Below are 83160 nucleotides of genomic sequence, written 5' to 3' on the forward strand. Positions count from 1 at the left end.
GAGCGGCTCGCTGCGCATCGTGGTTAGCGTCGGCTGCTACACAGTTGCGTAGATACCTATGCAGTAGAGCCTGGTATCGCGCATTGATCGCAGCCAATCGTGCCTATTGGAACGCAGCCAGTTCCTTTTCGGCGAGGATGCTGATGTTGCGTCGTTGCATCTGGATCAGTCCGCACTCGACCAGGCGATGCAAAATCCGCGAAAAGGTTTCCGGTTGAATCCCCAGCTTCGACGCCACCAGGCGTTTGGATACCTGCAAGACAATCTGCCCGGTAACCGGGTGGCGTTCCTGGAGCAGAAAACTGATCACCCGACGGCTCGCGCTCGCCATGGTCAAGGTGTCGATGTCCCGCAGGCGCAGGTGCAGATGGACGCTCATGCTCGCCAGGATAGCCAGGCAGACTTTCGGCTGGTCTTCCAGCGCCTTGCGGTAATGGTGGCCCTCGATACTGACCAACACGCTGTCCTTGAGGGCGGTGCCGCTGACCGGGTAAAGCCGGGCCTGGCTGAAGAGCAGGGCTTCGGCGAAGGTCTGGCCGGGCTGAATGATTTCCACCAGGTTTTCCTGGCCTTCACCGTTGAGGCGGTAGAGTTTGATCTGGCCGCTGACCAGCAGGAAAAAGCGCTTGGCCGGATCGCCCTGGTACATCAGCGTGGCGTGGCACGGCAGGCGCTTGAGCATGGCCAGGCCGCAGACTTGCTCGAAAACGTTCTCCGGCAATTGGCTGAACAGATGATGACGACGCAGCGTCAAGACGATGGAAGGGTGGGTCAGCATGGCGTACCTCCGCTGACGGTCATTGTAGAGCGCGCAGGGGGGTTGACCTATGCCTCTGCCGGCCTACCTCCAAGGAGGCATACCTCAGCCCGTAATGCGTAGATGCTCCATGGCCCACACCGCCGCTTCGACCCGTGAACGCAAGCCAAGTTTGTGCAGCAGGTTCTTGACGTGGACCTTGACCGTTCCTTCGGTGATGCCCAGCTTGTGTCCGATAACCTTGTTGCTGTAGCCGCTGGCGATGGTCTTCAACACCTGGCGTTCACGCTCGGTCAGTTCTACCACCGCTTGACGCGGCGGTGAGCGCAACGCCTGGGCCATGACCTGCGTCAGGCCAGGGCTGATGACCAATGCGCCGTCGAGGGCATCGCGGATGTACTGGATCAGCAGCTCGGGCTCCATGTCCTTGAGCAGGTAACCGTCGGCATCCAGGCGCAGCGCATCGCGAATGTCGTCTTCGGCATCCGACACGGTAAACAGCAGTACCTTGCCGGTGTAATGCATGGCCCGCAATCGGCGCAGGGTCTCAATGCCATTCATCTGCGGCATGTTGTTGTCGAGTAGTACCAGGTCCGGTTGCAGTGGCTCGATCAGGGTGAGTGCTTCTTCGCCATGGTTGGCTTCGCCGACGATCAGGAAATCATCTTCGAGTTCAAGCATCTGGCGAATGCCGTGACGCATCATTGGATGATCGTCTACCAGCAGGATTCTATGGTGGGGGGACGGGGTCATGCGACGCTACCTTCTGTTTGCCGTTCGAGAAACTCGGGATGAAACTCCAGTTGGACGCGGGTCCCTTGCGGCGTCCTGGAAAATATCTGCAACTGGCCGCGCAGGCTGCGCGCACGTTCATCCATGATGTTCAGGCCGTGGTGTTCGCGTTGGTCGACAGTGCCGCTGAAGCCGCGCCCGTCATCTTCGACCGAGAGCCTGACGGTTTCGCCGTCCTGGCGCAGTTGCAGCCAGACGTTTTGCGCATGGGCATGGCGCAGACAGTTGGAAAGTGCCTCGCGGGTGATCTGCAAGATGTGGATTTGCTCGCTGGCGCAGAGCTGGAAGGCCAGCGCATCGACGTGCAGGTGGACCTTGAACTCGCCGCGACGGGAGAACTCCTCGGCGGTGTCCTTGAGCTCCTGCACCAGGCCTGCATCATTGATCTGCAAACGAAAAGTGGTCAGCAGTTCGCGTAGCTGGCGGTAGGCATTGTTCAGGCCCTCGCGCAACTCAGCGGTGACGGTTTCCAGGGTTTCGACCGGTTCGCCGCGGCGCATCAGGGTTTGCATGCGGCTGACTTGCAGCTTCATGTAGGACAGGGCCTGCGCCAGTGAATCGTGCAATTCGCGGGCGATGATCGTGCGCTCTTCAAGTAGCAGCAGGCGATGGTCCTGTTCCCGTTGGCGTTTGAGCGAAAGCGAGGTGCCAATCAGGTTGGCGAGGGCCTGGATCAGTTGGGTTTCCCAGGCTTGCGCGCAGTGGCCGTCGACAAAGTGGGCCTTGAGCTCGCCCAGTTCGCTGCCCTGGTTGCTGATGCTGAAGGTTTGCGGGCTGGTTTTGTGGTGTTTCTGGCACGTGGCGCAATCGCTGCTGGCGCAGACATCCCGACTGTTGGCACCGTGCAGGGCGAGTAATTGCTGGGCCGGTGCCTGCAAGTGTCCTTGCAGGCACAACGACAGGCGCAAGCCGGGCAGGCGTTGCTGGAAGCGCCGGATCAACTCGTCCAGCCCCTCGGCATTGGCCAGGCGCGTGGCCAGGCTTCGGCTGCTTTGATAGAGCAGTTCCAGCGCCGCGTTGGCTTGCTGCAGGTTCAAGGTTTTTTGCTGGACCTGGCTTTCAAGCGTGCGATGCGACTCCTCGATCGTCTCGGCCATGGCGTTGAAACTGGTGGCCAACTGGCCCAGTTCGTCATGGGACTGATGGTTGACCCGCACCTGGAACTCGCCGCGACGAAAGCGCTGGGTAGCGGCCACCAACTCTTGCAGCGGCGAGACGACGCCATACTGCAGTTCGTAGAGCCCGAGCAGCAAGACGATCAGCGTGGTGAACAAGGCCAGGCCTTGAATGACCTGTTGCCAGCCTTGCTTTTGCTCGCTCTGGCGCTGCAGCAGGCTGACGAACTGGTTCAGTTGTTCGACGAAGGGCAGGGCCATGGCCTGAAAAGCATTTGCATCGCCACGTTGAAGTGCCGGGTGCAAATCATCCTTCCAGCGTTGCTGGATCTGCCCATAGCTAGTTTGCAAATCGGTGGTCGGGCCATCTTCCAGCACCGCTTTGAGGGAATGGCTATTGAGGCGGGTTTGCAGGCTGTCGGTGATGGCAGCGATTTCTTCGCGGGGAGCGCCAGCGGCCAGTTTCCAGCTCAGGTGGTAAGTCTCCATGCGCACCGAGCCAGCGGTATTGATGGCGGCGGCATCGCCTTGGCTGAACCAGGCGATCAATCCGGCGCTCAACGAGCTGGCCAGGGCGAGGATGGCGATGAGGATCACCGCCAGCCCGGCGCGAGCGGGCAGGGAGCTGCGCAACCAGCGCATCATCAGCGCTGACCCTGGGCAAAGCCACGAAAACTGAGCATACGGCGTCCCGGAACACGGTTTTGCATCCCGTCCCGGGTGCGCTACCTCTAAAGAGTTGCCGACCGCTCCCTGTCAGTAAAGGTGGGGCTGGAAAACCTTAAGAGGCTGATAAATAAAGGCTTTCCAGGTGTCCATGCTCTACCTCCTTAGAGGTAGACAGGCTAAGCATAGGCCTATGCCCCCTTGGGCTTCGTTGACATGGGTCAAGTTTTTGCAGGGTTGGCGTCTCTAGTCTGCCGGCATGGTTAGCTGACTGGAGAACATTGTGACCCAACCCCGTGTACGACAAGGCTTGGTGCTTGGCATGAGCACACTGGCCTTCACCGTGTGTTTTATGGTCTGGATGATGTTCGCCGTGCTCGGCGTGCCGATCAAGGAACTGCTCCAGCTCAACGAAACGCAATTTGGCCTGCTGGCCGCCACCCCGGTGCTGACCGGCTCACTGGCGCGTCTGCCCCTGGGCCTGCTCACCGACCGCTTTGGTGGGCGCAGCGTGTTCCTGGTGCTGATGCTGACCTGCGTCGCACCGTTGTACCTGATCAGCCACGCCACTGCTTACTGGCAGTTCCTGGTGCTGGGCCTGTTCGTCGGCCTGGCCGGCGGCTCGTTTTCGGTGGGGATTGCCTACGTCGCCAAATGGTTCGACAAAGAGAACCAGGGCTTTGCGATGGGCATCTTTGGCGCCGGCAACGCGGGGGCTGCGGTGACCAAGTTTCTCGCGCCGGCCCTGATCGCCGCGGGTAGCTGGCAACTGGTACCGAAAGTCTTTAGCGCCATCCTCTTTGTCACGGCGTTGCTGTTCTGGTTTCTCAGTGCAGAAAACAAGGACCATCGCAGTGCGACCGGCGCCAGTTTGCGTGAGCAATTGAGCGCCCTGAAAGACCCTGCGGTGTGGCGCTACTGCCAGTACTACTCGATCGTCTTCGGCGGCTATGTGGCCCTCGCATTATGGATGACCCAATACTACGTGCGCGAATACGGTTTCAGCCTGCAAAGCGCCGCGTTGCTGGCCGCCTGTTTCTCCCTGCCTGGCGGTGTATTGCGTGCCGTCGGCGGCTGGATGTCGGATCGCTGGGGCGCGCAAAGCGTGACCTGGTGGGTGTTGTGGGTCAGTTGGATCTGCCTGTTCCTGCTTTCGTACCCACAGACCCAGTTGCAAGTGCAGTCGATCAACGGCCCGGTCAGTTTCCACATCGGCCTCACACCCACGCTGTTCACCGTGCTGCTGTTTGTCATGGGCATCGCCTTCGCATTCGGCAAGGCCTCGGTCTTCAAATACATCGCCAATGACTACCCGCAAAACATGGGCGCGGTGTCGGGCATTGTCGGCCTCGCGGGCGGCCTGGGCGGCTTCGTGTTGCCGATCCTGTTCGGCGCCCTGGTGGACCTCACCGGCGTGCGCTCTTCCTGCTTCATGTTGATGTACGGCGTGGTCTGGGTCTCCCTCACCTGGATGTACTTCAGCGAAATACGCAAGCGCCCGCTGCTGGGCAAACAGCCGCCAGCGACGTCGTCCCCGTTTTCCAGCATTGCCCAAGGAGAAGAACATGTCCGTTCTGCAAAAGCCTGACAAAGGCCCGGTCATCCATGACTGGCGCCCCGAAGACCCTGCGTTCTGGGGAAGCAGCGGCAAACAGACCGCCACCCGCAACCTGTGGATCTCCATTCCTGCACTGCTGCTGGCCTTTGCGGTGTGGATGGTCTGGAGCACGGTGATCGTGCGGTTGAACGCCATCGGCTTCAGCTTCACCACCGACCAGTTGTTCTGGCTGGCGGCATTGCCGGGGTTGTCCGGGGCGACCCTGCGCGTCTTCTATTCGTTCATGGTGCCGATCTTCGGGGGCCGGCGCTGGACCGCCGTGAGTACCGCGTCACTGCTGTTGCCGTCGATCTGGATGGGCTTGGCGGTGCAAGACCCGAGCACCTCGTACAGCGTGTTCGTGTTGATCGCGTTGCTCTGCGGCTTTGGTGGCGGCAACTTTGCCTCGAGCATGTCCAACATCAGCTTCTTCTATCCCAAGTCTCAGCAGGGTACAGCCCTTGGTCTCAACGCCGGGCTCGGCAACCTGGGTGTTTCGGTGATGCAGTTCTGCGTGCCGCTGGTGATTACTTTTGGCGTGTTCGGTTTCCTGGGCGGCCAGCCGCAAGTACTGCAGGACGGCGCTCAGTTGTGGTTGCAGAACGCCGGGTTCATTTGGGTGCCATTCATTGTGTTGGTGACAGTGTTGGCCTGGTTTGGCATGAATGACCTGTCCAGTGCCCGCGCCTCGTTCAGCGAGCAGGCGGTGATCTTCAAGCGCAAGCACAACTGGTTGATGTGCTGGTTGTACCTGGCGACCTTCGGTTCGTTCATCGGCTTCTCCGCGGCGTTTCCGCTGCTGATCAAGACCTCCTTTCCGGACGTCATCGCCTTGAAGTTCGCGTTCCTCGGCCCGCTGGTCGGCGCATTGGTTCGTCCGTTGGGCGGCTGGCTGGCGGACAAGCTCGGCGGCGCGAAAGTGACCCTGTGGAACTTCGTGCTGATGATCGTGATGGTCTTCGGTGTACTGCACTTTTTGCCCCAGGACGGATCGGGCGGCAACTTCTACGGTTTCCTCGGCATGTTCATGCTGCTGTTCATCACCACCGGCGTGGGCAACGGCTCCACCTTCAGGATGATCCCGGTGATCTTCCGCACCCTGCATGAAAGATCCGCTGCTGGAAAACCCGCCGCCGTGCGCGAACAAGCGCTCAAGGATGCCGGCAAGGAATCGGCCGCCGTCCTGGGTTTCAGTTCGGCCATGGGCGCCTTTGGTGCGTTCTTCATTCCCAAATCCTTCGGCACTTCGATGGCCCAGACCGGCGGCCCGGAGATGGCCTTCTACATGTTCGTCGGCTTTTACCTGAGCTGCATCCTGGTGACCTGGTGGTGGTATGCGCGCAAAGGCGCCGCGACACCCTGCTGAGTCGAGCCCGAATCCAACCATTGCGTGGGCGGGGCACAGAACCCCGCAGCAAGCCTGAGAGGTGTACACCGTGAGTCATTTACTGGACCAATTGCGGTTTTTCAATCGCAAGCAAAACGAGTTTTCCGACGGTCATGGAGAGACCCGCAAAGAGTCTCGCGACTGGGAAAACGTCTACCGTTCCCGCTGGCAGTACGACAAGATCGTGCGCTCCACCCACGGGGTGAACTGCACCGGGTCCTGCTCGTGGAAAATCTACGTCAAGAACGGCTTGATCACCTGGGAAACCCAACAGACCGACTACCCGCGCACCCGCAACGATCTGCCTAACCATGAACCCCGTGGTTGCCCGCGTGGCGCCAGTTATAGCTGGTACATCTACAGCGCGAACCGGCTCAAGTACCCGAAAATCCGCAAGCCGTTGCTGAAATTGTGGCGCGATGCGCGCCAGACCCTGGCGCCGGTCGAAGCCTGGGCGAGCATCGTTGAGGACAAGGCCAAGGCCGAGTCCTATAAAAGCAAGCGCGGCATGGGTGGCTTCATTCGTTCCAACTGGGAAGAAGTCAACGAGATCATCGCGGCGGCCAACGTCTACACCATCAAGCAATATGGGCCCGACCGCATTGTCGGCTTCTCGCCGATCCCGGCCATGTCGATGGTCAGCTACGCCGCCGGCTCGCGTTACCTGTCGCTGATCGGCGGCGCATGCCTGAGCTTCTATGACTGGTACTGCGACTTGCCACCGGCCTCGCCGATGGTCTGGGGCGAGCAGACCGACGTGCCGGAATCGGCCGACTGGTACAACTCCAACTACATCATTGCCTGGGGCTCCAACGTCCCTCAGACCCGGACCCCGGACGCGCACTTCTTTACCGAAGTGCGTTACAAGGGCACCAAGACGGTCGCCATTACCCCCGACTATTCGGAAGTCGCCAAGCTCACCGATCTGTGGCTGAACCCCAAACAAGGCACCGATGCGGCACTGGCGCAGGCGTTCAACCATGTCATCTTCAAAGAATTCCACCTCGACAAACCGAGCGCCTATTTCACCGAATACGCCAAGCGCTTCACCGATTTGCCGGTGCTGGTGCTGCTCAAGCAAATGGTCGACAAGGCACCGGGTGCCGGCTATCAGCCGGACCGTTTCCTGCGCGCCAGTGACCTGACCGACAACCTCGGCCAGGAAAACAACCCGGAATGGAAAACCATCGCCCTCGACGTCGACGGTGAACTGGTGTCCCCTCAGGGGTCCATCGGTTATCGCTGGGGAGAGAAGGGCAAGTGGAACATTCTTGCCCGTGAAGGTGGCGAAGGTCGCGAGATCGATCTGAAACTGAGCCTGATGGGCGATGACGTCGCCGAAGTGGCGTTCCCATATTTTGCCGGTGAGTCCCACGAACACTTCCAGCACGTCGCCGGCGATGCCGTGCAATACCGCCGGGTGCCGGTGCATAACGTGGTGCTGGCCGATGGTAGCGTCGCTAAAGTGGCCACCGTGTTCGACCTGTCGGCGGCCAACCTGGCGATTGATCGTGGCCTGGGCGGCGAAAACGTCGCCAAGGATTATGACGACGCCTCGGTGCCCGGCACCCCGGCCTGGCAGGAGAAAATCACCGGCGTGAGCCGCGAAAAAGCCATCCAGATCGCCCGTGAGTTTGCCGATAACGCCGACAAGACCAAGGGCCGCTCAATGATTATCGTCGGCGCGGCGATGAATCACTGGTACCACATGGACATGAACTACCGCGGGCTGATCAACATGCTCATGCTCTGCGGGTGTGTCGGCCAGACCGGCGGTGGTTGGGCGCACTACGTCGGCCAGGAAAAACTGCGCCCACAATGCGGTTGGCTGCCCCTGGCGTTCGGCCTGGACTGGAACCGTCCACCGCGGCAAATGAACGGCACCAGCTTTTTCTACGCCCACAGCTCGCAATGGCGCCACGAGAAAATGAGCATGCACGACGTGCTCTCGCCGTTGGCCGATAAATCCCAATTTCCCGAACACGCCCTGGACTACAACATCCGCGCCGAACGGGCCGGCTGGCTGCCCAGCGCGCCGCAACTCAATACCAACCCGCTGCACATCTGCCGCGATGCGGCCGCCGCCGGCATGGACCCGAAAGACTATGTGGTCAAGTCGTTGCAGGACGGTTCGTTGCGCTTCTCCTGCGAGCAGCCGGACAGCCCGGTGAACTTCCCGCGCAACATGTTTATCTGGCGTTCCAACCTGCTGGGCTCCTCGGGCAAGGGCCACGAGTACATGCTCAAGTACCTGCTCGGCACCAAGAACGGCGTGATGAACGAAGACATCGGCCAGGTCGGCGACTGCAAACCCGAAGAAGCCGAATGGGTCGACGAGGGCGCCATCGGCAAGCTCGACCTGGTGACCACGCTGGACTTTCGCATGTCCTCGACCTGCGTGTATTCCGACATCGTCTTGCCGACCGCGACCTGGTACGAAAAAGACGACATGAACACCTCGGACATGCACCCGTTCATTCACCCCTTGTCGGCCGCCATCGACCCCGCGTGGGAGTCGCGTTCCGACTGGGAGATCTACAAGGGCATTGCCAAGGCGTTTTCCAGCATGTCCGAAGGGCACCTGGGCGTCGAACAGGACCTGGTGACCCTGCCACTGATGCACGACAGCGTTGGCGAACTGGCTCAGCCGTTTGGCGGCACCGACTGGAAAAGTGACGGAGTGGCGCCAGTGCCGGGGAAAAACGCACCGAACCTGCATGTGGTCGAGCGTGATTATCCGAACATCTACAAGCAGTTCTCGTCCCTGGGGCCATTGCTGGAAAAACACGGCAACGGCGGCAAGGGCATCAACTGGAACACCGAAGACGAAGTGAAATTCCTCGGTGAACTGAACCACCACGAAGGCGATGCCGGCATCAGCCACGGTCGGCCGAAAATCGACACGGCTATCGACGCCGCTGAGGTGATCCTGTCCCTGGCGCCGGAAACCAACGGCCAGGTTGCCGTGAAAGCCTGGGCCGCGCTGTCGGAATTCACCGGCATCGACCACAGCCACCTGGCGCTGTCCAAGGCCCACGAGGCGATTCGTTTCCGCGACATCCAGGCCCAGCCGCGCAAGATCATTTCCAGCCCGACCTGGTCGGGGCTCGAAGACGATCACGTCAGCTACAACGCCGGCTACACCAACGTGCACGAGGCGATCCCATGGCGCACCATCACCGGCCGCCAGCAGTTCTACCAGGATCACCCGTGGATGCAGGCGTTCGGCGAACAGCTGATGAGTTATCGCCCACCGGTCAACACCCGCACCATTGAAGGGGTGAAGGGCAAGCGCAGCAATGGCGAGATCGAGATCGTCCTGAACTGGATCACCCCGCACCAGAAATGGGGTATCCACAGTACCTACAGCGACAACCTGCTGATGCTGACCCTCAGCCGTGGCGGGCCGATTGTCTGGCTCTCGGAGAATGATGCGAAAAGCGCCGGTATTGAAGACAACGACTGGATCGAGTGTTTCAACGTCAACGGTGCGCTGACCGCCCGTGCGGTGGTCAGCCAGCGGGTCAAGGACGGCATGGTGATGATGTACCACGCCCAGGAACGAATCGTGAACGTGCCCGGTTCCGAAACCACCAAGACCCGTGGCGGCCACCATAACTCGGTGACCCGCGTCGTGCTCAAGCCGACCCACATGATCGGTGGCTATGCCCAGCAAGCCTACGGTTTCAACTATTACGGCACCGTCGGCTGCAACCGCGATGAGTTTGTCGTGGTGCGCAAAATGTCCAAAGTCGACTGGCTCGATGGTTCGTCCGGTGATGACCTGCCGCGTCCGCTGCCGACCGATATCGAGGAGAACTGAGATGAAGATTCGCTCACAAATCGGCATGGTTCTGAACCTGGACAAATGCATCGGTTGCCACACGTGTTCGATCACCTGCAAAAACGTCTGGACCAGCCGCGAAGGCATGGAATACGCCTGGTTCAACAACGTTGAATCGAAACCGGGCATCGGCTATCCGAAGGAATGGGAAAACCAGGACAAGTGGAAGGGCGGCTGGATTCGCAACGCCAACGGCACGATCAACCCACGCATCGGCGGTAAATTTCGCGTATTGGCGAACATTTTTGCCAACCCGGACCTGCCGAGCCTCGACGACTACTACGAGCCGTTCGACTTCGACTACCAGCACCTGCACACCGCTCCGCTGGGCGAGCACCAGCCCACCGCGCGCCCGCGTTCGCTGATCTCCGGCAAACGCATGGAAAAAATCGAATGGGGCCCGAACTGGGAAGAAATCCTCGGTACCGAATTCGCCAAGCGTCGCAAGGACAAGAACTTTGACAAGATCCAGGCGGACATCTACGGCGAGTACGAAAACACCTTCATGATGTATCTGCCGCGCCTGTGCGAGCACTGCCTCAACCCGACCTGCGCGGCGTCGTGCCCCAGCGGGGCGATCTACAAGCGCGAAGAGGACGGCATCGTCCTGATCGACCAGGAAAAATGCCGTGGCTGGCGGATGTGCATCAGCGGCTGCCCGTACAAGAAGATCTACTTCAACTGGAAAAGCGGCAAATCCGAGAAATGCATCTTCTGCTACCCGCGTATCGAAGCCGGGATGCCGACGGTTTGCGCCGAAACCTGTGTCGGCCGTATCCGCTACCTCGGGGTGCTGCTGTATGACGCCGACCGTATCAGCGAAGTCGCCAGCACCGCCGACGAGCAGGACCTGTACGAAAAACAACTGGAGATCTTCCTCGATCCGAACGATCCAGCAGTCATCCGCCAGGCCTTGGCCGATGGTGTTCCGCAGTCGGTGATCGACTCGGCACAACGCTCGCCGGTCTACAAGATGGCCGTGGACTGGAAGCTCGCGCTGCCGCTGCACCCGGAATACCGCACCTTGCCGATGGTTTGGTATGTGCCGCCGCTTTCGCCGATCCAGAACGCCGCCACCGCCGGCACCGTGGGCATGAATGGGGTGATCCCGGATGTGGACAGCCTGCGCATTCCCCTCAAGTACCTGGCCAACCTGCTGACGGCGGGCGATGAAAAACCGGTCAAGCGTGCGCTCAAACGCTTGCTGGCGATGCGCGCCTACAAACGTTCCGAGCAAGTCGATGGCGTGCAGGACTTGCAAGTGCTGGCGGATGTCGGCTTGAGCGTGGCCCAGGTCGAAGAGATGTATCGCTACCTGGCGATTGCCAACTATGAAGACCGCTTCGTGGTACCGAGTGCGCACCGTGAAGACGCCATGAGCGACGCCTTCGCCGAGCGCTCCGGTTGCGGCTTCAGTTTCGGCAGCGGTTGCAGCGGCAGTTCCGACACCAACCTGTTTGGGGCGAAGAAAGCCAACCGCCGCGACATCCTCAAAACCGTGCAGGTGTGGGAGCAATGAGCATGCAAATTCTCAAAGTGATTTCGCTGCTGCTCGACTACCCGACCGAGGCACTGACGGGCGGTCGCGACGAACTGGAACAAGCAATTGTCCAGTCCCGGGAAATCAGCCCGACGCAACGTGGCGCATTGTTCGAGTTGCTGGAACTGATCTGCGCCAATGACCTGATGGACGGGCAGGAGCACTACGGTGCGCTGTTCGGCCGCGGGCGCTCGCTGTCGCTGCTGTTGTTTGAGCACGTGCACGGTGAGTCCCGTGACCGTGGCCAGGCGATGGTCGACATGATGGCCCAGTACGAAGCCGCCGGTTTTGCCATTGGCGTCAAGGAGCTGCCGGACTATATCCCGCTGTACCTGGAGTTCCTCTCGACCCGCGAAGACATTGAGGCCCGCGAAGGCCTGGCGGATGTGGCGCATTTGCTGGCCTTGCTGGCGGCGCGCCTGGAGGAGCGTGAAAGCGCTTACGCCAGTTGCTTCCGGGCGTTGCTGCAGATCGCCGGGGCCGAGCCCCATCAAGCGGTGGCTGACCTGCGCGAACAGGTCGCCGCAGAACCGCGCGATGACTCCCTCGAAGCCCTCGACAAGATCTGGGAAGAAGAGGCCGTGGACTTTCTGCAGGCCGAACAGCAGGACCGTTGCAGTTCGCTGCCAAGCGCGCCGGGCAAGGCCCGGGAAGAAAGCGCGGTGCCGCTGCACTGGGTCGATTTTCAGCATGAAGGGCTGGCCGCTGTGCCAGCCAAGGAGGTGGGTAATGTCTAAATGGAATCTTTTGCTGTTCGGGGTTTACCCTTATGTGGCCCTGGCGATTTTCCTGCTTGGCAGTTGGGCACGCTTCGATCTGTCGCAGTACACGTGGAAGGCCGGCTCCAGCCAGATGCTCAACCAGCGTGGCATGCGCGTGGCGAGTAACTTTTTCCATATCGGCGTGTTGTTCGTGCTGGCCGGGCACTTCGTCGGCCTGCTGACGCCGGCATCGGTCTACCACCATGTGATCAGCACGCAGAACAAGCAGTTACTGGCGATGGTTTCCGGTGGGGTCTTCGGCCTGTTATGCCTGGTGGGGTTGCTGATGCTGATCAAGCGGCGGCTGACCGACCCACGGGTTCGCGCCACTTCCAGCCCGTCGGACATCTTGGTCCTGCTGGTGCTGCTCGCGCAATTGCTGCTCGGCCTGCTGACGATCGTCGCGTCCACCGACCACATGGACGGCTCGGTGATGGTGATGCTCGCCGACTGGGCGCAGAACACTGTGCTGCTGCGGCCAATGGAAGCGGCGGCGTCTATCGCACCCGTCGGGCTGACCTACAAGCTGCATGTGTTTCTCGGCTTGACCTTGTTCGTGCTGTTTCCCTTCACCCGTCTCGTACACATGATCAGCGCACCGGTCTGGTACTTGGGGCGTCGCTATCAAATCGTTCGGCAGAAATTCTGAGGAGACAATCATGTCAGGTGGATGTGGATGTGGCGGCGGTAACGGGGGCAGCGGTGGCTGCGGTTCTTCAAAAAAACTCGAGGCCGATGTAGTGGATATCGCGCCGACCGGTGTGGTGCAGGTTGATGAGCTGCCGGTTGCGCCAGCAGCCGATGACGCCCCGGCGCAGCTGATCGCCAGCAGCGAGCAGGAGTGGCCGATCATCAGCGTCAATGAGGTGTCGATCACCCCACAGGCGCTGGCCCAGGAGTTGCAGTATCACCCGGCGCCAACCCGCGAGGAGGCGGTCTACCAGGCCGCTCGAGCGCTGGTGATCCGTGAGTTGTTGCAGCAACGCATTGCCGAACTCGGTGTGTCGCTGCAGATCGGCGCCGGTGAGAACGAAGAAGAAGCAGCCACGCGCTTGTTGCTTGAGCGTGAGGTGCATGTGCCGCAGTGCGACGAAGAAACCAGCCGGCGTTATTACGAAAATAACCGCGGGCGCTTTCACAGCGCGCCGTTGCTGGCCGTGCGGCACATCCTCCTTGAATGTGCGCCGGACGATGCCGAGGCCCGTGCACTTGCGCATGCCCAGGCTGAAATCCTGCTGCAACGGCTGGCGGACCTCCCCGGCAGTTTTGCCGAGCTGGCGGTGAAGTATTCGGCCTGCCCGTCGAAGGCTCAGGGCGGCTCCTTAGGGCAGATCAGCAAGGGCCAGACCGTGCCCGAACTGGAACGCCAGCTGTTCACCCTGGCACCGGGGCTGGCCAGTAAACCTTTGGAAAGCCGTTACGGCTGGCACGTGGTCAGTGTCGATCAGCGGATCGAAGGCATGCCGTTACCCTACGAAGTGGTGTCGACGGCGATCCGCACGCAGTTGCAGCAAGGCGTCTGGCAAAAAGCCCTGGTGCAATACCTGCAAACCCTGATCGGTGCGGCGGATATTCGCGGCATCCATTTGCAGGGTGCCGACTCGCCGCTGGTGCAGTGAGCCTTGGGGCAACGGGAGAAGTGATGAACGCGGTCATGCAGGATGGTTTTGGACGGCAGATTGACTATCTGCGAATGTCGGTGACGGACCGTTGTGATTTTCGCTGTGTGTATTGCATGGCGAAAAACATGACGTTCCTGCCGCGTCAGCAGGTCCTGACGCTGGAGGAGTTGCAGCGTCTGGCGACGCTGTTCGTCGGCCTCGGTGTACGCAAGATTCGCCTGACCGGTGGTGAGCCGCTGATCCGTCCCGGCATTGTCGATTTATGCCGCAATATCGCCGCGTTGCCGGGTTTGCGGGAACTGGTGATGACCAGCAACGGCTCGCAACTCGGCCGGTTGGCCCGGCCGTTGGCGGAGGCGGGCGTCAAGCGCATGAACATCAGCCTCGATAGCCTGGACGCGCAGAAATTTCGCGCGATCACCCGCAACGGCGATCTCGACCAAGTGCTGGGCGGCATTGAAGCGGCGCGCGGCGCGGGGTTTGAGCGGGTCAAGCTCAACTGCGTCGTGATGAAGGGGCGCAACTTCGATGAAGTGCTGGGGCTGGTGCAGTACGCCATCCGGCAACGCATCGACATCAGTTTCATCGAAGAAATGCCCTTGGGCGACGTAGGGCGCTCACGGGGCGAAGCGTTTTGCTCCAGCGATGAGGTGCGAACGCTGATCGCCAGCCGGCACCGGTTGCTCGACAGCGCCGAAAACAGTGGGGGGCCGGCGCGTTACGTGCGCCTGGAGAGCCATCCCGATACTCGCATCGGCTTCATCTCACCCAACAGTCACAACTTTTGTGGCAGTTGCAACCGGGTACGGATGACCGTTGAGGGGAAGCTGTTGCTGTGCCTGGGGCAGGACGACGCGCTGGATTTGCGTGGCTTGCTGCGCCGCTATCCGCTGGACGATCAACCGCTGATCGACGCCGTGCACAAAGCCCTGCACGGCAAGCCATTGCGCCACGACTTCAACCCTGGCGGCGAGGTGCAAGTAGTGCGCTTTATGAACATGAGTGGCGGCTGAACGGGATACGCCGAGCCACCGTGGACCCTCGTTGGCCATGTATTTGTCATCGGTCCTGGGGGCGGTTTTTTGCCTCACAATCTTGATATTGATCAATTGCAAAAGCACCTATTGCCCGTAGTCTTCACTGCATATTGTGTTTTTTGTTTATTAAATACCTATATGTAGTGTTTGGAGGCTTAATGCAAAGCACGCTGGTTTCAGTGGGATTTACCCGTTTGCACAAGCGCGACGGCAACCTGGTCGCCTTCGATGCGGACAAAATCCGTCAGGCATTGATCGCGGCGGGCAAGGCCACCGGGGAATATACCGAGGTAGAAGCCGAAGGATTGCTGCAGGCGGTACTGGCCCGGCTGGAAGGCTTGTCCAGGCTGCATGTCGAGCAAATCCAGGACCGCGTTGAAAGGGTGCTGATGGACGCCGGTTATTTCCTTTCCATGCGGGCCTACATCGTCTATCGCGAACAACACGGGCGTTTGCGCCGTGACCGGCGGACCCTGGTCGAAGTGGCGGCGTCGATGAACGAATACCTGGACCGTGAAGACTGGCGGGTCCAGGCCAATGCTAATCAGGGCTACTCCCTGGGTGGGCTGGTGCTGAATGTGTCGGGTAAGGTCACTGCCAACTACTGGCTGGACGAGGTGTACAGCGAAGCCATTGGCCAGGCACATCGCGAGGCTGATCTGCATGTGCACGACCTGGACATGCTGGCCGGATATTGCGCCGGCTGGTCGCTGCGGACCTTGTTGCACGAGGGGCTCAACGGCGTGCCAGGGCGTGTCGAAGCCGGGCCGCCAAAGCACTTGAGCAGTGCCCTGGGGCAAATGGTGAATTTTCTCGGCACGTTGCAAAACGAATGGGCCGGCGCCCAGGCTTTCAGCTCGTTCGATACCTACCTGGCGCCGTACCTGCGTAAGGATCAATTGAGCTATGCGCAGGTTCGCCAGGCGATCCAGGAATTCATCTACAACCTCAACGTACCGTCGCGCTGGGGCACCCAGACCCCGTTCACCAATCTGACCTTCGACTGGGTGTGCCCGCAGGATCTACGCGAGCAGATCCCTGTCATCGGTGGTGAGGAAATGCCGTTTGCCTACGGCGACCTGCAAGTTGAAATGGATATGCTCAACCGTGCCTACATCGAGGTGATGCAGGCCGGTGATGCAAAAGGGCGGGTATTTACCTTCCCGATCCCGACCTACAACATTACCCATGACTTTCCGTGGGACAGCGAGAACGCTGATCGCCTGTTCGAAATGACGGCCCGTTATGGCCTGCCGTATTTCCAGAACTTCCTCAATTCCGATCTGCAACCCAACCAGGTGCGGTCCATGTGCTGCAGGTTGCAGCTGGATGTACGCGAATTGCTCAAGCGCGGCGGCGGTTTGTTTGGCTCGGCGGAACAGACCGGATCGCTGGGCGTGGTAACCATCAACTGCGCGCGCCTGGGTTATGTATTCAAGGGCGACACCAGCGGTCTGCTCAAGCGGCTGGACTCGCTGATGGAATTGGCGATGGAGAGCCTGGAAGTCAAACGCAAGGTCATCCAGCACCATATGGATGCCGGTTTGTACCCTTACACCAAGCGTTACCTGGGTACCTTGCGCAACCATTTCTCCACCATCGGCCTCAATGGCCTGCATGAAATGCTGCGCAACTTCACCGCTGACAAAGAGGGCACGCACACCGAACAGGGCCGCCAGTTCGCCCTGAAGCTGCTGGACCATGTGCGCGCCACGTTGCTGCGTTTCCAGGAAGAAACCGGGCACCTCTACAACCTGGAAGCGACCCCGGCGGAAGGCACTACCTATCGTTTCGCCAAGGAAGACCTCAAGCGTTACCCCGACATCCTCCAGGCCGGCTCGCTGCAAGCGCCGTATTACACCAACTCCTCGCAACTGCCGGTGGGCTACACCGACGACCCCTTTGAAGCCCTGCAACTGCAAGACGAACTGCAATGCAAATACACCGGGGGCACGGTCTTGCATCTGTACATGGCCGAGCGGATTTCCTCGACCCAAGCCTGCAAGCAACTGGTGCGCAAAGCCCTTGGACGCTTCCGCCTGCCGTACCTGACCGTGACCCCGACGTTCTCCATCTGCCCGGTGCACGGTTACCTCGATGGCGAGCACGAGTTCTGTCCCAAATGTGACGAGGTTCTGCTGTTGAAAGAACAGCAACCCGACACCGCTCATTGATTTCGATTCACTCAATCGCAAGGAGCTTCACCATGACTGCATCGCAAACACTGCCCCAGGCTCAACGTCAACGCTGCGAAGTCTGGACTCGGGTAATGGGTTATCACCGTCCGGTATCGGCGTTCAATCCGGGCAAACAATCCGAGCACCGCGAGCGGATGCACTTCACTGAAAGCGCGGCGCTGGCCGCTCGCCAATGAGCCGAACGCTGCGGCTTGGGGGCATGGTGCCCCTGACCACCATCGACTATCCAGGGCTGCTCGCCTGTGTGTTGTTTTGCCAGGGGTGCGCCTGGCGTTGTCGTTACTGCCATAACCCGCAGTTGATCCCGCCTCGCGGCACCGACGAAGTCGATTGGCGGCGGGTATTGGCGTTCCTGCAACGCCGGCAGGACCTGCTCGATGCGGTGGTGTTCAGCGGCGGTGAGCCAACCTTGCAAGAGGGTTTACTGGGCGCCATGAACGAAGTGCGGGCGATGGGCTTTCGCATCGGTCTTCACAGTGCCGGTATCAAGCCAACAGCCTTTGCCAGGGCGCTGACCGGTGCCGATTGGGTCGGTTTCGATGTCAAGGCCTTGCCCGAGGATTGCCAGGCAATCACTCGGGTCCAAGGCAGTGGAGCGGCGAACTGGCGCAGCCTTGAGCATCTTCTGGCCAGCGGTGTGGACTACGAATGCCGTACCACCGTGCATTGGCATCTGTTCAAGCCGGCAGGTCTGTTGACCCTGGCGCAGCGCTTGAGTGAACTGGGGGTCAAACGCTTTGCCGTGCAGCTGGTACGCACCGAGCAGATGTTTGATCCTCAGCTGCCGAGTGTGCTGGCACCTGCCTTGCTTACGGATCTTTGGGCGGCCATGCGCGAGTTGTTTCCAGCGTTCGTGTTGCGGGGGTAATCGAGGCTACGGATAAAACCTTTATTCGAGGTTAATAGCTTGATATCCGTCAAGGATGGCTTCGCACGGAAGCTGTAGGTTGTAAAAACGCCTCTCAATGATTGGAGATCGGCATGGCCAAGCACTTCCCCGTCAACCCCAGCCACCCCGAACGAATCTGTTGGGGGTGCGACCGCTATTGCCCGGCCAAGTCATTGGCGTGCGGCAATGGCTCCGAGCGTACGATGCACCCAGCCGAACTGTTTGGTGAAGATTGGTGCGTGCCCGGTGACTGGGGGATCGAGCGACCTATCGTCACCGACAAGGCGGCGGATGAACGCCAGTCGTAGGTCACCGCTCTCGGCAACCCTCGGACCGCAGGCTTTTTTACGATGGTCTCAGCTTGCTTTTCATCTGCAGGGCAAGTATGCCGATGGCCACCAACGCAGCACCTACGCCCGCAATCGGTATAAAGGCGAGCCCGAAACGGGTAATGATCCAGCCTGCGCCGATGCCACCCAATGCGGTTCCTAAGTTGAACGAAGCAATATTGAGTCCTGAAGCCACGCTACTGGATTGCGGAACATAGTGGTGTGCCAGGCGCAGCAGGCGCAGGGTTGACATGGTCACTATGGCGAAGAACACCACACCCAATAACCCCACCAGCATTAACGTGGCGATCAGCGAATCGCCCCACACGTACAAGCTCAACAGGTTAAGCATCAACGCCGTCAACCCACCGAGCAAACATCGATCGGCGTCGAAGGCATCGACGAGATAGCCGCCAAGCAAATTGCCGAGAATGGAGCAGACACCGAACACCAGCATTGCCAGGCTCAGGATCTGCGGCTGCACACGGGTGATATCCAGCAGGAACGGCGACACGAAGGTAAAGAATGAAAAAGTCGCCACGCTCACCAGCATCGCGATCGTGGCCGCCACCAACAGTTCGCGGTGCAATAGGGCCGCGAGGCTTTGTTTCAGGTCTGTGGCTTGGTGAGTCGAGCAAAGGGGGCGCTGACGCATCAGAAGCGCCAGGCCAGCGGTGCTGATGAGTCCCAGGCCACCGATGGCCAGGAACACTATGCGCCATGACCAGTAGCTGCCGAGGAAGGTGCCGATAGGCACGCCAAAGGCGATCGAAAGGGTCAGTCCCATCCACACCAGCGATAGCGCTCGCCCTGCGCGCAGCGGGTCGACCAGTTTGACCGCGGCGTTGGAGGCCACGGCCATGAATACCCCATGGGCCAGGCCGATAATGAAACGTACGCCATGCAGGGTCAGAATATCAGGCGCCAGGCTGATGACCACGCTGCCAGCGGCAAGCACGCCGAGGGTCAGCAGCAGTACGGTTTTGTCGCGCCAATTGGCCAACAGGGCCGTGATGATCGGGGCGCCAATGGCGGCGCCCAAGGCATAGGCCGCGATGGCTGAGCCGACGTGCGAGATGGACTCATGCAGATCCACCGATATGGCCGACACCAGGCCGGCCACGACGAACTCGGACAAGCCGAATGTAAAAGTGCAGAGCGAAAAAATGTAGATGACGGCTGGCATTCAGCGTCTCCTTGTCGGTGCATGAATCGGGGATCCTGCCGGTGCGAGTGCACTAAGTTGGCGTCGTCATGAACCGACTGCCATGGTGGTGCCCGGAACTCGTTCTTGCAAAAGTGGCGGTGATAGTGCGGTGCTGACAGGGAGATGAGAAATACTATAAAAGTCTCTGTTTAAGACTATTGGCGGGCATTAGTCACGTGTTGATGACAGGAGTATCAATCCCGGGTGAACGGTTTGGTTAGTTGTAATACGTAGCAGGGTGGTGTATCGCGGGGAGGGGGGCACGAATATAACTAACTAAGATCCTCCCCCTCAACCTGGGAAACGGCATTGAAATCGAGCATGGAAATGAAACTGTCCATCAACGGTGATTCGTTGTGGGTGTTCCAGCTCATGTACAGGCCGATTGCCGGGTTGGGGGAGGTGGTCACGGGGGTGATCCTGCGGAACAGGACCTTGTCGCGCATGATTGAGTTGGCAATCGACTCAGGTACCAGGGCGACGCCGAAACCACAGGCCACCAGGCCGATCAGGGTATGGATCTGTGCGGCCTCCTGCACGACCTTGGGGTAAAAACCAGCGGCTTCACACAAGGCGATAAGCTGACTGTGATAACCGGTACCCAGGGCTTCTGGGGTGAATACGAAGTCTTCCCCGGCAAAATCCCTCAAGTCGATCTGACCTTCCTTGGCCTTGGGGTGATGGGCGGGCAGCGCCATCACGATCTCTTCATCCAGTAACAGGCGTGACTCGACGTTTTCTGCCGAGATCGGCAACTTGCGCATGAAGGCAATATCCGCTTCTCCCGACAGAATGGCCTTGGCCTGGCTGGAAGAGGGCATCTCCTTGATGATCAACTGGACTTTGGGGTAGGTCTCGCGGAACTGGCGCAGGGTACTGAGCAGTGACTCGTAGTAGGCGATCGACACCGCAGTCACCGTGAGTTTGCCGGCAATCCCCTCGGACACCTGGCGGGCATGTTCTATGCCCAGCTCCAACTCCTTCAAGGTGCTGTAGGCCGCGCTCAGGAATGCGCCGCCGGCCGGGGTCAGCTTGACCCCGCGTTTATTGCGGGTGAACAGACTGAACCCCAGTTTGTCTTCCAGGCGCTGGATCGCCTGGCTCAATGGCGGCTGGGCCATGTGCAGGCGAATGGCGGCCTTGTGGAAATGCAACTCTTCAGCCACGGCGATAAATTGGCGCAGCAGGCGGGTTTCGATCATTTCTTCTGTTCCTTCATTTGAACTGATCAGTGGACTGGGGCTGCAATGGTACCTCATCAAGGATTACACGGATTTCACATCAACTTGATATGCGCCGAGTATCAACTTGCGCCGCCGTTAGTATTAAACAGCGTAGATAGACCTTGTTAAGGTGAGGGGGCACTCGAGAGGAAACAGCCAATGAACTTTACAGGAAAGACTGCCGTTGTAACCGGCGCTGGCCGGGGGTTGGGTTTTAGTTACGCGCAAGCGTTAGCCTCGCTGGACGCCAATGTGGTGATCAGTGATATCGGCGCGGATAAGCTCGGCGCAGGGGGCGATGGCTCCATCGCCATGCAGGCGGCAAAAAACCTCAGTGACCAGGGTTTCAACGTGATAGGGCACCAAGGTGACCTGTCCAGCGAACAAGGTTGCGAGCAACTGGTGGCAACCGCCATCGAGGCGTATGGCCAACTCGATATTTTGATTCACAACGCCGGTTGGGTCGGCTACCAATCTATTGAAGAGGCTGATGCCACTTTCATAGGCCGTGCGGTGGATATCAATATCTATACCCCCGTGTGGCTATGCAAACATGCCTGGAAATACCTCAAACAGTCTAGTGCCGCGCGGGTCGTGCTGACGTCATCCGACCGTGCGATGTACCAGCAATATGCCCAACCGGGCCTGGTGGCGTATGCCGCCGGCAAGATGGCACAACTGGGTATCATGAATGCGCTGAGCATGGAAGGCGCGCAAGCAGGCATCCTGGTCAATGCGGTATCCCCAGTAGCCAAGACCCGCATGTGGGGCGTGACGGGCGAACCGGAGAACCTCAAGCCTGAATGGGTCACGCCTGGCGTGGTGTTCCTGGCGTCGCAGCATTGCCAGGACTCCGCTTATGTGTTGCGCGCCAGCAATGGTCAGTTTACGGCGACGCGGTTTGTTGAAAACCCAGGCGTCGACTACCCCTTCGACCTGGCCCGAGTGAAGGCCACCAGCGCCGAACAAGTTGCCCAGCTTTGGGATCAAATCAAGGCGTGTTGAATATGTCTGCTCAGGAAGAGCTCCATCTGTATTCACCGTGCCAGGCCGATCTGGGTGAAAGCCCGGCCTGGGATGACATCCATCGCTGTAAACGCGGAACCCTAAGTTGCCGCTACCGCAGCAATGGATATGTACTGGGTGTGATCCAAGATCCCGGTCGGCTGTCAGGCCGCCATCGGGGGCAAGCCCCCTCCCACATTTGACTGAGGTGTGTCACGTAGATGCCTGTCAATTATAAGGCCGTCAGGGGAGCAAGCTCCCTCGCCACAGGCCCAGATACCCAGTCATATAGAGGCTACAACGCCTGTTCCTGTATGAAGCGCACAGTGTAGCCAATACAATCGGTGGCTTTCTGACCTGAAGACTTTAAAAGCACAGAATCACCAGGGATACGACTGTTGGATAATGAATTGGATATCGCTAAACGTTATGGACTGTTCTGGGCATTAAGCCTAGTGACGGAGGACGATGGGACGCCAATAGCAGACGGTACTTATATTTACCAGCCTGAGCGATTCTCTGAGACCTTCTGGGTTCTCTTCGAAAAACTTCAGCAGCTCAATGACTACTGCTTCCTGAAGCTCGTGACAGTCGATCAGCACCACTCGACACTCGTCGATCAGCGCGAGTCGTACATGGCGGATTCGGGAACCGGCGCTGAAGCGCTGGACTGGCTCGATGACCAGATTCCACGCTGGGAAGACAATCTGACCGTAGTCACTCAGGCGACCTCCATTGTATTGCTATGCAGCTTTGTGGAGTGGGGTTTGAAGCGTGTGGTGAAGGATCTGTATGGAGCTATTGCGCGCAAACCTTCCGGGTCTCGCGTGAGCGATATCCAGTTCCTCTTGGAGCACCTTGAATCCTCAGGACTGTCTTATGTGGTAGATGCGCAAGTCCTGCATACCGTTCACAGCTTTCGAGGCATTAGAAATGCTTTTGCTCATGGTGAGTGGGCCGCTATCGAAGAGCAGCTAGCCAATGTTTCGCTACGCGACTGTTTCGAAAACGTTTCACAACTGTTTGCGTGTTTAGAGGCAGCCTCGTGGGAAGGTCCCTGGAGGAGCGACGTCTTGTCGTCATCCAAGCCTCCTGCTCCGTAGCCAGTTGCTTATGGCTTCAACCAGTTCCCTCTTGCACTCCACCGGCAACCAATGCCCGCCGGGTAGGCTGGTAACGGTGAGATCTGCGCAGGCCGCCCGCATTGGATCGCCCAGCCGATTACCCTCAATGGTATTCATCTGGTCGTAATCGCCATTCACAAACAGCACGGGCAATGACAAAAGGCCGCCATCGGGCGCCCGTTGGGCATACTCAATGTTGGCAGCGTCGTTTAAATACCACGCGCAGGGAGCGCGGAAACCATGCGCCTCGAAACTGCGCACCAATTGCGCGAAGTCTGTCTGTGGCCAGAGCGCAAGGTCTGGTTGGGTAGGTGGGGCCCGGTGCGCCTGGCCAAACCGTCCGCCTTTGCGGGTCACTTCGGCATTGGCTGCAACCTTGCCGATACTCGCCGGGTCGCCTCGTCGATAAATCGACGCCAGCGATGCAGCTTTATCCGCATCAAGGTCAGCAATAGCGGGTTCAAAGTGTGTGTTGTAGTAGCGGTAATAATCCCATTGACCGTCCGGATACGTGTCCGCCGGATAGATCGAGCGGTCAACCAGTGGGACGAGTGTTGGCAGGGCGTTGGTAGTGGGAAAGTACGGGACCGAAATCAATACAACCCCGCGGCTACGCTGGGGTTCATGGGCGGCCAGTTCACCCGCTACGACGCTGCCCCAATCGTGGCCCACCCAAATGGCCGGCCCGCCACCGAGATGGTCATGAAGTTCCGCCATGTCGGCCACGATGTTTTCAAGGGTGTACGCATGAGTGGGGGCTGGTGCAGAAGAGCTGCCATAGCCGCGCATGTCGGGTGCAACGCAGTGCCAGCCTTGTGCAGCGAACGCTTCTATCTGTGCGCGCCAGATCAGACTGAGCTCCGGCCAACCGTGCAGGAACAGCATCAATGGCCCATCGGCCGGTCCCATCTCTACATAGTGCGTCGTATGGCGCGGGGTCTTGAGGACACGCGAGGTCAGCTTGGAAGTGGACACAGTCTCTCCTCATGCTACGTCGGCTGATAAACTCGAAGCGGCAACACTATAATGAGCGTTAGTTGCATGTTTCGTTCCCATTTAGTCTCCCAGTGCCTATAGCTACCCGGGCAACGTCTTGCGTGTGAATGAAATTTAACCAAGGTGAAATGCCATCTCAGCACATACACTCAGGGAAGAGCTGAAGGCGGCAAGAGCAGGCGCGTTTTCAACACAGGTGCATTGAGGATGAAGTATGTTGAATGTTGACCGGTCCCCCAGAGCCACACGCGAACCCAGTGAATACGAGAGCCTGGTCGCGATGGGGACTCACTTGCTCGATGTCATTCCGGGGGCGATTTACCTCTGTGACCGCGACGGGTGGCTCGTCAGGTTCAACAGCGACGCGGTTGATTTGTGGGGACGAACACCTGCCCTGGGTAAGCATGGGGACCGCTATTGCGGCTCATATCGACTTTATACGACAGACGGCGCGCCATTGGCGGTCGACGAATGTCCGATGGCGTCGACGCTCAACGCAGGCCTGTGTGCGCGTAACCAGGAAGTCATGATCGAGCGCCCGGACGGGTCGCGATTCGTCGCGCTCATGAATATCCGCACCCTCAGAGACCGGCATGGAGAAATCCAAGGCGCGATCAATTGCTTTCAGGACGTCTCGGCGCACCACGCAATAGCCGAAGAATTGCGGCGCAAAAGCTCCGATCTCGAAGACTTTTTCGAAAACAGCGCGGTGGGCCTGCATATTGTCAGTGGCGAGGGCATCATCCTGCGCGCCAATAAAGCCGAGTTGTCGCTGCTGGGCTATTGCGCCGACGAATACATCGGCCGTCATATCACTGAGTTTCATGTGGATGAACCGGTCATCGGCGACATCCTGCATAAACTCGGCAGCGGTGATTGCCTGAACAGTTACCCGGCGCGCCTGCGGGCCAAGGACGGCACCATCAGGCACGTCGCGATTACCTCGAATGGGCGATTCGAAGACGGTAAGTTCTTCAACACGCGTTGCTTCACCATCGACGTGACCCGCGTGCACGATGCTGAAACCGGGCGTCAGGAGAGCGATGACCGGCTGGCGGCGACCTACGAGGCGGCGACCATCGGCATTGCCGAGGCGGGCGAGGACGGCCGTCTGCTGCGGGTCAATGATGCCCTTTGCACCATGCTCGGTCGCTCTCGTGAGCAATTGCTGGCGATGACCTTCCTGGACTACACCCACCCAGACAGTGTCGAGCAGGACGCGGCGTTATACGCCCGGCAAGTAGCGGGTGAACTGGACAACTACGTGCTGCGCAAACGGGCGGTGAAGCTCGATGGTCAGGCGCTTTACCTGGATGTGCATAGCTCGTCGGTCAGGGCGCCCGATGGCCGATTCCGCTATGGTGTGCGGGTCATCCAGGACGTCACGCTGGCCCGAGAAATGGAAAACCGCGTGCGTGAAAGCGAGCGGCACATGCGCGATCTGCTCGAGGCCATGCCGGCGGCGGTCTACACCACCGACGCCGAGGGGCGTATCACCTTCTTTAACCGTGCGGCCGTCGAGTTGTCGGGACGCACGCCGCAACTGGGCGACCTGTGGTGTGTCACCTGGAAACTGTTCAACACCGACGGCTCTTTTCTGCCTCACGACCAATGCCCGATGGCCGTGGCGCTCAAGGAAAATCGCGCTATACGCGGCGTCGAGGCCGTCGCCGAGCGTCCGGATGGCACCCGCGTGCCTTTCACGCCTTATCCCACCCCGCTGCATGACGCCGATGGCAACCTGATCGGCGCGATCAACATGCTCGTGGATATTACCGAGCGAAAGCAGGCCGAAGACCGACAAAAGAATTTGATCGACGAACTCAATCATCGGGTCAAGAACACCCTGGCTACGGTCCAGTCCCTGGCGTCCCAGACCGCACGCAACGCGCAGGATGCCAAGGACGGCTACACCCGGTTCGAAGCCCGGCTGCTGGCCTTGTCGCGTGCCCACGACCTGCTGACGAAGCGGCACTGGGGCCTTACGCCGCTGGGAGTGTTGGCCCAGGAAGTGTTGGTGCCGGTGTTTGGCCATGATTCCGGTCGCGTGGTGATCGCCGGTGATGCCATCGAGGTCGACACCCGCGTCGCCCTGAACCTGACCATGACGCTCAATGAACTGGCGATCAACGCCCTTAAATACGGGGCGATGTCTACCGACGCGGGGACACTCTCGGTGAGCTGGAGCGTTCGGCCTCAGCCGAGCGGCGCGCTACTTGCCGTGGATTGGCGCGAACAAGGCGGGCCTGCGGTGTCCACGCCGGAGCGCGAAGGCTTGGGGTCGCGGTTGATGAAGCGGTGCATAGAGCGTGATCTAGGCGGTTCGTTCGAACTCGACTTCGCCCGTGAGGGTGTTCACTGCCGCTTCTCGTTTATGCTCGCTGAGAACCAGACATGACCACGTTCCCAGGCACTAAAGTGCTCTTGGTTGAAGACGAAGGCACCATTGCCATGTTGATCGAGGAAATGCTCGAAGACCTGGAATGTACGCTAGTCGCTTCCGTAGCCCAACTCGAGAAGGCGATGCAAGTAGCACGTGTGGTGGATGTCGACTTGGCGATCCTGGACGTGAACCTGGCTGGAGAGCGCGTTTTCCCTGTCGCCCAGATTCTACGTAGACGCCATATTCCGTTTTTGTTCAGTACGGGCTACGGCAACAGCGGCCTGCCGGAAGAGTTCAAGGACTGTCAGGTGCTGCATAAGCCGTTTGCGGAAAAAGACCTTCGGTTGAAAATTGCGCAGACGCTGGAGTCTTAAGTAAAACCCACGACCCTGTCGCGAACAACATCGCCGTTTTCCGTAAGGCTGAGCCACTTACGAACAGCAATCAACCGACAAAAAAAGTCCGGGCAAGCGCAGCGGCGCTCCCGGACCAAAGGTTGCTACATGCTCATCAGACTCCTCTAATCAAAACCTCGGCTTGACCGCCTTCCACGTCGGGTCATAACGCTGCATCTGCCGCACATCGTCGCGCTGGCGAATGCCACAGGTCAGGTATTGATCATGCAGCTTGCCGAGCTGATCGTGGTCCAGCTCCAGGCCCAGCCCCGGGGCCCGGGTAATTTTCACGCAGCCGTCGACAATCGGCACCTTGCCGCCCTTGATCACTTCTTCGTCCGGCTCCTGCCAGGGGTAGTGGGTGTCGCAGGCGTAATCGAGGTTGGGCACCGAGGCGGCGACGTGGGCCATGGCCATCAGGCTGATACCCAGGTGCGAATTGGAATGCATGGACACCCCCAGGCCAAAGACCTCGCACATTTTTGCCAGCACTTGGGTGTCGCGCAGGCCGCCCCAGTAGTGGTGGTCGGCGAGGACGATCTGCACGCTGTCTTGCGCCACGCTGCGGCGCAACTCTTCGAAATCGGTCACCACCATGTTGGTCGCCAGTGACAGGCCGGTGCGTTTATGCAACTGGGCCATGCCCTCCAAGCCCGGTGTCGGGTCTTCGTAATATTGCAGGTCATCACCGAGCAGTTCGGCCATGCGGATCGAGGTTTCCAGCGACCAGTTACCATTCGGATCGATGCGCAGCGGATAGCCGGGAAACGCCCTTTTCAAGGCCTTGATGCACGCCACTTCATGCTCCGGTGGCAAGGTACCGGCCTTGAGCTTGATGCTCTTGAAGCCATAGGCCTCGATCATCCGCCGCGCCTGGGCAACGATCTGCTCTTCGTTCAGCGCCTCGCCCCAGCTGTCCGGCTTGTAGGGTGAATCCACGTGTTGCGCATATTTGAAGAACAAATAAGCGCTGAACGGAATCTCGTCGCGTATCGCCCCGCCCAGCAGATCCACCAAGGGTAGGTTCAGGGCGTGCGCCTGCAAGTCGAGGAACGCCACTTCGAACGCCGAATAGGCATTGCTCACCGCTTTGCTCGCGTGGGAGCCCGGCGCCAGTTCGGCGCCGGCCAGGGTCGGCGATTTGTTCGCCGCCACCGTGGCTTGGACAATGGCCCGCAGTTGATTGAGATTGAACGGGTCAAGGCCGATCAGCTGACTTTGCAACTGCTGCTGGATCGCCAGCGCCGGTGCATCGCCGTAGCATTCACCGAGGCCGATGTAGCCGGTGTCGCTTTCGATTTCGATGATCGAGCGCAGGGCAAAGGGTTCGTGAATGCCGCTGGCATTGAGCAAAGGCGGATCACGGAAGGCGATGGGGGTGACGGTGACGCGAGTGATTTTCAAGAGGCTGCTCCCGTTGCATCAGTTTTCAGGGCTGGGTGACTCATCGGCGGCTTCTTTGGCGCAGTGTCTTTGCACGGCGTGTTCGGAACGTCGCCACGCGGCGCGGTTCGGGCAAAAAAGATCACCACGGCAGCCACCAGCGAAACGCCGGCCAAACCGTACAGCCCGCCCTCGATGGACCCGGTGGTCTGCTCCAGCAAGCCGAACGTGGTCGGGGCCACGAAGCCGCCGAGGTTGCCGATGGAGTTGATCAGGGCGATCACCGCCGCCGCGATGCGCGCATCCAGGTAGCCTTGCGGAATTGGCCAGAACAGCGCCGAGGCGGCCTTGAAGCCGATCGCGGCGAAACAGATGGCGACGAAGGCGAAGACCGGCCCGCCGAAGGTGGACATGAACATGCCGAACGAGGCGATCAACAGCGTCAGCGCGACCCATGCCTGCTGGAATTTCCACCTGCTGGCCATGGCAGCGAAGCCGTACATGGCGACGATGGAGATGATCCATGGGATCGAGTTGAACAGCCCGACCTGGAAGTCACCCAGATTGCCCATCTTCTTGATCATGCTCGGCAGCCAGAACGTGGCGCCGTAGATGGTCAGGGCAATGGAAAAGTAGATGAAGCAGAACAGCGCGATCTGTTTGTCGGCCAGCAACTTGAACATCGAGGGCTTGACCGTCTGCGTGGCTTCCCGGGCCCGCTGCTCCTGGTCGATGGCGGCGATCAGTGCGGCTTTTTCTTCTTCGCTGAGCCACTTGGCCTCCCGTGGGTGGGATTGCAGCCAGAACCAGACGAAACCGCAGAGGGCGATGGACGCAAAGCCCTCGACCAGGAACATCCACTGCCAGCCGTGCAGGTTCAAGCCATCGATGTGCAGCAACGCGCCGGACACCGGGCCGGAGATCACCGAGGCGATGGCCGAGCCACTGAGGAAAATCGCCATGGCCTTGCCGCGTTCGGTCGAGGGCAGCCATTGGGTGAAATAGTAAATGATGCCGGGAAAGAAGCCGGCTTCCGCGGCGCCGAGGACAAAGCGCAGCACATAGAAGCTGGTTTCGCCCTGGACGAAGGCCATGGCCATCGCGGCGGTGCCCCAGGTGAACATGATGCGCGTCAGCCAGGCGCGGGCGCCGTAGCGTTGCAGCAGCAGATTGGAGGGCACTTCGAAGATCGCATAACCGACGAAGAATAGCCCCGCGCCCAGGCCATAGGCGGCAGCGCCGATGCCCAGGTCGGTTTCCATATGGCTGCGCACAAAGCCGATATTGACCCGGTCGATGTAGTTGACGATGAACATGATCACGAATAACGGCAGGACGTGGCGCTTGACCTTGGCGGCAGCCCGGGCAAGCACGTTCGGGTCTGGTGGACTCTGCAGGGTATTCAATGAGCGACTCCCGATATTGTTTTTTTGGGGGATTGCTGGTGACGTAGGTCGATCATGGACGCGGGTATTGATCCCGTCTAATCTAACTTGGCATTCGATTGATACCTGGATTAGATCAATGTTCGAGCTGAGCCATCTGCGCTGTTTCACCACCGTCGCCACTGAACTGAATTTCCGCCGCGCCGCCGAACGGCTGAACATGACCCAGCCACCGCTCAGCCGGCAGATCCAGTTGCTGGAGCATCACTTGGGCGTCGAGCTGTTCACCCGCAACACCCGTAACGTCGCCCTTACCGCGGCCGGCCGGGCGTTTTTCATCGAGGCGCAGAACCTGCTCGAGCGCGCCCAGCAGGCCGCAGTGACCGCCCGGCGTTTTGCCCAGGGCGACATCGGCTCGGTGAATATCGGCTTCGTCGGCAGCGCGGTGTACGAGTTCCTGCCCAAGGTCATAGCCGAGACACGCATCACCCAGCCCCACGTGCGAATCGACCTATCGGAAATGAACACCTACCAGCAGCACGAGGCCTTGCGCGCTCGACGTATCGACCTGGGCATTGCCCGCGCGCCGTTGCTGGAACCCGGTTACGCCACCGAATGCCTGGTCCGCGAGCCCTTTGTGCTGGCCGTCCCCAACACCCATCCACTGGCTGATGCCAAAACCGTATCGGTCAAGGACCTCGACGGTCAGCCGTTCCTGATGTATTCCCACGCCGCCTATCCGCCGTTCAACGAACTGCTGACCGGCATGCTGCGCTCTGCCCGCGTCGCCCCAGATTATGTGCAGTGGCTCGGCTCGTCCCTGACCATCCTCGCCCTGGTTAACGCCGCCATGGGCCTGGCGCTGGTGCCCCGTTGCGCCACCAGCGTAGTGTTCAAGAACGTGGTGTTCCGCGATATCGACCTGGGCGAAGGCGTACAAAGCGAGCTTCATCTGATCTGGCGCGAGAACAACGACAACCCGGCGTTCGCGATGCTGCTGGAAGGGATTCGGCACGCGGTACGCGAGGGGTGGGGAGGAGGGTGAGGGGCCTGGTCTTGGCGAAAGCCGTGCACCCTGGGGCATGGTTATCTACACAACTCTGACGTAGCGCCGTCAGTAACCACGATGCGAAGCGAGCCGCTCTTGATCTTGATCTGCTTTTGATCTCAGGCGCCCCGTCAAACCACGCTGGCCGGAATTCGACAGGGATTTGGGTGGTTGGCTGCCAGGCCGCCATCGGGAGCAAGCCCCCTCCCACATTTGCACCGCTCGGCATCAGTTGGATACCCGTCGTCCACCAGGCCGTCGCGGGAGCAGGTTCAGGGCCACGCCAAAGTTGTGTAGATACCCATGCCCCCGGGGGGCCAGGCACCCGGGTCCGTCACCTGATGGTCATAAAACAGACGGAAGGCACATCAGAATCCTAAAGTTGCGAGGTACTGGGCAGATACCCCCTATATCCGCAACACTGTTCAAGGATCGAACTCATGACCCAGCGTCAATCCGGCTGCATTTCCCTTCCTGGTTATCCGCGTTTTTGCTGGTTTGCCCTTATACCGGTCGTGCCTGCTGTCGTGTGGCTGCTGGTGCAATCAGCTTCCTCGGCCAATCTGCTGGCCTGCGCGGTACTGGTGCTGACGGGCTTGGGTGCTTGTGCCTGGAGCACACATTCGCAACGCAACGCTGTGCTGCTTGCGACCGCGCGGGCGCAGGCGGATCAGTCGGCGGTGGACGCAGCGCACCACGGCATGGCTTCTCGCGCACAGCTCGATGAAGTGCTGCTCGGCGCCATGCCGATCTGGGCCAAGCAGGTGGAAAGCTCGCGGCACCAGACCGAAGAAGCGATTGTGAGCCTGGCCAACCGTTTCACCGGGATCGCCGCACGATTGCAGGAAACGGTACAGGCCTCGCAGCAGGCTGCCGGCGAACTGGATGGGCAGTCGGCCGACGGCGCGCTCGAGGTACTGGCGCGCAGCGACAGCGAGCTGAGCCAGGTGATCAATTCGCTCAAGGCCACACAGACCAGCCGTGACCAGACCCTGGTCCAGGTCCGCAGCCTCACTGCCTATACCAAGGAACTGCGCGCCATGGCCGCCGACGTGGCGGCGATTGCCGCGCAAACCAACCTGCTGGCCCTCAACGCCGCCATCGAGGCGGCGCGTGCCGGTGAGGCCGGACGCGGCTTTGCGGTGGTGGCCGATGCGGTGCGCAGCCTGTCGAACAAATCCAGTGAAACCGGCCAGCAGATGTCGGCCAAGGTCGACATCATCAATAACGCCATCACGCAATTGGTGCAGGCCGCGTCCAGCAGTGCCGACGAGGACAGCCACTCGGTGGCCGAGTCCGAAAACAGTATTCAAAAGGTGCTCGAGCGCTTCCAGAACATCACCGGGCGCCTGGCCGAATCCGCCGACCTGCTCAAGCAGGAAAGCTACGGCATCCGCGATGAGATGACCGAAGTGCTGGTCAGCCTGCAATTCCAGGACCGCGTCAGCCAGATCCTCAGCCACGTGCGCGACAACATGCACGCCTTGCACGACCACCTCCTGCAAGCCAGCCAGGCGCCGGACCAAGCGGTGGGCGTCGACGCCCGGCAGTGGCTGGCGCGCATGGAAGCCACCTATGCCACCGACGAGCAACGGCGCCTCCATCACGGAGTGGCCGCCGCACAGCCGAATTCCCAAGACATCACCTTTTTTTAGGAGTACACCATGGCGAAGAATGTATTAGTGGTCGACGACTCCAGCAGCGTACGACAAGTGGTCGGCATTGCCTTGAAAAGCGCCGGCTACGACGTGATCGAGGCCAGCGACGGCAAGGATGCCCTGAGCAAGCTCACCGGGCAGAAAGTCCACCTGATCATCAGCGACGTGAACATGCCCAACATGGACGGCATCACCTTCGTCAAGGAGGTCAAGAAGCTGGCCAATTACAAGTTCACGCCTATCATCATGCTGACCACCGAGTCCCAGGAATCGAAGAAGGCCGAGGGCCAGGCCGCCGGCGCCAAGGCCTGGGTGGTCAAGCCGTTCCAGCCGGCGCAAATGCTCGCAGCCGTTTCCAAGCTGATCCTGCCTTGATCCTCTGGCGCCAGGGAGGCTGCCATGCCAATCAGTACTGAAACACTCGACGGCACCACCTGCGTGCGCATTGACGGCGAGCTGACGATCTACACCGTGGCGGAACTGGCGGCTGCGCTGCTGCCGCAGATGGGCGTCACGCCGCGCCTGGAGCTGGACCTGTCACAGGTCACGGAAATGGATGGCGCCGGTTTGCAGTTGCTTGCAGTTGTCCAGCGTGAGGCGGGCGTTGCCGGTACAGCGTTGAGTGTGACCGGCCAGAGCCAGGCGGTCATGCACGCACTGCAACTGTGCCGTAGCGCAGGCTTGTAGTCGCCACTTCCCATGTTTTTTTGATCGACAAGGACAGTCCAGGTGAGCATCAATCTCGATCAGGCACAGCAGACATTCATCGTTGAGGCACGCGAGCTGTTGCAGGCCATGGAGCAATCCCTGCTGCAATTGGAAAGCGAGCCCGGCGACCAGGACGCCATCGGCGCGATTTTCCGCGCCGCGCACACCATCAAGGGTTCGGCGGGTCTTTTCGGTCTGGCGTCGATCGTGGGGTTCACGCATATCGTCGAAGACGTGCTTGACCGCCTGCGCGAAGGCAATGTGGTGGTGGACGCCGCATTGATCGCTCTGCTGCTCAAATGCGGCGACCACATGCTCGAACTGGTCGAAGTGGTCGCCAACCGCGGTGAGACGCCGACGCCTGCCGTTCTGGAGCGCGGTGAGGCGTTGCGCGAGGCGCTGAGTGCCTATCAGCCGATGCGAACCGTCACTGCCAGCGTTGAAACCGCTGAGGTGGCCGACGACACGGCGGTCGAAGTGCTCTGGCACATCTCCCTGCGCTTCGGCGTGGACGTGTTCCGTAATGGCATGGACCCGCTGTCATTTTTGCGCTACCTCGAGACCTTGGGGCAGGTGCTGCAGGTCACCACCCTGACCGACAGCATCCCGCCCATAGACCGCTGGGACCCGGAAAGCTGCTACCTGGGGTTCGAAATCGGCCTGCGTTCGACGGCCAGTCACGCCACTCTCAACGAAGTGTTCGACTTTGTGCGTGACGATTGCGAGGTGCACATCCGTGCCGTCGACGAAGCGCCTGAAAGCACTGCGGTCGTTGCCGGCGACCGTGTCGCCCAGGCAGAGCAGGGCGTCGTGGCGGCGACACCGCAGCGTTCTGCGCCAGCCACCGAGACGAAACCCCGTGACGGCAATTACGTGCGGGTCAACGCCGACAAGCTCGACGAGCTGATCAACCTGGTCGGCGAACTGGTGATCGCCAGTGCCGGCTCAAGCCTGTTGGCCCGCTCCTGTGACAACGACCCCCTGCAAGAGGCGACCTCGACGGTATCGGCGCTGGTGGAGGAGATCCTCGATGGCGCCCTGCACCTGCGCATGATCCCCATTGGTGACACGTTCAACCGCTTTCGCCGAGTGGTGCGCGATATCAGCCAGGAACTGGGCAAGGACATCGAACTGATCATCAGTGGCGCGGAAACCGAACTGGACAAGACCGTGGTCGAGAAAATCGGCGACCCACTGATGCACCTGCTGCGCAATGCCATGGACCACGGTATCGAAAGCGCCGATGCGCGGCAGGCGGCGGGCAAGCCGGGCAAGGGCCACCTGAGCCTCAATGCCTACCATGACTCCGGGAGCATCGTCATTGAAATCGCCGACGACGGCGCCGGGCTCAACCGCGAGCGCATCCTGCAAAAAGCCCAGGAACGCGGGCTGGTGGCCAGCGGTGCGGTGTTGACCGACCAAGAGATTTACAACCTGATCTTCGAAGCGGGGTTCTCCACCGCCGAGGCGGTGACCAACCTGTCCGGGCGCGGCGTCGGCATGGACGTGGTCAAGCGCAATATCACCTTGTTGCGCGGCACCGTCGACCTGGACAGCCGCCCCGGCGAAGGCACCGTGGTGCGCATTCGCTTGCCGCTGACCCTGGCGATCATCAATGGGTTTTTGGTCGCCATTGACCAGTCCACCTATGTGATCCCCTTGGACATGGTCCAGGAATGCATTGAACTGGATGAGCGCCAGCGCCAGTCCAGCCGCGACAACGGCTATCTGGACCTGCGTGGCGAGGTGTTGCCGCTGGTGGACCTGCGCGAACACTTCAGCCACGAAGGGCCCGCTTCACGGCGCCAGAACGTGGTGGTGGTGCGCTATGCCGAACACAAGGCCGGGCTGGTGGTGGATGACCTGCTCGGCGAGTTCCAGACCGTGATCAAACCGCTGGGCAAGCTGTTCGGCGCACTGCGCGGCATCAGCGGCTCGACCATATTGGGCAGCGGCGCGGTGGCCCTGATCCTCGATGTACCGGCACTGCTCAACCAAATCGTACAACTGGAAGCCCGCACGCCCCAGGCGCCTCAATCGCCGCCGGTCGTCGCTCGCTGATGTTTTTGCAATTCCATGGAGGTTCCCCGATGAAATGGTTCTACGATCTCAAGATTTCCACCAAGTTGATCAGCTCATTCCTGGTGGTCCTGGCGCTCACTGCGGCCATGGGTGGCTTCGCCATCCACCAGCTCGGCGCCGTCAACCAGGCAGCCCAGGACATCAAGGGCAACTGGATGCCTTCCATGCGCGCAGCGGCAGGCATGCGTTTTTTTGCCGCCAACTATCGCTTGAAGGAAAACCGCCACCTCGCGACCGAGATCGCCGAGGAAAAGGCCCAGGCCGAACGTGAAGCCGCCGACGCGCGCCAACAGTTCGAAACCCGCATGGGCACCTATGAGCAGTTGCTGTCGAACGATGAAGATCGCCAACTGCTGGCTAGCGTGAAAAGCGCGTGGGACGCGTACCTGGCGAGCAGCAAGCAATTGCTCGAGTTTTCCCGGCAGAACCAGGAAGTCCAGGCGCGCGGTTTGCTCAGAGGGGAGTCCAAGGGGCATTTCGATGAGGTGACCAGCCGCCTGCAGAAAATGATCGAGCTCAATGATGTCGGTGCAACGGTCGCGGGTGATAAGGGCTCGGCGTTGTATGAAAACGCACGCCTGTCGATCATCGCGGTACTGGTCGCGGCCTTGCTGATCGGCCTGGGCCTGGCGGTATTCATCGCCCGCATCATTTCCCGCCCACTGCGCCAAGCCGCAACCGCCGCCGAGCAATTGGCCGAAGGCAACCTCAACGCCCACATCGAGCCGGGTGCCAAAGATGAAACCGGCATGGTGCTCAACGCCATGCGCAATATGGTCGGCAAGCTGGCGCATATCATCGGCGAAGTGCGCAACGCCGCCGATAACCTCGCCAGCGCCTCCGAGCAGGTCAGTGCCACCGCGCAATCGATGAGCCAGGCCACCAGTGAACAGGCCGCCAGCGTCGAGGAAACCAGCGCCTCGGTGGAGCAGATGAGCGCCAGCATCAACCAGAACACCGAAAACGCCAAGGTCACCGATGGCATGGCCAGCAAGGCTGCCAAGGAGGCCACCGAAGGCGGTGAGTCAGTACAGCAGACCGTGGTGGCGATGAAGAAAATCGCCCAGCGCATCAGCATCATCGATGACATTGCCTACCAGACCAACCTGCTTGCCCTCAATGCCGCCATCGAGGCCGCTCGGGCTGGCGAGCATGGCAAGGGCTTTGCCGTGGTGGCCGCCGAAGTGCGCAAGCTGGCCGAACGCAGCCAGGTCGCCGCCCAGGAAATCGGCGAGCTGTCCTCCAGCAGCGTGGACATGGCTGAGAAGGCCGGCAAGCTGCTCGACGAAATGGTGCCCTCCATCAACAAGACCTCCGACCTTGTGCAGGAAATCAGCGCCGCCTCCGAAGAACAGGCCGCGGGTGTCGGGCAGATCAACACGGCCATGACCCAGCTCAACCAGGTGACCCAACAAAATGCTTCGAGCAGCGAGGAGCTGGCGGCCACGGCCGAAGAGATGAGCAGCCAGGCCGAGCAACTGCAACAGGCCATGAGCTTCTTCGTGCTGGATTCAACCCCCAGGGCCGCGGTTCAAGACAACAGCGTCGACAGCCCCGGCAGCAAGCCCAACCGTCAGCCTCCGCGGCCGAAACCACAGGCACCGCGCAAGGCCTTCGCCTACAGCCTGGCCAGCGCCCCGGATGAATCGGAATTCACCCGCTTCTGATCCCACGATCGATGCGGGCCTACAAGGAGAGTGACATGGGCGCAGTGATGACGACTCGGCATACCGCGTTTGCGGTGGATGAGGATGCGCAATACCTGACCTTCATGCTTGGCGGCGAAATGTTCGCTATCGCCATTCTGGGGATCAAGGAGATTATTGAATACGGCAGCCTGACTGTGGTGCCGATGATGCCGGCGTTCGTGCGTGGGGTGATCAACCTGCGCGGCGCGGTGGTGCCGGTGGTGGACTTGTCGGCGCGCTTTGGGCGGGCCAATTCGGCGATCACCCGGCGCTCCTGCGTGATCATCATCGAGGCGAGTAGCGAAGAGGGCAGGCCACAGGATATCGGCTTGCTGGTCGACACCGTGTCGGCGGTGCAGGAGATCCCGGCCGCGCAGATCGAGCCACCGCCCAGCTTCGGGGCGCGGATTCGCGCCGACTTCATCGGTGGCATGGCCAAGGTCGACGGCAAGTTCGTGATCGTGCTGGAGGTGGACAAGGTGCTGTCTATCGATGAGATGTCCAGCCTTGCCGAGGGCGGCCAAGCACCCCTCGACCTCGATCCGCGTTGAGTGCCGACCATGCCAGATACCGCTTCCATCGACGATCGTGAATTCGGCCAGTTCCAGAGCTGGCTGTACCGTGCGGCCGGCATCAACCTGTCACCGGCCAAGAAGGCCCTGGTGGCCGGGCGCCTGTTCAAGCGCCTCAAGCACTATGAGCTGCACAGCTATGGTGAATACTTCAAGCTGATCATGAATGACCAGCGCAAGGGCGAACTGCAGGTTGCGCTGGATTTGCTCACCACCAACGAAACCTATTTTTTCCGCGAACCCAAGCACTTCGACTTCCTGCGCCAGCAGGTGCTGCCCAAGGCGGCGCCGGGCAAGGTCTTTCGCGTGTGGAGCGCGGCCAGTTCATCGGGCGAAGAACCCTACAGCCTGGCGATGACCCTGGCCGAGAGCCTGGGCACCACCCCCTGGGAAGTGATCGGCTCGGACATCAGCACCCAGGTGCTGGCCAAGGCGCGCAACGGCCATTACGCCATGGAGCGCGCCGGGACGCTGCCCCAGCCGTTGCTGAGCAAGTACTGCCTCAAGGGTATTGGCCGCCAGGAGGGCACCTTCCTGATCGACAAGGCCTTGCGTAGCCGGGTCAATTTTGTCCAGGTCAACCTTAATGAAGCGCTGCCGGCCCTGGGCGAGTTCGAGGTGATCTTCCTGCGCAACGTGATGATCTATTTCGACCAGCAGACCAAGAGCCAGGTGGTCGCGCGTCTGCTGCCGCTGCTCAAGCCCGGCGGTTATTTCATCATCAGCCACTCGGAAAGCCTCAACGGTGTAAACGACACCTTGAAGCTGGTGGCGCCGTCGATTTACCGCAAGCCATGAAAAAACCAGTCGATGCGAACGAAGTGGTGTTAGCGCCTGGCCAGGTCAGCTTTGCGACGCGGCCGACGCGCCTGCGCACCTTGCTCGGTTCCTGCGTGGCGATCACCTTTTGGCACCCGCAACGGCGGATCGGCGGCATGTGTCACTTCATGCTGCCGGCACGCCTGCGCGATCATCAGCCTCTCGACGGCCGCTATGGCGACGAAGCCATGGAATTGTTGCTGCGCCACGCCCAGGTCAATGGCACCCATGCACGGGATTACCAGGTCAAGTTGTTCGGCGGCGGCGAGATGTTTCCCGATCAGCCGCGCCGCTTGCCGACCCAGGACGTGGCCAGCCTGAATATTCGCGCAGCGCTGGCCCTCGCCGAGCGCTATCACCTGCACCTGACGGCCCAGGACATGGGCAGTACCGGTTACCGCACGGTCATGTTCGACCTGTGGAACGGCAACGTCTGGGTCCGGCACCAACCAATGGGAACACTTCAACAAGATGCCTACCAAAAAAATCAGTGTGCTGCTGGTCGATGACTCGGCCGTGGTGCGCCAGGTACTGCTGGCGATTCTCGCCGACACGCCGGATATCCACGTCATGGGTGCCGCCTCCGACCCGATTTTCGCCATGGACAAACTCACCCGGGAATGGCCGGATGTGATCGTGTTGGATGTGGAGATGCCGCGCATGGACGGCATCACCTTTCTCAAGAAAATCATGAGCGAACGGCCGACACCGGTGGTGATCTGCTCGTCGCTGACCCAGAAAGGCGCGGAAACCTCCCTGCAAGCGCTGGCAGCGGGCGCCGTGGAAATCATCACCAAGCCGACCACCGGCTTGAAGAACTTCCTGATCGAATCGGCGGCCGAATTGGTGACAGCGATCCGTGCCGCAGCGAACTCCAACGTCAGGAACCTGGGCAAGCGCAGCGTCAGCCCGTCGCCATTGGCCCCGGCCAGCAAGCTCAGTGCGGATGCGATCCTGCCCGCCGCCAACGGCCATGCCATGGCGCAGACCACCGAACGTATCGTCGCCATCGGCACCTCCACCGGCGGCACCCAAGCGTTGGAGGCGGTGTTGACGGCGCTGCCGCGGGTGTGCCCGGGCATGGTGATCGTGCAGCACATGCCGGAAAAATTCACCGCCTCGTTTGCCGAGCGTCTGAACAGCGTCTGCGAGATCGAGGTGCGCGAAGCACGCAACAATGACCGCATCCTGCCTGGCCTGGCCCTGATCGCCCCTGGCGGCAAGCACCTGATGGTCACCCGCAGCGGTGCCTACTACCACGCCCAGGTTATCGACGGCCCGCTGGTCAACCGGCATCGGCCGTCAGTGGACGTGCTGTTTCGTTCGGTGGCCAAGTTCGCCGGCAAGAACGCCACGGGCATCATCATGACCGGCATGGGCGACGACGGCGCGCGCGGGCTCAAGGAGATGCTCGACGCCGGCGCCGCCACGGTGGCCCAGGACGAGGCCAGTTGCGTGGTGTTCGGCATGCCCAAGGAAGCGATCAAGCTCAACGCTGCCCAGCGGGTCATGGCGCTGGAAGATATTCATCGGGCGATTTTGCATAAGTGAACCTATTGATCTGGGTCAATAAGGTGGGCGCGTGCAGGGTGTAATTAGGGCTGTTGACTGCACGGCCTGACGTACTCAAGAGTACTTGTGTGGGGCGATACGCCTTTCGATTCTTTGCGCTGTTTAAGGTTTTCAAGACGTTTAACTGTCTTGAAACCCATCCCGCTATTGCCAAGTGTTTTGCACATCCGAGGTATAGGGAACATGAATCGCCACGCACAGGTTATGGCTGACGAGGAAGAGGCGCGCACCCTCGAGAGTGTGCTCGGCTGCCTTTCAGGTGCGGTTGCGGCGCTGGATCGAGCGGCACGGGTGGTAACGGGCAACCCTGCGTTTTCAAGCCTGCTGGTTGAAGACGGCGTTTCTTCTGCTGTCGGCTGCGAGTTTGTCTCACTCTTGCGTGCCGAGGACCATTGGCTTTTTTACCTCGCCCTGGAGAAAGCGGGGACAAATAATCGCGCATTTTTTGCGGCGGAGGGCGCGGGGCAGGGCATGCTCGATGTCTGCCTGACGCTGTGGCGCGACGCTTATTTTATCGTTGAAGTGATTGCGCGCCAGGCTTCATCGACGCCGCCACCCGCGGTCGAAAGTTATGCGCAGATCCCGCTCAGGTCGATTTTCGACGCCTCCGGCACCGGCTTGGCGCTGGTGTCACTGGAGGGCCGTTGGCTGCGTGCCAATGGTGTCATCTGCACGATGCTTGGCTACAGCGAAGCGCAGTTGCAACGCACCACATTCATGGCGCTGACCCACCCCGACGACATGCAGGTCGGCAAACAGCTGATCGAAGAGTTGAAGTGCGGTGCAAGGGCGGGAGCGACAATGCACAAGCGCTATATTCACCGCGACGGGCACGTGGTCTGGGTGCGCTTGACCGTGGGCTTGGTCCGTGACGACCAGGGGCAACCGACCTGTTTCGTGTCTCAACTGGAAGACATCACCGAGAATTGGCAGCTGCGCGAAACATTGATGGGCAGCGAGCTCAAGTTTCTCACCCTGGCGGAAAACTCCCCCAATATCATTGTCCGTTACGACCGCAACCTGTTACGCACCTACGTCAACCCGGCCTATCTGCGTTTGACTGGCAAGACGTGTGACGCGGCGATAGGCGTCAGCCCGGATGAGGAAGCCAGTGACTACCTCAATCAGTTGCGCCGTGTGGTAGCAACGGGCGAGACCGCGCAATTCGTCGACAGCTGGAGCATCGCCAACGGTCTTGGTTACGTGAGTTGTGCGGTCAGCCTGATGGCCGAACGCAGCAACACCGGCGAAGTGGTCGGTGTGCTCTCGTTGGCCCACGACATTACCGAACTGCGCAGGCAACAGCTGCTGGAAGATGCGCGTTTGGGCATCTTCGAAAAAATGGCGACGGGTGCCTCCCTGGAGGAAACGCTGGCACTGCTCGTGGGGTATCTACAATTGGCCTTGCCCCATCGGTCTTGCCGCGTACAGCTGGTAGAGCCGCACGGCACTGGCCTGGCGAAGTACCAGGGACCAGCTTCGGCAATTGCAGGCAACTCGCGGGCGTGCTGGTCCGAACCGATCATGGACAAACAAGGCCAGATCCTGGGGGCTTTCGAATTGTCCCGGTCGCCCGGTTCGGTGACGCACGAGAGCGATATCCAGCCTGTACGGCAAACCTGTCACATCGCCGCGATCGCAATTGAACGTTGGCAATCGGAGTCGTTACTGCGCGAGCGCGAGCGCCGTTACCGGGATATTTTCGACCATAACCTGGACATGCTGCTGCTGTTGCAGGTGACATCGGCCGGCGATGTGTCTTGTGTCGAAGCCAACCCGGCGTTGTCACGCGCGCTGGGCAAAGCCCATGAGGCGCTGATCGGCGCGACGCTGGTGTCGATATTCGGCCGGTTGGGCGCGCAGAAACTCCAGGGGCTTTGCGAGCAGTGCAGGGCAGCCGGTCGCACGGTTGAGTCAGATGAGAGCATGTTGCTGCTCAACGAAGTTCGTAACCTGCATTTTACCCTGGTACCGGTGGCTGACTCTGGGCGTACGGGCTCGCGCATACTGGTGATCGGTCGCGATACCACCTTGCTGACCCGCGCCCGACACAAAGAGCTGGAGCGCCAGCACGACATCAACACACTGGTAGAAAACAGTCCGGACGCCGTCGCCCGGTTGAGTGCCCAAGGTGACGTGCTCTACGTCAATGCGCGGTTAAAGACCTGGGTCGGCGACGCCTGGCCGAAGCTGATCGGCATGCCGATGGATGCGTTGGCCCCCCTGAATCACCAGTCCCAGCTGTTCCGTGAATTGGTGGCCCAGGTGATTCGTGAAAACAAGGCAACCGAGCAAGAGTTTCGACTCTCAGTCTTGAAGGCGGCCCCCAAAGTAGTACTGATCCACTTTGTTCCGGAGGTGGATGGTGAGCGAGTGGTCAGCGTACTGGCGGTAGGGCGCGATATTTCCAAGCTGCGTGCGGCGGAGCGGCGCCTGGCCAATTCCAACGCGCAGTTGCGCGATTTGTCGACCCGCCGGGAAACGGCACGGGAAGAGGAACGCAAACTGATTGCCAGGGAGGTCCACGACGAATTGGGCCAGCACCTCACCGCACTGCGCATGGGGATCTCGTTACTGCGGTTTCAGTTCGGCGCCACCACGCCGGAGCTCGCGCCTCAGGTGGAACGCTTGCTGGCGCTGACCGACAAGACGATTCAGGTGGTGCGCAATGTTTCCACCAGCCTGCGACCGTCCGCCTTGAACCTGGGGCTGGTCTCGGGACTGGAATGGCTGACCACCGAGTTCTCCACCCTGACCCTGGTTCCGTGTGTGCTGCACTTGCCTTCGATTCCCCTGGTCCTGCCTGATACACACATTACCGCCGCGTTTCGCATCGTTCAGGAATCGCTGACCAATGTTGCGCGATACGCCGAAGCGACACAGGTCAGCGTCACCCTGACCCCGCAGGAAACCCATTGGCTGCTGGAGGTGCAGGACAACGGCAAGGGTTTCGAGCCGGAGGCGCTCACGCGCCAGACCCTGGGCCTGGCGGGCATGCGTGAGCGTGGCCTGATGTTGGGCGGCAAAGTCATTATTTTCAGTCATCCCGGGCAGGGCACTACGGTCCAGGCATTTATTCCGATGCACAAGGATACGTATTGATGATTCGCATGCTGATCGCCGATGACCACACCATCATGCGCGAAGGGCTCAAGCAGCTCTTTAGCCTGGTGGCCGATGTGCAAGTGGTGGCCGAAGCCGAGAGTGGAACGCAGCTGATCGAGCTGTTGCGCCAGGTCGAGATCGACCTGCTGCTGCTGGACATGAACATGCCGGGTATCAGCGGCGAGATCCTGATCGCCCGTTTGCACGCCCAGTACCCGAGCCTGCCGATTCTGGTGTTGAGCATGCATAACGAAATCCACATTGCCCAACGCGCATTACGTGCTGGAGCGCTCGGGTACGTCACCAAGGACCGCGACCCCGAGACTTTGCTGGCTGCCATGCGGCGGGTGGTCAGTGGGCAACGTTACCTGGACCCGGGCCTGGCTGAGCAGATTGCGCTGCAAAGCAGCGGTTTGAAACAGCAGACCTACGTCGAAAGCTTGTCTGATCGAGAGTTCCAGATTCTGCGCTTGCTGGCGCACGGCCTGAGTGTCAACCAGATTGCCGAACAGTTGGTCATCAGCAACAAGACCGTCAGTACCCACAAGACGCGCTTGATGGAAAAGATGGGGTTCAGCTCGACGGCAGACATTGTGCGCTTTGCCATGACCTTGGGCATCTCGTGATCCGCGCGCTCATGTAGGGATTTTCCTAACCGGTTTGCCGTTATCCCTACCCCAGAATAGGGATGCTCTGATGGTTGCGTTGCCATCATTGGGCCATTATTGCTCCCAGGCCTTCGAACAGCCGATTCACCGGCGATGAAAGGCTTTGACTGGGAGACACACCGTGAGTGAACAGGCCCCAACCCCTTCAGCTGCCTTGACCCTGGTTCCGATGATGATTGCCGGCCTGCTCGGCGGCAGTGCGCTTGCCTACAGCGGTGGTTTCAGCGCCTGGGCCCTGATAGCAGGAGTTGCACTGTTGGTGCTGTGCACAGGCCTGAGTTGCCTGGTGCACTGGCGTCACCAGGCACACTGCAAACACCTGTGCCAGCAGCTTGACGATCCAGCAACTGCGGCGACGGTGGTGGCTGTCGATAACGGCCTGGCAGACGTCTGCGTCCATGTATTGCCCATCTGGTCCAGGCAGATCGAAGCGGCGCGTGAGATCAGCGAAACCTCGATCCTCAAGCTCAGCGAACGCTTCAGTACGCTGTCATCAGACATCAGCCACAGCGTGTCCAGCCAGGGGGCGCAAGACGCCTCGCTGCAACTGGTCGACTTATTGGAGGTTGGCCAGCGTGACCTCAACTCCATCGTGGTAGCGCTGCGTGCCGCGCTGTCCAATAAAGAGAACGAACTCAAGGAAGTCCTGCAACTGTCCGGGTTCACTGAGCAACTCCAGCAGATGGCCAAGTTTGTCGGAGACATTGCCAGTCAAACCAACCTGCTGGCGCTCAACGCTGCCATCGAAGCGGCGCGTGCCGGCGAGGCCGGGCGAGGTTTCGCGGTAGTGGCCGATGAAGTGCGCAAACTCTCGAGCATGTCCGGCGAGACCGGGCGCAAGATCAGTGAAACCGTCAACACCGTCAACGCGGCCATTGCCCGTACGGTGCAAATGTCCCGTCACCACGCCGAACAAGACACCCTGACCCTCGCGGATTCGGAGCGTGTGGTGTCGCAGGTCATCGATCATTTTCGCGGTACCGCCCAGAGCATCGTGGGCAACAGCCATGACCTGCAGCAACAGAACGCCAATGTCGCCGGCGAAATTGCCCAGGTGCTGGTCGCCCTGCAGTTCCAGGATCGCGTCAGCCAGATGTTGACGCTGATTACCGGCGACCTGGGCAAGTTGCAGCAACAGTTAGGCGAGCGCCAGGAAGCGAGCCTCAGCGGTGGCGTCCTGATGCCGATGCGCGGTGACCAGTGGCTGCAGACACTTGCAACGGGCTACACCATGCCCGAGCAGCACGCGATTCACGGCGGCAAAGCGCACGCCAAGGCGCAAGCCAGCGAAATCACCTTTTTCTAGAGGAGTTTTTCCGATGAGCAAAACCATTCTGATCGTCGACGATTCGGCCTCCATCCGGCAGGTGGTGAGCATCACCCTCAAGGGGGCGGGTTACGACGTGATCGAAGGCTGTGATGGGCGTGATGCGCTGAGCAAGCTGGACGGTCGCAAAATCCACTTGATTGTCAGTGACGTGAACATGCCCAACATGGACGGCTTGAGCTTCGTCAAGGCCGCCAAGCTGTTGCCGGCCTACAAGTTCACCCCGGTCATCATGCTGACCACCGAGGCCAGTGATGCGATGAAACAGCAAGGCCAGGCCAGCGGTGCCAAGGCGTGGATGGTCAAGCCTTTCCAGCCTGCGCAAATGCTCACCGCCGTCTCCAAGTTGATCCTGCCATAGCGATGACCAGCGAGCGCTGGCCAGGAGGTTTGCATGAAAAGCACCGTGCCGATGCTGCGTCGAATCCAGGTAATGGAAGGCCCCCTGACGATCTACACGGCCAGCGAGCAAAAAGACGTGTTGTTGTCGTTGTTTCCCCTGGCCCATGAGGTCGAGTTGGACCTGTCCAATGTCGATGAACTGGACAGCGCCGGTTTGCAACTGTTGATTCTGATCAAGCGCGAATCGTTCAAGGAAGGCACGCAGCTGGTGCTGAGCAACCCCAGTGCGACGGTACTCGAAGCCCTGCGGCTCAGTGGCCTTGACGACTACTTCGCCAATCCCTCTTTCACTGTATCGGTTGGAGCATGACCCAATGGCCCAGCCCATGAACATGGATGACGTGCTGCAAACGTTCATTGCCGAGAGTCGCGAGCTTCTGTTGCAAATGGAAGATGCGCTGCTGCAGATCGAGCAGTCGCCGCACGACCTGGACACCATCAACGGCCTGTTCCGCGTGGCCCACACTATCAAGGGGTCGGCCGGCCTGTTCGGCCTGATGCCAATCGTTGAGTTCACCCACGTCGCCGAGAGCGTCCTGGATCGCGTACGCAGCCTGGAAGTGAGGGTGGACGAAGCCTTGAGCGCGTTGTTTCTCGACGCCCGCGACCATATCGGCCAACTGATCGACCTGCTGGCCGAGGATGGCGACCTTGAGCGCCTGGGTGAACCGTTGCGGGTTCAGGGCCAGCGCTTGGCTGAGCGCCTGTCGATGTATCTGCAAGCGCCCTGCGCGCTGCCTGCATCGGTTGCTCAAGACCAGTCGCCGATGGCTGCCGAAGGGCCTGGTCACTGGCATCTGTCCGTGCGCTTTGGTGCGGATATGTTTCGCAATGGCATGGACCCCCTGGCGTTCCTGCGTTACCTGAGCACCCTGGGGCACTTGGCGCATACCGTCACGCTGTTCGACGCATTGCCGCCTTTGCTGTCGATGGACCCGGAAACCAACTACCTGGGCTTTGAACTGGCGCTGGTCAGCGACGCTTCGCGGGAAGTCATCGACGGCGCCTTCGATTTTGTCCGCGATGACGCCCTGGTGCTGATCCTGGCGCCCCAGGCCGATATCCAGGCGTATCGCGCGCACATCGACGCGCTGCCGGAAGACAATACGGTGTTGCTGGAGCTGTTGGTACGTTGCGGCAGCTTGACTGAGGCTCAGGCCGCACTCGTTATTCAAGATGAGGCGCCAACGCCCGCCGTCGCGCCTGAAGTCGCGCAGGATTCACAGGCCACGCTGGCCAAGGCCGGTAAAGGCGCGGTCAATAACGAAGGCAACCTGATTCGAGTCGATGCCGCCAAATTGGACCAACTGATCAATCTGGTCGGTGAGCTGATCATCGCCGGTGCCGGCGCCAACCTGGTGGCGGTGCGCAGTGGGATTGGCGAGATGATCGAGGCGACCAGCCTGTTGTCGCGGCTGGTAGAGGAGGTGCGTGATTCGGCTCTGACCTTGCGCATGGTGCAGATCGGCGCGACCTTCACCCGCTTCCAGCGCGTGGTCCGGGATGTGTCCAAAGAGTTGGGCAAGGACATCGTGCTGCGCATCGGCGGTGGCGAAACCGAACTGGACAAAACGGTCGTCGAGCGCATTGGCGACCCGTTGACGCACTTGGTGCGCAATGCCATGGACCATGGCATTGAGGCGGTGTCGACTCGCCTGCAGCGGGGTAAACCGGCCCAGGGCACCGTACGCCTGAATGCCTACCATGAATCCGGCAGCATCGTGATCGAGGTGTCGGACGACGGCGGTGGCCTGGCCAAGCACAAGATCCTCGCCAAGGCCCGCGAGCGCGGCCTGGTCGGGGAGGGCCAGGTACCGGCCGACAAAGACATCCTGAACCTGATCTTCGAGCCAGGCTTCTCCACCGCCGACCAGGTCAGCAACCTGTCCGGCCGCGGCGTGGGCATGGACGTGGTCAAGCGCAATATCACTGCATTACGCGGCAGCGTGAGCCTTGAGAGTGAAGAGGGGCAGGGCACCACGGTACGCATTCGTTTGCCGCTTACCCTGGCGATCATCGATGGCTTTCTGATCGGTGTGGGCAAGGCCTCTTACGTCATCCCGCTGAACATGGTGGAGGAGTGCATCGAGTTGGAGCCTGGGCAGGGGGCTGAATCCGGCTTCCTGGACCTGCGCGGCGATGTGCTGCCGATCTTGCGGCTGCGCGACATGTTTGCCGTGCAAGAGCCGGGCGGCATCCGCGAAAACGTCGTCGTCGTGCACTACGCCGGCTTGCGTGCCGGCCTGGTGGTCGATCGCTTGCAGGGGGAGTTTCAAACCGTGATCAAGCCCTTGGGCAAAGTCTTCGGAGAGGCCCATGGATTGGGTGGTTTCACCATCCTCGGAAGCGGGGCCGTGGCCCTGATCCTGGATATTCCCAATCTGTTAGGACTCGTTGCCAAGGAAGCCACCAACCGTTCGACCCCACGTCCTTTATCGATCCAATAAGCGTCATCAGGAGTTCCTCGCCATGACCGTTATCAAAAATATTACGCTGTTGATTTTCACGGCAATGCTGGGCGTCGTCGTGTTGGGTGGCACCAGTTTCTATCTGACCAGTGAAGTCAATTCCAGCGCCAGTTTTGCCAGTGTCAACACGGTACCCAGCCTGCTTGAGATCGATCGCGCCGCCGAGGCTTTCGCCAGCCTGCACGCCCTGCAATGGGAGCACCTGAATGAATCGGGCAAGAGCACGGTTGCGCCGTACGCCGCACTGATAGCGCAGCATTTGGGCAATATCGACAACGCCTTGGAGCGTTACCGCACCCAACTGGCTATCGACGCGCATGATGCGGCGTTGTTGAGCCAGTTGCGCACCCGGTTTGACGAGTTTGCAGCCTTGCAGGGGCGATTCGACAAACTGGTTGAAACAGGCGATATCGCCGGCGCTCGCGCGTTGCTCGAAGTGAGCCAGCCTCTGCAAACGGCGACCCAGGCAGCAATCGCCGATGTGCGCCAATACAACCTGGAACTGGGGCGCAAGGCTCAACTGCTGGCCACCAGCACTGAGCAGAATGCCCGCTACATCATCCTGCTGATCGGCGCGCTCACACTGCTGGTCACTGGACTGATGGGCTTACTGCTGGCACGCAATCTCATGCGCCAGCTGGGCGGTGAACCCGCCAGCGTCCGCGCCTTTGCTGCGCGCTTGTCAGCCGGCGAGTTGGAAGCAAAAGCCACCCTCAAGGCCGGTGACACCACGAGCTTGATGGCTTGCATGCAACAGTTGGGCGAGAACCTGCAGGCGCTGGTCGCGCAGATAAACACCATGTCCAGCGCGCACGACAAGGGTGAGATCGACGCACAGATCGATGTAAACCGCTTTCACGCAAGCTACCGATCGATGGCCCAGGGCATCAACGACATGGTCAACGGTCATATCGCGGTGAAGAAGAAAGCCATGGCCTGTATCCGTGCCTTTGGTGAAGGTGATCTATCGGCGCAGCTGGAACAGTTCCCCGGCAAAAAAGCCTTCATCAATGAAAATATCGAGCTGCTGCGTAGCAATATCCTCGCGCTGATCAATGAAATGCAGCACATGTCCAGCGAGCACGAGAAAGGTGACATTGATGTCATGATCGATGTTGAGCGCTTTAGCGGTTCGTACCGTGAAATCGGGCAGGGCATCAATGGCATGGTCAGCGGCCATATCAGTGTGAAGAAAAAGGCCATGGCCTGCATTCGCGCGTTCGGCGAAGGCGATCTGGCCGCGCCCCTGGAGCAATTCCCGGGCAAGAAAGCCTTTATCAACGAGAACATTGAGCAGTTGCGCGCCAACATCCTGGCCCTGGTCGACGACACGCGCCAGATCAGCGACAGCGCGATGATCGGCAAACTCGATACCCGGCCGGATGCCTCTCGCCATCAGGGCGATTTCCGCCGCATCATCCTGGGAATCAACGGCTCGCTGGATGCGATCATCGTGCCGATCACTGAGGCCATGGACGTCCTGGCGTCGATCTCCAGTGGCGATCTGACCCGGACCATCGTCGGTGACTACCAAGGCAAGTTCCTGGAGCTGAAAAACTCGGTCAACGGCACCGTGGAAAAACTCTCGGAAATCATCGGCGAAGTGCGCGGGTCGGCCGACTCGCTGTCCAGTGCCTCCGAGGAAATCTCCGCCACTGCCCAGAGCATGGCGCAATCGGCGTCCGAACAGGCGGCGTCGGTGGAACAGACTTCGGCGTCGATGGAGCAAATGTCAGCGTCCATCGCCCAGAACACCGAAAACGCCAAGGTGACCGATGGCATGGCGGGCAAGGCTAACAAAGAGGCGTCCGAAGGCGGTCGCGCCGTGAAGGACACGGTGGCGGCGATGAAGACCATCGCTGAAAAAATCGGCATTGTCGATTCCATCGCCTACCAGACCAACCTGTTGGCGCTCAACGCGGCCATTGAAGCGGCGCGGGCCGGCGAACACGGTAAAGGCTTCGCGGTGGTAGCAGCCGAGGTGCGCAAACTGGCCGAGCGCAGCCAGATCGCAGCGCAGGAAATCAGCGAAGTGGCCAAGAACAGCGTGGCCCTGGCCGAACGGGCGGGCAACCTGCTGGATGAAATCGTGCCTTCGATTGCCAAGACCTCTGACCTGGTGCAGGAAATTGCGGCCGCCTCGGAAGAACAATCGATCGGCTCCGAGCAAATCAACAGCGCAATGTCGCAAATGAGCCAACTGACTCAGCAAAACGCGTCGGCCTCCGAAGAGTTGGCCGCGACTGCCGAGGAAATGAGTGGCCAGGCCGAGCAGTTGCAGGAACTGATGGGCTTTTTCACCGTACAGGGCAAGCGCGTCGGGCGGGCTGTTGCCACGTCGGGTCTGGGGCGTGCGGCGTCGCTGTCGGATCATGACAGCCGTGCGGTGGAGAGCGGTTTCGTCCGCTTCGGGAGTTGAACCATGAGTGCCTCAGCCGTTGTGCCTGGCACTTCAGCCCCAGCGCTGCAAGTCGGCGAGCCCTTGCAGTACCTGACCTTCTCGGCTGATCAGGAGATGTACGCGGTCAACACCTTGAGCGTTCGAGAAATCATCGAATACAGCCAGGTGACCAGCGTGCCGATGATGCCGGAGTTCCTGCGCGGGGTGATCAATCTGCGTGGCTCGGTGGTGCCGGTGGTGGACCTCAAGGCCCGGTTCGGCAAGGGCGTGACGGACCTTGGCAGCCGCACGTGTATCGTCATTCTCGAAGCGGCCAAGGAGGGCGAGTCCCAGGTGCTGGGGGTGGTGGTGGACTCGGTCAGCGAGGTGATCGAGATCCTCGATATCGACATCAAGCCCGCGCCGGCCTTCGGCAACCCTATTCGTACTGACTTCATCAGGGGGATGACCAAGGTGCGGGGAGCGTTTGTCACGCTGCTGCAGATCGAGCAGGTGCTGTGCGTCGATGAGATCGCCGGCTTGATGCGCGCTTGAGGTGTACGACCGTGCCCCCAGGTGCGGGCGCAAAGCAATTGATCCGAGGTGAATCATGGCGTTAACCATCCAAAGTCCTGGCAGTGCTGCGATCTCGGGCCCGAGCCAATACCTCACCTTCGAGTTGGGGGGTGAGATGTTCGCGGTCGGCACGCTCAACGTGCGCGAGATCATCGAATATGGGCCGATCACCCACGTACCGTTGCTGCCCGCCAGCCTGCGCGGGGTGATCAATCTGCGAGGCGCTGCGGTGCCGATACTGGACCTGGGTGTGCGCTTTCGTGGCGAAAGAACGCTGCAGACGTCAAGAACCTGCTTTGTGATCCTGGAGGTACAGGTCGGTAGCGTGCGCAAGCCGGTGGGCATCATTGTGGATGCAGTCAGCGAGGTGCTTGAAATCGCCGAGCAGGATATCGAACCTTCGCTGAGTGTCGGCACCGAGGTCAGGGCCGATTTCCTGTTGGGCATCGGCAAATTGGACAGCGGCTTTGTACTGCTGCTGGATATCGGTCGCGTGTTGTCCCTGGAACCGATCGAGGTGCTGGCAAACCTTGAGTCCTTACTGCCTGCCACCGCCTGATCAACTTTTGGGATGCCCTTATGAACGTGATTCTCTCCGACGCCGAGTTCCAGCAGTTTCGCAGCCTTATCCATCAGATCGCCGGCATCAGCCTGTCCGATGCGAAAAAACAGTTGGTCAGCTCACGGCTTGCCAAGCGGCTGCAGGCGTTCGAGCTCACGACTTACGGTGCTTACTACAAGGTGTTGATGAAGGACGCCACGGAACTGCAGGTGGCGGTAGACATGCTGACCACCAACGAAACCTATTTTTTCCGCGAACCCAAGCATTTCGACTTCCTGCGCGACGTGGCCCTGCCCGAACTGCGTGGCAATGCAACGCTGCGGGTATGGAGTGGCGCCTGCTCCACCGGTGAAGAACCTTACACCCTGGCGATGGTGCTGGCGGACAACCTGGCCGGTCGGCCTTGGGAGATCATGGCGTCGGACATCAGCAGCCGTGTGTTGGATAAAGCCCGCCAAGGGCGCTACCCACTCGAGGGTATACGCGGCATTCCCGAAGCGCTGCTGCACAAGTATTGCCTCAAGGGCGTCGGTGCCAACCACGGTTGCTTCATGGTCGATCCGGCGCTCGCGGCGAAAATCGATTTCCAGGCGATCAATTTGAACAATCCGCTGCCGAAAGTCGGCATGTTCGACGTGATCTTCCTGCGCAACGTGATGATCTATTTCGACAGCGATACCAAAGTGCAGGTCGTCAAGCGTCTGGTCAGCCATCTCAAGCCTGGCGGCTATTTCCTGGTCAGCCACTCTGAAAGCCTCAACGGCGTGACCGACGAGCTGAAGCTGGTCAAGCCTTCGATCTATCGGAGGCCACATGCCTGACACTCAACCTTCCCGCGAGGTGTTCCTGAATCCTGGAGATTGGTTTTTCGGCACTGGCGCGATTCGGCTGCGCACGGTGCTGGGCTCCTGCGTGGCCCTGGCGTTCTGGCATCCGCAGCGCTTGTTGGGTGGCATGTGTCACTACCTGCTGCCCCAGCGTACTGCGACGAGCGCCAAGCCCCTGGACGGTCGCTATGGCAATGAAGCGCTGCAACTGCTGCTCGATGCCATGCGCGCGAGCAAGGTGCCGCCGACGGAGTTCAGGATCAATGTGTATGGCGGCGGGAATATGTTTCCCGGGCTGGTGCGCCCGGACAACCACTACGTCGGGCAACGCAATGTCGAGCAAGCCCGGCGCCTGCTCGACGTGAATCACTTGCGGTGTCTGAACTGGCACGTGGAAGGCGTGGGGTATCGCACCGTGGTATTCGACCTGGCCAATGGCAATATTCAACTCAACTACCTGGCGCTGCAGCGCCCCCTCAGCAGCCCTCAACGAGAGCGTGCGCTATGAGTCCTATCAAAGTACTGATCATTGATGACTCTGCCGTGGTCCGCCAGGTATTGACGGCGACCCTGGGACGAGACCCCGCCATTGAAGTGATAGGCGCGGCGGCAGACCCGGTATTCGCCATGGATAAAATGAACAAGCAATGGCCGGATGTGATCGTGCTGGACGTCGAGATGCCGCGCATGGACGGCATTACGTTTCTCAAGAAACTCATGGCCGAACGCCCCACGCCGGTGGTCATCTGCTCGACCTTGACCGAGAAGGGCGCGGCCACCACCATGCAAGCCTTGGCGGCAGGGGCCGTCAGTATCGTCACCAAGCCGCAGTTGAATTTGCGCCAGTTCCTGACCGACAGCGCCGATGAGTTGGCGTGCGCCGTCAAGGCTGCGGCCAAGGCCAACATGAAACGAATGGTGGCGTGTGGTGAACGTGCTCCCCAGAGGGTGAGTGCCGACGCCATTCTTGCAGCGGGCGCCCCGGCAATGGTGCGTACCACCGACAATATTGTTGCCATCGGCACCTCCACGGGCGGTACTCAAGCCCTGGAGTTGATACTGACCGCATTGCCCAGGGTGTGCCCGGGCATCGTGATCGTGCAGCACATGCCTGAACACTTCACCGCGGCGTTTGCCGAGCGACTCAATCGACTGTGTGAAATCGAGGTCAGGGAGGCGAAAAATGGCGACCGGGTCATCCCCGGTTGCGCATTGATCGCCCCCGGCGGCCGACACATGGTGCTCAAGCGCAACGGTGCCCAATATCAGGTGGAAATCGTTGACGGCCCACCGGTGAGCCGGCATCGGCCCTCGGTTGACGTGCTGTTTCGTTCCGTTGCCCGCAGTGCCGGTGGCAACGCGCTGGGCATCATCATGACCGGCATGGGCGACGACGGCGCGCGGGGGCTTAAGGAAATGTTCGACGCCGGCGCCGCCACGGTGGCTCAGGACGAGGCCAGTTGCGTGGTGTTCGGCATGCCCAAGGAAGCGATCAAGCTCAACGCCGCCCAGCGGGTCATGGCGCTGGAAGATATTCATCGGGCGATTTTGCATCGGTGAACTTGAGTGCCAGGCTGCTTGTGCCGGTACACAACTAATGTGGGAGGGGCGGTGCGACGATTCGACTTGCTCCCGATGGCGGCCTCAGGGCCGACCAGGATGTTGGATCAGACCGAGTACATATCCATTATTTAGGTAATGGCCACTATTGGTTCCGCTTTTACAGCGGGTCACTTTGAAAAGCGCAAAGTAACCAAACGCTCTTGCCCCACCACTCGGCACCTCGCTTAGGCTCGGTGTGCCCGTAATCCGACAGGGATTTGGGGGGGCGCCTGAGATCAAAAGCAGATCAAGATCAAGAGCGGCTCGCTGCGCATCGTGGTTACCGTCGGCTGCTACACAGTGTAGATACCTATGTATACGCTATAGCCGCCTCGGCCATGCAGTGTGCATTCAGTCCACTGTGGTTGCATTACCGCAATGTGGTATTGCGCAGGTAACGGGCCGGTGAGGTGCCCAGGGTTTTACGAAACATCGTGATGAACGAGCTGACAGACTCATAGCCGAGGGCTTCAGCGGTTCTCTGCACCGATTGCCCTTCGGCCAGACTTTGCAGGGCGACGATGATCTGCCATTGCTTGCGCCATTGTCCGAAGGTCAGGCCGGTTTCGGCTTTTACCAGGCGGGCAAGCGAGCGTTCGCTCATGGCGACGTTGCGTGCCCAACTCGCCATGGTGGCGCGGTTGGCGGGATCTTGCGCCAGTGCCCGGGCGATGGTGCGCAGCGGGTTTGAGGCGGGTAAAGGCAGGTAAAGCTGTTCCGTAGGGGCCAGTTCAAGTTCTTCGAGCAGTACGTGAGCCAACCGCGAACTGCGCGAATTGGCCGGGTAATCCTGGGCCTGGCCGCTCAGGTGCAGGATCAGCTCCAGGATCAAAGGCGACAGCGCCAAGGTACAGCAGCAATCCGGCAGCGACGCGGCGCCGGGCTCCACGAACAGAAAACACACCTGCCCGTTGGCCGTTACGCGGTTGCTGTGGGCGACACCCCCCGGAATCCACACGCCGAACCCTGACGGCACCATCCATACGCCATCTTCGACCGTACACACAATGCCGCCGCAATACGCCACCACCAGTTGGCCCTTGCGGTGCTTATGTACGGCGGACTCGCTGTCGTTGCGCTGGGGTTCCAGCATCAGCGCTACGGCGGGCTGGGAAAGGGTGTCGTACTCAAACTGATCGACGTGGATTTCGGCCATGCAAGGTCATCCAGGGTTGTCCGAATTTGATTATATTTTGGCAGTGTACTCAATATCGGCAGTGGCAGTAATTCCCTAGCATTACCTGCAAGCCCCGCCTTCAGTAGGCGAGCGAATGCCAGAACCTCTCGAATCCCGGTGCTTGCCATGCTCAGCGAAATCTCGATTGCCAACCTCTACTTTCCGCCCTTGCTGGTTTACCTGGGGGCGTCCGTCCTGGCCTACCAGCTGATCGAGCGCCTGACCCGCCGCTGGTTGGACCGGGCGTGGCACCCGGCGCTGGCGCGTTTTTTCGTCTCGCTCATCGTCGTGTCGACGATGGTCGTCCATTGCTGAGCGAGGCCGCGCATGTCTATCGTCAAACTCCTTAAAACTGCCGCCACCCTGGGGCTTGGTGTGCTGGCCCTGGTGTTTTGCCTGCAACTCTGGCGCGCTTATGTGCTGGCGCCCTGGACGCGGGACGGGCGGGTGAGTGCCCAGGTGATCCGCATTGCGCCCGAGGTGTCCGGCCAAATCGATCAGTTGTGGGCCAGTGACAACCAATGGGTGGAAAAGGGCGACCCGCTCTATCGCATCGATACGCGTGCTTATCGATTGACCCAGCAGCAGCGCGCGGCGCAGTTTGCAGAAGCGCGCAGTGTGTTCGAGCAGCGCAGTGCGCAATTCAAGCGGCGCGCGCAGCTGGGCGGCGCCATTGCCCGTGAAGAGATCGACAATGCCGCGCGTGACTTGGCCGTGGCCCAGGCGCGCCTGGACGCGGCACGCAGCCAGTTGGCCCAGGCCCAGCTCGACCTGGACCGCACCACCATTAGTGCGCCGGTGGACGGCTATGTCACGCAACTGCGGTTGCAGCCCGGTGATTACGCCCAGGCGGGCATCACCAACCTGTTTGTAGTCGACGGTCATAGCTTCTGGATCACGGGCTATTTTGAAGAGACCAAGTTGCCGGGTGTACGCATCGGCGCAGCGGTGTCGATCAAGCTGATGGGCTTTGACCCGCTGCTGCAAGGCCACGTGGCAAGCCTGGGCAGGGGCATTGCCGACACCAATGAGTTGCGCAACGACAGCGGCTTGCCCCAGGTGAGCCCGACCTTCAGCTGGATTCGGTTGGCGCAGCGTGTGCCTGTGCGTATCGAGTTGGACAAGGTGCCCGACGGGGTGGAGTTGGCGGCGGGCATGACCGCCAGTGTCGAAGTGACGCAGCCGGGCGTCGCACCGCGCTGGCGACTCACCCAATGGCTGCAGGCGTTCATGTGATGACTGACCTGGCGACACGCTTTTTCGCGGCGATCCCCCGGCCCTGGACATCCGCCACGCTTGCCTACGTGCTGCGCAGTCTATTGGCGGCCGGCCTGGCACTCTGGCTTGGCTTGCAACTGCATCTGGATTCGCCGTTCTCGGGTGCTTCCACCGTGTTGCTGCTGGTGCAGCCTATCCAGGGGGCAGTGCGGGGCAAGGGTGTGTACCGAATGCTGGGCACGCTGGTCGGCATGGTCGCGGCCTTTGTGCTGATGGGGTTGTTCGCGCAACAGATGCTGTTGTTCATACTGGGCGTCGGTATATGGCTGGGCCTGTGCGTCGGTGCAATGACGGTCCTGCGTCATTACCAGGCCACTGCGGCAGTGGTGGCGGGCTATACGGTGTGTTTGGCGCTGGGCCCTGCCATCGTCGCCCCGGAACAGGGTTTCGACCACATCATCACCCGTGGCACGGCGGTAGCGCTCGGCGTGCTCAGCTTGAGCCTGGTGGCGACGCTGTTCAGCGCCAAGACCATGGAGCACAAAGTTCGAAGCTCGCTCGTCGACGTCTGCGCGCGCAGTGCCCGGTTGCTCGCGGCCAGCCTTGTGGGCGAAGAGCCTGCGCGCCTGGCGACGCTACGGCACCAGCTCGCGATCGATATCGGTAAGGTGGACGACCAGCTGGGGCTCGGCCGTGGCGAGTCGGCGCTGATCCGCTCGCGGCAGCTGGCGATTCAGGCCGGCCTGGCGCATCTGCACTCGGCGGTGCTCGACGCGCACCCGGAGCACCCATACCAAGGAATCGACCCGGCGTTGCGCGCCCGGATAAGCACAGGGTTGCAGCAACTGAGTGAATGCCTGGCGCATGCTCGCTGCGACTTTCGCACCGCGGCCGATACGCTGGAGCAATTGCGTCGCTGGGCGGATGTTCGCGCCGACTCAAGCCCACAGGTGCGGTTGCGCGGCGAACGCTTGGACGACCCACTGACGGACCTGGGCGCTGCGTTGCTGAACTTCTCCAGCCTCGACCATGCCCGCCGCGGGCCGACACGCGCCGTGGGGTATCACCGCAATTACGCGGATGCTGTGCGAAACGGCATCCGGGCACTGCTCGCCACACTGAGTGCGGGTGCGATCTGGTATTTCAGTGGTTGGGATCAGGGGCCCACATTGCTGGCGGTGCTGGGGCCGTTCTGCACGTTGGTGGCGACGGCTGCCGCGCCGGCCCAAGGCATTAACAGCTTTATCCGCGGCACGCTCTACGCGATTGTGGCGGCAGCGCTGTGCAAATTCCTGCTGATGCCGCAGATCAATGGCTTCCCTCTGTTGCTGCTGGTCATGGCAGGGTTCTGGTCGTTCGGCATCCATGCCACGTGCCAGCCGCGCCATGCCCTGCAAGGGGTTGCCTACCTGATTGGCTTCAACACTTTGGTAAGCACCGGCATGACCGCCACCTACGATTTCGTCGGTTTCGTCAACCAGGCGTTGGCCTGGATCGTGGCGATGCTTGTGTGCCTCTTGGCGTTCCAGATCCTGCCCAAAGATCCAGCCAGGCAAGTACGCGCATTGAAACATGCGCTCCACCAGCACACATGCCGGCTGCTACGCCAGGCCAGTACAATCGATCATGCTCAATGGCAAGCGAAGCAACAACACCGGTTAGTTACGTTGAAGAGTTTGCTTGGCGAGGGTCAACCGCACGAATACCAGGCGGGCTACTTGTCGCTGCAACTGAGCAAGCAATTGAATCGGCTGCAGCGCAAAGCCAGCGGTATCGATCCGGCATCTCCCGTTGCCCGATGTGTGCAAAGCGGTGCGCGGCGGGTTGCACGATATGCCCATCATCCCGCAATCGGCGCCGCACAGGCGCGGCGCACATCCCGGTCGTTGAGCAGGCTTGGCGCGCCTCATCTGGCGAGCGGTTATCAGGACTTGGCGTGGCTGCTGGAGCAGTACGCGAACCTCGTGCAATAGCGCTAACATGAGTGAACGCTCATGCTCAACGCTTACTGCCAACTCGCCGGATACCCTACCTATGAGAGATCTGCCGCCCACCGCGACCTTGCGCGCCTTTGAAGCCGCTACTCGGCACCCGACCTTTACTGCGGCCGCCCAGGAGTTGCATGTCACCCAGAGCGCAGTCAGCCACCAGCTCAAGCATCTGGAGGCGCTGTGGGGCTTGGCGTTGTTCGAGCGCGGCCAGTCGTTACGCCTGACCCCGGCGGGGGCTACGCTGGCGCCCATTGTGCGCGAGTTCTTCATGAGCCTGGAGGCTGCCCTGGCCGACCTGCGCGAACAAAAGGGCAGGGTACGGCTCAAGGTCAGCACCACCTATTCCTTTGCCTTGAAATGGCTGCTGCCACGCTTGCCGAACCTCGCGCGCCAGCACCCCGAGCTGTTGGTTGCGCTGGACACCACGGATGACGTCATCCACTTTTCCGACGCCCAAGCGGATGTCGCGGTCCGGCTGGGCAAGGGCAGTTACCCTGGCCTGTATTCAGAATTCCTGTTCGGCGAGCATGTGTTTCCCGTGGCCAGCCCCGAACTGTTGCGGCGCCTTGGCACCCCGGGCAGCCCCGCCCATTTATTGGACTTCCCGCTGCTGGCCCGGGATGGCGCCGAGCTGGCACCGAAATGGGAGGCCTGGTTTGAAACGGTGGGGCTGGCCTTTTCGCCGCTCAGGGAAAGCGTCAGGTTTGGCGACACCAACATGACCGTCGAGGCGGCCTTGCTCGGCCATGGCATCGCGTTGGTGCGCAGCGGGCATGTGGAGCAGGAAATCAGCGACGGTCGCCTGGTGCGCCTGTTTGATGTGCCGTTTCCATCGCCGCTTGCCTACTATTTCGTGTGCCCCAAGGGCATCGAAACCCAGCCGCATATCCTCAGCTTCCGTCAATGGCTGATGAGCGAGGCGCTGAAAGTACAACGGGCGGATCAGTGAGGTATGAGTATCTATTCATGCTGTGATGAGCAGACTTCGCTGTAAACCGGGGCCTTGGCTTGCCTAAGATGGCGCATGCCTACTCATATCATCTTCCTGGTGCTGTTCGCCGCACTGCTGCATGCCAGCTGGAACGCGCTGCTGCGCGGTGGTGCCGACCGGCTATGGTCGATGACGGTCATGTGCATGGCCATTGCCGTCACCTGTGTCATCGCCGCAGCGTTCATGGCACCGCCAGCGATTGAGAGCTGGGGCTACGGGGTGCTTTCGGCGTTGCTGCATGTTGGCTACAACCTGTTCCTGGTGCGCAGCTACCGGGTGGGCGACCTGGGGCAGATCTATCCTATTTCCCGTGGCTCATCGCCGGCACTGATCACCCTGGGGGCTGCGGTATTTGCCGGGGAACGCATTGCGCCCGGCGAGTTGCTGGGGATTGCACTAGTGTCAGGCGGGATTATTTCCCTGGCCTTCAGTGGGCGCCGGCTTTCGGTTCCCAGCCTGCCTTATGCGCTGGGAACTGGTTGTTTCATCGCGGCCTACAGCGTTGTCGACGGTATCGGCGCCAGGCTCTCCGGCGCGCCGCTGGCCTATACCGTATGGATGTGCGCGTTGTGGGGCGTGATGATGCCAGCGGTGTACATCGGCCTGCGCGATGCCCGCAGTTTATTGCGTCTGCGCCCCGGAACCTTGGCCGCGGTGGTCGGCGGGCTGGTGTCTTTGCTGGCCTATGCAATCGTGATCTACGCCATGAACGAAGCGCCGTTGGGCGCGGTCTCGGCATTGCGCGAAACCAGCGTGTTGTTCGCGATGTTGATTGGCTACTTTTTTCTTGGCGAAACCCTTACCGCGCGCAGGGTCCTGGCGTGCGTGGTGATCGCCGGCGGCATCCTCATCATCGGCTGACACAGCCATCTTCTAAGGAGGTATTTTCAATGGTTGACGTTTCGCAGGCACCGCTGATCCTGATCACCGGTGGCAGTCGCGGAGTGGGTGCCGCGACCGCCCGGCTAGCCGCCGCAAAGGGCTATGACGTGGCGATCAGCTACGTGTCCAACGAGCCCGCGGCGCTGGCGGTGGCCGCAGATATCGAAGCAATGGGCCGCAAGGCCCTGGCCGTGCGGGCCGATAGCGCCAACCCCGATCAAGTCGCCGACTTGTTTACCGCCATCGACCGCAGGTTCGGGCGCCTCGACGTACTGGTCAATAATGCCGGCGTGCTGGCGACTCAGTCGCGTCTGGAGGACCTGAGCCTGGAGCGCATGCAGCGCATCTTCGCGGTCAACGCCATCGGCCCGATGCTCTGCGCCCAGCAAGCGGTAAAGCGCATGGCGTATCGGCACAACGGAGCGGGCGGCGTGGTGATCAATATCTCCTCGGCCTCGGCGCGCCTGGGCAGCCCGAATGAATACGTCGACTATGCGGCGTCAAAAGGAGCCCTGGAGACTTTCACCATCGGGTTTGCCAAGGAAGTGGCCCGGGAAGGCATCCGCGTCAACTGTGTTCGCCCCGGGCACATCTACACCGACATGCATGCCAGCGGCGGCGAGCCGGGGCGGGTCGACCGGGTCAAAGACTCGATCCCCATGGGGCGTGGCGGCCAGCCGGAGGAGGTGGCCCGGGCGATTTTGTGGTTGGCCAGTGCCGAGGCGTCATTTGTTACCGGTACGTTTCTCGATGTAACGGGGGGCAAATGAGTCGGCAAGCGATCTGTTGCTCGGTCATTGTGCATCCAGGCGGTCATGAATGACTGCCTGATCAAGCCGATTGGCCTGGATGCGCGGTTGATGTCCTACCAGCACAGCCACAACGGTGAAGAACTCGCGTTGCCGCCCACCCCGGAGCGCCTGACTGCGGCGTCTGACCCGGTACATCTGGTTGACCTTGGTCCACTGGAGTTGTTGATCAGCAGTGAGCCGGTAAAATTTCGGCAAATTCTCAATGAGTTAATCAATAACAATCGTAAGGATCGCCAGCAACTGGGGGTGCTGTTGCAAGCGGGGGATACCGATCAGCTCGTCGAGTTGGCCCATCGGATCAAAGGGGCTGCCCGGGTGGTTAAAGGTGGGCAGTTGGTCGAACGATGTCAGGTTCTGGAAGCGACCTGTGCTGATCCGAATGCATAAACCTAATCGGCCTTCGCCAACAATGGGTTTGGCTTGAGCGCCAGGTCACGCGCAAACGCTTGAGCAAAATAATCCATGACGGTACGCACCAGCGCCGAACGCTTCATATCGCGGTGAGTGACTAACCAGATATCACGCGAAAACCCCGCGCTGTCGTGCTCCAGCCTGATCAACTGCGGATCTGCATCCGCCAAAAAACACGGCAGGCCGGCCACGCCCACGCCTGACCGAGCGGCCACCAGATGGCCGCTGATGTCGCTGAGTTCGCACGCCACGGCTCGCTCGCCTGCGATCTGCAGCAACCATTGTTGCTGGGGCATGTCGGCGAATGCTTTTTCATAAGCGATGAAGGCCCACTGTGCCGGGCTGCAAAGGTGCGCATAGGCGCGGCTGGCGTACAAATCGAAGTCCATCTTTGCAACCCGCCGGGCGACGTTACTCGGCTCCCGTGGCCGCAGGTGCCTGACGGCGATATCCGCCTCGCCACGACTCAACGAGACCTGATGCGCCTGGGCACTGATCGATAACTGAATCTGGGGGTACTGCTGGCGGAAGTCACCTAAACGCGGTGCGATGAAATGCGTTGCCAGTACCGGGGAGGCGCTCAAGGTTACTCGCCCACTCAAGGACACTTGTCGGGATTTGACCTGCCGGGTGATATCAAACGCCGCGCTTTCCATGCGCAGGGCCTGTTCCACGATCAGCACGCCCGCTGCTGTCAGGCGGCAGGATCGAGGCAGGCGCTCGACTAACGGTGTGTGTAATTGGGCTTCAAGCGCGGCGATGCGCCGGCCGACGGTCGCGTGGTCCACCCGCAACTCCCGTGCAGCGCCGGAAAGCGTTCCAGCCTTGGCCACCGCGAGCAGATGGCGCATGTTTTCCCAATCGAACATCGGTGCAAATTCTCACATGAGCAGTGCGCTTGTGTGGAATTTACACCATAGGCGCGGGGGCAATAGTCTTTTTAGGGGTGAACAGCAACTGGATAAACCTGTTTAGGAGCAACAAGAACATGACCCTTGCCATGGCAATGACGCGAACCGGCGGCCCGCAGGTTTTGCAACCGATTGAGATTAACGTCCCAAGCCCCGGGCCCCACGAGGTGTTGGTGGCCCAGTCGGTGATAGGCGTCAACTTTGTGGACACCTACTTTCGCAACGGCCTCTACCCGGTCGCGACGCTGCCGGCCGTGCTCGGCTTCGAAGGCGCCGGCGTGGTGGCCGCTGTCGGCAAGCAGGTCAGCCACCTACGCGACGGTGACCGGGTTGCCTATACAGGCGGGCCGCTCGGCGCATACGCGCAGTTGCGCCTGTTGCCCGCGAGCCGGCTGGTGAAGCTGCCTGACGAGGTGTCTTTCGAGATGGCCGGCAGCTCGATGCTACGCGGGCTTACCGCGCATATGCTGCTGCGCAAAGTGCATATGACCAAGCGCGGTGACTGGATCCTGGTGCACGCGGCAGCAGGCGGGTTGGGGCAGATTGTGGTGCGCTGGGCAAAGCGCCTGGGGGCCAACGTTATTGCTACGGTGGGCTCGGAGGGCAAGGTCGCCATGGCGCGCGCAGCCGGTGCCGATGTGGTGCTGTTGCACACCGATGAGGGCTGGGCAGACGAAACCGTGCGCTTGGCAGAAGCAAAGGGTGTGCACCTTGCAATCGACGGTATCGGCGGCGGCATGCTGAGTCAGTCATTGAGCGTGGTGCGCCCCTTTGGCGTAGTCGCCAGCCTCGGCCAGCCTGCTGGGCCGATCCCGCCGGTGCGCGTGGAAGACCTGGGTTTCAGCCGCTCAATTGCACTGATGCGGCCCAGCTCGCTCCTGTATGCCAATGACCCCCAAGCCTACAAATCCGGTACCGATGAACTGCTGCAGAGGATGTTGGACGGCATGGTCAGCCCCGTCGGTGCGCGTTATCCACTTGTGGAGGCGGCAAGGGCTCACGCAGACCTTGAGGCAGGCAAAACCATGGGGAGTGTGATCCTTGTGGTATGACGTGGCCATCTGACCCCGGTGCCTGGGCGCCGGTCACTCAACGATGCTTGAAAAATGCGGTACGACGTTGGCATCGAGCAGGAAAATGAAGCTGTTTATCAAAGCTGATTCGTTGCGGCTGTTCCAGCTCATATACAAGCCGATTGCCGGATTGGGAGCATCGCTGACCGGCAGGAGCCGGCGAAACACAACCTTGTCGCGCATGACTGACTGGGCAATCAACTCGGGCACCAGGGCAACACCAAAACCACAGGCAACCAGGCCGACCAAGGTGTGCAGCTGTGTGGCTTCTTGCACCACCAGGACAGCGGGTATGTGCTGCGCGCCAGCAACGGCCAGTTTACGGCAACGCGGTGGGTCGAGAACCCTGGTGTTGACTACCCGCTCGATCTTGCCCGGGTAAAAGCCGCCACTGCCGAGCAAGTGGCCCAGCGATGAAGCCAGATCAAGGAGTGCTGAACAGCAGGCGCCAGGTGTCAACCACTACGGACTACTTGTATGCTTGCGCCTGGGCACATAGGGCCGCAGAACGCGCCGGCGTTTGAACGATGGCGAGTGGAAACCGGATTTCCTTAAGGTACTGACGTGAAGCGTGATACTCGCCTTGTGATGCTTTTGCTGTTGGTAATTGGCTGTTCCCTGACCTCCCTGACCATCTGGAAAGTCCTGTCTTCCCGTGAGCGCGCGCTGGCGGAGGTGGACGTGCACGGCCTGAACCTGACCCAGGCACTCACCACCTACACCGAAGGTATCGTGCGGCAAAGCTCGCTGCTGTTGCTCGGGCTGGTCGAGCGCCTGGAAACCGAAGGCAGTGGCCCGGCGCAGATCGAGCGTATAAGTACCCTGATCGGTCGGCAGCAGCCGTTGATGCCGCAACTCAGTGGCATCACCGTCTACGACCATCACGGCCACTGGTTGATGTCGTCCAACCGTCCGATCCCAGTGGGTGCCAACAGCAGCGATCGCGCTTATTTCATTCATCATCGCGATGATCCGAGCCGTGAGCCTTTTATCGGCCCGCCGATCCAGAGTCGTACCAACCACGAGTGGGTGGTGACCATCAGCCGCCGCTTCAATGATGCGTCGGGCAACTTCGCCGGGGTGGTTGCGGTCACCCTGGGGGTGGAAAACTTCCTGCGGGTGTTCGGCAAACTCGATGTAGGCCAGGAGGGCGCGATCGGTTTGTCCTATGCCGATGGCACGCTGTTGGTGCGCTATCCTTTCCGCGAACAGGACATGGGCCGCAACTTTTCCAAGTCGCCTATCTATGCCAAGTACCTTGTCGACCAATCCGTCGGCACCGCCGCCTACACGTCCAGCCTGGACGGTGTGGAGCGGCTCTACGCGTTCCGCAAAAGCGAGACCCTGCCGCTGATCACCACGGTCGCATTGGGCAAGCATGAAGCCCTCGCTGCGTGGCGTATCGAGGCGGCGTTGTCCGCAGTGGTGGTGGTAGGGCTGCTGGGGCTGACAGGGTTGATCGGCTGGTTCCTGATCCTCGATATCCGCCGGCGTACTGCGGCGGAAGAGGCGCTGCGTGTCGTCCAGCAACAGTTGCTCGACTCCAATCGGCAATTGGCGCTATTGGCCAAGAAGGATGCGCTGACCGGCCTGGCAAACCGCCGCTGCTTCGACGAAACCCTGGCCCTGGAAGCGCGCCGAGCGCAGCGCGACGGCACCTCGCTGGCGTTGCTAATGATCGATATCGACTATTTCAAGCGCTACAACGACGCCTGCGGTCACGTTGCGGGGGATGCGTGCTTGCAGTCGGTCAGCACACTGTTGGAGAACTGTGTGCAGCGTCCATCAGACTTGGTGGCGCGCTATGGCGGAGAAGAAATAGCGATCATCATGCCGGCGACCGACAGCGAAGGCGCGACGGTGGTCGCAGAAAGGATCCTTGCGCGACTGCAGCAGGCAAACATCCCCCATCCCGGTAGCCCGTTCGGGCGCGTGAGTGTGAGTATCGGCATTGCGACGGGTACCGGCTCACGGCTGGAGCCAGTATCAGGTTTGATCGAGGCGGCCGATGCCGCGCTTTACGGTGCCAAGGATGCCGGGCGCAATGGGTTTTCCCGGCAGCCCACGGACATTGCTTCGGGCGGCTGAAACGGCCTGTACTTATGTGCTTGCCGGTTCACATCCCAAGTGTCGGCATCGTGAGTTTGCCGCACTCCATGAGCTGGCCGGCTGTGAGTTGTAGCTCGTTTGTGGGTTTCGCCGCGTAGCCAACGATGAAGCCTGCGCTGAGCAGTGAAAGGCAGAAGGCGGCTTTTATCAGGATCATGGGAGGTGGTTCTCACATCAGCTCAAAAGGGTGAACCACAGATTGTGTATTCAAGGAAAGGTTCCTGGGACGCCTGCAGCGCTCCAGCACATCACCTTTTCCAAGTGACCCGTATGTTCGCCCCGTTGTTCGTTGAGTACGATGAACCCGTGTTTCTTGTAAAAGTGCAGGCTGGGTAAATTTTGCGAATACACGCTCAGTTGTAGAACTGATCGGGATTCCATTGCATCTGCGAGCAACCGCCTACCCACGCCGCCGCCCTGATGCGCGGGCGCGACAAACAGCGCCGCCAGGGTGTCTTCATACACGCAACTGAACCCGAAGACTGTTCCATCGGCCTCAAACACGCGTGTCACGGCGCTGGGCAGGTAGACGTCACGCATGGCGCCCAGTTGCTCATGCCAGAACTGGGGGGCGATGAAGTGGTGGGCGAGGATCGATGCTTGCAGCCAGATATCCAGCACCGGTTCAAGGTCAGTGTGTTGAAAGTCGCGAATCATGATGCCTCAACGGTTGAGTGAACAGGCCGAACCCCAGTGTGGCGGCCGACAGTACTGCGCTTGAACGCCCCTGCGGCAGCGATTTTGAGCAACCGCTGGAAATTTGGGCATTGCGCATGGTTGGGTGCAGGGCAGGCGGCGGCGTGACGTAAGCCTCGACTCATGGCCTTCAGTTGTTTGACCGTCGCATCGATCTCGTCGGCCTTGGCCAGCAGTACCGCTCTATCCACATTGGCCTGGCCATTGGGTGACAGCATGGCGTGTATCTCGTCCAGCGACAGGCCACCCGCCTGCCCGAGGGCGATGACCGCCAACTGCTCAACGACCGCTGCTGCGAAATGACGGCGAGCACCGGGCTCGCTGGTCGATGTAATCAGCCCCTTCTTTTCATAAAAACGCAGCGTATGGGCAGGAATGCCCGTGCGTTTGACGACCTCGGTGATATCCATTGGCAGACCATTGACTTGAAGTTGACTTCAACTTCTATGATGCCTGCGCAGGTTGAATGGGTCCATGACTAAGAGGTAGGTATGACAGCGCTGGAAGGGGTTGCACAGGTTGTGTTGTTGGGGGCAGGGGCTACCGTGGTGATGGATATGTGGATGCTGCTGATGAAGGCCATTGGCGTGCCAACGCTGAATTTCGCGTTCGTGGGGCGTTGGGTTGGACATGCGTGCCAAGGCCGTTTCACTCATTCGAGCATCGGGCAGGCGTTACCGGTTCGAGGGGAAGTGGCCCTGGGCTGGATCGCGCATTACGTCACGGGTGTGGTTTTTGCGCTGCTGCTGATGTGGGTTGAAGGGGCTGATTGGTTGCAAGCGCCCACCTTTGTGCCGGCCCTCGTGTTGGGTGTGGTCACCGTGGCTGTCCCGCTGTTGGTGATACAGCCCGCCATGGGCGCGGGATTTGCCTCATCCAAGACGCCTACGCCCGGCAAGAATTGCCTACGCAGCCTGATCAATCATGGGGTGTTTGGCGTGGGACTCTACTTGGCTGCGTGGGTGATCGCCTGGGCGTGATCAGTCATGAATGGATTGTCGATCAGCGAATGAATTTGACGTACACCCGCTCCGGGTCATCTTCGTCAAGGTTCTCGATCTGCCCGCTGGGGACAAACCCGGCCTTGGTCATGAGTGCCTGGGATGCGGTGTTGGAAGCGTTGGTCGAGGCAAAGAGCTTGGGCGTCTTGCAGGCCGCTTCGGCAGCCGCCAGCAGACGCAGGGCCACACCCTGGCGCTGGTGCGCGGGTGACACAACCACCAGCGCGACGAAGCCGTGATCGAAAAAGTCATGGGTGAGCACCAGGTAGCCGGCGCATACGCCAGCGTCGACGGCGACCAGGCATTGCTGGCGAACCACCGCGTCATAGATAAACACGCGACGGCTGGCGTGGGCGGTGGCGTAGGCATCCAGCTCGACCAGGGCATGCACATCATCGGGCATGGCCTGGCGGATCAGCCAATGTGGGGTTATCCAGCCATCTTGCCGATCGGTCACAGTAATGGTGTTGCGTACAGTGGCATGGAGAGGTTCCAGATAATAAGCGTTGGTGAACCTATCATACGGGGTTGCCCACTCTCAATCGGCACACACCAGGGAGGGCTTACGATGGCTTTTGCCCAAGTGCTCGTGGCGTGTGTACTCATGCCCAGTGATGTGCGTCGGCGCTGTGCCAGCGCTGATTGCCTGGTCATGCAACGCTGCTTCCAGCGCTTGAAGATGCCGCGAGAGGATCTTCACCGACCCACTCGGGTTGGCCGGGTCGAACGGGATCCTGCCATTGGCAATCAACACCATGGCCAGTTCCCAGGCGCGTTGTGAGTCGTTCATCAGGCCACCTCCTTGGCACTTTGGCAGGCCATCATCTGGGTGTATGTGTCGTTGTATTGCATGACGGAGCTCCTTGCTAAACGGGACAGATATAGGTGTGACCCGCTCAAGAAGGCTCGGTATCAACTGGGTTGCCGCTGAAATTTCGATCATTTCAACGATTCAGTTCCGCCCAAACCATCTTCTTATTAGATGGTGGCTGGGTTGCCCCGTGAAAGAATGAACCCGCGCGGCCCCACGCACACCTAAAAGGTTATGAACCGGACCCGGGGACAGGGTATGAAGCCGCCAGACCATCGTGACCTGCATAGCCGCAATTACCCGGTCAGCGAGGACATGACCTTGCAACGTAAGGTCTGGCGCTTCGAGCGATGGGGTTGGTATGGGTTGGTAGTGCTAATGGGCTTGACCCTGGCCGGCCTGTTTTCCAAGGGCCCATTGAGCAGTGCCGAGGTACGCAGCGCCGATGGGCAGCTGCGTGTCGAGTACCAGCGCTTCCTGCGCAATGGTGCTACCGATGCACTGGTGATTCATGTGCAAGGCCGGGCGCGTGAGCCCCTTGAAGTGGAGCTCAGTGGCGCGCTGTTGCAGGGCTTCAATGTGCAAATGCTGCAACCCCAGCCACTCAAGGCCAGTACGGCAGGCGATGGCATGAAGATGTGGGTGCTGAGCGACGACGACGGTCATGCGATGCTTCACGTGACCCTCAACAGCGACGGTGTTGGCAGCTTTCAAACCAAGGTGGCGCTGGCATCGGGCGCCTCAGTGGGCCTTTCCCAATTCATTTATCCCTAGGGGCGACCATGGACTCTGTGTTGCGGGCTGCGGCGATTTACCTGGTACTGCTGGTGCTGTTCAAGGTTGCCGGCAGGCGCACGCTGGCTGAACTCACCACCTTTGACCTGGTGCTGTTGATGGTCATCGGCGAGGCCACCCAGCAGGCGCTGCTCGGTGACGATTTTTCGCTGACCAATGCCGTGATGGTGATCGTCACCTTGATTGCCATCGACATTGGCTTCTCGCTGGTCAAGCAGCGCTCAACCTGGTTCGCACGGGTGCTGGATGGTGGGCCGACGGTGCTGGTCGAGGAGGGCCAGGTGCTGCACAAACGCCTCAAGCATGCGCGCCTGGATGAAGGCGACATCCTTGAGGCGGCCCGGTCCACCCAAGGGCTTGTCGAGATCCGGCAGATACGCTTCGCGATTCTGGAGCGCAACGGCAAGATCTCGGTTATCCCCTACGAATAACACCCTGGTTGGCGCTTACTTCCCTTCGCTCGATGGATGCGCATCCATTCTTGATACGCCGCCGTGCGTTGCACATCCGCGAGCTTCTTGGCTTCGGTGAAACGCAGCCAGGTTTTCGCATCGCCGCTGTAGGACTCGATGATTTGATACGCCAAGGTATCGAGCCGATCGGCTTCGAAAAACATCCGGGTGTTCTGCGCTATTTCGTCTTCCCATGCCTGTCCAGGCGTGTAGTCGAGCGTCTGGCTGTTCATTGTGTCAAATCCTCCGCCCACTGGAGTTGCGCCGCACCGCACCAGCGCACATCAGTGATGCCGTATTTTTCCGCCATCGGTTTGGAAACGCGCTTGAGGTTGTTTTGCCCGAACCTCGGTATTACCGCCACACCGGCATCGCAACTTGCCCAATGCCAGGCGTCGGCATTATTCATCTGCGGCGCACGTAAGATGAACGACTTGGGCTTGCCGTGAAGTTGATACTCGATGGTAAACAGTTCGTTGGTTTTCATGAGGCCTCCCTAAACTCATGCTCTACAGATATTTGACGCCAGAAAAAATTCAGAAAAATTGTCGGACACCTCGATAGCTGGCACTTCAGTGGTCAGCGGTCAGTGCCGGTGGGGAGTCTGGGTAGGGTCGTCGATCTGGATAATCGTGCCTTGGCGCCAGGCGTCCGCCCCTGGAGCAATGGCGGGTGCGGCGATATCCGCGCGTACGGCCTTCTTCTGGTTGCTGTCTACGCCCAGGCGCTTATCCCGCTCGGCGACCATTTTCGGGTCGGCCTGGCCGTCGGCGGTAAACCCCATCATCAGTTGCGGCACGCCCAACGGCAGCTGCTTGTGAAGGTCCGTATGCCAGGTGTGCCAGGTCTTGCCATAGGTATGCACGAGTTTCTCCATCAGGGCATGTTCGGCCACTTGTGGAATGCCCGGTGCAACCAACTGGCCTGATTTGACCTCATGCACGTGGCTATGCCACAGCGCCTTCTCCTGCGCGGGCAGGGTGTTGAACAGCTGCTCACTGATGATGTATTCGACACCCATCAGCTTGGCATCCTTGCGGTTGCCGTCGTAGATCACGCACTGGATCACTTCTTCATTGAGGATCGCGCAGTAGTGGTGAGCTTCCATCTGCACATCGGGGTGCCCGTTGTAGAAATGGAAGCCGTCCAGGTAGGCATTCAACGCATCCACCGGCGGGCGCGATTGCAGCACCGCAGCGCCAGCATCCAGGGTGCGCGTAGTGGGCGACTTCGCGTCACCGGGCGCAACCACGTTGGACGGTGAGTTGTTGCTGGCGCAGGCGGTCAGCAAGGCAATGGACAGTGTCAGGCTGAGTTTTTTCATCGTGGATTCCCTCCATGGTCGGTGAGGCTGTACCGAGGGTTAGAAGGCTTGGCCGCGCAGGTGTTCAACCGGATTGGCGAGCGGCTGTCGATAGGCCCCGCGTCGCCGGGGATGCAGCCCAAGTGCTAAAAGTTTTGGAACACTGGTCAGCGAGATGGGTCATTTTTCATAGGTGTTAAATAGCACGACAGCGTTTGGCTCAGGCAAGCCTGTCGAAGTGGATGGCACCTCGGCCCGCGCCGGCTGTGTGGCGATTCCCACGGAAAACACCCATGGCTATGAGGTGATTGTCGACGGTGCGATCCAAGCGTGCGCACAGACCTTGGCCGACTACCTGGCCACGTACTGAACCAGCATCAGGCTCGCATACGACGTGCAGGAGGATAAAACCGTGTCTATCGCCGTTTCCACTATTGACTACCTGAAACAACACGGTATGACCCTTACCACGGCCGAGTCCTGTACAGCGGGGAAAATCATCACCCTGCTGTCGGAAGTCGAGGGCGGTGGGGCGTGTATCGAAAGTGGGTACGTGGTGTATTCCCCTGAAGCCAAGCAGCGTTTGTTGGGCGTGCGTGCGTATACGATTGAGACCTTCAACCTCACCAGTTGCGAGGTCGCCCGTGAGATGGCCGCAGGCGCGATGCACGACAGTCCGGCGGACGTGGCCGTGGCCACCACCGGGCTGCTCGGCCCTGACGACATGGATGGCATTCCAGCCGGGACCATTTGCTTCGCCTGGGCTTATCGGGTGGGGCAGGGGGTGACTATTTTCAGCCGCAAGGAACGCTTTCTGGGTTCCCGTGAGCAGGTGCAGCTTTACGCGGCGGAGCATGCCTTGAAGTGGCTGCCGAATTTCCACCAGCGTGCCCTGGCCGGCGAGCAAGGTTAGCGAAGCCTTATTTGACCGGCTGCGAGGCCCATTCGCCGCCGGCTTTTTCACAGTCGATCTTGGCTTGGACCAGATCATTGGCGGCGTAGTAGTAGGTCACTACGCGGGCATTCTTGGGCAGCAATGCGCCTTCGTGATCCGGTGCCTTGGACGTCGAATGGGGATTGGCCAGGGCCTCCTGGGTCGGCGTGGCCTTGCAACTGGCGACATGGTTGCTGGCACAGGCCGCGACCTTGTTTTTCGTAGTGGGCATCATCTCCTTGTTCTCGTTGCTGCAAGACCAGTCGATGGCTTCAGGCGGCATGCCCTCGTAGCGGTAGCAGGTATGTTGCTCGACCGTCGGCACCTGGTCGCTTTGCCCGCGTGTTACCACATCGCAGGCGTCGGCCAGGGCCGTCGAGGACGTAAGGATGAGTAGCAAGGTGATCGGCAGTCGGACGTTCATAAACCTAATCTCCGCGCTTGCTTGAAAGGGCGAGCAGATGCGCCGCTTCGTAAGCATTGGAAAAGGCCACGAGCACTAAAGTTTGAACAATTTGCGCAGGCCTCGACGAGCGGCTGACCATTCGTCTAAGCCCGCGCCGATTTGTTGAACGCCCGCGCCTTCGTTCCGGACAGATACAGCAAGGGCCGACGAACGTTGCTTTCGTCTGGCGCTCTGGATATCAATCACTCAGCAGCAGGTGAACCATCATGAAGAAGCTCTATATGTGCCTGGGATTGTGCAGCGCGTTCATGCTTCACGGCTGTTTTGACAGTTCCGACAACACCACCAAGGACAACACCAGCGGGACCAAGTCTTCGGTACAGATGCAGGAAGGCAAGGCTGAGGAAAGCAAGTAGAGGCCCCTGGACTAAATGTGGGAGGGGGCTTGCTCCCGATATAGGTGTGTCAGTCTATGCAACTGTGACTGAACTACCGCCATCGGGAGCAAGCCCCCTCCCACAGTTCATACATCACTCAGCGCATATGCAGGATGATCGGGCTGCTACTCGCAGGGTCGGTATGCCCGCGCAATTTACCCACAGCCTTCGCATTGATCGCGCCACCGTTGTTGCCCCAGGTGCCGCGTACATAGCTCAGCACGTCGGCGATTTCTTGATCGGACAGTTGCTCACGAAACGCCGGCATCCGGTAGGCGTCCGGCATCCCGGCCGCCACCACGCGTTGCGAGCCGTTGAGGGTGATGTTGATCGCGGAGGCGTCTTCCTTCGCCAAGGCTGAAGTGGCCCCAGCCAATGGCGGCATCCACTCCGGCTGGCCCTTGCCGTCCAGGCCGTGGCACGAGGCGCAGCGTGTGGCATAGGTATGGGCGCCCGGGTTTTGCGCCGGGGTGTTGGCGACCGCCTGATACTGCCATGGTGAGCCGTCACGCTGCGGGTCGCCGGGCAGTGACTTGAGGTAACGAGCGATGGCGGCCAGGTCCTCGTCCTGCATGAACTGCGTGGAGTTGTTGAACGCTTCGGTCATCGAACCGTAGACCACCGCATGGGCATTACGCCCGGTCTTGAGGAACTGCACGATCTGCGCTTCGCTCCAGCGGCCCAGGCCGGTGTTGTGGTCCTGGCGCAGGCTCGGCGCGTACCAGCCGTCGAGCAGGGCGCCGGCGAGGAACGGCGCGCCGGACTCATCCAGGGCTTTCTCGTTGAAGGCCAGGCCACGGGGTGTATGGCAACTGCCGCAATGGCCGGGACCCTGGACGATATAGGCGCCACGGTTCCACAGTGCATCCTGGCCGGGCTTGGCCGCATAGGTGGCGGTGGGGGCGAACACGCCGTTCCACAAAGCGATGGGCCAGCGCATATTGAGCGGCCAGGGAATGTCACTGGGGATGTTCGCCTGGTTGGCGGGTTGCACGCCTTGCATGAAAAACGCGTACAGCGCCTTCACGTCGTCATCGCTGAGCTTTACATAGGACGGGTAGGGCATGGCCGGGTACAGCCGTCGCCCGCCCGGCGCTACGCCGTGGCGTACGGCGCGGTCGAAGTCGGCCAGGCTATAGGCGCCAATGCCATGCTCGCGGTCGGGGGTGATGTTGGTGGCGTGAATCGCCCCCAGTGGCGTGGCCATTTCCAGGCCACCGGCAAAGGGCTGCTTGCCGGCGAGGCTGTGACAGGCCACGCAGTCACTCACCCGCGCAACGTATTCGCCGCGACTGACCAAGGTGGGCTCGAAACTTGTAGCCTGTTGCTGTTCAAAAGGCGAAGCGGGCTGGCGTGTGACGTACCAGGCCAGCAGGCCTGCGGCGACCACGCAGGGCAGCACCAGCCACCCTGCGGTTCTTGCGAATCGGCGGTTGTTCATCGGCGTTCCCTGTCGGTTAGCTAAAGGTGTAGCGGCTCAATGGCAGACTGCGGATGCGCTGGCCGGTCAACTGCGCCACCGCGTTGGCCACAGCCGGCGCCACCGCGGGCAGCGGCGGTTCGCCGATACCGCCCATCTTTTCGCCACTCTCGACGATCTTCACGTGAACCTGAGCCATACGCGAGGGCGGCAGGATCGGATACAGGTCGTAGTTACGTGCTCGTGGCATACCGTCCACGTACACCGCTTCCTCCAGCAATGTTTGCGACAGGCCCAAGGCCACAGCGCCGCTGACCTGGGCTTGAATGATCGCCGGGTTGACGATGCTGCCCGGGTCGATAGCCTCCCAGATATGGTGGACCTTGACCTGGCCGTTCTCGATCGACACTTCGGCCACTACCGCCGCGTGAGAGCCAAAGGGTGAGGCCATGGCCACCCCGCGAGCACGACGCGTGCCGTCCTCTGCGGTGTAGGGGCCGCGCTTCCAGCCCCCCGATAACTCGCCCACGGCTTGCAGCAAGGTGGTCAACCGGGGGTTGTCACGCAGCAAGTGCAGGCGCAGCTCATACGGGTCGTGGCCGCCTTTGTCCGCCAGCTCATCCAGGAACGCTTCATAGAAAAAGTCGTTGAGGGAGTTACCCACCGAACGCCAGTAGCCAAGCATGGGCGCGCCCTTGACGTAGATCTGCGCGATGCGCTTGTTGGGGATCGCATAGCTCTTGCCCGACAGGCCTTCCAGGGCGGTAGGGTCGATCTGCTCGCCCTGTTTGCCACTGAGGGCTTCAGTGGGGCCTTCGGTGGCGCTGACCGCTTCGATGGCCACCGGCAGGCCTTTGTCATCCAGTGCGGCGCGGAATTTGACCACGGCGACAGGGCGCAGCACATCGCGCAAAAACTCTTCCTCACGACTCCAGATCAGCTTGATCGGGCGGCCGACGGCCTTGGCCAACGCGATGGCCTGTGGGTACGGGTTGGCTGAGTCATACAGGAAATGCCGACCAAAAAAGCCCCCCAGCAGTGGCGAGTGCAGGGTGATTTGCTCGGGGGCCAGGCCCGTGCGCTTGGCGATGTCAGCACGGAACATATCCGGCGCCTGGTTGGGCAGCCACACCTCCAGGGTGCCGTCCGGGTTGAAGCGCGCCAAGGCCGAAGGCGGTTCCAGTTGGGCGTGGTTGAGGTATTGATTATGGTAGGTGGCTTCGACTCGGGTCTTGGCGCCGGCCAGTGCACCGGCCACATCGCCTTCGTTTTCGTCATCGCGGGCCGGGCCTTGCTGGGCGGCAAGGAAGTCGCGGTGCTTGTCGCTGGAAAAGTCTGCCGGCATCGCCCGCACGGTCGAGTCGGCAGAGGCTTCCTGCCATTCAACCTGGATGGCCTCGACCGCACGCTTGGCGTGCCACCAACGTTCGGCCACCACCGCCACCGCGCCGGGCAAGGTGTGAACCGAATGCACGCCCGTCATGGCTTGGACCTGGGCCTGATTGCGCAGGCTGCCCACCGTCATACCCAGGCGCGGCGCGTGCTGGACGGCGGCGTGGAGCATGCCGTCGATTTTCAGATCGATGGTATAGAGCGCCTTGCCAGTGGATTTGTCATAGGCATCCAGGCGTTTTACCGGCTTGCCGATCCAGCGGAACTGGCTCGGGTCGCGCAACGTGATGGTGGCGGGGTCGGGCACCGGCATGTCCAGGGCGCGGCCGGCTAGCTCGCCGTAGCCCACGGAGCGGCCGGACGCGGCGTGTACCACGCGGCCAGGCTGGGTAGTCAGTTCACTCAGCGGTACGCGCAGTTGCTCGGCGCCGGCTTGCATCAGCATGGCGCGGGCGAGGGCGCCGAGGCGGCGCATGGTCGGGTAGCTCATGCGCACCGACATGCTGCCGCCGGTGATGCGCATACCGTTTTCCATCACCACGTAGGCTTCACCGGGCGGGGCCGCTTCGACGATAAACGTGGCGGGGTCGGCATCCAGTTCTTCGCCGATGATCTGTGCCATGGCGGTATGGGTGCCCTGGCCGCCCTCCATGAAGGGGCTGAGCAGGCGCACGCTACCGTCGGGGCGAATCTCCAGGAACGCCGGCACTTGGGTGCCGCGTTCAGCTGCGCCGCCGGTAGCGGCCTGCACGCGGGACACACCGAGGGGCAGGCCGAAGCCGATGACCAGCGCACCCACGGCGGTACTGGCGAGGAAGCGACGACGCGACAGGTTGATCGGCTCGTCCAGCTTAACGCCCGGCAGGATCTCAGACATGTTCATCAGGCGGTCTCCTTCCCGGCAGCCAGGCCATCCATGGCGGCATGGATGGCGTTGTAGGTGCCGCAGCGGCATAGGTTGACCATTGCCGCATCAATCTGCGCTTTGGATGGAGTGGGGGTGTGCTTGAGCAGTGCAGTGGCCGCCATCACTTGCCCGGACTGGCAGTAACCGCATTGCGCTACCTGGTGCTCGACCCAGGCCGAGACCACGCGTTTGCCTACCGCATCGGACTCGATGGCTTCGATGGTGGTGACCTCACGCCCGATCACCCCGGCTACCGGCGTGACGCAGGAGCGCACCAGATTGCCGTCCACCAGCACCGAACAGGCGCCACACTGGGCCAGGCCGCAGCCGTACTTGGTGCCGGTCAGCCCCAGATTGTCGCGGATCACCCACAACAAGGGGGTGTCGGCTTCGGCATCGACTTGATAGGCCTTTTGGTTGATACGTAATTCCATGGCTCACCTGCTGATCAACGGTTGGTGCTGCTGAGTTCTTATAGGAGCGGTGCGACTGTACGTCGCCCATCGTCGAACTCTAGACCACCGCGCAACAGCTATCTATGCAATTGCCTTCAAGTCCAGAGGATCAGGCAAGAATTCAACAGGATTGGGTCACATCCGTCTGTAGGAGTCAGCTTGCTCGCGAAAAACGTCAACGATAACGCGTGTTTCCTGAATAAACGCGGCACCTATGGGTTTTTCGCGAGCAAGCTCGCTCCTACAAGAGCCTTCATCAGCCGTCAGCAAATTGAAACCCGCCTGACAGTTTTTCCTTCAAATACCCCACCAACACCGTCACCGACCTGGGCACATGGGGCGAATAGGGCCGTATCAGGTAAATCTCATCGGCAAACGCACCCTTTAGCGTCCACCCTTTCAACACCTGCACCAACTTGCCGCTGGCTAAAGCGGCCTGGGCACTGAAGTCTGGGAGCAGGGCGATGCCCAGGTGGTTGAGCGCCGCGTCACGCAAGGCTTCGCTGTTGTTGGTAGAAAAGCTGCCGGCGATGGGCACGGTGACGCGCTGGCTGTTTTTACCGACGCGCTCGAAGGTCCAGGCCGGCTGGTCGCTGCCCCGTGGGTAGTAGAGGCAGTTATGCGCGCTGAGATCTGCCGGGGTTCGCGGTTCGCCGTGGTGTTGCAGGTAGTCTCGAGTGGCGACCAATACCGAGGTGGTGTCGCACAGCTTCCACGCCACATGGGTCTCCGGCACCTGGAAACCATGGCGCACCGCCAGGTCGTAACCCTCGGCCGCCAGTGAGCTCAAGGCGTCGGACACATCGAGCTGAATGCGCACCTGCGGATACTGCTGCAAAAAACCGGAAAGATGCGGCACCAGTTGTTGCCGGGCGAACGCCACCGGGGCGGTCAGGCGTACCAGGCCGCGAATTTCGCCGACCGAATCGCGCACCGAGGAGAAGCTGCGGGCGATCTGCGCGTAGGCGCTGCGCACGTCGCGGGTCAATGCCAACCCGGCCTCGGTCAGTCGCACGCTGCGCGTGGTGCGGGTTACCAGGCGCGTGCCGGTGGCTTTCTCCAGGTCGGAGATACGCTGGCTGACCGCGGATTTGCTCACCCCAAGGCGGGCGGCCGCAGCGGTGTAGGTGCCGTGTTCCTCCAGCACCGACAGCCAGTGAATGTGGGTCCACAAGCCTTCGATCTCAACCTTTTCCATGAGTGTATTGTTCGCCTGTCAGGACAATAAGTTCTGGATTCTGCTCTGGTTTGGAACAAATCGAAAGCCTATCGTGTGTTCCAACGCTACCCACCGGGGATCCATTGCCATGACCACCACCATCGAACACTACATCAACGACCAGCGCGTCAGCCGCGATGATCGCTACCAGGACGTCTACAACCCAGCCACCGGCGAAGTGACCGGGCGCGTGGCCCTGGCCAGCCGCCAGACCGTTGCCGAAGCTGTCGATGCCGCCCAGGCTGCATTTACCGGCTGGGCCGACACGCCGCCGATCCGCCGCGCCCGTGTATTGTTCGAATACCTGCACCTGCTGCGCGAACGCAAGGACGACCTGGCGCGCATCATTGTTGCCGAGCATGGCAAGGTCTTCACCGATGCCCAAGGTGAAGTCGACCGTGGCATCGATATCCTCGAATTCGCCTGCGGCATTCCCAACCTGCTCAAGGGCGAGCATTCCGACCAGGTGTCCCGTGGCATGGACAACTGGACGATGCGCCAACCTCTGGGCGTCGTCGCTGGCGTCACGCCGTTCAACTTCCCGGTGATGGTGCCGATGTGGATGTACCCCATCGCCATCGCTGCGGGCAACACCTTCATCCTCAAGCCCAGCCCTACTGACCCGAGTGCCGCGCTGTTCATGGCCGAGCTGCTGCGTGAAGCCGGCTTGCCCAAAGGTGTGTTCAACGTGGTGCAGGGCGACAAGGAGTCGGTGGACGCACTGATCGAACACCCCGACGTCAAGGCCGTGAGTTTTGTCGGCTCCACGCCCATCGCCCAGTACATCTATGAAAGCGGTGCCCGTCACGGCAAGCGCGTGCAGGGCTTGGGCGGGGCGAAGAACCATATGGTGGTGATGCCCGATGCCGATATCGAGCGTACCGTCGACGCGCTGATGGGCGCCGCCTACGGCAGTGCCGGCGAGCGCTGCATGGCGATCTCGGTAGCGGTGCTGGTCGGGGATGTGGGCGATAAAGTCATTGCCGCCTTGACCGAGCGCGCCAAGACGTTGCGCATCACCGATGGCCGCGATTTGAAAGCCGAGATGGGCCCGATCGTGTCGCGGGCGGCGCTGGAGCGTATCAGCGGTTATATCGAGCAGGGCGTACAGGCCGGCGCGCACTTGTTGCTCGATGGCCGTGACTACGTGCCCACCGAGCCTGGCCTGGAAAACGGCTTCTGGCTCGGCGCCACCTTGTTCGACCACGTGACCCGCGACATGAGCATCTACCGCGAAGAAATCTTCGGCCCGGTTCTGGCCTGTGTACGCGTGAATGATTTCGCCGAGGCGGTAAAGCTGGTCAACGACCATGAGTTCGGCAACGGCGTCAGCTGCTTCACCCGCGACGGCAACATCGCCCGCGAATTCGCTCGCCGCATTGAAGTGGGCATGGTCGGCATCAACGTGCCGATCCCGGTGCCGATGGCCTGGCATGGTTTTGGTGGCTGGAAGAAGAGCCTGTTCGGCGACATGCATGCCTATGGCACCGAGGGCGTGCGCTTCTACACCAAGCAGAAGTCGATCATGCAGCGCTGGTCGGAGAGTATCGAGCAAGGCGCGGAATTTGCGATGCCTGTCTCAAAATAAGGTCTCACAGGCACTGTAGATCCAAATGTGGGAGGGGGCTTGCCCCCGATTGCAGAGTGTCAGGCACTGTAAAAGTGGCTGATACACCGCAATCGGGGGCAAGCCCCCTCCCACATTTTTATGTGTGTTGCCCTGAATTGACCTGTAGAGCATAAAAGTCCAGTATGGAATTATAAGTACAAATTCATCGCTACACGTTTTTCTTCACTCTTGCCAAACCAACAACAACCCGCGAGAACCCGATCATGAAGAAACGCCACCTTATCCCCGCCCTGGCCCTGAGCCTGTTTGCCGCAAGCCACTTGCTCGCCGCCGAGAAACCCCTACGTATCGGCATCGAGGCCGCTTACCCGCCGTTCGCCTCAAAGACCGGTGACGGCAAGATCGTCGGTTTCGACTACGACATCGGCAACGCCCTGTGTGCGCAAATGAAGGTCAAGTGTGTGTGGGTTGAAGGTGAGTTCGACGGTCTGATTCCGTCCCTCAAGGTCAAGAAAATCGACATGGCGCTGTCGTCCATGACCATTAATGAAGACCGCAAGAAATCGGTGGATTTCACCCACAAGTATTACTTCACCTCCTCACGCCTGGTGATGAAGGACGGCGCGGTGGTGGATGACCAGTACGCCAGCCTCAAGGGCAAGAACGTCGGCGTGCAGCGCGCCACCACCACCGACCGCTATGCCACCGAGGTGTTCGAACCCAAGGGCATCAACGTCAAGCGCTACAGCAATAATGAAGAAATCTACATGGACCTGGCCGCAGGGCGCCTGGATGCGATCTTTGCCGACACCATCCCCCTGAGCGACTTCCTGGCGATGCCACGCGGCCAGGGCTACGCCTTTGTCGGCCCGGAGCTCAAGGATCCGAAATACGTGGGCGAGGGCGCGGGGATTGCAGTGCGCAAGGGCAATACGGCATTGGTCAGCGAGTTGAATGCGGCCATCGATGGCATTCGAGCCAGTGGCGAATACCAGAAGATTTCGCAGCAGTACTTCAAGACCGATATCTACGGCGACTGAAGGTCACTGCGGCGAACGGGTGTGGCGGGCGTTAACCCTTCAACTCCTTCAAATGCTTGTAGACCGTCGCCCGCCCCATGCCCAGCACATTGGCCACATAGTTGGAGGCGCTCTTGCCCTTGAATGCGCCTTCGGCATGCAGCGCCAGCACCAGTTCACGCTTGTGGTCGCGGGTCAGCAGGTTGAGGCTCAGCTGACGCTCGCGCAGCCAGGCATGCAGGAACGTGTTGATGCGTTCCTGCCAATCATCGCGAAACAATGCATCTGGCTGGGCGATCAGCTTGCTTGGCGACAGGAACAGGTCCAGTGCTGCCTTGGCGGTTTCAAACATCGAGATATTCAGGTTGATACACAACACGGCCAGCCGGCGGCCTTTGTGGTCGTGCAGCACAGTGCTCAGGCTGCGAATTTTCTGACCGTCCCAGTTGAGTTTTTCGTAAGGGCCGATATTCACTTCGCTGACGTCACCGTCCAGCATGTCCTCCAGCGACGAATCATCACCCAAGCTGCGTTTAGACAGGTTGTTGGCGATGTAGTCGACGGTCTGCGTGCGCAAATCATGCAGCACCACTTCCGCATGGGGAAAGAACAGGGTGGCTATCGCATCGGCGATCCCACGGAAGTTCTGCATGACGGTGTCTTGTTCGGCGATGGTCATCAATGGGGCTCCAGGCGGACGGGGGAGAGCATACCAGCGTCCAGGCCGAATCGCGTCAGCGCCTCGGGCAGCGGCGCGCCGCGCACCAGTGCGGCGCTGGCCTGGCCCATGGCGGGCGACGTCTGGATACCATAACCACCCTGTGCTGCCACCCAGAACAGCCCTGGCACCTGCGGGTCAAAACCGCAGAGCAAATCACCGTCGTGCACGAAACTGCGCAGCCCGGCCCAGGTGCGCGTGGGGCGGCGGATGGTCAGGGTGGTGGCCTCTTCAATCTGGTAGATGCCCATGGCGATATCCAGTTCTTCGGGCTGCACGTCCTGGGGCTCCACTGGGTCGGCGTTGGCCGGCGAGCCAAGGAACATGCCGGCATCCGGCTTCATGTAGAAGGCTTCGTCGAGGGCTACCAGCATTGGCCAGCCGTGGCTGTCCAGGCCGTCGGGGCCGGCGAAGATAAAGGCCGAGCGGCGCTTGGGTTGCAGGCCGATGGACGCCGCGCCCGCCAGCCCGCCGATATGGTCGGCCCAGGCGCCGGCGGCATTGATGATGATCGGCGCACGGAAGGTTGCATCCTGTGTACGCACCTGCCAGCAACCGTCGGCATCGCGACTCAGGCCCAGCACATGGCTGTCGGTGCGCACCTCGCCGTGGTTACGGCGTATACCGCGCAGGTAGCCCTGGTGCAGGGCGTCGGTGTCGATGTCGCAGGCGGTGGGGTCATAGATGGCACCGTGGACTTTTTCGCGGCGCAGGATCGGCAGCCGTGCACAGGCTTCGTCGGCACTCAGGCGTTCCACCTGTTCGACGGTAGCCTTGGCGTTCAGGTATTGGCTGTCCAACTCCGCCGGATCGCCGTTAAAGTCGACGGTCATTTCGCCCCGGGGTGTGAGCAGCGGGTGCTCGCAGAAGCCCGCTGGCGGTTGATCGAAAAACGCCCGGCTGGCCAGGGTCAGCGCGCGCACTTGCGGGGTGCCATACGCGGCCGTGTAGAGCGCCGCCGAACGGCCAGTGGAGTGATAGGCCGGGTGGTTTTCGCGCTCCAGCACCAGCACCTTGCTGTGCTGCGACAACCAGAAACCGGTGGATGCGCCGGCAATGCCGCCGCCGATGATGATGAAGTCTGCCTGGTGCATAACAATCTCCGGGTTAGCGTTGCAGTTGGTAGAGGGCATTGGCCAATGCAATGTCTTCCAGGCCCAGGCCGATGGAGCGGAAAAATACAGGCCGATCGTAGTTTGGGCGTTTCGCCATGTCGCTGAGCAATTCGGGCAAGTCACCGAGCACTGCGCGCGCGTCCCAGCCGTGCTGTTCGCTGGCGATCAGCATATCGCCGGCCGCGCCCGGAGTGGTCTGCCGATAGTCGCAGTACACCTGCATCTGGTTGAGGCACGCCGGGGGCACTTCATGGGCTCGCGGTGCATTGGTGCTGATGGAGGTGATCAGCGCGGGCTTGCGCAAGCGCATCGGGTCGATCACCGGGCCAGCCGATGAGGTGCAGAGCATAATCACATCCGCGTCCTCTACAGCGGCATCGCAAGTGTCGGCGAGGGCCAGGCGCGGGTCCAGGCCGGTCAACTGCGCACGGGTGTTGGCGCTGGCACTGCCAAGGCTGGGGGAGTACAGGCGGATGTGCTGCCAGTCGCGCAGGTTCTGCACATAACGCAGGTGCGCCTGGGCGACCTTGCCGCTGCCGATGATCGCCAGGCGCTGCGCTGTCGCCGGGGCCAGGGCGTCCACCGCCAATGCGGTGGTCGCAGCGGTGCGCGCAGTGGTCAGTTCAGAGGCGTCGCACAATAGCAGCGGCTGGCCGCTGTGCATCGACATCAACAGCGTCCACGCCGTCACCAGGGGCCCGTGCTCACGCACGATATAGGGTGAGGTCTTGACCCCATACACCCCGTCCTCGGCCAGCACCCCCAGGTAGTTGATAAAGTCACCGGCACCGTGGGGGAACTCCACCCACTGCTGCGGCGGTTGCACGGCCTGCCCGGCGGCCAGGTCGCAGAACAGCTTGCGCAGGATAAGAGGTACATCGATCTGGGCGAGCAATGCCCGCGCCTGAACTTGATCGATGATGAGGGGGGCATTGGACATGGATGTCTCCAGACAAACTAATTTGTCCATTATGGACATTTAGTTCTTGTACGCAATAACCCCTGGAAAAAATGGAGATCAATGTGGGAGGGGGCTTGCTCCCGATGGCGGTGTGTCAGTCACAAATGTGCTTACTGACACTCCCTCATCGGGAGCAAGCCCCCTCCCACAGTTTTAACCGCGTTTCAGGCAGTGGCTTTTGTGCAGGTCAGGCACTCGATGGAGCGATCCACCGTGGTCTTGGCAATTTCCAGCAAATGCCACACCGCCAGGATCTTCGCGCGCTCGGGGCTTTG

Annotated in this window: 79 protein-coding genes and 5 pseudogenes; 57 read left to right on the forward strand and 27 right to left on the reverse strand. The window is 60.7% G+C overall.

From position 1 onward, the window contains the following. Positions 1–103: 103 nt before the first annotated feature. From QZR30_RS23815 to QZR30_RS23825, 3 genes are all read right to left on the reverse strand, one after another. The gene (locus tag QZR30_RS23815) at positions 104–778 is read right to left on the reverse strand and encodes a Crp/Fnr family transcriptional regulator (protein ID WP_046072052.1); all 675 of its coding nucleotides are present in this window, start codon (positions 776–778) and stop codon (positions 104–106) included. An 84-nt stretch (positions 779–862) separates the two neighbouring features. Next, on the reverse strand, positions 863–1510 hold the full coding sequence (gene narL / locus QZR30_RS23820; protein ID WP_056846068.1) for a two-component system response regulator NarL: 648 nt from the start codon (positions 1508–1510) through the stop codon (positions 863–865). Continuing rightward, positions 1507–3309 carry a histidine kinase gene (locus QZR30_RS23825; RefSeq protein ID WP_056846067.1) on the reverse strand — a complete coding sequence of 601 codons (1803 nt, stop codon included), beginning with the start codon at positions 3307–3309 and terminating at the stop codon, positions 1507–1509. The genes narL and QZR30_RS23825 overlap by 4 nt, the downstream gene beginning before the upstream one ends. A 304-nt stretch (positions 3310–3613) precedes the next feature. Here QZR30_RS23825 and QZR30_RS23830 point away from each other — a divergent pair, with 304 nt between their 5' ends. The 12 genes from QZR30_RS23830 to QZR30_RS23885 all read left to right on the forward strand — a co-directional run bounded on the left by QZR30_RS23830 (position 3614) and on the right by QZR30_RS23885 (position 18513). Beyond that, complete coding sequence (locus QZR30_RS23830) at positions 3614–4918, forward strand: MFS transporter (RefSeq protein WP_043051184.1); 1305 nt, start codon at positions 3614–3616, stop codon at positions 4916–4918. Continuing rightward, a complete protein-coding gene (locus QZR30_RS23835) occupies positions 4896–6293 on the forward strand; it encodes a NarK family nitrate/nitrite MFS transporter (protein ID WP_046072055.1) in 1398 nt (465 codons plus the stop codon). The genes QZR30_RS23830 and QZR30_RS23835 overlap by 23 nt, the downstream gene beginning before the upstream one ends. A gap of 70 nt (positions 6294–6363) precedes the next feature. Further along, positions 6364–10137: a nitrate reductase subunit alpha gene (locus QZR30_RS23840; RefSeq protein ID WP_046072717.1), complete on the forward strand. Its 3774-nt coding sequence runs from the start codon at positions 6364–6366 to the stop codon at positions 10135–10137. A 1-nt stretch (position 10138) separates the two neighbouring features. Further along, complete coding sequence (gene narH, locus QZR30_RS23845) at positions 10139–11677, forward strand: nitrate reductase subunit beta (RefSeq protein ID WP_046072056.1); 1539 nt, start codon at positions 10139–10141, stop codon at positions 11675–11677. A gap of 2 nt (positions 11678–11679) precedes the next feature. Next, positions 11680–12435 (forward strand): nitrate reductase molybdenum cofactor assembly chaperone, encoded by a 756-nt coding sequence (gene narJ / locus QZR30_RS23850; protein ID WP_046072057.1) that lies wholly within the window; start codon positions 11680–11682, stop codon positions 12433–12435. Next, complete coding sequence (narI, locus tag QZR30_RS23855; RefSeq protein ID WP_311904359.1) at positions 12428–13108, forward strand: respiratory nitrate reductase subunit gamma; 681 nt, start codon at positions 12428–12430, stop codon at positions 13106–13108. The genes narJ and narI overlap by 8 nt, the downstream gene beginning before the upstream one ends. Before the next feature lie 10 nt (positions 13109–13118). Further along, positions 13119–14078: a peptidylprolyl isomerase gene (locus QZR30_RS23860; RefSeq protein ID WP_311904360.1), complete on the forward strand. Its 960-nt coding sequence runs from the start codon at positions 13119–13121 to the stop codon at positions 14076–14078. Between the two features lie 23 nt (positions 14079–14101). Next, positions 14102–15094: a GTP 3',8-cyclase MoaA gene (gene moaA / locus QZR30_RS23865; RefSeq protein ID WP_046072060.1), complete on the forward strand. Its 993-nt coding sequence runs from the start codon at positions 14102–14104 to the stop codon at positions 15092–15094. A 182-nt stretch (positions 15095–15276) separates the two neighbouring features. Further along, complete coding sequence (locus QZR30_RS23870; protein WP_311904361.1) at positions 15277–17292, forward strand: ribonucleoside triphosphate reductase; 2016 nt, start codon at positions 15277–15279, stop codon at positions 17290–17292. A 32-nt stretch (positions 17293–17324) separates the two neighbouring features. After that, a complete protein-coding gene (nrdD, locus tag QZR30_RS23875; RefSeq protein WP_046072062.1) occupies positions 17325–17492 on the forward strand; it encodes an anaerobic ribonucleoside-triphosphate reductase in 168 nt (55 codons plus the stop codon). After that, a complete protein-coding gene (locus QZR30_RS23880) occupies positions 17489–18184 on the forward strand; it encodes an anaerobic ribonucleoside-triphosphate reductase activating protein (RefSeq protein ID WP_311904362.1) in 696 nt (231 codons plus the stop codon). Before nrdD ends, QZR30_RS23880 begins: the two co-directional genes overlap by 4 nt. A 113-nt stretch (positions 18185–18297) precedes the next feature. Next, entirely contained in the window at positions 18298–18513 is a 216-nt protein-coding gene (locus QZR30_RS23885) for a DUF3079 domain-containing protein (protein ID WP_046072064.1), read from the forward strand. A gap of 37 nt (positions 18514–18550) precedes the next feature. On the opposite strand, the gene QZR30_RS23890 is transcribed toward QZR30_RS23885, so the two are convergent. Continuing rightward, the gene (locus QZR30_RS23890; protein ID WP_068966891.1) at positions 18551–19720 is read right to left on the reverse strand and encodes an MFS transporter; all 1170 of its coding nucleotides are present in this window, start codon (positions 19718–19720) and stop codon (positions 18551–18553) included. Positions 19721–20013: 293 nt separating this feature from the next. After that, a complete protein-coding gene (locus QZR30_RS23895) occupies positions 20014–20943 on the reverse strand; it encodes a LysR family transcriptional regulator (RefSeq protein WP_046072066.1) in 930 nt (309 codons plus the stop codon). Between the two features lie 180 nt (positions 20944–21123). Between QZR30_RS23895 and QZR30_RS23900 the strand changes: the two genes are divergently transcribed. Together QZR30_RS23900 and QZR30_RS23905 are read left to right on the forward strand one after the other, a co-directional pair. Then, positions 21124–21969: an SDR family NAD(P)-dependent oxidoreductase gene (locus tag QZR30_RS23900; RefSeq protein WP_311904363.1), complete on the forward strand. Its 846-nt coding sequence runs from the start codon at positions 21124–21126 to the stop codon at positions 21967–21969. Between the two features lie 398 nt (positions 21970–22367). Further along, on the forward strand, positions 22368–23072 hold the full coding sequence (locus tag QZR30_RS23905) for a hypothetical protein (protein WP_311904365.1): 705 nt from the start codon (positions 22368–22370) through the stop codon (positions 23070–23072). Here QZR30_RS23905 and QZR30_RS23910 read toward each other — a convergent pair. Beyond that, the gene (locus QZR30_RS23910; protein WP_046072069.1) at positions 23049–24068 is read right to left on the reverse strand and encodes an alpha/beta fold hydrolase; all 1020 of its coding nucleotides are present in this window, start codon (positions 24066–24068) and stop codon (positions 23049–23051) included. The genes QZR30_RS23905 and QZR30_RS23910 overlap by 24 nt on opposite strands. Positions 24069–24303: 235 nt before the next feature. Between QZR30_RS23910 and QZR30_RS23915 the strand changes: the two genes are divergently transcribed. Beyond that, positions 24304–26487, forward strand: a complete 2184-nt coding sequence (locus QZR30_RS23915; protein WP_311904367.1) for a PAS domain-containing sensor histidine kinase — start codon at positions 24304–24306, stop codon at positions 26485–26487. Then, positions 26484–26846, forward strand: coding sequence for a response regulator (locus QZR30_RS23920; RefSeq protein WP_046072071.1), 363 nt, complete (start codon positions 26484–26486; stop codon positions 26844–26846). The genes QZR30_RS23915 and QZR30_RS23920 overlap by 4 nt, the downstream gene beginning before the upstream one ends. A gap of 150 nt (positions 26847–26996) precedes the next feature. Here QZR30_RS23920 and QZR30_RS23925 read toward each other — a convergent pair whose 3' ends face one another. Together QZR30_RS23925 and QZR30_RS23930 are read right to left on the reverse strand one after the other, a co-directional pair. Continuing rightward, on the reverse strand, positions 26997–28271 hold the full coding sequence (locus QZR30_RS23925; RefSeq protein WP_311904369.1) for a glucarate dehydratase family protein: 1275 nt from the start codon (positions 28269–28271) through the stop codon (positions 26997–26999). Next, complete coding sequence (locus tag QZR30_RS23930; RefSeq protein WP_068966903.1) at positions 28268–29656, reverse strand: MFS transporter; 1389 nt, start codon at positions 29654–29656, stop codon at positions 28268–28270. Before QZR30_RS23930 ends, QZR30_RS23925 begins: the two co-directional genes overlap by 4 nt. Before the next feature lie 118 nt (positions 29657–29774). Between QZR30_RS23930 and QZR30_RS23935 the strand changes: the two genes are divergently transcribed. The 23 genes and pseudogenes from QZR30_RS23935 (at position 29775) to QZR30_RS24045 (ending at position 53657) form a co-directional block, all read left to right on the forward strand. Further along, entirely contained in the window at positions 29775–30680 is a 906-nt protein-coding gene (locus tag QZR30_RS23935) for a LysR substrate-binding domain-containing protein (RefSeq protein ID WP_046072074.1), read from the forward strand. Between the two features lie 746 nt (positions 30681–31426). Further along, complete coding sequence (locus tag QZR30_RS23940) at positions 31427–32338, forward strand: methyl-accepting chemotaxis protein (RefSeq protein ID WP_411741031.1); 912 nt, start codon at positions 31427–31429, stop codon at positions 32336–32338. Between the two features lie 9 nt (positions 32339–32347). Beyond that, positions 32348–32716, forward strand: coding sequence for a response regulator (locus QZR30_RS23945; protein WP_010446480.1), 369 nt, complete (start codon positions 32348–32350; stop codon positions 32714–32716). Between the two features lie 24 nt (positions 32717–32740). Then, positions 32741–33028 carry an STAS domain-containing protein gene (locus QZR30_RS23950; protein WP_056846052.1) on the forward strand — a complete coding sequence of 96 codons (288 nt, stop codon included), beginning with the start codon at positions 32741–32743 and terminating at the stop codon, positions 33026–33028. A gap of 42 nt (positions 33029–33070) precedes the next feature. Beyond that, positions 33071–35110, forward strand: coding sequence for a chemotaxis protein CheA (locus QZR30_RS23955; protein ID WP_311904376.1), 2040 nt, complete (start codon positions 33071–33073; stop codon positions 35108–35110). A 29-nt stretch (positions 35111–35139) separates the two neighbouring features. Beyond that, on the forward strand, positions 35140–36798 hold the full coding sequence (locus tag QZR30_RS23960) for a methyl-accepting chemotaxis protein (RefSeq protein WP_046072077.1): 1659 nt from the start codon (positions 35140–35142) through the stop codon (positions 36796–36798). 35 nt (positions 36799–36833) lie between these two features. Then, the gene (locus QZR30_RS23965; protein WP_056846050.1) at positions 36834–37370 is read left to right on the forward strand and encodes a chemotaxis protein CheW; all 537 of its coding nucleotides are present in this window, start codon (positions 36834–36836) and stop codon (positions 37368–37370) included. Positions 37371–37379: 9 nt separating this feature from the next. After that, a complete protein-coding gene (locus QZR30_RS23970; protein ID WP_056846049.1) occupies positions 37380–38189 on the forward strand; it encodes a CheR family methyltransferase in 810 nt (269 codons plus the stop codon). Next, complete coding sequence (cheD, locus tag QZR30_RS23975) at positions 38186–38719, forward strand: chemoreceptor glutamine deamidase CheD (protein WP_046072080.1); 534 nt, start codon at positions 38186–38188, stop codon at positions 38717–38719. Before QZR30_RS23970 ends, cheD begins: the two co-directional genes overlap by 4 nt. Further along, positions 38682–39761 carry a protein-glutamate methylesterase/protein-glutamine glutaminase gene (locus QZR30_RS23980; protein WP_059396840.1) on the forward strand — a complete coding sequence of 360 codons (1080 nt, stop codon included), beginning with the start codon at positions 38682–38684 and terminating at the stop codon, positions 39759–39761. The genes cheD and QZR30_RS23980 overlap by 38 nt, the downstream gene beginning before the upstream one ends. A 204-nt stretch (positions 39762–39965) precedes the next feature. Next, positions 39966–42884 (forward strand): PAS domain-containing sensor histidine kinase, encoded by a 2919-nt coding sequence (locus tag QZR30_RS23985; protein WP_311904381.1) that lies wholly within the window; start codon positions 39966–39968, stop codon positions 42882–42884. Then, complete coding sequence (locus QZR30_RS23990; protein ID WP_046072083.1) at positions 42884–43513, forward strand: response regulator; 630 nt, start codon at positions 42884–42886, stop codon at positions 43511–43513. Before QZR30_RS23985 ends, QZR30_RS23990 begins: the two co-directional genes overlap by 1 nt. Positions 43514–43727: 214 nt before the next feature. Next, positions 43728–44861, forward strand: a complete 1134-nt coding sequence (locus QZR30_RS23995; protein ID WP_059396864.1) for a methyl-accepting chemotaxis protein — start codon at positions 43728–43730, stop codon at positions 44859–44861. Between the two features lie 13 nt (positions 44862–44874). Then, entirely contained in the window at positions 44875–45243 is a 369-nt protein-coding gene (locus QZR30_RS24000; protein WP_010563050.1) for a response regulator, read from the forward strand. Positions 45244–45276: 33 nt separating this feature from the next. Further along, the gene (locus QZR30_RS24005) at positions 45277–45594 is read left to right on the forward strand and encodes an STAS domain-containing protein (protein WP_046072084.1); all 318 of its coding nucleotides are present in this window, start codon (positions 45277–45279) and stop codon (positions 45592–45594) included. 4 nt (positions 45595–45598) lie between these two features. Then, positions 45599–47731, forward strand: a complete 2133-nt coding sequence (locus QZR30_RS24010) for a chemotaxis protein CheA (protein WP_233518679.1) — start codon at positions 45599–45601, stop codon at positions 47729–47731. A gap of 64 nt (positions 47732–47795) precedes the next feature. Beyond that, positions 47796–49319, forward strand: a pseudogene (locus QZR30_RS24015) (MCP four helix bundle domain-containing protein); the annotation flags it as partial. Between the two features lie 15 nt (positions 49320–49334). Next, a pseudogene (locus QZR30_RS24020) lies at positions 49335–50051 on the forward strand (methyl-accepting chemotaxis protein); the annotation flags it as partial. A 123-nt stretch (positions 50052–50174) separates the two neighbouring features. Further along, on the forward strand, positions 50175–50687 hold the full coding sequence (locus tag QZR30_RS24025) for a chemotaxis protein CheW (protein WP_046072086.1): 513 nt from the start codon (positions 50175–50177) through the stop codon (positions 50685–50687). 55 nt (positions 50688–50742) lie between these two features. Then, positions 50743–51267, forward strand: a complete 525-nt coding sequence (locus QZR30_RS24030) for a chemotaxis protein CheW (protein WP_046072087.1) — start codon at positions 50743–50745, stop codon at positions 51265–51267. 20 nt (positions 51268–51287) lie between these two features. Then, the gene (locus QZR30_RS24035) at positions 51288–52091 is read left to right on the forward strand and encodes a CheR family methyltransferase (RefSeq protein WP_046072088.1); all 804 of its coding nucleotides are present in this window, start codon (positions 51288–51290) and stop codon (positions 52089–52091) included. Continuing rightward, positions 52084–52605 (forward strand): chemotaxis protein CheD, encoded by a 522-nt coding sequence (locus QZR30_RS24040; protein WP_046072089.1) that lies wholly within the window; start codon positions 52084–52086, stop codon positions 52603–52605. Before QZR30_RS24035 ends, QZR30_RS24040 begins: the two co-directional genes overlap by 8 nt. After that, positions 52602–53657 carry a protein-glutamate methylesterase/protein-glutamine glutaminase gene (locus QZR30_RS24045; RefSeq protein WP_311904387.1) on the forward strand — a complete coding sequence of 352 codons (1056 nt, stop codon included), beginning with the start codon at positions 52602–52604 and terminating at the stop codon, positions 53655–53657. Before QZR30_RS24040 ends, QZR30_RS24045 begins: the two co-directional genes overlap by 4 nt. Positions 53658–54069: 412 nt before the next feature. Here the strand turns inward: QZR30_RS24045 and QZR30_RS24050 are convergent, their stop codons facing one another. After that, complete coding sequence (locus QZR30_RS24050) at positions 54070–54855, reverse strand: AraC family transcriptional regulator (RefSeq protein ID WP_056846045.1); 786 nt, start codon at positions 54853–54855, stop codon at positions 54070–54072. 147 nt (positions 54856–55002) lie between these two features. Between QZR30_RS24050 and QZR30_RS24055 the strand changes: the two genes are divergently transcribed. The 7 genes from QZR30_RS24055 to QZR30_RS24085 all read left to right on the forward strand — a co-directional run bounded on the left by QZR30_RS24055 (position 55003) and on the right by QZR30_RS24085 (position 61157). Then, positions 55003–55191 (forward strand): DUF1656 domain-containing protein, encoded by a 189-nt coding sequence (locus QZR30_RS24055; protein ID WP_046072092.1) that lies wholly within the window; start codon positions 55003–55005, stop codon positions 55189–55191. Positions 55192–55203: 12 nt separating this feature from the next. Continuing rightward, positions 55204–56112 (forward strand): efflux RND transporter periplasmic adaptor subunit, encoded by a 909-nt coding sequence (locus tag QZR30_RS24060; RefSeq protein WP_068966915.1) that lies wholly within the window; start codon positions 55204–55206, stop codon positions 56110–56112. Next, complete coding sequence (locus QZR30_RS24065) at positions 56112–58067, forward strand: FUSC family protein (protein WP_311904388.1); 1956 nt, start codon at positions 56112–56114, stop codon at positions 58065–58067. The genes QZR30_RS24060 and QZR30_RS24065 overlap by 1 nt, the downstream gene beginning before the upstream one ends. A 61-nt stretch (positions 58068–58128) precedes the next feature. After that, positions 58129–59034, forward strand: a complete 906-nt coding sequence (gcvA, locus tag QZR30_RS24070) for a transcriptional regulator GcvA (protein WP_056846042.1) — start codon at positions 58129–58131, stop codon at positions 59032–59034. A gap of 75 nt (positions 59035–59109) precedes the next feature. Then, a complete protein-coding gene (locus QZR30_RS24075) occupies positions 59110–59937 on the forward strand; it encodes a DMT family transporter (protein WP_059396833.1) in 828 nt (275 codons plus the stop codon). Positions 59938–59966: 29 nt separating this feature from the next. Beyond that, positions 59967–60728, forward strand: coding sequence for an SDR family oxidoreductase (locus QZR30_RS24080; protein WP_311904389.1), 762 nt, complete (start codon positions 59967–59969; stop codon positions 60726–60728). A 45-nt stretch (positions 60729–60773) separates the two neighbouring features. Then, complete coding sequence (locus QZR30_RS24085; protein WP_311904390.1) at positions 60774–61157, forward strand: Hpt domain-containing protein; 384 nt, start codon at positions 60774–60776, stop codon at positions 61155–61157. Between the two features lie 2 nt (positions 61158–61159). On the opposite strand, the gene QZR30_RS24090 is transcribed toward QZR30_RS24085, so the two are convergent. Next, complete coding sequence (locus QZR30_RS24090) at positions 61160–62050, reverse strand: LysR family transcriptional regulator (RefSeq protein ID WP_056846039.1); 891 nt, start codon at positions 62048–62050, stop codon at positions 61160–61162. Between the two features lie 119 nt (positions 62051–62169). Here QZR30_RS24090 and QZR30_RS24095 point away from each other — a divergent pair, with 119 nt between their 5' ends. Next, on the forward strand, positions 62170–63144 hold the full coding sequence (locus tag QZR30_RS24095; RefSeq protein WP_056846038.1) for a quinone oxidoreductase family protein: 975 nt from the start codon (positions 62170–62172) through the stop codon (positions 63142–63144). Between the two features lie 33 nt (positions 63145–63177). On the opposite strand, the gene QZR30_RS24100 is transcribed toward QZR30_RS24095, so the two are convergent. Next, positions 63178–63444 carry a LysR substrate-binding domain-containing protein gene (locus QZR30_RS24100; protein ID WP_442967598.1) on the reverse strand — a complete coding sequence of 89 codons (267 nt, stop codon included), beginning with the start codon at positions 63442–63444 and terminating at the stop codon, positions 63178–63180. Here QZR30_RS24100 and QZR30_RS24105 point away from each other — a divergent pair. Together QZR30_RS24105 and QZR30_RS24110 are read left to right on the forward strand one after the other, a co-directional pair. Continuing rightward, positions 63445–63582: pseudogene (locus QZR30_RS24105) on the forward strand (short-chain dehydrogenase); the annotation flags it as partial. A 147-nt stretch (positions 63583–63729) separates the two neighbouring features. Continuing rightward, positions 63730–65253, forward strand: coding sequence for a sensor domain-containing diguanylate cyclase (locus QZR30_RS24110; protein ID WP_311904391.1), 1524 nt, complete (start codon positions 63730–63732; stop codon positions 65251–65253). Positions 65254–65481: 228 nt separating this feature from the next. Here QZR30_RS24110 and QZR30_RS24115 read toward each other — a convergent pair whose 3' ends face one another. Together QZR30_RS24115 and QZR30_RS24120 are read right to left on the reverse strand one after the other, a co-directional pair. After that, complete coding sequence (locus QZR30_RS24115) at positions 65482–65931, reverse strand: N-acetyltransferase (RefSeq protein ID WP_311904392.1); 450 nt, start codon at positions 65929–65931, stop codon at positions 65482–65484. After that, positions 65928–66380 (reverse strand): helix-turn-helix domain-containing protein, encoded by a 453-nt coding sequence (locus QZR30_RS24120; RefSeq protein WP_311904394.1) that lies wholly within the window; start codon positions 66378–66380, stop codon positions 65928–65930. The genes QZR30_RS24115 and QZR30_RS24120 overlap by 4 nt, the downstream gene beginning before the upstream one ends. 81 nt (positions 66381–66461) lie before the next feature. On the opposite strand from QZR30_RS24120, the gene QZR30_RS24125 reads away from it, so the two are divergent. Continuing rightward, entirely contained in the window at positions 66462–66950 is a 489-nt protein-coding gene (locus QZR30_RS24125) for a DUF2938 domain-containing protein (protein ID WP_059396826.1), read from the forward strand. Positions 66951–66972: 22 nt separating this feature from the next. On the opposite strand, the gene QZR30_RS24130 is transcribed toward QZR30_RS24125, so the two are convergent. Beyond that, complete coding sequence (locus tag QZR30_RS24130; RefSeq protein ID WP_274358517.1) at positions 66973–67374, reverse strand: GNAT family N-acetyltransferase; 402 nt, start codon at positions 67372–67374, stop codon at positions 66973–66975. Between the two features lie 135 nt (positions 67375–67509). After that, complete coding sequence (locus QZR30_RS24135; protein ID WP_046072106.1) at positions 67510–67761, reverse strand: hypothetical protein; 252 nt, start codon at positions 67759–67761, stop codon at positions 67510–67512. Positions 67762–68040: 279 nt separating this feature from the next. Between QZR30_RS24135 and QZR30_RS24140 the strand changes: the two genes are divergently transcribed. Both QZR30_RS24140 and QZR30_RS24145 read left to right on the forward strand, forming a co-directional pair. Further along, entirely contained in the window at positions 68041–68556 is a 516-nt protein-coding gene (locus QZR30_RS24140) for a hypothetical protein (RefSeq protein ID WP_274358317.1), read from the forward strand. An 8-nt stretch (positions 68557–68564) separates the two neighbouring features. Beyond that, entirely contained in the window at positions 68565–69008 is a 444-nt protein-coding gene (locus QZR30_RS24145) for a DUF421 domain-containing protein (RefSeq protein WP_046072108.1), read from the forward strand. On the opposite strand, the gene QZR30_RS24150 is transcribed toward QZR30_RS24145, so the two are convergent. From QZR30_RS24150 to QZR30_RS24160, 3 genes are all read right to left on the reverse strand, one after another. Continuing rightward, a complete protein-coding gene (locus QZR30_RS24150) occupies positions 68999–69262 on the reverse strand; it encodes a hypothetical protein (protein WP_274358318.1) in 264 nt (87 codons plus the stop codon). The two genes, QZR30_RS24145 and QZR30_RS24150, sit on opposite strands and share 10 nt — an antisense overlap. After that, positions 69259–69516 (reverse strand): DUF6555 family protein, encoded by a 258-nt coding sequence (locus tag QZR30_RS24155; RefSeq protein ID WP_046072110.1) that lies wholly within the window; start codon positions 69514–69516, stop codon positions 69259–69261. The genes QZR30_RS24150 and QZR30_RS24155 overlap by 4 nt, the downstream gene beginning before the upstream one ends. Before the next feature lie 99 nt (positions 69517–69615). Next, complete coding sequence (locus QZR30_RS24160; protein WP_311904396.1) at positions 69616–70353, reverse strand: OBAP family protein; 738 nt, start codon at positions 70351–70353, stop codon at positions 69616–69618. 220 nt (positions 70354–70573) lie between these two features. On the opposite strand from QZR30_RS24160, the pseudogene QZR30_RS24165 reads away from it, so the two are divergent. Both QZR30_RS24165 and QZR30_RS24170 read left to right on the forward strand, forming a co-directional pair. Next, a pseudogene (locus QZR30_RS24165) lies at positions 70574–70702 on the forward strand (M42 family peptidase); the annotation flags it as partial. Between the two features lie 42 nt (positions 70703–70744). Continuing rightward, the gene (locus QZR30_RS24170) at positions 70745–71245 is read left to right on the forward strand and encodes a CinA family protein (protein ID WP_056846031.1); all 501 of its coding nucleotides are present in this window, start codon (positions 70745–70747) and stop codon (positions 71243–71245) included. 7 nt (positions 71246–71252) lie between these two features. On the opposite strand, the gene QZR30_RS24175 is transcribed toward QZR30_RS24170, so the two are convergent. Further along, on the reverse strand, positions 71253–71690 hold the full coding sequence (locus tag QZR30_RS24175) for a hypothetical protein (protein WP_057025384.1): 438 nt from the start codon (positions 71688–71690) through the stop codon (positions 71253–71255). Positions 71691–71938: 248 nt separating this feature from the next. On the opposite strand from QZR30_RS24175, the gene QZR30_RS24180 reads away from it, so the two are divergent. Next, complete coding sequence (locus QZR30_RS24180) at positions 71939–72088, forward strand: hypothetical protein (protein WP_173664482.1); 150 nt, start codon at positions 71939–71941, stop codon at positions 72086–72088. A 118-nt stretch (positions 72089–72206) separates the two neighbouring features. Here QZR30_RS24180 and QZR30_RS24185 read toward each other — a convergent pair whose 3' ends face one another. The 4 genes from QZR30_RS24185 to QZR30_RS24200 all read right to left on the reverse strand — a co-directional run bounded on the left by QZR30_RS24185 (position 72207) and on the right by QZR30_RS24200 (position 77481). Beyond that, positions 72207–73550, reverse strand: coding sequence for a c-type cytochrome (locus tag QZR30_RS24185; RefSeq protein ID WP_311904399.1), 1344 nt, complete (start codon positions 73548–73550; stop codon positions 72207–72209). 16 nt (positions 73551–73566) lie between these two features. Further along, entirely contained in the window at positions 73567–75804 is a 2238-nt protein-coding gene (locus tag QZR30_RS24190; protein ID WP_274358322.1) for a xanthine dehydrogenase family protein molybdopterin-binding subunit, read from the reverse strand. Beyond that, positions 75804–76262, reverse strand: coding sequence for a (2Fe-2S)-binding protein (locus tag QZR30_RS24195; RefSeq protein WP_046072116.1), 459 nt, complete (start codon positions 76260–76262; stop codon positions 75804–75806). The genes QZR30_RS24190 and QZR30_RS24195 overlap by 1 nt, the downstream gene beginning before the upstream one ends. A gap of 277 nt (positions 76263–76539) precedes the next feature. Further along, entirely contained in the window at positions 76540–77481 is a 942-nt protein-coding gene (locus tag QZR30_RS24200; protein ID WP_046072117.1) for a LysR family transcriptional regulator, read from the reverse strand. A gap of 109 nt (positions 77482–77590) precedes the next feature. On the opposite strand from QZR30_RS24200, the gene QZR30_RS24205 reads away from it, so the two are divergent. Together QZR30_RS24205 and QZR30_RS24210 are read left to right on the forward strand one after the other, a co-directional pair. Then, positions 77591–79090 carry a CoA-acylating methylmalonate-semialdehyde dehydrogenase gene (locus QZR30_RS24205; protein WP_311904401.1) on the forward strand — a complete coding sequence of 500 codons (1500 nt, stop codon included), beginning with the start codon at positions 77591–77593 and terminating at the stop codon, positions 79088–79090. A 245-nt stretch (positions 79091–79335) separates the two neighbouring features. After that, positions 79336–80112, forward strand: coding sequence for an ABC transporter substrate-binding protein (locus QZR30_RS24210; RefSeq protein ID WP_046072119.1), 777 nt, complete (start codon positions 79336–79338; stop codon positions 80110–80112). A 31-nt stretch (positions 80113–80143) separates the two neighbouring features. Here the strand turns inward: QZR30_RS24210 and QZR30_RS24215 are convergent, their stop codons facing one another. The 4 genes and pseudogenes from QZR30_RS24215 to QZR30_RS28110 all read right to left on the reverse strand — a co-directional run. Beyond that, the gene (locus QZR30_RS24215; RefSeq protein ID WP_046072120.1) at positions 80144–80770 is read right to left on the reverse strand and encodes a helix-turn-helix transcriptional regulator; all 627 of its coding nucleotides are present in this window, start codon (positions 80768–80770) and stop codon (positions 80144–80146) included. Further along, positions 80770–81903 (reverse strand): NAD(P)/FAD-dependent oxidoreductase, encoded by a 1134-nt coding sequence (locus QZR30_RS24220; protein WP_046072121.1) that lies wholly within the window; start codon positions 81901–81903, stop codon positions 80770–80772. Before QZR30_RS24220 ends, QZR30_RS24215 begins: the two co-directional genes overlap by 1 nt. A gap of 13 nt (positions 81904–81916) precedes the next feature. Further along, a complete protein-coding gene (locus QZR30_RS24225) occupies positions 81917–82864 on the reverse strand; it encodes an ornithine cyclodeaminase family protein (RefSeq protein WP_311904403.1) in 948 nt (315 codons plus the stop codon). A gap of 185 nt (positions 82865–83049) precedes the next feature. Then, positions 83050–83160: pseudogene (locus QZR30_RS28110) on the reverse strand (DUF6124 family protein); the annotation flags it as partial.

The sequence above is a fragment of the Pseudomonas sp. rhizo25 genome (genome assembly GCF_031931935.1).
Classification (GTDB): Bacteria; Pseudomonadota; Gammaproteobacteria; order Pseudomonadales; family Pseudomonadaceae; genus Aquipseudomonas; species Aquipseudomonas synxantha.

What these genes read in the sequence shown, in the direction of transcription:
- QZR30_RS24180 (WP_173664482.1), top strand. Translation starts at nt 71,939, where the DNA reads ATGAAGAAGCTCTATATGTGCCTGGGATTGTGCAGCGCGTTCATGCTT.
- QZR30_RS23950 (WP_056846052.1), top strand. Translation starts at nt 32,741, where the DNA reads ATGCCAATCAGTACTGAAACACTCGACGGCACCACCTGCGTGCGCATT.
- QZR30_RS23900 (WP_311904363.1), top strand. Translation starts at nt 21,124, where the DNA reads ATGAACTTTACAGGAAAGACTGCCGTTGTAACCGGCGCTGGCCGGGGG.
- QZR30_RS23945 (WP_010446480.1), top strand. Translation starts at nt 32,348, where the DNA reads ATGGCGAAGAATGTATTAGTGGTCGACGACTCCAGCAGCGTACGACAA.
- QZR30_RS24130 (WP_274358517.1), bottom strand. Translation starts at nt 67,374, where the DNA reads ATGCCCGATGATGTGCATGCCCTGGTCGAGCTGGATGCCTACGCCACC.
- QZR30_RS23880 (WP_311904362.1), top strand. Translation starts at nt 17,489, where the DNA reads ATGAGCCGAACGCTGCGGCTTGGGGGCATGGTGCCCCTGACCACCATC.
- QZR30_RS24190 (WP_274358322.1), bottom strand. Translation starts at nt 75,804, where the DNA reads ATGAACATGTCTGAGATCCTGCCGGGCGTTAAGCTGGACGAGCCGATC.
- cheD (WP_046072080.1), top strand. Translation starts at nt 38,186, where the DNA reads ATGAAAAAACCAGTCGATGCGAACGAAGTGGTGTTAGCGCCTGGCCAG.
- QZR30_RS24135 (WP_046072106.1), bottom strand. Translation starts at nt 67,761, where the DNA reads ATGAACGACTCACAACGCGCCTGGGAACTGGCCATGGTGTTGATTGCC.
- narH (WP_046072056.1), top strand. Translation starts at nt 10,139, where the DNA reads ATGAAGATTCGCTCACAAATCGGCATGGTTCTGAACCTGGACAAATGC.
- QZR30_RS23920 (WP_046072071.1), top strand. Translation starts at nt 26,484, where the DNA reads ATGACCACGTTCCCAGGCACTAAAGTGCTCTTGGTTGAAGACGAAGGC.
- QZR30_RS23995 (WP_059396864.1), top strand. Translation starts at nt 43,728, where the DNA reads ATGATTGCCGGCCTGCTCGGCGGCAGTGCGCTTGCCTACAGCGGTGGT.
- QZR30_RS24210 (WP_046072119.1), top strand. Translation starts at nt 79,336, where the DNA reads ATGAAGAAACGCCACCTTATCCCCGCCCTGGCCCTGAGCCTGTTTGCC.
- QZR30_RS24225 (WP_311904403.1), bottom strand. Translation starts at nt 82,864, where the DNA reads ATGTCCAATGCCCCCCTCATCATCGATCAAGTTCAGGCGCGGGCATTG.
- QZR30_RS24140 (WP_274358317.1), top strand. Translation starts at nt 68,041, where the DNA reads ATGAAGCCGCCAGACCATCGTGACCTGCATAGCCGCAATTACCCGGTC.
- QZR30_RS24000 (WP_010563050.1), top strand. Translation starts at nt 44,875, where the DNA reads ATGAGCAAAACCATTCTGATCGTCGACGATTCGGCCTCCATCCGGCAG.
- QZR30_RS23835 (WP_046072055.1), top strand. Translation starts at nt 4,896, where the DNA reads ATGTCCGTTCTGCAAAAGCCTGACAAAGGCCCGGTCATCCATGACTGG.
- QZR30_RS24150 (WP_274358318.1), bottom strand. Translation starts at nt 69,262, where the DNA reads ATGAACAGCCAGACGCTCGACTACACGCCTGGACAGGCATGGGAAGAC.
- QZR30_RS23825 (WP_056846067.1), bottom strand. Translation starts at nt 3,309, where the DNA reads ATGATGCGCTGGTTGCGCAGCTCCCTGCCCGCTCGCGCCGGGCTGGCG.
- QZR30_RS23990 (WP_046072083.1), top strand. Translation starts at nt 42,884, where the DNA reads ATGATTCGCATGCTGATCGCCGATGACCACACCATCATGCGCGAAGGG.
- QZR30_RS24010 (WP_233518679.1), top strand. Translation starts at nt 45,599, where the DNA reads ATGGCCCAGCCCATGAACATGGATGACGTGCTGCAAACGTTCATTGCC.
- QZR30_RS24055 (WP_046072092.1), top strand. Translation starts at nt 55,003, where the DNA reads ATGCTCAGCGAAATCTCGATTGCCAACCTCTACTTTCCGCCCTTGCTG.
- QZR30_RS23815 (WP_046072052.1), bottom strand. Translation starts at nt 778, where the DNA reads ATGCTGACCCACCCTTCCATCGTCTTGACGCTGCGTCGTCATCATCTG.
- QZR30_RS24050 (WP_056846045.1), bottom strand. Translation starts at nt 54,855, where the DNA reads ATGGCCGAAATCCACGTCGATCAGTTTGAGTACGACACCCTTTCCCAG.
- QZR30_RS24085 (WP_311904390.1), top strand. Translation starts at nt 60,774, where the DNA reads ATGAATGACTGCCTGATCAAGCCGATTGGCCTGGATGCGCGGTTGATG.
- QZR30_RS24185 (WP_311904399.1), bottom strand. Translation starts at nt 73,550, where the DNA reads ATGAACAACCGCCGATTCGCAAGAACCGCAGGGTGGCTGGTGCTGCCC.
- QZR30_RS23890 (WP_068966891.1), bottom strand. Translation starts at nt 19,720, where the DNA reads ATGCCAGCCGTCATCTACATTTTTTCGCTCTGCACTTTTACATTCGGC.
- QZR30_RS23970 (WP_056846049.1), top strand. Translation starts at nt 37,380, where the DNA reads ATGCCAGATACCGCTTCCATCGACGATCGTGAATTCGGCCAGTTCCAG.
- gcvA (WP_056846042.1), top strand. Translation starts at nt 58,129, where the DNA reads ATGAGAGATCTGCCGCCCACCGCGACCTTGCGCGCCTTTGAAGCCGCT.
- QZR30_RS23860 (WP_311904360.1), top strand. Translation starts at nt 13,119, where the DNA reads ATGTCAGGTGGATGTGGATGTGGCGGCGGTAACGGGGGCAGCGGTGGC.
- QZR30_RS24060 (WP_068966915.1), top strand. Translation starts at nt 55,204, where the DNA reads ATGTCTATCGTCAAACTCCTTAAAACTGCCGCCACCCTGGGGCTTGGT.
- QZR30_RS24080 (WP_311904389.1), top strand. Translation starts at nt 59,967, where the DNA reads ATGGTTGACGTTTCGCAGGCACCGCTGATCCTGATCACCGGTGGCAGT.
- QZR30_RS24195 (WP_046072116.1), bottom strand. Translation starts at nt 76,262, where the DNA reads ATGGAATTACGTATCAACCAAAAGGCCTATCAAGTCGATGCCGAAGCC.
- QZR30_RS24065 (WP_311904388.1), top strand. Translation starts at nt 56,112, where the DNA reads ATGACTGACCTGGCGACACGCTTTTTCGCGGCGATCCCCCGGCCCTGG.
- QZR30_RS24205 (WP_311904401.1), top strand. Translation starts at nt 77,591, where the DNA reads ATGACCACCACCATCGAACACTACATCAACGACCAGCGCGTCAGCCGC.
- QZR30_RS23935 (WP_046072074.1), top strand. Translation starts at nt 29,775, where the DNA reads ATGTTCGAGCTGAGCCATCTGCGCTGTTTCACCACCGTCGCCACTGAA.
- QZR30_RS24030 (WP_046072087.1), top strand. Translation starts at nt 50,743, where the DNA reads ATGGCGTTAACCATCCAAAGTCCTGGCAGTGCTGCGATCTCGGGCCCG.
- QZR30_RS23965 (WP_056846050.1), top strand. Translation starts at nt 36,834, where the DNA reads ATGGGCGCAGTGATGACGACTCGGCATACCGCGTTTGCGGTGGATGAG.
- QZR30_RS24220 (WP_046072121.1), bottom strand. Translation starts at nt 81,903, where the DNA reads ATGCACCAGGCAGACTTCATCATCATCGGCGGCGGCATTGCCGGCGCA.
- QZR30_RS23960 (WP_046072077.1), top strand. Translation starts at nt 35,140, where the DNA reads ATGAAATGGTTCTACGATCTCAAGATTTCCACCAAGTTGATCAGCTCA.
- QZR30_RS24040 (WP_046072089.1), top strand. Translation starts at nt 52,084, where the DNA reads ATGCCTGACACTCAACCTTCCCGCGAGGTGTTCCTGAATCCTGGAGAT.
- QZR30_RS23915 (WP_311904367.1), top strand. Translation starts at nt 24,304, where the DNA reads ATGTTGAATGTTGACCGGTCCCCCAGAGCCACACGCGAACCCAGTGAA.
- QZR30_RS24160 (WP_311904396.1), bottom strand. Translation starts at nt 70,353, where the DNA reads ATGAAAAAACTCAGCCTGACACTGTCCATTGCCTTGCTGACCGCCTGC.
- QZR30_RS24075 (WP_059396833.1), top strand. Translation starts at nt 59,110, where the DNA reads ATGCCTACTCATATCATCTTCCTGGTGCTGTTCGCCGCACTGCTGCAT.
- QZR30_RS24035 (WP_046072088.1), top strand. Translation starts at nt 51,288, where the DNA reads ATGAACGTGATTCTCTCCGACGCCGAGTTCCAGCAGTTTCGCAGCCTT.
- QZR30_RS23980 (WP_059396840.1), top strand. Translation starts at nt 38,682, where the DNA reads ATGCCTACCAAAAAAATCAGTGTGCTGCTGGTCGATGACTCGGCCGTG.
- QZR30_RS24175 (WP_057025384.1), bottom strand. Translation starts at nt 71,690, where the DNA reads ATGAACGTCCGACTGCCGATCACCTTGCTACTCATCCTTACGTCCTCG.
- QZR30_RS23940 (WP_411741031.1), top strand. Translation starts at nt 31,427, where the DNA reads ATGCCGATCTGGGCCAAGCAGGTGGAAAGCTCGCGGCACCAGACCGAA.
- narL (WP_056846068.1), bottom strand. Translation starts at nt 1,510, where the DNA reads ATGACCCCGTCCCCCCACCATAGAATCCTGCTGGTAGACGATCATCCA.
- QZR30_RS23985 (WP_311904381.1), top strand. Translation starts at nt 39,966, where the DNA reads ATGAATCGCCACGCACAGGTTATGGCTGACGAGGAAGAGGCGCGCACC.
- narI (WP_311904359.1), top strand. Translation starts at nt 12,428, where the DNA reads ATGTCTAAATGGAATCTTTTGCTGTTCGGGGTTTACCCTTATGTGGCC.
- QZR30_RS23870 (WP_311904361.1), top strand. Translation starts at nt 15,277, where the DNA reads ATGCAAAGCACGCTGGTTTCAGTGGGATTTACCCGTTTGCACAAGCGC.
- QZR30_RS24145 (WP_046072108.1), top strand. Translation starts at nt 68,565, where the DNA reads ATGGACTCTGTGTTGCGGGCTGCGGCGATTTACCTGGTACTGCTGGTG.
- nrdD (WP_046072062.1), top strand. Translation starts at nt 17,325, where the DNA reads ATGACTGCATCGCAAACACTGCCCCAGGCTCAACGTCAACGCTGCGAA.
- QZR30_RS24215 (WP_046072120.1), bottom strand. Translation starts at nt 80,770, where the DNA reads ATGACCATCGCCGAACAAGACACCGTCATGCAGAACTTCCGTGGGATC.
- QZR30_RS24025 (WP_046072086.1), top strand. Translation starts at nt 50,175, where the DNA reads ATGAGTGCCTCAGCCGTTGTGCCTGGCACTTCAGCCCCAGCGCTGCAA.
- QZR30_RS24045 (WP_311904387.1), top strand. Translation starts at nt 52,602, where the DNA reads ATGAGTCCTATCAAAGTACTGATCATTGATGACTCTGCCGTGGTCCGC.
- moaA (WP_046072060.1), top strand. Translation starts at nt 14,102, where the DNA reads ATGAACGCGGTCATGCAGGATGGTTTTGGACGGCAGATTGACTATCTG.
- QZR30_RS24005 (WP_046072084.1), top strand. Translation starts at nt 45,277, where the DNA reads ATGAAAAGCACCGTGCCGATGCTGCGTCGAATCCAGGTAATGGAAGGC.
- narJ (WP_046072057.1), top strand. Translation starts at nt 11,680, where the DNA reads ATGCAAATTCTCAAAGTGATTTCGCTGCTGCTCGACTACCCGACCGAG.
- QZR30_RS24125 (WP_059396826.1), top strand. Translation starts at nt 66,462, where the DNA reads ATGACAGCGCTGGAAGGGGTTGCACAGGTTGTGTTGTTGGGGGCAGGG.
- QZR30_RS24090 (WP_056846039.1), bottom strand. Translation starts at nt 62,050, where the DNA reads ATGTTCGATTGGGAAAACATGCGCCATCTGCTCGCGGTGGCCAAGGCT.
- QZR30_RS23885 (WP_046072064.1), top strand. Translation starts at nt 18,298, where the DNA reads ATGGCCAAGCACTTCCCCGTCAACCCCAGCCACCCCGAACGAATCTGT.
- QZR30_RS24115 (WP_311904392.1), bottom strand. Translation starts at nt 65,931, where the DNA reads ATGATTCGCGACTTTCAACACACTGACCTTGAACCGGTGCTGGATATC.
- QZR30_RS23895 (WP_046072066.1), bottom strand. Translation starts at nt 20,943, where the DNA reads ATGATCGAAACCCGCCTGCTGCGCCAATTTATCGCCGTGGCTGAAGAG.
- QZR30_RS24155 (WP_046072110.1), bottom strand. Translation starts at nt 69,516, where the DNA reads ATGAAAACCAACGAACTGTTTACCATCGAGTATCAACTTCACGGCAAG.
- QZR30_RS24120 (WP_311904394.1), bottom strand. Translation starts at nt 66,380, where the DNA reads ATGGATATCACCGAGGTCGTCAAACGCACGGGCATTCCTGCCCATACG.
- QZR30_RS24095 (WP_056846038.1), top strand. Translation starts at nt 62,170, where the DNA reads ATGACCCTTGCCATGGCAATGACGCGAACCGGCGGCCCGCAGGTTTTG.
- QZR30_RS24200 (WP_046072117.1), bottom strand. Translation starts at nt 77,481, where the DNA reads ATGGAAAAGGTTGAGATCGAAGGCTTGTGGACCCACATTCACTGGCTG.